This window comes from Saccharopolyspora sp. 6M, from assembly GCF_020176775.1.
Lineage (GTDB): Bacteria > Actinomycetota > Actinomycetes > Mycobacteriales > Pseudonocardiaceae > Saccharopolyspora_C > Saccharopolyspora_C gregorii.
This window is the reverse complement of record NZ_JAIUJZ010000010.1, coordinates 1-114723: the sequence shown is the minus strand read 5'-3', so window position 1 is coordinate 114723 and position 114723 is coordinate 1. Positions and strand designations below refer to the sequence as shown.

The 114723-nt window shown below is 72.6% G+C and carries 103 protein-coding genes, 1 tRNA gene and 1 pseudogene (1 of these 105 only partly in view); 58 read left to right on the top strand and 47 right to left on the bottom strand.

Annotation, left to right across the window (positions count from 1 at the left end; genetic code table 11):
* From LCD31_RS01585 to LCD31_RS01535, 11 genes are all read right to left on the bottom strand, one after another.
* Positions 1 to 573: the 5' portion of a hypothetical protein gene (locus LCD31_RS01585; RefSeq protein WP_224955592.1), read on the bottom strand. The gene continues 105 nt to the left of window position 1, outside the view; 573 of the gene's 678 nt are visible here — the first part of the coding sequence; its start codon is at positions 571 to 573; its stop codon lies beyond the left edge, outside the window.
* A 21-nt stretch (positions 574 to 594) separates the two neighbouring features.
* Entirely contained in the window at positions 595 to 1212 is a 618-nt protein-coding gene (locus tag LCD31_RS01580; protein ID WP_224955591.1) for a hypothetical protein, read from the bottom strand.
* 93 nt (positions 1213 to 1305) lie between these two features.
* Positions 1306 to 7854, bottom strand: a complete 6549-nt coding sequence (locus tag LCD31_RS01575) for a DUF4157 domain-containing protein (protein WP_224955590.1) — start codon at positions 7852 to 7854, stop codon at positions 1306 to 1308.
* Entirely contained in the window at positions 7851 to 8114 is a 264-nt protein-coding gene (locus LCD31_RS01570) for a hypothetical protein (protein WP_224955589.1), read from the bottom strand. Before LCD31_RS01570 ends, LCD31_RS01575 begins: the two co-directional genes overlap by 4 nt.
* Entirely contained in the window at positions 8105 to 9991 is a 1887-nt protein-coding gene (locus LCD31_RS01565; protein WP_224955588.1) for an ATP-binding protein, read from the bottom strand. Before LCD31_RS01565 ends, LCD31_RS01570 begins: the two co-directional genes overlap by 10 nt.
* 33 nt (positions 9992 to 10024) lie before the next feature.
* On the bottom strand, positions 10025 to 11059 hold the full coding sequence (locus LCD31_RS01560) for a DUF4255 domain-containing protein (RefSeq protein ID WP_224955587.1): 1035 nt from the start codon (positions 11057 to 11059) through the stop codon (positions 10025 to 10027).
* Complete coding sequence (locus LCD31_RS01555) at positions 11056 to 11718, bottom strand: hypothetical protein (RefSeq protein WP_224955586.1); 663 nt, start codon at positions 11716 to 11718, stop codon at positions 11056 to 11058. Before LCD31_RS01555 ends, LCD31_RS01560 begins: the two co-directional genes overlap by 4 nt.
* On the bottom strand, positions 11711 to 12436 hold the full coding sequence (locus LCD31_RS01550; protein WP_224955585.1) for a hypothetical protein: 726 nt from the start codon (positions 12434 to 12436) through the stop codon (positions 11711 to 11713). The genes LCD31_RS01555 and LCD31_RS01550 overlap by 8 nt, the downstream gene beginning before the upstream one ends.
* A gap of 44 nt (positions 12437 to 12480) precedes the next feature.
* Positions 12481 to 13005, bottom strand: a complete 525-nt coding sequence (locus LCD31_RS01545; RefSeq protein WP_224955584.1) for a phage tail protein — start codon at positions 13003 to 13005, stop codon at positions 12481 to 12483.
* Positions 13006 to 13023: 18 nt separating this feature from the next.
* Entirely contained in the window at positions 13024 to 14871 is a 1848-nt protein-coding gene (locus LCD31_RS01540) for a phage tail sheath C-terminal domain-containing protein (protein ID WP_224955583.1), read from the bottom strand.
* A 359-nt stretch (positions 14872 to 15230) separates the two neighbouring features.
* The gene (locus tag LCD31_RS01535) at positions 15231 to 16238 is read right to left on the bottom strand and encodes a glutathione S-transferase family protein (RefSeq protein ID WP_224955582.1); all 1008 of its coding nucleotides are present in this window, start codon (positions 16236 to 16238) and stop codon (positions 15231 to 15233) included.
* Positions 16239 to 16500: 262 nt separating this feature from the next.
* On the opposite strand from LCD31_RS01535, the gene LCD31_RS01530 reads away from it, so the two are divergent.
* The 3 genes from LCD31_RS01530 to LCD31_RS01520 all read left to right on the top strand — a co-directional run bounded on the left by LCD31_RS01530 (position 16501) and on the right by LCD31_RS01520 (position 18755).
* Positions 16501 to 17031 (top strand): PadR family transcriptional regulator, encoded by a 531-nt coding sequence (locus LCD31_RS01530; RefSeq protein ID WP_224955581.1) that lies wholly within the window; start codon positions 16501 to 16503, stop codon positions 17029 to 17031.
* On the top strand, positions 17028 to 18245 hold the full coding sequence (locus tag LCD31_RS01525) for a cytochrome P450 (RefSeq protein WP_224955580.1): 1218 nt from the start codon (positions 17028 to 17030) through the stop codon (positions 18243 to 18245). The genes LCD31_RS01530 and LCD31_RS01525 overlap by 4 nt, the downstream gene beginning before the upstream one ends.
* 114 nt (positions 18246 to 18359) lie before the next feature.
* Entirely contained in the window at positions 18360 to 18755 is a 396-nt protein-coding gene (locus LCD31_RS01520) for a Rid family hydrolase (RefSeq protein ID WP_224955579.1), read from the top strand.
* Positions 18756 to 18764: 9 nt separating this feature from the next.
* On the opposite strand, the gene LCD31_RS01515 is transcribed toward LCD31_RS01520, so the two are convergent.
* A complete protein-coding gene (locus tag LCD31_RS01515) occupies positions 18765 to 19508 on the bottom strand; it encodes a FadR/GntR family transcriptional regulator (protein ID WP_224955578.1) in 744 nt (247 codons plus the stop codon).
* Between the two features lie 354 nt (positions 19509 to 19862).
* Here LCD31_RS01515 and LCD31_RS01510 point away from each other — a divergent pair, with 354 nt between their 5' ends.
* From LCD31_RS01510 to LCD31_RS01485, 6 genes are read left to right on the top strand one after another with little or no spacing between them, the layout of a single operon-like run.
* Positions 19863 to 21209: an MFS transporter gene (locus LCD31_RS01510; RefSeq protein ID WP_224955577.1), complete on the top strand. Its 1347-nt coding sequence runs from the start codon at positions 19863 to 19865 to the stop codon at positions 21207 to 21209.
* Between the two features lie 31 nt (positions 21210 to 21240).
* Positions 21241 to 22956, top strand: coding sequence for a dihydroxyacetone kinase family protein (locus LCD31_RS01505; protein WP_224955576.1), 1716 nt, complete (start codon positions 21241 to 21243; stop codon positions 22954 to 22956).
* Positions 22957 to 22992: 36 nt separating this feature from the next.
* Complete coding sequence (locus LCD31_RS01500) at positions 22993 to 23463, top strand: ribose-5-phosphate isomerase (protein WP_224955575.1); 471 nt, start codon at positions 22993 to 22995, stop codon at positions 23461 to 23463.
* Positions 23460 to 24233 (top strand): triose-phosphate isomerase family protein, encoded by a 774-nt coding sequence (locus tag LCD31_RS01495; protein WP_224955574.1) that lies wholly within the window; start codon positions 23460 to 23462, stop codon positions 24231 to 24233. The genes LCD31_RS01500 and LCD31_RS01495 overlap by 4 nt, the downstream gene beginning before the upstream one ends.
* Positions 24230 to 25027, top strand: coding sequence for a sugar phosphate isomerase/epimerase (locus tag LCD31_RS01490; protein ID WP_224955573.1), 798 nt, complete (start codon positions 24230 to 24232; stop codon positions 25025 to 25027). Before LCD31_RS01495 ends, LCD31_RS01490 begins: the two co-directional genes overlap by 4 nt.
* Positions 25024 to 25881, top strand: coding sequence for a phosphogluconate dehydrogenase C-terminal domain-containing protein (locus LCD31_RS01485; RefSeq protein WP_224955572.1), 858 nt, complete (start codon positions 25024 to 25026; stop codon positions 25879 to 25881). The genes LCD31_RS01490 and LCD31_RS01485 overlap by 4 nt, the downstream gene beginning before the upstream one ends.
* Before the next feature lie 149 nt (positions 25882 to 26030).
* On the opposite strand, the gene LCD31_RS01480 is transcribed toward LCD31_RS01485, so the two are convergent.
* On the bottom strand, positions 26031 to 26921 hold the full coding sequence (locus tag LCD31_RS01480; RefSeq protein WP_224955571.1) for a CoA ester lyase: 891 nt from the start codon (positions 26919 to 26921) through the stop codon (positions 26031 to 26033).
* A 466-nt stretch (positions 26922 to 27387) separates the two neighbouring features.
* Here LCD31_RS01480 and LCD31_RS01475 point away from each other — a divergent pair, with 466 nt between their 5' ends.
* The 4 genes from LCD31_RS01475 to LCD31_RS01460 are packed head-to-tail and all read left to right on the top strand — an operon-like array spanning position 27388 to position 32807.
* Positions 27388 to 29328 carry an ATP-binding protein gene (locus tag LCD31_RS01475; RefSeq protein ID WP_224955570.1) on the top strand — a complete coding sequence of 647 codons (1941 nt, stop codon included), beginning with the start codon at positions 27388 to 27390 and terminating at the stop codon, positions 29326 to 29328.
* Between the two features lie 26 nt (positions 29329 to 29354).
* Complete coding sequence (locus LCD31_RS01470) at positions 29355 to 30806, top strand: ABC transporter substrate-binding protein (RefSeq protein ID WP_224955569.1); 1452 nt, start codon at positions 29355 to 29357, stop codon at positions 30804 to 30806.
* A gap of 40 nt (positions 30807 to 30846) precedes the next feature.
* A complete protein-coding gene (locus LCD31_RS01465; RefSeq protein ID WP_224955568.1) occupies positions 30847 to 31863 on the top strand; it encodes an acyl-CoA dehydrogenase family protein in 1017 nt (338 codons plus the stop codon).
* Positions 31860 to 32807, top strand: a complete 948-nt coding sequence (locus LCD31_RS01460) for an iron-siderophore ABC transporter substrate-binding protein (protein WP_224955567.1) — start codon at positions 31860 to 31862, stop codon at positions 32805 to 32807. The genes LCD31_RS01465 and LCD31_RS01460 overlap by 4 nt, the downstream gene beginning before the upstream one ends.
* Before the next feature lie 24 nt (positions 32808 to 32831).
* On the opposite strand, the gene LCD31_RS01455 is transcribed toward LCD31_RS01460, so the two are convergent.
* The 3 genes from LCD31_RS01455 to LCD31_RS29715 all read right to left on the bottom strand — a co-directional run bounded on the left by LCD31_RS01455 (position 32832) and on the right by LCD31_RS29715 (position 34278).
* Complete coding sequence (locus LCD31_RS01455; RefSeq protein WP_224955566.1) at positions 32832 to 33968, bottom strand: MsnO8 family LLM class oxidoreductase; 1137 nt, start codon at positions 33966 to 33968, stop codon at positions 32832 to 32834.
* Positions 33969 to 34031: 63 nt separating this feature from the next.
* Positions 34032 to 34105 (bottom strand) — tRNA-Cys (locus LCD31_RS01450).
* Between the two features lie 83 nt (positions 34106 to 34188).
* Entirely contained in the window at positions 34189 to 34278 is a 90-nt protein-coding gene (locus LCD31_RS29715) for a putative leader peptide (protein ID WP_374108108.1), read from the bottom strand.
* Positions 34279 to 34393: 115 nt separating this feature from the next.
* On the opposite strand from LCD31_RS29715, the gene LCD31_RS01445 reads away from it, so the two are divergent.
* On the top strand, positions 34394 to 35299 hold the full coding sequence (locus LCD31_RS01445) for a pseudouridine synthase (RefSeq protein WP_224955565.1): 906 nt from the start codon (positions 34394 to 34396) through the stop codon (positions 35297 to 35299).
* A gap of 45 nt (positions 35300 to 35344) precedes the next feature.
* Here the strand turns inward: LCD31_RS01445 and mftR are convergent, their stop codons facing one another.
* Positions 35345 to 35956 (bottom strand): mycofactocin system transcriptional regulator, encoded by a 612-nt coding sequence (gene mftR / locus LCD31_RS01440; RefSeq protein WP_224955564.1) that lies wholly within the window; start codon positions 35954 to 35956, stop codon positions 35345 to 35347.
* Positions 35957 to 36037: 81 nt separating this feature from the next.
* Here mftR and mftA point away from each other — a divergent pair, with 81 nt between their 5' ends.
* The 12 genes from mftA (at position 36038) to mftE (ending at position 47881) form a co-directional block, all read left to right on the top strand.
* Entirely contained in the window at positions 36038 to 36145 is a 108-nt protein-coding gene (gene mftA / locus LCD31_RS01435) for a mycofactocin precursor MftA (protein ID WP_224955563.1), read from the top strand.
* Positions 36123 to 36428, top strand: coding sequence for a mycofactocin biosynthesis chaperone MftB (gene mftB, locus LCD31_RS01430; RefSeq protein ID WP_224955562.1), 306 nt, complete (start codon positions 36123 to 36125; stop codon positions 36426 to 36428). The genes mftA and mftB overlap by 23 nt, the downstream gene beginning before the upstream one ends.
* A gap of 22 nt (positions 36429 to 36450) precedes the next feature.
* Positions 36451 to 37653, top strand: coding sequence for a mycofactocin radical SAM maturase (gene mftC / locus LCD31_RS01425; RefSeq protein WP_224955561.1), 1203 nt, complete (start codon positions 36451 to 36453; stop codon positions 37651 to 37653).
* A gap of 64 nt (positions 37654 to 37717) precedes the next feature.
* Entirely contained in the window at positions 37718 to 39670 is a 1953-nt protein-coding gene (locus tag LCD31_RS01420) for a mycofactocin system FadH/OYE family oxidoreductase 1 (RefSeq protein WP_224955560.1), read from the top strand.
* A complete protein-coding gene (locus tag LCD31_RS01415; protein WP_224955559.1) occupies positions 39667 to 41631 on the top strand; it encodes a mycofactocin system FadH/OYE family oxidoreductase 2 in 1965 nt (654 codons plus the stop codon). Before LCD31_RS01420 ends, LCD31_RS01415 begins: the two co-directional genes overlap by 4 nt.
* Complete coding sequence (locus LCD31_RS01410) at positions 41628 to 42566, top strand: mycofactocin-associated electron transfer flavoprotein alpha subunit (RefSeq protein ID WP_224955558.1); 939 nt, start codon at positions 41628 to 41630, stop codon at positions 42564 to 42566. Before LCD31_RS01415 ends, LCD31_RS01410 begins: the two co-directional genes overlap by 4 nt.
* Positions 42559 to 43917 carry an FAD-dependent oxidoreductase gene (locus LCD31_RS01405; protein ID WP_224955557.1) on the top strand — a complete coding sequence of 453 codons (1359 nt, stop codon included), beginning with the start codon at positions 42559 to 42561 and terminating at the stop codon, positions 43915 to 43917. The genes LCD31_RS01410 and LCD31_RS01405 overlap by 8 nt, the downstream gene beginning before the upstream one ends.
* 24 nt (positions 43918 to 43941) lie before the next feature.
* Entirely contained in the window at positions 43942 to 44238 is a 297-nt protein-coding gene (locus tag LCD31_RS01400) for a ferredoxin family protein (RefSeq protein WP_224955556.1), read from the top strand.
* 5 nt (positions 44239 to 44243) lie between these two features.
* On the top strand, positions 44244 to 45104 hold the full coding sequence (locus LCD31_RS01395) for a mycofactocin-associated electron transfer flavoprotein beta subunit (RefSeq protein WP_224955555.1): 861 nt from the start codon (positions 44244 to 44246) through the stop codon (positions 45102 to 45104).
* Entirely contained in the window at positions 45097 to 45882 is a 786-nt protein-coding gene (locus LCD31_RS01390) for a mycofactocin-coupled SDR family oxidoreductase (RefSeq protein WP_224955554.1), read from the top strand. The genes LCD31_RS01395 and LCD31_RS01390 overlap by 8 nt, the downstream gene beginning before the upstream one ends.
* Positions 45879 to 47213, top strand: coding sequence for a mycofactocin biosynthesis glycosyltransferase MftF (gene mftF, locus LCD31_RS01385; protein WP_224955553.1), 1335 nt, complete (start codon positions 45879 to 45881; stop codon positions 47211 to 47213). Before LCD31_RS01390 ends, mftF begins: the two co-directional genes overlap by 4 nt.
* Positions 47210 to 47881, top strand: coding sequence for a mycofactocin biosynthesis peptidyl-dipeptidase MftE (gene mftE, locus LCD31_RS01380; protein ID WP_224955552.1), 672 nt, complete (start codon positions 47210 to 47212; stop codon positions 47879 to 47881). Before mftF ends, mftE begins: the two co-directional genes overlap by 4 nt.
* Before the next feature lie 146 nt (positions 47882 to 48027).
* Here mftE and LCD31_RS01375 read toward each other — a convergent pair whose 3' ends face one another.
* Together LCD31_RS01375 and LCD31_RS01370 are read right to left on the bottom strand one after the other, a co-directional pair.
* Positions 48028 to 48186 carry a hypothetical protein gene (locus LCD31_RS01375; RefSeq protein WP_224955551.1) on the bottom strand — a complete coding sequence of 53 codons (159 nt, stop codon included), beginning with the start codon at positions 48184 to 48186 and terminating at the stop codon, positions 48028 to 48030.
* Between the two features lie 100 nt (positions 48187 to 48286).
* Positions 48287 to 49654: an aminotransferase class V-fold PLP-dependent enzyme gene (locus LCD31_RS01370; RefSeq protein WP_224955550.1), complete on the bottom strand. Its 1368-nt coding sequence runs from the start codon at positions 49652 to 49654 to the stop codon at positions 48287 to 48289.
* 555 nt (positions 49655 to 50209) lie between these two features.
* Between LCD31_RS01370 and LCD31_RS01365 the strand changes: the two genes are divergently transcribed.
* Positions 50210 to 52054, top strand: coding sequence for an ABC transporter ATP-binding protein (locus tag LCD31_RS01365; RefSeq protein ID WP_224955549.1), 1845 nt, complete (start codon positions 50210 to 50212; stop codon positions 52052 to 52054).
* A 52-nt stretch (positions 52055 to 52106) separates the two neighbouring features.
* Positions 52107 to 53327, top strand: coding sequence for an FAD-dependent monooxygenase (locus tag LCD31_RS01360; RefSeq protein WP_224955548.1), 1221 nt, complete (start codon positions 52107 to 52109; stop codon positions 53325 to 53327).
* A gap of 63 nt (positions 53328 to 53390) precedes the next feature.
* On the opposite strand, the gene LCD31_RS01355 is transcribed toward LCD31_RS01360, so the two are convergent.
* Positions 53391 to 53579, bottom strand: coding sequence for a DUF397 domain-containing protein (locus LCD31_RS01355; protein WP_224955547.1), 189 nt, complete (start codon positions 53577 to 53579; stop codon positions 53391 to 53393).
* Positions 53580 to 53961: 382 nt separating this feature from the next.
* Between LCD31_RS01355 and LCD31_RS01350 the strand changes: the two genes are divergently transcribed.
* The 4 genes from LCD31_RS01350 (at position 53962) to LCD31_RS01335 (ending at position 57524) form a co-directional block, all read left to right on the top strand.
* Positions 53962 to 54336, top strand: a complete 375-nt coding sequence (locus LCD31_RS01350) for an Imm1 family immunity protein (protein WP_224955546.1) — start codon at positions 53962 to 53964, stop codon at positions 54334 to 54336.
* 256 nt (positions 54337 to 54592) lie between these two features.
* Positions 54593 to 55792 carry an extracellular solute-binding protein gene (locus LCD31_RS01345; protein ID WP_224955630.1) on the top strand — a complete coding sequence of 400 codons (1200 nt, stop codon included), beginning with the start codon at positions 54593 to 54595 and terminating at the stop codon, positions 55790 to 55792.
* Positions 55789 to 56700 (top strand): carbohydrate ABC transporter permease, encoded by a 912-nt coding sequence (locus LCD31_RS01340; protein ID WP_224955545.1) that lies wholly within the window; start codon positions 55789 to 55791, stop codon positions 56698 to 56700. The genes LCD31_RS01345 and LCD31_RS01340 overlap by 4 nt, the downstream gene beginning before the upstream one ends.
* Positions 56697 to 57524: a carbohydrate ABC transporter permease gene (locus LCD31_RS01335; RefSeq protein ID WP_224955544.1), complete on the top strand. Its 828-nt coding sequence runs from the start codon at positions 56697 to 56699 to the stop codon at positions 57522 to 57524. Before LCD31_RS01340 ends, LCD31_RS01335 begins: the two co-directional genes overlap by 4 nt.
* A 173-nt stretch (positions 57525 to 57697) precedes the next feature.
* Here LCD31_RS01335 and LCD31_RS01330 read toward each other — a convergent pair whose 3' ends face one another.
* Complete coding sequence (locus LCD31_RS01330; RefSeq protein ID WP_224955543.1) at positions 57698 to 58351, bottom strand: response regulator transcription factor; 654 nt, start codon at positions 58349 to 58351, stop codon at positions 57698 to 57700.
* Between the two features lie 4 nt (positions 58352 to 58355).
* Positions 58356 to 59774, bottom strand: a complete 1419-nt coding sequence (locus LCD31_RS01325; RefSeq protein ID WP_224955542.1) for a histidine kinase — start codon at positions 59772 to 59774, stop codon at positions 58356 to 58358.
* 43 nt (positions 59775 to 59817) lie between these two features.
* Here LCD31_RS01325 and LCD31_RS29435 point away from each other — a divergent pair.
* Positions 59818 to 60795, top strand: a pseudogene (locus LCD31_RS29435) (lysostaphin resistance A-like protein); the annotation flags it as partial.
* Positions 60796 to 61003: 208 nt separating this feature from the next.
* Here the strand turns inward: LCD31_RS29435 and LCD31_RS01315 are convergent.
* Complete coding sequence (locus tag LCD31_RS01315; RefSeq protein ID WP_224955541.1) at positions 61004 to 61798, bottom strand: acetoin reductase; 795 nt, start codon at positions 61796 to 61798, stop codon at positions 61004 to 61006.
* 174 nt (positions 61799 to 61972) lie between these two features.
* Between LCD31_RS01315 and LCD31_RS01310 the strand changes: the two genes are divergently transcribed.
* Positions 61973 to 62992, top strand: coding sequence for a GTP-binding protein (locus tag LCD31_RS01310; protein ID WP_374108110.1), 1020 nt, complete (start codon positions 61973 to 61975; stop codon positions 62990 to 62992).
* A 70-nt stretch (positions 62993 to 63062) separates the two neighbouring features.
* On the opposite strand, the gene LCD31_RS01305 is transcribed toward LCD31_RS01310, so the two are convergent.
* Together LCD31_RS01305 and LCD31_RS01300 are read right to left on the bottom strand one after the other, a co-directional pair.
* Entirely contained in the window at positions 63063 to 63824 is a 762-nt protein-coding gene (locus LCD31_RS01305; RefSeq protein ID WP_224955539.1) for an MBL fold metallo-hydrolase, read from the bottom strand.
* A gap of 92 nt (positions 63825 to 63916) precedes the next feature.
* Positions 63917 to 64558, bottom strand: a complete 642-nt coding sequence (locus LCD31_RS01300; protein ID WP_224955538.1) for a carbonic anhydrase — start codon at positions 64556 to 64558, stop codon at positions 63917 to 63919.
* Between the two features lie 392 nt (positions 64559 to 64950).
* On the opposite strand from LCD31_RS01300, the gene LCD31_RS01295 reads away from it, so the two are divergent.
* Entirely contained in the window at positions 64951 to 66078 is a 1128-nt protein-coding gene (locus tag LCD31_RS01295) for an NDMA-dependent alcohol dehydrogenase (protein WP_224955537.1), read from the top strand.
* 246 nt (positions 66079 to 66324) lie between these two features.
* Here LCD31_RS01295 and LCD31_RS01290 read toward each other — a convergent pair whose 3' ends face one another.
* Positions 66325 to 67821, bottom strand: a complete 1497-nt coding sequence (locus tag LCD31_RS01290) for an FAD-dependent monooxygenase (protein WP_224955536.1) — start codon at positions 67819 to 67821, stop codon at positions 66325 to 66327.
* A gap of 50 nt (positions 67822 to 67871) precedes the next feature.
* On the opposite strand from LCD31_RS01290, the gene LCD31_RS01285 reads away from it, so the two are divergent.
* The gene (locus tag LCD31_RS01285) at positions 67872 to 68582 is read left to right on the top strand and encodes a TetR/AcrR family transcriptional regulator (protein WP_224955535.1); all 711 of its coding nucleotides are present in this window, start codon (positions 67872 to 67874) and stop codon (positions 68580 to 68582) included.
* 98 nt (positions 68583 to 68680) lie between these two features.
* The gene (locus LCD31_RS01280) at positions 68681 to 69211 is read left to right on the top strand and encodes a hypothetical protein (RefSeq protein ID WP_224955534.1); all 531 of its coding nucleotides are present in this window, start codon (positions 68681 to 68683) and stop codon (positions 69209 to 69211) included.
* A gap of 62 nt (positions 69212 to 69273) precedes the next feature.
* Here the strand turns inward: LCD31_RS01280 and LCD31_RS01275 are convergent, their stop codons facing one another.
* Positions 69274 to 71052, bottom strand: coding sequence for an FAD-dependent monooxygenase (locus LCD31_RS01275; RefSeq protein ID WP_224955533.1), 1779 nt, complete (start codon positions 71050 to 71052; stop codon positions 69274 to 69276).
* Between the two features lie 336 nt (positions 71053 to 71388).
* On the opposite strand from LCD31_RS01275, the gene LCD31_RS01270 reads away from it, so the two are divergent.
* On the top strand, positions 71389 to 72258 hold the full coding sequence (locus tag LCD31_RS01270; RefSeq protein WP_224955532.1) for a p-hydroxycinnamoyl CoA hydratase/lyase: 870 nt from the start codon (positions 71389 to 71391) through the stop codon (positions 72256 to 72258).
* A gap of 66 nt (positions 72259 to 72324) precedes the next feature.
* Positions 72325 to 73812, top strand: a complete 1488-nt coding sequence (locus tag LCD31_RS01265) for a long-chain fatty acid--CoA ligase (RefSeq protein WP_224955531.1) — start codon at positions 72325 to 72327, stop codon at positions 73810 to 73812.
* 69 nt (positions 73813 to 73881) lie between these two features.
* Here LCD31_RS01265 and LCD31_RS01260 read toward each other — a convergent pair whose 3' ends face one another.
* Complete coding sequence (locus LCD31_RS01260) at positions 73882 to 75342, bottom strand: aldehyde dehydrogenase family protein (protein WP_224955530.1); 1461 nt, start codon at positions 75340 to 75342, stop codon at positions 73882 to 73884.
* 107 nt (positions 75343 to 75449) lie between these two features.
* Positions 75450 to 75893, bottom strand: a complete 444-nt coding sequence (locus tag LCD31_RS01255; RefSeq protein ID WP_224955629.1) for a MarR family winged helix-turn-helix transcriptional regulator — start codon at positions 75891 to 75893, stop codon at positions 75450 to 75452.
* A gap of 315 nt (positions 75894 to 76208) precedes the next feature.
* Between LCD31_RS01255 and LCD31_RS01250 the strand changes: the two genes are divergently transcribed.
* Positions 76209 to 76613, top strand: a complete 405-nt coding sequence (locus LCD31_RS01250) for a cold-shock protein (RefSeq protein ID WP_224955529.1) — start codon at positions 76209 to 76211, stop codon at positions 76611 to 76613.
* A 196-nt stretch (positions 76614 to 76809) separates the two neighbouring features.
* A complete protein-coding gene (locus tag LCD31_RS01245) occupies positions 76810 to 77595 on the top strand; it encodes an alpha/beta fold hydrolase (protein ID WP_224955528.1) in 786 nt (261 codons plus the stop codon).
* Here LCD31_RS01245 and LCD31_RS01240 read toward each other — a convergent pair.
* Positions 77592 to 77993, bottom strand: coding sequence for a hypothetical protein (locus LCD31_RS01240; RefSeq protein ID WP_224955527.1), 402 nt, complete (start codon positions 77991 to 77993; stop codon positions 77592 to 77594). The two genes, LCD31_RS01245 and LCD31_RS01240, sit on opposite strands and share 4 nt — an antisense overlap.
* Positions 77994 to 78133: 140 nt before the next feature.
* Positions 78134 to 78802, bottom strand: coding sequence for a GntR family transcriptional regulator (locus LCD31_RS01235; protein ID WP_224955526.1), 669 nt, complete (start codon positions 78800 to 78802; stop codon positions 78134 to 78136).
* A gap of 118 nt (positions 78803 to 78920) precedes the next feature.
* Here LCD31_RS01235 and LCD31_RS01230 point away from each other — a divergent pair, with 118 nt between their 5' ends.
* The 4 genes from LCD31_RS01230 to LCD31_RS01215 all read left to right on the top strand — a co-directional run bounded on the left by LCD31_RS01230 (position 78921) and on the right by LCD31_RS01215 (position 82680).
* Complete coding sequence (locus LCD31_RS01230; RefSeq protein ID WP_224955628.1) at positions 78921 to 80108, top strand: CaiB/BaiF CoA-transferase family protein; 1188 nt, start codon at positions 78921 to 78923, stop codon at positions 80106 to 80108.
* Positions 80105 to 80941, top strand: coding sequence for a CoA ester lyase (locus LCD31_RS01225; RefSeq protein WP_224955525.1), 837 nt, complete (start codon positions 80105 to 80107; stop codon positions 80939 to 80941). Before LCD31_RS01230 ends, LCD31_RS01225 begins: the two co-directional genes overlap by 4 nt.
* Positions 80942 to 81052: 111 nt before the next feature.
* Positions 81053 to 82396: a TRAP transporter large permease subunit gene (locus LCD31_RS01220; RefSeq protein WP_224955524.1), complete on the top strand. Its 1344-nt coding sequence runs from the start codon at positions 81053 to 81055 to the stop codon at positions 82394 to 82396.
* A gap of 14 nt (positions 82397 to 82410) precedes the next feature.
* Positions 82411 to 82680 (top strand): hypothetical protein, encoded by a 270-nt coding sequence (locus tag LCD31_RS01215; RefSeq protein WP_224955523.1) that lies wholly within the window; start codon positions 82411 to 82413, stop codon positions 82678 to 82680.
* A gap of 47 nt (positions 82681 to 82727) precedes the next feature.
* On the opposite strand, the gene LCD31_RS01210 is transcribed toward LCD31_RS01215, so the two are convergent.
* Together LCD31_RS01210 and LCD31_RS01205 are read right to left on the bottom strand one after the other, a co-directional pair.
* Positions 82728 to 82907, bottom strand: a complete 180-nt coding sequence (locus tag LCD31_RS01210; RefSeq protein ID WP_224955522.1) for a DUF397 domain-containing protein — start codon at positions 82905 to 82907, stop codon at positions 82728 to 82730.
* Positions 82907 to 83746: a helix-turn-helix transcriptional regulator gene (locus LCD31_RS01205; protein WP_224955521.1), complete on the bottom strand. Its 840-nt coding sequence runs from the start codon at positions 83744 to 83746 to the stop codon at positions 82907 to 82909. The genes LCD31_RS01210 and LCD31_RS01205 overlap by 1 nt, the downstream gene beginning before the upstream one ends.
* Before the next feature lie 231 nt (positions 83747 to 83977).
* On the opposite strand from LCD31_RS01205, the gene LCD31_RS01200 reads away from it, so the two are divergent.
* Positions 83978 to 84157 carry a hypothetical protein gene (locus LCD31_RS01200; protein ID WP_224955520.1) on the top strand — a complete coding sequence of 60 codons (180 nt, stop codon included), beginning with the start codon at positions 83978 to 83980 and terminating at the stop codon, positions 84155 to 84157.
* Between the two features lie 386 nt (positions 84158 to 84543).
* Here LCD31_RS01200 and LCD31_RS01195 read toward each other — a convergent pair whose 3' ends face one another.
* The 8 genes from LCD31_RS01195 to LCD31_RS01160 form a co-directional block, all read right to left on the bottom strand.
* Positions 84544 to 84795: a TraR/DksA C4-type zinc finger protein gene (locus LCD31_RS01195; RefSeq protein ID WP_308015812.1), complete on the bottom strand. Its 252-nt coding sequence runs from the start codon at positions 84793 to 84795 to the stop codon at positions 84544 to 84546.
* Positions 84796 to 85741: 946 nt separating this feature from the next.
* Positions 85742 to 86191, bottom strand: a complete 450-nt coding sequence (locus LCD31_RS01190; RefSeq protein ID WP_224955518.1) for a hypothetical protein — start codon at positions 86189 to 86191, stop codon at positions 85742 to 85744.
* A 3-nt stretch (positions 86192 to 86194) separates the two neighbouring features.
* The gene (locus tag LCD31_RS01185) at positions 86195 to 89980 is read right to left on the bottom strand and encodes a DUF6531 domain-containing protein (protein WP_224955517.1); all 3786 of its coding nucleotides are present in this window, start codon (positions 89978 to 89980) and stop codon (positions 86195 to 86197) included.
* Between the two features lie 90 nt (positions 89981 to 90070).
* Entirely contained in the window at positions 90071 to 90772 is a 702-nt protein-coding gene (locus LCD31_RS01180) for a WXG100 family type VII secretion target (protein ID WP_224955516.1), read from the bottom strand.
* Positions 90769 to 91083, bottom strand: a complete 315-nt coding sequence (locus LCD31_RS01175; RefSeq protein WP_224955515.1) for a type VII secretion target — start codon at positions 91081 to 91083, stop codon at positions 90769 to 90771. Before LCD31_RS01175 ends, LCD31_RS01180 begins: the two co-directional genes overlap by 4 nt.
* Positions 91084 to 91085: 2 nt before the next feature.
* Positions 91086 to 91550 carry a YbaB/EbfC family nucleoid-associated protein gene (locus LCD31_RS01170; RefSeq protein ID WP_224955514.1) on the bottom strand — a complete coding sequence of 155 codons (465 nt, stop codon included), beginning with the start codon at positions 91548 to 91550 and terminating at the stop codon, positions 91086 to 91088.
* 118 nt (positions 91551 to 91668) lie between these two features.
* Positions 91669 to 94536, bottom strand: a complete 2868-nt coding sequence (locus LCD31_RS01165; protein WP_224955513.1) for an FAD-binding and (Fe-S)-binding domain-containing protein — start codon at positions 94534 to 94536, stop codon at positions 91669 to 91671.
* Positions 94536 to 95702, bottom strand: a complete 1167-nt coding sequence (locus LCD31_RS01160) for an alanine--glyoxylate aminotransferase family protein (RefSeq protein WP_224955512.1) — start codon at positions 95700 to 95702, stop codon at positions 94536 to 94538. The genes LCD31_RS01165 and LCD31_RS01160 overlap by 1 nt, the downstream gene beginning before the upstream one ends.
* A gap of 146 nt (positions 95703 to 95848) precedes the next feature.
* Between LCD31_RS01160 and LCD31_RS01155 the strand changes: the two genes are divergently transcribed.
* Together LCD31_RS01155 and LCD31_RS01150 are read left to right on the top strand one after the other, a co-directional pair.
* Positions 95849 to 97114, top strand: coding sequence for an SLC13 family permease (locus tag LCD31_RS01155; protein ID WP_224955511.1), 1266 nt, complete (start codon positions 95849 to 95851; stop codon positions 97112 to 97114).
* A gap of 54 nt (positions 97115 to 97168) precedes the next feature.
* The gene (locus LCD31_RS01150; protein ID WP_224955510.1) at positions 97169 to 97942 is read left to right on the top strand and encodes an IclR family transcriptional regulator; all 774 of its coding nucleotides are present in this window, start codon (positions 97169 to 97171) and stop codon (positions 97940 to 97942) included.
* A gap of 15 nt (positions 97943 to 97957) precedes the next feature.
* Here LCD31_RS01150 and LCD31_RS01145 read toward each other — a convergent pair whose 3' ends face one another.
* From LCD31_RS01145 to LCD31_RS01135, 3 genes are all read right to left on the bottom strand, one after another.
* On the bottom strand, positions 97958 to 98731 hold the full coding sequence (locus LCD31_RS01145; RefSeq protein WP_224955509.1) for an enoyl-CoA hydratase/isomerase family protein: 774 nt from the start codon (positions 98729 to 98731) through the stop codon (positions 97958 to 97960).
* Positions 98728 to 99921 carry a CaiB/BaiF CoA-transferase family protein gene (locus LCD31_RS01140; protein ID WP_224955508.1) on the bottom strand — a complete coding sequence of 398 codons (1194 nt, stop codon included), beginning with the start codon at positions 99919 to 99921 and terminating at the stop codon, positions 98728 to 98730. The genes LCD31_RS01145 and LCD31_RS01140 overlap by 4 nt, the downstream gene beginning before the upstream one ends.
* Positions 99922 to 100399: 478 nt before the next feature.
* Positions 100400 to 101749 (bottom strand): MFS transporter, encoded by a 1350-nt coding sequence (locus tag LCD31_RS01135; RefSeq protein ID WP_224955507.1) that lies wholly within the window; start codon positions 101747 to 101749, stop codon positions 100400 to 100402.
* 684 nt (positions 101750 to 102433) lie between these two features.
* Between LCD31_RS01135 and LCD31_RS01130 the strand changes: the two genes are divergently transcribed.
* Positions 102434 to 103219 carry an AfsR/SARP family transcriptional regulator gene (locus LCD31_RS01130; RefSeq protein ID WP_224955506.1) on the top strand — a complete coding sequence of 262 codons (786 nt, stop codon included), beginning with the start codon at positions 102434 to 102436 and terminating at the stop codon, positions 103217 to 103219.
* On the opposite strand, the gene LCD31_RS01125 is transcribed toward LCD31_RS01130, so the two are convergent.
* Positions 103204 to 104061, bottom strand: coding sequence for a DedA family protein (locus LCD31_RS01125; RefSeq protein WP_224955505.1), 858 nt, complete (start codon positions 104059 to 104061; stop codon positions 103204 to 103206). The genes LCD31_RS01130 and LCD31_RS01125 overlap by 16 nt on opposite strands.
* On the bottom strand, positions 104061 to 104741 hold the full coding sequence (locus LCD31_RS01120) for a class I SAM-dependent methyltransferase (RefSeq protein ID WP_224955504.1): 681 nt from the start codon (positions 104739 to 104741) through the stop codon (positions 104061 to 104063). The genes LCD31_RS01125 and LCD31_RS01120 overlap by 1 nt, the downstream gene beginning before the upstream one ends.
* Positions 104742 to 104844: 103 nt before the next feature.
* Between LCD31_RS01120 and LCD31_RS29430 the strand changes: the two genes are divergently transcribed.
* The 9 genes from LCD31_RS29430 to LCD31_RS01075 all read left to right on the top strand — a co-directional run bounded on the left by LCD31_RS29430 (position 104845) and on the right by LCD31_RS01075 (position 114257).
* Positions 104845 to 105984 carry a histidine kinase gene (locus tag LCD31_RS29430; RefSeq protein WP_224955503.1) on the top strand — a complete coding sequence of 380 codons (1140 nt, stop codon included), beginning with the start codon at positions 104845 to 104847 and terminating at the stop codon, positions 105982 to 105984.
* The gene (locus tag LCD31_RS01110; protein WP_224955502.1) at positions 105981 to 106631 is read left to right on the top strand and encodes a response regulator transcription factor; all 651 of its coding nucleotides are present in this window, start codon (positions 105981 to 105983) and stop codon (positions 106629 to 106631) included. Before LCD31_RS29430 ends, LCD31_RS01110 begins: the two co-directional genes overlap by 4 nt.
* A 144-nt stretch (positions 106632 to 106775) precedes the next feature.
* Positions 106776 to 107147: a DurN family substrate-assisted peptide maturase gene (locus LCD31_RS01105; RefSeq protein WP_224955501.1), complete on the top strand. Its 372-nt coding sequence runs from the start codon at positions 106776 to 106778 to the stop codon at positions 107145 to 107147.
* A gap of 32 nt (positions 107148 to 107179) precedes the next feature.
* Positions 107180 to 107416: a cinnamycin family lantibiotic gene (locus LCD31_RS01100; protein WP_308011301.1), complete on the top strand. Its 237-nt coding sequence runs from the start codon at positions 107180 to 107182 to the stop codon at positions 107414 to 107416.
* A gap of 547 nt (positions 107417 to 107963) precedes the next feature.
* The gene (locus tag LCD31_RS01095; RefSeq protein WP_224955499.1) at positions 107964 to 110846 is read left to right on the top strand and encodes a type 2 lanthipeptide synthetase LanM family protein; all 2883 of its coding nucleotides are present in this window, start codon (positions 107964 to 107966) and stop codon (positions 110844 to 110846) included.
* Between the two features lie 107 nt (positions 110847 to 110953).
* Positions 110954 to 111862: a Nif11-like leader peptide family natural product precursor gene (locus LCD31_RS01090; RefSeq protein ID WP_224955498.1), complete on the top strand. Its 909-nt coding sequence runs from the start codon at positions 110954 to 110956 to the stop codon at positions 111860 to 111862.
* A 46-nt stretch (positions 111863 to 111908) separates the two neighbouring features.
* Entirely contained in the window at positions 111909 to 112892 is a 984-nt protein-coding gene (locus LCD31_RS01085; protein WP_224955497.1) for an ABC transporter ATP-binding protein, read from the top strand.
* A 25-nt stretch (positions 112893 to 112917) separates the two neighbouring features.
* On the top strand, positions 112918 to 113802 hold the full coding sequence (locus LCD31_RS01080; RefSeq protein WP_224955496.1) for an ABC transporter permease: 885 nt from the start codon (positions 112918 to 112920) through the stop codon (positions 113800 to 113802).
* Between the two features lie 71 nt (positions 113803 to 113873).
* Positions 113874 to 114257, top strand: a complete 384-nt coding sequence (locus LCD31_RS01075) for an SdpI family protein (RefSeq protein ID WP_224955495.1) — start codon at positions 113874 to 113876, stop codon at positions 114255 to 114257.
* On the opposite strand, the gene LCD31_RS01070 is transcribed toward LCD31_RS01075, so the two are convergent.
* A partial coding sequence (locus tag LCD31_RS01070) for an FCD domain-containing protein (RefSeq protein WP_224955494.1) occupies positions 114254 to 114723 on the bottom strand: 470 nt, incomplete at its 5' end. The two genes, LCD31_RS01075 and LCD31_RS01070, sit on opposite strands and share 4 nt — an antisense overlap.

Genomic DNA, 114723 nt, shown 5'->3' with positions numbered 1-114723 from the left:
CGCGCCCCGATGCCCCGGCGGCAGGTCGCTCACCGTCAGCAGCTTCAAGCCGAGGCTCAAGCTCGCCCGGATCGGATTCAGGTTCACGTCGAACGCGGACTCGTTGATGGACATCTCGGTCAGCCGCACCGGGATCACCCGCTTGCCGCCCCAGGTGAACAGGGTCAACGGCATCTCGATCGGGCTGATCTCGATCGTCCCGTTCTTCGCGAGCCGCGTCGCTTCGCGGAGCTGAGCAGTCGTCGGCTGCACCAGCATCTCCAGCGCCGCCAGCTGTGGGTGAATGCCCTCCGGTGCCGCGATCTCCAGCTGATCCGTCGCGTCGATCTCCGCCGTGAACTTCCACGACTCCTCCGCCGGGCCTTTCAGCCGCAGCGCCTCGTTCTTGTCGCCCGATCCGCTGCCACCACCGCCGGAATCACCCTCGCCTCCCGCGGACTGCGGCGACACCGAGCGTTCGAGCGTGTCCGGGTTGAACTGCAACACGATCACCCGCTGCGGGGTGCCGCGCTCGGGGTCGACGAGCACGATGCCGGACCGGATCGGCTTGGGGATGTCGACGTAGCGGGTCATACCAGTCCAATCAACTCGCGGTCACCGGTCACGATCTTCACGGAGGTAATAACCCGGGCTGCTGGAGAACCGAATCCCCTCAGACACGAGGACATCGATCACCACTCCACTCCAGATCAAGGTCGGAGGACTGGGCAACGTCGCACCCCCGTGCCGATACCCGGATACCCAAGCGATTCCACCAGCAGCGATCGCACGGGCGTTCGCATCGGTGAAGTACTCGCGACCATCATGCGAGACAACCCACAGCCCGCCACGTCGCGGCCATTTCTTGAAAAGCGACTTTATCTCGATCGGATCAGGAAGATGAGGCGCACTCGAAACACTTGAGAACCCCGCGCGATCGCTCGGCGACCATTGAACGCCAGGAGCCAGCGGCGCGACCAAATCCACCAGCTCCCGATTAGCTATGACGTCACCACTCTCGGCATAAGTCAGCTTCGGCCCAGCGGGAAGCTCATCCACCTGCCACTCAGGAACAAGGCACAAGTAAGCAGCTTGCTCCCCCCGGGGAACTCCCTGTTCCAGCCGAGGCGACGTCACCCGCAACTCGTACCCCCTTCCGATCAATTCATCGACCACCTCGTCGAACGACTCGTCCGGAATACGCCACTCCTCCGGATCAGAAGCTATTTCCACAGCTCCTCGAGCCGACAACTCCGACCTCACGACGGAGCCCGCACCGTCGAACAACACAACGTCACCCAATAGACTCCCCTCCCAAGGCCGCCACTACGGAAGTTTCAGGAAAATTCCGCGCCCCTTGCTCACACTCTGCATCCCGAGCGGATTCCGCCCGAGCACCTCCTCCATGCAGCGCACACCCCACTCCATCTTTTCCGAATACCCAGCACCTCGGAGGTACTGGTACACCGGCTTCCCGTTCGTAGAAGGCAGACCGTGCTTGGACGTCGTCGACGGGTTCGCGGCAGGCTGACTGTGATCCATCCAAGTATTGAAGTCCTGATTAGCAGTGGCCGAAGTGAGCACCAAGTTCTTCGTATGGTTGGGGCCGTTCTGCCGCTGCTCGACGATATGGTGCCACTGCGGCTTCACCGGGTTTCCTGATTTCGAAGTGCTCGCGGGCGTGTCCGGATTGGTGAACCTCGCAGTCATCCGATAGTTCAGAACCTGCCGAGCCTGGTTGTACTCACTCCACAGGTCCCGCTGCCGAATGGCCTCGAAGTCCGGACCGAGCGCGTACCACCTCTTATCGAAGTCGACCCGCTCCCAACGTTCCTTGACCTCCCGCACCGGAACCCTGAACTCGCCCTTCCCCGAAGGTCCGTGACCGTAGAAGTCGAACTGGACCTGGCGTCCATCCTTGCGCCGAACCTGCATGATCTTTCCGGTGTACCACTGCCCCTTCTTCGCACGGCCGGTCCAACCGTCCTGAACCACATCCTCCCCTTTCGGTTCTCCGGGAGGAACGCTGTAGGCATCGGGCTCAGAATGCGGCTCGGTGTACTCACCCCGCAAAACCGGCCGGGACGGGTTCAGCGTGGCGACCACGATGAAAGGATCACCGCCGACCGGACCCAACCCGGTCAATCGGTAGTGCGCCTTCAGCGCACCGAGCAGATCGAGGAACCGAGGACGCTGGATACCGTCCTTCATCTTCGCGTACAGCTTGGGGCGTAAGCGTGCCACGATCTTGTCCAGCTGATCATCCTTGGACTTCTTGGACTCCTCGTCCTTCTTCCGATCGTTCTTCTTGCTCTGCTTGTTCTCGTTCCGATCGCGTTCGCGCCTGCGATCCCTGGAGGGATCGCGGTCCCGGTCCTTCGGACGTCTCCGGTCGTCGTCGTCCTTGCGCTTGCGCTTGTTCGATCCGCTGTCCGCCTTGTCCCGGTTGTTCTTGCGATCCCGGTCCCGCTTCTCGTCGCGGTCCTTCTTCCGCTCCCGCTCCTGGCTGCGCCGATCGTCCCTGCGTCCGGGGACGTCGTCGTCCTTCTTCGGGCGGTCCGAGTCCTCGTCCTTCTTGCGGTTCGGGTCCGCTTCGTCCTTCTGCTTGCGCTGCGCGTCGTCGTCCTTGCGCTTGCGGTCCTGTTCGTCGTCGTCCCGCTTGCGGTCCCGCTCGTCGTCCTGCTGCTTCTTCTTAGCCGGGGATTCGCGGTCGTCGTCGCGGCGTTTGCCGTCGCGGCGCTCGTCATCACGACGGTCCGGGTCCCGGCGTCGCTGCCCGTCCTCGTCCTTCCGGCGGTGCGGGTCCGAATGCCGCCCGTCGGGCTTGTCCTCCTTCTTCGCGTCCTTGTGGTCGTCCTTGCGAGGCTTGTCGTCCTTCGCCGGGTGCTTCTTGGAGTCGTCGCCCGGCTTCTTCGGCGCGTCGGCCTTGTCGCCGGTCTTGCCCTGGTCAGCCTTCTTGTCGCTGCGAACGCCGGTCTTACCCCCCTGACCACTGGGTTTGCCGCCACCGGGACGGCCTGGTTTCGGGGCCGGGGTGTCTGTTCCGTCATCCGAAGGTCCCTTGTCTCCGGGGGCCTTGTCGCCGGCGCCGGGTTGCTGCTGCTTGTCGGAGCCGTTGCCGCCGCGGTCCTCGGGCGGAGCTGCGCCGCCTTCCTTGCCGCCCTTGTCCTTCTTGCCGAGGGAGGCCGCCAGGGTCTTGAAGCGGTCGCCGACTTTGCTGACGTACTTGCCGATGCCGTCGAGGAGGAACTGGTAGGCGAGTTCCAGGAGCGCGACGACGCCCGCCGCCACCGCCTTGGCGAACAGGACTCCGTTGCCGCCCTTGCCGACGGACTTGAGCCAGTCGAGGACAGCGCCGAACGCTCGGAGGATCTCGCCCAATGCGCCGATCGCGGTCTGCAAGGCGTCGATGACGGCGGCGACCCAGCCGGCGCCGGGGATGAGCTTCGCGATCACCTTGGTGATGACGATCTCGCCGATGATGAACGGCAGCTGCGGGACTACGGCGTCCCAGGTCTCCTTGACGATCTCCTGGAGGCTGATGCCGCCCTTCTTCAACCGCTCGAAGATGGCCTTCGGCAGGCCGATGATCTCCTCGATCTTCTGGTTGAACCAGTCCTTGACGGCGCTCTTGACCTCGCGGAAGAAGTGGTTCTTCGCGCCGTCCTCCGCGGAGCTCTTCGCTCCGGAGAGCCAGCCGCCGGGGTCGGCGAGGAAATCGACGGCGACCATCATGAACTCGCCGAAGCCCGCCAGGAGCTTCGAGGCGAAGTCCAGCACCGACTTGATGGCGTCCTTCACCGCCTGCACGACGTCGGCGAGCGCCTTCTTCAGCACGTTGAGGATGTCGCTGAGCAGCTTCGAGATCGCTTCGAGCAGGTCGGTGATGAGCTGCTTGAGCTTCGCGGCGAGCTCGGTGACGAAGGCGATGGCGGCGGCCACCAGGTCTTCGATGAACTGCCGGATGCGCCGGGCCAGCTCGATGACCGCCTTCACCAGCGCGACGGCCAGTTCGATCAGCGCCTCGATCAGGTCCTCGACCAGCCCCACGATCTTGTCGCGGATGGTCTTGATGAGGTTCTCGACGTCGCGCTTGAAGTTCTCGATGAAGTCGACGATGGCGTCGCGCGCGGCCTGCAGGATCGCCACGATCTTGTCGCGGAGTTCGATGAAGAACCTCTTGATCTCGTCGAAGGCCTTCTCCACCCAGTTCTTCGACTCCCGCGAGGTGTCGTCCCGCTTCGTCTTCGCCTCGGTCTTCGCGGTCTCCCGCTTGTTCTTGATGCCCTCGTCGTCGTCCTTCTTGCGCTCCTCGACCTTCTTGTCGGTGTCCTGCTCCTCCTTCTCCACGTCCTTGCGGGCCTGCTCGCGCTTCTCCGTCTTGCCGGTGCCGAGCTTGTCGAGCTCGGCATCCTGGTCCGCGCGCCACTTCTCCCGCTCGCCGGAGACGTCGTCGAACGTCGATTCGCGCTTGCCGGTCTGCTGGTCGGTGTTGCGCTTCACCTCCGCGTCGACCTCGCGGTCGTGCTTCTGCCGGGAAGTGCGGGTGTCGCGGTCCTTCTGCTGCTTGCCGTCGGACAGGCCCTGCTCGCCCTTGCCGAACGCGGACTTGAACTCCTTGCCGCGCTCGTGCTCGGCGACCTCCGAGGCCGCTTCCGGTGGTACGGCACCGGTTCCGGCGTCGACCTTGCCGCCGCCCTTCCCGCCCTCGCGGCCGGGGACCTCGCCCTTCAGCTGCTCCTTCGGCGCGTCCGGGTAGACCTGGTCCTCGCCCATGCCGCGGCTCGCGTCGTCCCGGGCGGTGTCGGCGGTCTGCTCGCCCTTCGTGGTGACCGCGTCGTCCTGCTCGCGGGACTTGTCCCCGGCGTCGCCCTGCATCTCCACCCCGGGGGCGGTGCCGGCCTTCGCCTGCTCCATCGCCTCGTCCTCAGTGGGCATCCCGGCGAACTGGGCGGCCAGATCCTCCGGGGAGACGTCGAAACCGACCTTCTCGCCGAGCCAGCCGATGACGTAGCCAGCGCCCATCAGGAACGTGTCCCAGCCGTCCGGCTCCTCCACCTCCTCGGCGGGGATCGGGCCCTCCGGCTTCTTCTCGCCCTTGACCTCCGCGTCCTTGCTCTCGGGGGCGTCGGACTTCGCCGCCTCGTCCTGGGAATACTCGGCGGGGGCATCGGTGTCCGGGGCACCGCTCGCGGTCTGCGGAGCACCGGACGGGCGCTGCATCGACGGCGGATCGGCCGCCAGCTGCTGGTGCTCGTCGCCGACCGTGCGGTCCACGGCGCCGTCCACCCCGCCCATCGCCTGCAACGCCACGTGCGGTTTCAGACCGGACGCCGTGCGCAGGCCCGCTTCCGGGGACACCTGGGAGAGGTTCGGGGCGGCCTGCGCCTGCTTCTTCGCCTTCGCCCCACCGCCCTTGCCCGCCTTCCCGCCGCCGCCGGAGCGCGGGGCGGTCGGAGCGGGTCCGGCCTTCGGCGCGGCGGGCGCCGGCTTGGCCTGTTCGGGTTTCGGGGCCGCCTGCTCGGTCTTCTGGGCGGGCGCGGAGGTCGGTTTGGCCGCTCTGGTCGTCGGTTCCGATGTCGGTTTCGGGGCCTCGCCGGTCGCCGCCGGAGCGGGGGTGGAGCTCTGCTTCGCGGGTGCGGGCTGCTCCTGCTGGGGCTGATCGGTACCGGTGCTGGACTCGTTCGTCGGCTCGGTGCCGCCGGTGGTGTGCGAATCCCGCGCTGTGGAAGGTGATTCCGCGTCGTCGGTGCTCTTCGCGCCCGCTGCGCCGCCGGAATCCTCGCCGCCGGCTTCGGACTTCTCGGACTCGGTGCCCCCGCCCTGCGCGTCCTGGTCCGGTTTCCCGCCCTTGCCCGGCTGCTCGCCGCCCTTCTCGGTCCCGCCCGCCGAATCCTTGCCGCCCGAATCCTTGCCGCCCTTGCCCGCCCCGTCCCGCTCCTCCTTCGCCGCGGATTCCTTGACGGCGCCGCCGGGTTCGTCCTTCGCGCCCTCGGTCTTGCCCGGGGCCTCCTGGGCGAGGCGTTGCGCCTCGGCGGGACCTGCTTCGGGATCCGCGCCCGCCTTCGGGTCGGTGGGCTTCGCCGCCGCGCCGGGTTGCTTCTCGGCGGCCTTGTCCGCGGCGAGGGTCGCCAGGTCCGCCGCTCCCGGCGTGCCCTCGGTGGTGATCGACGGGTCCGGTTCGGCCTGCTCCTCCGGTTCCGCCTCCACCGGCTCGGCTTCGGCCGCCTCGTCCTCGGCGTCCTCCGCGTCGCGTTCCGCCTGGACCTGCTCGGCCTTCGTCGGCGGTGGCGCGGGGAAGGACGGCATCGGCGGCGGTGCGGCGCCCGGTTCCAGCTTGTCCGCGGTCGGCACGCCGGAGACGTCCAGGTCCTGCTCGGGCAAGAAGTCCTCGGGGGCGAACTTCACGTCCCAGGCGCTCTTCTCCTCGCCGCCGACCTCGACCTCCGAGTCGCCGCCGTGCGCCTCCGAGTCCGGTTCCTCCTCCGGGCCGAGCACGTCCTGGTTGCGGGCGCCGTCCAGGGAATCGACGGCGCCGGCGAGCTGGGTGTCCTTGCCCGCCTGCTCCGGGGAGGGGTCGACGTCCTGCTGCCGGTCCTTCGGCTTCGCCACGAGCGGATCGATGGCGTCTGGGCGGTTCTGCGCCGCCGAGTCCTGCTCGGCGCTCTCCTCCTCGCCCGCCTCCTTCTCGTCCTGCTCGGCCTGCTCGTCCTCGCCCTTGTCCTCGGAGTCCTTCTCGTCAGCGGCTTTCTCGTCAGCGCCCTTCTCGTCAGCGGCCTGCTCGCCTTCCGGCTGCTGCTCGGCGTCCTGCTCCCCGCCCTGCTCCTCGGATTCCCCGGAGTCCGCGGCGGATTCCTCCGAGTCCTGCTCGGAAGCGGGCTCCGCCGACTCCTGTTCCCCCACCGCCGCGTCCTGCTCCGGTGCCGCGGCCTCCGGCCCCGCGTTCTCCGGCGTCCCGCCGTCCGCGCCGCCAGGGACCTCCTGCTCCTTCTCCGGTCCGGTGGCTTCGGGCGGCTGCTGCTCGGATTCGCGCCGCTGGTCGGATTCCTGCTGCTGCTCCTCGCGTTCGGCGAGCACCTCGGCGTGCGCGTCCGGTTCGACCGCCGGGGTCGCCATCGCGCCGGGTTCCAGGGCCGGGTCCGCCTCCACCTCGTCCAGGAGGTCCAGGACGCGTTCGTGCTCGGAGCTGAGCAGCCGCGACTCCAACCGGTCCAGCACGACGTCGAGGACGTCCTCGGGCAGCCGCGCGAGCCGCTTCCGAGTGCGCTTGGACCGGTCCTCCGGATCACCGCGCAGCGAGCGCTGGATGCCGTTGGCGAGCCGGTCGATCATCGTCGCCGGGTCCAGTTCCTCGGCGCGGCGGCGGTCGGCGTCGACCGTCGCGTAGCGCAACCAGCCGGGCGTGGCCTGACCGGAGCGCACCGCCGCCGGGTCCGAAGTGGACTCGGCTTCGCGCTCGATCGCCTGCTGCGGCAGGCTCACCGCGCCCAGCTCGCGGCCCGCGCGCAGGGCACCGAGCCCGTGCGGGTTCTGCACGGTGTGCAGGAGTTCGTGCGCGAGCAGCCGGGTGCCCTCGGCCGTGCCGGGCCGGAACTTCGCGGGCGCGAAAAGCACGTCCTGGCCCACCGCCACCGCGTCCGCGCCGAGGTCCTGCGCGAGCTCGCCGGAGTCGCGGTCGGTGTGCAGGCGGACGCGGCTGAAGTCGTGGCCGAGCGATTCCTCCAACTCGCGCCGGGTGCTCTCGTCGAGGGGCTGGCCGGCGCCGCTGACGACCGCCTTCGGCTCCGGGGCCCGGTCCGCGGTGCGGTTCTTCCGCTTGCGGCGCCGGGAATCCTGCGCGGAACGCGATTCCCGGGCGGGGACGGGTGCGCTCATCCGGATCGCCCCCTGCCGCTGAGACCCGCGTGCACCGACCGCGCCAGCGCCTCGCCCAACCGGGTCGGGGACGTGGTCGCGGGCAGCGGCGGCAGGTCCGCGATGCCGTCCACCTGCCGCGGCCCCCACGCGGCGAGCGGCACCCCTCGCTGCTCCACCAGGCGGGTCAGCTCCGCCTGGAACGCGACCGCGACCCGGTCCGGGTCGACGCCGTCGAACCCGTCCAGCACCAGCTCGCCGATGTGCACGTTCACACCCATCCCCGCACCTCCGAGGGCGTCAGGGACCGCTCCAGCTTGCGGTACTCGGTGTGCGCGGCGGCGAGCATGTGCCGCATCTGCACGGGTTCGCCGTCCTCGGCGGCGAGGAACGCGCCGGACAGCGCGATGTTGCGGATCGAACCGCCCGCCACCGTCAACTGCGCCAGCAGCTCCGGGTCGAGGTCCTTCACCGGCGCCTGCTCCGGCACCACGCGCCGCCAGATCTCGGCGCGCTCCGCCTCGCCGGGGAACGGGAAGTCCACCACGAAGCGGATCCGGCGCAGGAACGCCGAGTCCAGCGCCTTCTTCATGTTCGTGGTGAGGATCGCCAGGCCCCGGTACGCCTCCATCCGCATCAGCAGGTAGCTGACCTCCAGGTTGGCGTAGCGGTCGTGGCTGTCCTTGACCTCGCTGCGCTTGCCGAACAGCGCGTCCGCCTCGTCGAACAGCAGCAGCGCCCCGCCGCGCTCGGCCGCGTCGAAGACCTTGCGCAGGTTCTTCTCCGTCTCGCCGATGTACTTGCTGACCACCTGCGACAGGTCGATCACGAACAGGTCCAGGCCCAGCTCGCGGGCCATCACCTCGGCGGTGAGCGTCTTGCCGGTGCCGGAACCGCCCGCGAACAGCGCCGTCACGCCCAGGCCGCGGCGCAGCGTCGCGGAGAAGCCCCAGTCGTGGTGCACGGTGGCGCGCTGCCGCACGTGCGCGACGACCTCGCGCAACACCCGCAGCTGCCGCTCCGGCAGCACCAGGTCTCCCCAGCCCGCGGCCGGTTCGATGCGCCTGCCCAGCTCGTCCAGCCCCATCCGGGCCTGCTCCAGCCCGGCCCGCCACGCCGCCTGCGCCAGGTCGCCGTCCGCGGTGCCGCGCACGGTCGCGGCGGCGGAGACCACCACGTGCGGCGGCAGCGCGAACTGGGCGACCAGGTTCCCCACCTCGGCGTCGGCGCGCCCGCCGAACGCGCCGCGCCACAGCTCGAACTGCTCGGCGTCGTCCAGCGCGGGCACCGTGATCCGCGCACCGCGGGCGCGGGAGCTCGGGCGCGGTTCCGCACTGCCGATCACCAGCGGTACCGTTGCCGATTCCACGAACGCCTCGGCCGCCGCGAGCTGCTCGCGGTTCGGCTCGTCCACCTCCAGCAGCAGTGCGGCGGGCAGCAACACCGCCTCCCGCTGCCACAACCGCGCCAGCAGGTCCCGCTCCGCCGGATCGTCCGGCACGTCCTCCGCGGACAGCGCGTACAGGCCCAGGTCGCAGGCGTCCGCGGCGGCGGCCGCCAGGTCCGCGCGGGTGCGCGCGTCCCCGCCGACCAGCTCCACGCGCAACGCGGTCTCCGCGTCGCCGTCCGCCCAGCTCGACGCGATCCGCTCCGCGGCGTCCCGGTAGGAGGCGGGCAGCCGCCCCGGCTCCGGGACGCGGCGCAGCAGGCCGTGCAGCCGCGCGTCCAGGTACGGGGAGCCGAGCAGGAAGTGCAGCACCCGCTCGTCGATCCGCAACCGGCCGGTGGTCAACCCCGCCTGCTCGTCCAGCTCCACCAGCCGCCAGCGGCGCAGCGGCGACACCGGCGTCAGCGCGCTCCAGTGCGGCTCGCTCAACGCGGCCAGCGCGAGGGAGAACGTGGGGTGCGCGCGGGCCGAACCGCTCGCCGCCGCGCACCGGCCCGCCGTGCCCGCGTCCAGCTCCATCGCCGCGCACAGCAGCAGCACCTCGCGTTCGAAGGTGCTCAGGCCGAAGCAGCCGGCCAGCGCCTCCAGCTCGGGCACCGGCGGGATGGCGTGCTCGGCGGTCTCGCCACCGGCGTGCGCTTCGAGCGCGGCCAGCACCGCGCGCACCGCGGCCGCCAGCGCCGAGTCCGCGCCGTCGCGTTCCTCGGTCATCCCGCGCCCCCTCTCCGCTCGTCGTGCACCGGATCAGCTCTGCTCATCACGATCGCCGTCCGAAGTGGCCTGTTCGCTGGATCCCGGCTCGGCGGAGGGAGGAGTGCGGGTTCCGCGCGTCGTACTCGTGCGGCCGCGCTTCGCTCCGGTGGTGCCGCCGGTGCTCTTCGCTCCGGTGGTGCCGCTCGTTCGCTTGGTCGCGGTGGTGCCGCCCGTGCGCTTCGCGGTACCGGGCCGCTTCGACGTGGTGGTGCGCCGATTCGGCTTCGCAGCACCGGGTTCCGACGCCTGCTCGGTCCCGGCAGCTCGATCGGACTCGGATGCTCGATCGGTCCCGGCTGCGCGCCCGGTCCCGGCTGCCCGATCGGTCCCGGACGCCCGCTCCGGACCGGTCGCCTCCGGCGGCTCGGCCGGCTCCTCGCCGCCGGGAGATTCCGCCGCGCCACCACGGGGATCCGCAGGCCCGAACGGCCGCGCCGTCGGCACGACCTGCCGCACCGGCTTCGGCGGCACCGGCTCCTCGCGGCCCTCGATCAGCACCAGCGAACCCTGGTAGGTCGTGGACAGCGCGTACGGCGTCTGGTGCAGCATCCCCCACAACTTCGAGGTCTCGTCGGTGTCCATCTGGATCGGCGAGAACCGCACCCGCTGCGGCGACTCCGCCAGGTCGCTGCCCGCCAAGTACGGCCGCGAAGCCGCCTCCACCAGCAGTTCGCGGGGCAGCACCGGGATCTCCTGCAGGGTCCGCACCACGCAGCCGATCAACCGCTGCCCCACCAGCTCGGTCTCCTCGCCGTAGGCGCTGATCAGGTAGTGCAGGTCCAGCGCCGCGGTGGGCCGGGCCAGCAGCCCGCCACCGGAGGCGCGGCTGGGCAGCTCGGTGTTGCGCATCGACGGGTTCGGCGCCACCTGGTAGAGGAACACGGTGATCGTCGGCTCGGTCGGCGGTTCGGCCGGCGGCTTGCGGGTCTCCACCGAGACCGCGAAGTCGATCTCGGGTCGCAGGTTGCTCTCGATCAGCAGCGCGAGGGCCTGCGTGACCGTGGCGATGGCCAGTGCGTTGCTCATGAACCCGCCCGCTCGTCGAGGTAGTCGGCCAGGTTCACCGCGGGCGCGCGGCGGCCCGCGCGCTGCCGTTCCGGTGGGCGCGGCGGTGCGGCGGCGCTGACCTGGAGGCGCCCGATCTCCACCCGCACGGCCGGTTCCGCGGGTGCGGGCGTCCGGCGGCGGGCCGCGGGCGCTGTGCGCGGTGCGGCAGCGGCGGCGGCGATCCGGGTGCGCGGGGAGTCGGCCGGGGCCGGGGCGGCGGCCACCGGACGCAGCGTGCCGCCGCGCTCCCGCACCGGTTCGGGCTCGCCCGGCACGTTCTCCCGGGTCGGGCGCGGCGGTTCGGGCGCCGGGGTGACGTGCGCCGGCGGCACCAGCCTCGCCACCGGTTCGGCCTCGTCCCGCTGCGGTGCGGCTTCCGGCCGCGGTGACGGCTCGGTGGCCTGGGATTCGTTGCGTACCAAGGTGATCCGGTCGGTGCGGTGCACCTCCCGCTCCACCCGCCGCACCTCGCGCTCCCGCAGCACCGGAGCCGGAACCCGGGCTGCTACGGGAGATTCGGCCTCCGGCGCCGGGTCCGGCAGCGAGTCCACCCGCTCGAACGGCCCCGGCAGCCGAGGGCGCAGCCGCACCGCCGCCGGATCGTGCCGGGCGGCCAGCCGGTCGAAGAAATCAGGCATCAGCGCACAACTCCAGGTAGTAACGCCGCCGAAGCGGACTGAGCGCCAGGATCTGCGGTTCGCTCCACCCGTAGGCGGCGGCGAGCAGGTGCACGTCCAGCAGCACGTCCCGGGACCACGAATCCAGTTCCGACCACAGGAATTCGGCCACGTCCAGCACCGTCGGCGTACCGCCGCCGCAGTGCGGGCAGTGCACGGTCACCGCCAGGTCCGCCGCCGGATCTGCCTGCTCGGCGAGCTCCGCCATCCGCCGCCGCACCCGCTCCGGCAGGCGTTCCGGTTCGACCGGTTCGCCGTCGCGTTCGGCGGCGAGCGTGCAGCGGGCCAGCAGCCGAGCGCCGCGCTGCTCGGCCGGGGCCGCGGCCACGGCGTCCAGATCCGCGGCCGTCGGCAACCGGAACTCGACCGCGATCCCGTCGTCGACGACCCGCAGCGGATCACCGGTGGGCCGCGGGTGGTCGGTGAGGCCGCGCGCGTCCAGGTCGAACTCGACGACCTCGCCGCACGCGGCGCACTCCAGCAGCACCTGCATCCGCTCGCCGAACAGCGCCCGGCGCAGCACCAGCAGGTCCGCCAACCGCGCCCCGAGCGGTTCCGCGTCGAGCTGCGCCACCGACGCCTCCGGCCGCGCCGCGCGGTGCAGCACTTCCGCCCGCCCGGCCGCGCGCTGCGCCAACCCCGCTTCCCAGGCGGCCAGCAGCTCCGCCGGTCCCGTCACCACCACCCGGTACCCCTCCCGCCGAACCGTCGTCCGCCGTGCGGCTAGGCGGGATTGGTGAACGCCGGTTCCGTCGGCTCCGGGACCTCGTAGTCCCGTTCCCAGCCCTCGCACTCCAGCTTCAGGCTCTGGATCGCCACCGCGTTCGCGTTCGCGTCCAGCTCGCCCAGCACCTGGTACTCGCTGGGCCAGGTGCGGTACAGCTTGTGCGAGACGGCGACCTGCCCGGCCTCGTTGAGCAGCTGGATGACGATGTCCTTGCGGAAGTCCGCGAGCGACACCTCCGACCCGAGCCCGGCGCCGACCTGCCAGACCTTGTTGGCCCACCGGTCGAACTCCGGGTCGTGGGTGACCCCGCGTTCCAAGGTGATGCCCTCGAACTCGGACCGCCCGGGCGCCTTGCGCGGTGAGCTCGGGTCGCCGCCGTGGCGGTGCTTGACCACCTCGGTGGTGCGCTTCAGCGGGCTGATCTTGCTGACGCCCGCCACGGTGCGCCCGTCCCAGAGGACGAGGAACTTGAAGTTCTTGTACGGGTCGAAGCGGTGGGCGTTGATCTGGAACTCGGCCATGCTCACTCCTCCGGTTCGCTACGCCTGCGGGAGGCCGGCGAACTGCTGGATGGTCACGATCACGAACTCGGCGGGCTTCGTCGGGGCGATGCCGACGACGACGTTGACGACTCCGCGGTCGACGTCCTCCTGCGTGGTGGTGTCGGCGTCGCACTTGACGAAGTACGCCTCGCGGGGCGTACCGCCCTGGAACGCGCCCTGCCGGAACAGGGTGTGCAGGTAGGCGGAGGTGTTGAGCCGGATCTGCTGCCACAGCTGCTCGGTGTTCGGTTCGAACACCGCCCACTGCAAGCCGCGGCGCAGGCTCTCCTCCACGTGCAGCGCCAGCCGCCGCACCGGCAGGTACTTCCACTCCGAGTCGGCCGCGTCCGAACCCGCGAGGGTCCGCGCGCCCCACACGACCGCGCCCACCACGGGGAAGCTGCGCAGGCAGTTCACCCCGAGCGGGTTGAGCAGGCCGCTCTCCCGGTCGGTGAGCCGCACCGACGGCGATCGCACCCCGAGCAGCTTGGCCTCGGTCCCCGCGGGCGCCTTCCACACGCCGCGCTCGGCGTCGGTGCGGGCGATGACCCCGGCGACCGCCCCGCACGGCGGGAAGGACCGCAGCCGCCCGGACAGCGGGTCGACCAGTTGCAGGTGCGGGAAGAACAGACCGGCGTGGTCGCTGCGCACCGGGTCGAACGCGGCGATCCCGGCGCGCACCGCATCCACCCCGGACCACGCCGCCGGCGCGTCCACCAGCAGGAAGATCCGACGCTCGCGGCAGATCCGGTCGGCGGCGGTGAGCACCGCCAGCACGTCCTCAGTGGACTCGTACCCGGCGAGTTCGGGCAGTGCCAGCAGGTTCACATCGTCCACGTCGCGCAGCGCCTGCAACCCGGTCTTGCGCGCCTCGCTGCCGATGAGGTCGCGCGGTCCGGGCGGGTCGCCGTCCTCCCCGCACTCCAGCGGGAACACCGGCGGGCGCACCGTCTCGTCGAGCCCGAGGTCCCCGGCGCACTCGCCGCGGAACCGGACCTCGTCGGCCGGGTCGGTGGAACCGGCGACGGTCTGCAGCCGGTCGCCGAACGCGGTGACGGTCGCCCCGGCGAACGCGCGCCTGCCCGGCGCGTCCGGCAGCGAGCGCAGCTTGCGCTCCAGCAGCAGCGCCAGTTCGGCGACGGTGCACGGCGCCTCGCCGTCCACGTCCTCCTCGTAGAGGGTGAAGTCCCGCTCCACGTCGCCGATCTTCGCGGTGAGCTCCACGTTCAGGTCGGGCAGCTCGCCGTCGAACGGGCGGGAGACGGTGCCGCTCGCGGCGGGCAGCCCCGAATCCAGCACTTCGACGCGGATCAGCGCCGAGGACGAGTTCACCGCGGTCTCCGCGTACCGGCCGTGCCCGGGATCCAGCGACAGGCCGCCGAAGGATTCGCGGGCGCCGACCCGCGCGTCGGCGACGTGCAGGTTGAACGTCTCCTCCGGGTGGTTCGTGTCGTGGTCGACGGTGACGTGCAGGCCGTTGCCCCACGCACCCGGTTCCTTCGCGTGCACCGCGAGCACCGGGCAGTCCTTGCGCCGGTCACCGGCGTGCAGCACCACCGAGGCGGCCTTGCCGCTGCCTCGGGCGGCGACGCGCACGACGACCGCGATCGTGCCGCCGCCGGCGAAGAACTGGTGCACCGCGTAACCGAGCGCGCCGCGTGAGGTGAGCCCGCCGAAGCGGCGCTCGAACTCGGCGAAGCTGGTCACCCGGACCGGCTCGTTCAGCGGCCCGCGGCGGGTGTGCCCGACGAACGCGGTCACCGAGGTGGTGACGGTGGAGATGGTGCGCGCGCTGCTCGGGATCTCCTCGACGTGGACACCTGGATAGGACGTGTTCGTCGGCATGCCCCTCCCATTCCTCCACGCGCCGGAAAGCGCGCGGGGTCAGGGGGAAAGGCAGTGGAACGTGGGGCGCGAAAAGCGCTCGACCCGGAAATGCCGGGTCGCGAGATGAGACCATTCCCCCAATGGCTGTTCGGAGCAGTGGAGCTCCGATCGTTCGCGCGTCGAGCAGGGCCGGGACCCCTTCCCGGCTGGCGACCTGCTGGAACCGGTGCGCGAGCCCAGTTTCTTGAGATCGCACTCGGAGGTCAAGCGGTTTTCACGAATGGCCCAGCAACCCGAAGATCAGCGATTCGAAGAATCAGCCGGGGTGCGCCGAACGGCGCAATCGAATGTGTTGGTTCGAGTGAATCGGGAAATGCTCACCGGGGCTCGGCGATCGAGGGCACCCGTTCCGCGATCGGCGGCGGACCGGGCGGGGTCCCGTCGCCGAAGGGGCGGCCACCGAGCTCTTCGCGGCCGTGCGGGCTCAGCCAGCCCGACGGGTCCGGCCCCTTCGGCACGATCCCGGTCGGGTTGATCTCGGTGTGCACCCCGTAGTAGTGCTGCTTGATCTGCTCGAAGTCGATGGTGTCGCCGAATCCCGGCGTCTGGAACAGGTCGCGCGCGTAGGACCACAGCACCGGCATGTCGGTGAGCGTGGACCGGTTGCACTTGAAGTGCCCGTGGTAGGCGGCGTCGAAGCGCACCAGCGTCACCCAGAACCGCACGTCGGCCTCGGTGATCGTGTCGCCGACGAGGTAGCGCTGCCCGGCGAGCCGCTCGGACAGCGCGTCCAGCCGGGCGAACAGCGCGTCGTAGGCCTGCTCGTACGGCCCTTGGGCCTTCGCGAACCCGCACTTGTAGACGCCGTTGTTGACGTCGTGGAACAGCTGACCGGAGATCTCAGCGATCTCGTCGCGGTGCGCGGCGGGGAACAGGTCGGGCGCACCGGGCCGGTGGTGCGCGGTCCACTGCGTGGCGAGGTCGAATTCGAGGTCCTGGTAGGCGTTGGTGACGACCTTCCCGGTGGGGATCTCGACGACCGCGGGCACGGTCACGCCCTTGTCGTAGCCCGGGATCGCCCGCTCGTAGGCCTCGCGCAGCCATTCGATGCCGAGCACCGGGTCCACGCCGCCGGGGTCGAGGTGGAAGCGCCAGCTGCGGTCGTCGTGCAACGGGCCGGCGATGCCCAGCGACAGCACCGGTTCCAGGCCGAGCAGCCTGCGCACGATGATCACGCGGTTCGCCCACGGGCAGGCGCGGGCGCCGATGAGCCGGTACCGGTGCGGTTCGACGGGCCACGGGGAGCTCCCGTCGGCGGTGATCCGCTCCTGCACGCCCAGCGGTTCGCGGACGAACTCGTCGGTCGAGGACTGCGCGGCTCCCACGATGCGACCCCCTTGCGGCTGCGGCCGGACTCCGCCCGACCCTACGCCGCCGAACGGCCCAGCGTTCACCGCCGAACGGGCACGCCCCCACCACCCCAGGTGAGCGCCCCGCCGGACCGAGCGAGGCGAACGGGCCACTCACCTGGAACGGCCCCGCGGGCGAGTGGCCCACCAGACCGAGCAGGCGGGGGCGAAGGGGCGCTCGCCTGGGGGACGGTGCGGGAGGTCGACCTCCAGGGTGACCTAGGTTATCGTGACTTAGGTGTGGATCGACGTCCTGCTGCTGGCCCATCTCGCCAAGGAGCCCTCGCACGGCTACGAACTGCGGAAACGGGTGGAGGAAGGAACCGGGTTCGCGCTGTCGAACAACTCGCTCTACCCGGCGCTGCGGCGGTTCACCGAAGCCGCGGCCGTCACCCGCTCCGCCGAGCCGCAGGTGGGCCGGCCGCCGCGCAACGTCTACACGATCACCGAGGTCGGCCGGGAGCTGCTGCACGACATGCTCGCGGAGCTGCCCGCCGAACTCGCCGCGGACGAACCGGAGTTCCTCGCCCGCCTGGCGCACTTCGACTGGCTGACCGCCGACGAGCGCCTCGGCGTCGTCGAGTCGCGCCGGTGCGCGCTGCGGCAGCGCCGCGACCGGCTTTCCGCGCTCACCCGCAACGGCGCGAGCGCCTGGGGGCAGGAGGCGCTGGACGAGTCGCTGCGCAGGCTGCGCGCCGAACTGGACTGGCTCGACGGGATCGCCGCCCGGGCCACCGCAGATTCACCACCACAGGAGGAGCACCCATGAGCACCACGGCCGAAGCCCTGCCGCAGCTGCCGTTCGACCGGCCGAACGTGCTGGAGATCGCGCCGCTGTACGAGGTGCTGCGCAAGCAGGCGCCGATCACCCGGGTGCGCACGCCCGCCGGGGACCCGGCGTGGCTGATCACCTCGTTCGAGGAGGCGCGCGCCGTGTTCGGCGACGGGCGGTTCGGCCGCTCCCACCCGGCTCCGGAGCAGGCCTCGATGATCTCCGACGCGGGCGTCCTCAACGGACCGAACGGCGACTACGACACCGAGCAGGCCCGGCACAACCGGATGCGCAAGCTGCTCACCCCCGCGTTCTCCGCGAAGCGGATGCGGCTGCTCACCGACCACGTGCAGGACCTGGTGCGGGGCTGCCTGGACTCGCTGCAGGCCGCGCACGACGCGGACCCGGATTCCCCGGTGGACCTGCACGAGCACCTGTCGTTCCCGTTGCCGGTGCTGGTGATCTGCGAACTCCTCGGAGTGCCGTTCGAGGACCGCGAGTACTTCGCCGGGCTCTCCGACCGGATGAGCCGGCTGGGCACCGGCGACGCCGCGCAGGCCGCGCGGGCCGAGCTGGCCGAGTACATGGCCCGGCTCGCCGAGGCGAAGCGGCACTCCCCCGGCGAGGACGTGGTCACCGACCTGGTGCGGGCGCAGGAGGCCGACCCGGACTTCGACGACGGCGAGCTGTCCAGGCTCGCCTCCGGCCTGCTGTTCGCCGGGCACGAGACCACGGTGACGCGCATCGACCTCGGGGTGCTCCTGCTGCTGACCGACCTGGATCGCCGGGACGAGTTCGCCGCCGACCCGGCCGGCCGGGTGCAGCAGACCGTGGAGGAGATCCTGCGGGTCGCCGACCCCAGCGGCCTCGGCCTGCTGCGCTACGCCCACGAGGACGTGGAGGTCGGCGGGCAGCTCATCGCGCGCGGTGACGCGGTGCTCATCCCGACCGGTGCGGCGAACCGCGACGAGTCGGTGTACGGCGAGCCGGAGCACTTCGACCCGGAGCGCAAGCCGAACGTGCACCTGACCTTCGGGCACGGCATGCACTTCTGCATCGGCGCGAGCCTGGCGCGCACCGAGCTGAAGGTGGTGTTCACCGAGCTGTTCCAGCGGTTCCCGAAGCTGCGGCTGGCGGTGGACGTCGACGACCTCGACGTCCGCTCCGACCGGGTGACCGGCGGCGTGAAGGCCCTGCCGGTCACCTGGTGAGCGAACCGGTGCACGTCCCGGACGGGACGTGCACCGGCACCCCACCGCCGAGCGCGTCCCGGCCGGAATGCCGACAATGCGGCGGACGGACGGCCGAGGACCTGGGGGCTCATCGTGCGACGCGAGGACATCGGACCGCGGTACTTCGGCGAGCGGCTCGGCTACGAGCACGCGGTGCTGCTCGAACGCCCGGAGCGGTGGCTCCTGATCGCGGGGCACGAGTCCCGCGCCGACGACGGCTCGATCGCGCACCGCGGGGACCTGCGGGCGCAGCTGGAGCTCACCTTCCAGCGCATCCGGGAGACCTCGGCCGAGGCCGGGTTCACCCTCGCCGACGTGGTGCAGCTGCGCATCCACGCGATCGACATCCGCGCGGTGACGGCGAACTACGACGTGATCACCGGAATCCTGGCCGCGCACGACTGCCGCCCGACCAGCACCTTGATCCAGGTCGCCGCCCTCTCCGACCCCGACATGCTCGTCGAGATCGAGGGCATCGCCGCCCGGTGACCGGCCCCGTCACGTCTCCTGGCCGAAGTGCTCGGTGAGCCGTCCTGCGGCGGTCCGCATGTGGGCGCTCATGGCTTCGGCGGCGGCGTCCGGGTCGCCGTCGCGCAGGGCCGCGTAGACCAGTTCGTGCTCGGCGAGGGCGAGGTCGGCGTGGCCCTGGTCGGCCAGCGCCCGCTCCACCCACAGCCGCAATAGCGAGCGCACGTTCTGCAGCAGCTGCTGCAGCACCACGTTCCCGGAGGCCACCGCGATCCGCAGGTGGAACAGCCGGTCGGCCTCGACGAACTTGTCCAGTTCGGTGCGGTTCTCCCGCATCCCGTCCAGCTGGGCGGCGAGGTCGGCGAGGTCGTCGTCGGTGCGGCGGACGGCGGCGCTGCGCACGGCGAGCACCTCCAGCCCGTTGCGCACCTCGACGAGTTCGCGGGTGCGCGGCTCGCCGAGCATGAGCCCCCAGCTCAGCGTCTGCGGCAGCAGTTCGGAGGCGCTGCCGCGCAGGTAGGTGCCGGAGCCGGGCCGCACGTCGACGATGCCGAGGATCTCCAGCGCCGCCAGCGCTTCCCGGATCGCGGAGCGCCCGACGCCGAGGGAGGCGGCGAGGCTGCGCTCGGGCGGCAGCCGGGTGCCGGGCTCCAGGTCGCCGGTGGTGAACAGGTCCAGCAGCCGCTTGGCGACCGCGGAGACGGCCGTACCCGCGGGCACGGTGCCGAGGGCGGCGCCGAACGCGGCATCGGGGTTTTCCGGGTACGGAGGCATGGGCACGCATCCTATCTGCCGGTCTCGGCGCTCCTCGTGCGATGAGTTCCCGTGGCGGGACCCGCCGCCCGCGGGTGGACTCGTGCCGCGGCGAGCGCGCGGCGCGGAACCTCGGCGGGCCCGCGGCCGGGATCACCACGCTGCGCCACCGGTTCGGGAGCAGACGGTAGCCACCCGAAACGAAATTGGTCAACCGGTTGACAGGTTGCTCGACGCTCCAGATACTGACCCGAACGGCGACGCCCCGCCGCGGACCGGACCCGGCCCCGCGCCCGCGCCTCGCCCGGACAGGGATCGCCCGGAACCCCCGCTCCGGCCGCGGTCCTCGCCCGCACCCGCTTCAAAGGAGTCAATGTGGACACCTCGACCGCCGCGCAGCAGCGCGGTCCGGGGGTGGAGAAGTCGGCCATTCGCAAGGTCGCCGTCCGCCTCGTGCCGTTCGTGGCCTTGATGTTCTTCGTCAACTACCTCGACCGGACGGCGATCAGCTTCGCCGCGCCGAACGGGATGCGCGACGACCTGGCGCTGTCCGCCGCCCAGTTCGGCTTCGCCTCCGGCGTGTTCTTCGTCGGCTACCTGCTGCTGGAAGTGCCCAGCAACATCGCGCTGAACAAGTTCGGCGCCCGCCGCTGGCTCGCCCGGATCATGGTCAGCTGGGGCGTGGTGGCGCTGCTGTTCACCTGGGTGCAGGACTTCACCCAGCTCGCCGTGCTGCGCTTCCTGCTCGGCGTCGCCGAAGCCGGGTTCTTCCCCGGTGCCGTGCTGTTCCTGAGCCTGTGGGTGCCCGCCCGGCACCGCGGCAAGATCCTCGCGCTGTTCTACCTCGCGCAGCCGCTGACCACCGTCATCGGCGCCCCGCTGGCCGGCTGGCTCATCCAGCAGCACGGGGTGTTCGGGCTGGAGGGCTGGCGCTTCATGTTCTTCGGCGTCGCGATCCCGGCCATCGTGCTCGGCGTCGTCGCCTGGTTCTACCTCGCCGACGACCCGCGCGAAGCGAAGTGGCTGACCGCGGCCGAGAAGGACTGGCTGACCGGCGAACTCGCCGCCGAGAAGGAGCACACGGCCGCCGAATCCGGGCACCACGGCCTCCGCTCGGTGTTCGGCAACGGCCGGGTGTGGACGCTGGCGATGTTGTACTTCGGGTTCATCTACGGGCTCTACACGCTCGCGTTCTTCCTCCCCGCGATCATCGGCGACTTCGAGCAGCGGTTCGGCACCACGTTCGGCGTGTTCGAGAAGGGCCTCATCACCGCGGTCCCGTACCTGCCCGCGGCGATCGTGCTGTACCTGTGGTCTCGGGACGCCACCCGGCGCGGGCTGCGGTCCTGGCACATCACCGTGCCCGCCGTCGTGGGCGCGGTCAGCGTGCCGCTGGCGCTGTTCGCCGGCTCCCCCGTGCTGACCATCGCGATCATCACCGTCACCGCCTGCGCGATCTTCGCGGCGCTGCCGAACTTCTGGACGCTGCCCACGAAGTTCCTCACCGGCGTGGCCGCCGCCGCGGGCATCGCGCTGATCAACACGCTGGGCAACCTGGCCGGGTTCCTCGCGCCGTACGTGACCGGCGCGCTGTTCGACTGGACCGGCTCCTACGTGGTGCCGATGTTCGTCGTCGGCGCGTTCCTGCTGCTGTCCGCCGTGCTGATGGTGCTGCTCACGCGCACCGAGCGGGCCGACCGCCGCGTGCCCGCCGCCGAGTGACCACCGTCCCCCCGTTCCCGTAGGAGAGCTCATGGCCCGCCTGTTCAACGACCCCGGCTCGTTCGCCGAGGAGATGCTGGAAGGTTTCGCCGCCGCCCAGGCGCACCGGGTGCGCCGGGTGCCCGGCGGAGTGGTCCGCCGCGACCGAGCCCGCAGCGGCGAGGTGGCCGTCGTCATCGGCGGCGGCTCCGGGCACTACCCCGCGTTCAGCGGCCTGGTCGGCGACGGCCTCGCGCACGGGGCTGCGATGGGGAACCTGTTCGCCTCGCCGTCCGCGCAGCAGGTGCGCTCGGTGGCGACCTCGGCGCACAACGGCGGCGGAGTGCTGCTGTGCTACGGGAACTACGCCGGGGACGTGCTGCACTTCGGCCTCGCCGAGCAGCGGCTGCGCGGTGACGGCATCGACTGCCGCACCGTGGTCGTCACCGACGACGTCTCCAGCGCCCCGGCCGACGAGCGGGACAAGCGGCGCGGCGTCGCAGGCGACCTGGTGGTGTTCAAGGCCGCGGCGGCGGCCGCCGCGGCCGGCTACGACCTCGCCGAGGTGGCGCGGGTCGCCGCGCACGCCAACGACCGCACCCGCTCCTTCGGTGTCGCCTTCGGCGGCTGCACCCTGCCCGGCGCGGACGAGCCGCTGTTCACCGTGCCGGACGGGAAGATGGCCGTGGGGCTGGGGATCCACGGCGAACCGGGCATCGCCGAACAGGACGTGCCGAGCGCCGACGAGCTCGCCGAGCTGTTCGTGCGCACCCTGCTCGCCGAGGTCCCCGACGGCGTCGAGGTCGCCGGATCGCGGGTCGTGGTGCTGCTCAACGGGCTCGGTTCGGTGAAGTACGAGGAGCTGTTCGTGGTGTACCGCCGGGTCGCCGCGCTGCTCGCCGAAGCCGGGGTGGAGGTCGTCGAACCCGAGGTCGGCGAGCTGGTGACCAGCTTCGACATGGCGGGCGCCTCCCTCACGCTGTGCTGGCTGGACGAGGAGCTGGAGCGGTTCTGGCGCGCCCCCGCCGATTCGGCCGCCTACCGCAAGACCCCGGCGGTCGCCGCCGCGGACGTCGAGGCGGGCGAGGACTTCGTGGCGCTGGACGTGATCCCGCCCGCCACCGGCGAATCGCGGGAGTCGGCGCGCTGCGCGCTGGCCGCGCTCGAAGCCGTGAAGTCCACTGTGGACGACAATGTGGCGGAGCTGGGCCGGATCGACGCCGTCGCGGGCGACGGCGACCACGGCATCGGCATGCAGCGCGGCGCGGACGCGGCCGTGGCCGCCGCCCGCGAGGCCGTCGAACGCGGTGCGGGCGCGGGCAGCACCCTCAACCGCGCCGCCGACGCCTGGGCCGACCGGGCCGGCGGCACCTCGGGTGCGTTGTGGGGCGTGGCGCTGCGGGCGATCGGCGCCGAGTTCGGCGACGAGACCGCTCCCGGTCCGCGCACCACCGGCGCCGCCGTGCGCGCCGCCGCCGACGCGGTGGTGCGGCTCGGCAAGGCCGAGCTCGGCGACAAGACCATGGTCGACGTGCTGGTGCCCTTCGCCGACGAGCTGGAATCCGCGCTCACCGCCGGATCCGGCCTCGCCACCGCGTGGGACGCCGCCGCCACCACCGCCGCGAAGGCCGCGGAGGCCACCGCCTCGCTGCGCCCACTGCGCGGCCGCGCCCGCCCGCTGGCGGAGAAGAGCCTCGGCACCCCGGACGCGGGGGCCGTCTCGCTGTCGCTGATCACCCGCGCGGTGCACGCCGTGCTCGCCAGGTGACAACCCGAAACCCGTTGCGGTGAGAGGAGAAATCGCGTGAGCGACAAGCTGCGCATCGTGGTCGGCTCGGACGACGCCGGGTTCGACTACAAGGAGGTCCTGAAGCGGGACCTGGACAACAGCGACCTCGTCGAGTCCGTGCGCGACGTCGGCGTGGACGCGGACGGCCACACCCCCTACCCCACCGTCGCCATCGCCGCCGCCGAGCTCGTCGCGGCCGGGGAAGCCGACCGGGCGCTGCTGGTGTGCGGCACCGGGCTGGGCGTGGCGATCGCCGCGAACAAGGTCGAGGGGATCCGCGCCGTCACCGCGCACGACACCTTCTCCGTGGAGCGTGCGATCAAGAGCAACGACGCGCAGGTGCTCACCTTCGGCCAGCGCGTCGTCGGCATCGAACTGGCCCGCAAGCTCGCCGCCGAATGGCTCACCCACCGCTTCGACCCGGAATCGGCGTCGGCGCAGAAGGTCTGCCTGATCACCGACTACGAGAGCGGGTCCGAGCGGTGACCCGGACCATCGGCGTCAGCCTGAAGATGTACTTCGGGCACCAGCGCACGCTCGACTGGTGCGCGGACGTCGCCGAGATCGCCCGCCGCCATCCCGCGGTGCGCGGCGGCGGCGCGGAGCTGTTCGTGCTGCCCTCGTTCCCCGGTCTGCCCCCCGCGCTGGACCTGTTCCGGGACACCCCGGTCGAGGTCGGCGCGCAGGACCTGTTCTGGGAGGACCACGGCGCCTACACCGGCGAGGTCAGCGGCGCGGAGCTGCGCGAACTGGGTTGCCGCCACGTCGAGGTCGGGCACGCCGAGCGGCGCAGGCTGTTCGGCGAGGACGACCGGGTGGTCGCGGCGAAGACGGCGGCGGCGCTGCGCAACGGGCTGACCCCGGTGCTGTGCCTCGGCGAGGAGCGGGCGGGCAGCACCACCGACGCGGTGCGCACCTGCCTGGAGCAGCTGGATTCGGCGCTCGACGCGGCCCGCGCAGCGGCCCGCGTCGGGGCGGTCGTCATCGCCTACGAACCGCAGTGGGCGATCGGCGCCGCCGAACCCGCCGAACCCGAGTTCATCGGCGCGGTGTGCGGCAAACTGCGCAACGCGCTGGACGCCGAACCGGTGCTGGCGGGCAGCCGCGTCATCTACGGCGGCAGCGCCGGGCCGGGGCTGCTCAGCACGCTCGGCGACGCGGCGGACGGGCTGTTCCTCGGCCGGTTCGCGCACGACCCGGCGGCACTGGAGCGGATCCTGGACGAGGTCGTCGCGCTGGACGGGGTGTCGGCATGATCGGGCTGAGCACCTACGCCTACTTCTGGCAGTGGTCCGACCAGGTTCCGGAACCGCTGTCGCTGACCGGGATGCTCGCGGACACCGCGGCGCAGGGCGCGGAGCTGTTCCAGATCTGCGACTACCCGCCGCTGGAGTCGATGACCGACGCCGAGCTGGACGAGGCGCGGGACGAGGCGCGTCGACTGGGGGTGCGCCTCGAACTGGGCACCCGCGGGCTGCGACCGGAGCACCTGCGCCGCTACCTGGAGCTGGCCGGGCGGCTGGACGCCTCGCTGGTGCGGTCGATGCTCTACTCCGCCGACAGCAGGCCGACCCCCGACGAGGCCGAGGCCTACCTGCGGGAGGTCGTGCCGGAGTACGCGGCGGCGGGCGTGACGATCGCGCTGGAGACCTACGAGCAGGTCCCCACCCGCGTGCTCGTCGACCTGGTGGACCGCGTCGGCGACGAGCACCTGGGCATCTGCCTGGACCCGGCGAACGTGGTGGCCGCGCTGGAACTGCCCGGCGACGTGATCGAGCTGACCGCCCCGCACGTGAAGAACGTGCACGTCAAGGACTTCGCCTTCACCCGCTCCGCCGGGTGGGTGGGGTTCGCGCTGACCGGCGCCCGGCTGGGCACCGGACAGCTGGACCGGGCGCACGAGGTGCGCGCGGTGCGCGCCGCCGAACGCGGCATCAACGAGGTCGTCGAGCACTGGCTGCCCTGGCAGGGCGATGCGGCGACGACCTGCGCGGTCGAACGGGAGTGGACCGCGCACAACCTGGACTACCTGAGGAGTGAGCGGACATGACGGATGCGAAGCTGACGATCGCGGTCATCGGCGCGGGCGGCAAGATGGGCATGCGGGTGTCGAACAACCTGCAGCGCACCGAGCACACCGTGTTCTACAGCGAGAACTCCCCCGCCGGGCAGGAGCGCGTCACCGAGGCCGGTCGCGCGGTCACCGAGACCTCGGCCGCGATCGCCGACGCCGACGTGGTCATCCTCGCCGTCCCGGACATCGTGCTGGGCAAGGTGTCCGAGGAGGTCGTGCCGCAGCTGCGCGCCGGTTCCGTCGTGGTCACCCTCGACCCGGCCGCGGCGTACGCGAACCTGCTGGCCAAGCGCGAGGACCTGGAGTACGTGGTCGCGCACCCCTGCCACCCGTCGGTGTTCCTGCAGCGCCGCACCCCGGAGGAGCTGGCCGACACCTTCGGCGGCATCGCCGCGCCGCAGGAGGTCGTGGCCGCCATCGAGTCCGGTGACGAGGAGCGCCGCGCCGTCGCCGAGTCGGTGATCCGCGCGATGTACGCGCCGGTGGTGGACGTGCACTGGGTGACGGTGAAGCAGCTGGCCTACCTGGAGCCGACGCTGGTGGAGACGGTGGCCTGCATGGTGGGCGATCTGCTCAAGGAGGCGCTGCACGAGACGGTGCACACCGTGGGCGTCCCGGAGGCGGCCGCGCGCGCGATGCTGCTCGGCCACACTCAGGTGGCGCTGGCGAACACCCTCAAGGGCGACAACCCGTTCTCCGACGCGTGCCTGATCGCGATGGACTACGGCCGCGAGTCGATCATCAAGGACGACTGGAAGAAGATCTTCGACGACGAGCAGCTGGACGCCGTGATCACCCGGATGCTGAAGCTGGACCGCATCGAGCGCTGATCCGCCCGGCCACCCCGCCCGGCCGCTCGGGCGCCACCTGCCGGTCGGCGCGGGGACGACGAACGCACCGCCCTCCTCCGGGGCGGTGCGTTCGTGCTTCCGGGCCGTTGTCCGATCGCCGGGCCGTTGTCAGATCGCCGAGGCCGTTGTCAGATCGCCCGGGCCGCCGCGGGGGCCGGGGCCGGCGCTCCGGTGGGGCGGGCGCGCTGCAGGTAGCGGCGGATGCGGGCGGCGTCGGCCTCGTCCTCCGGGGTGCCGCTCGCCGCACCGTCGCGCGCCGCGCTGGCCTTGAGGACCGCGTGTGCCCAGGACAGCTCCTGCTCGGTCGGCGCGAACGCGTCGTTGATCGTGGCGATCTGCTCCGCGGTGACCGCGGCCTTCGAGGTGAACCCGGCGCGGGCGGCGCGCAGCGTCTCGGCCGCCAGCGCGTCCGGGTCCCCGCCGCCGAAGTGCGGCGAGTCGATGACGACGACGTCGGCGGACGTCGCGGCAAGTACCGCGGAATCGCGCACGGAGCGCATGGCCTCCGGGTCCCCCGGCGTGCCGAGGTCGGCGACCACGTCCGCCGCACCGACGAGCACGCCGACCACGCGGGTCTGCGAGGCGAGGATCCGCGGCAGGTTGCGCAGCCCGCGGGCGGTTTCGATCAGCGGCACCAGCATGGTGCGGCTGCCCGCCTCGAACAGCAGGTTCTCGATGACGCCGAGCGCGCCCGCGGATTCGGTCCGCGGCAGCACCAGCACGTCCGGCGCGACGTCCGCGGAGAGCAGCGCGGTCAGGTCGGCGAGGCCGACCGCCGTCGAGGCGGCGTTGATCCGCACCGCGGTCACCAGTTCGCCGGGCGGCGCCGCCGCCAGGTGCTCGATGACGAGGGCGCGGGCCGCGGATTTGTCCTGCGGCCGCACGGAATCCTCCAGGTCGAGGATCACCGCGTCGGCGCCGTCGCGCTCCGCCGAGTCGAACTGCTCCGGTCGGGTGCTGGGTGCGTACAACCAGCTGCGGGCGGCGCGCACCGCCGTCTCCACGTCTCCGTCAACCATGTCCGTTCCCCCCAGATCGACCGGTTCCGACGGTACGAGCCAGGTGGATCGACGGCCATTCGACGGCGGGGCGGGGCTGCGCGATTCATCCGCTCCGGGGACGTGCGGTGGTTCCGCTGCGGCGCAACGGTTCCGGCGTTCCGGGCACGGGTTCCGCCGCGACCGGAGCGGCGGATCTCGTGCTGCGACGGCGTTTCCGCGTTCCCGTGGTGCGGCCCGGTGATCGCGGACGGCGCGAGCGCGGCGGCACCGGAGCACCGCCGGGAGGACGCCCGAAAGGCGTACCAGCCGCGAACCGCCCCGATCCGTCGAGACCACAGTGGACGGTCTCGGAAGTGCCGCGCCGCCGGAACCCCGCTACCGCACCGCGACCGGCCTTCATTGACGGTGTGATCGCTTGTGACTACGCTGAGTGGCTGACCGGGGGAAGCAGTCGGTTCAACTGAATGAAGTCGGGGGGCTTCTCGTGGCACTGCGCGCAACCGCGACCGGCACGGGCGACGGGAGACACCTGTTCGGCCGCGAACCCGCGATGCGCCTGGTCCGGGAGTTCGCCGACCGGCCGGGACACGCCAGCAGGCCGCAACCCGTGCTGCTGTTCACCGGTCCGCGCGGCAGCGGCAAGACCGCGTTCCTCGACGCGCTCGCCGACCGCCTGCACGGGCAGGGCCCGTACGCCCGACTGGACTGCGAAGTGCTCGACCCCGCCCGGCTCTCCCTCGCGCACATCGCCGTCGAGCTCGACCGGCACGCACCCGACCCGATCGCGTTCCCCCGGTTCGTCGCCGGGCAGGTGGTCGCCGCCCAGCAGCTCGACGTCGACCCCGGCATCGCCCGCCTCGAAGCCGAACGCGCGCTCCTGGAGCACCGCCGCGCCGACCGGCTGCGCGCACTGCTCGGCGGCCTCCTGCCGCACGCCGAGCACGTCGGGCGGCGGCTCGCCGACGGGGTGCTGCGCGGGCTGGTGTCCTGGCGGCACGGGCACCGGGCGGTGCTCGCCGCCGACTGGTTCGGGCACCAGGACCGCGACCTCGGCCGGGACCCGCTGGACGTGCTCGTCGAGCTCAACCGGCGCGCCCGCACCCCGCAGAACCAGGACGACGCCCGCGACACCGGAGAACTGCTGTGGGCGGCGCTGCTCGCCGACCTGCGCGAGGAGTTCGACCGCGGGACGCGGCGCGCGCGGCGCGGGCTCAACTGCGCGCTGCTGCTCGACGACGTCGACTCCCCCGCCGCGAAGCCCCTCCTCGACGCGCTCGTGCGGGCCCGCAGGCAGTACGCCGCGCACCTGCCCGGCGGCTGCGACCCGCTGACCGTGGTGGCCACCAGCCGGGGGAAGCGCTCCGGCGCCGTCATCGCCACCGGCGAAGCGTCGCCGCTGCGCGACATCGAGCGGATCGAGGCGTCCGGGCCCGAGCCGTACTACGCCGATTTCACCGAGCACGGCGGGAAACCGTGGTACCCGGTGCGGTTGCGCGACCTCACCCGGGACGAGATCGGCAACATGGTCGACGAGCTCGGCCGGTACGCCGGGAACCGGAAGAACCGGGTCGGCGCCGCGATCCTCCGCCTCACCGGCGGGCATCCCGGTGCGACCCGCAGGCTGCTGGAGGAGATCCGGGTCCGGCCGGGCGATCCGGTGGACCTGGGACCGCTGCTCGGCGACGCGCCCCTGCTCGGGCCGGGCGGCTCGTTCGGGCTCGCGGAGCCGTTCCGCGCCGGGCTCGCCGAGGAGGCGCTGCACGACCTGGTGACCTGCGCGGCCGCGCGCCACCAGGTCGAGGCGGAGCGGCTCGTCGCGCACAGCGGCCTCGCCGCCTCCCACGGCGCGCGGGCCGTGTTCGCCCCGGAGCTGTGGGTTCCCGCCGACGACGGGCACCACGTGCTGCCGCCGGTGCTGCGCCGGGTGCTGCTGCGGGAGCTCGCCGCCCGGCCCGAGCAGGAACCCGCGAACTGGACGGCGGTGCACACCTGGTTCCGCGAGACGCTCGCCGACCAGGGCGACGAGGTCGGCGAGCTGTACCACTCGCTCGCGGTCGGCGAAGTGGAGTCCGTGGCGCGGCGGCTCAACACGCTGCTGGCCTACAGCGACCTGCCGACCTGGCTGGATCTGCTCGCCGCGGCCACCGCCGCGCCCAACCGCCTCGACCACGCCGACCCGCAGCTCGACCAGGTGCGTTCGCTGGCCGACTGGACCCATCCCGGTGCCGCGCCGCAGGCCGCGGTCGCTCGGCTGGTCGCGGCGCGGTGGATCGCCGCCGATCCGCTCGGCGACAGCAGGCGGCACGCGCTCTACCTGGAGATCGCCGCCTGCTACGACGAGATCGCACCGCACTCCGGCAGCGGCCTGGCCACGCTGCGCGCCGAATCGGAGAAGTACCGCAGGTGGTCCGAACTGACCGACTGAACCGCGGCCACGAGGAGAGGATCAGCGTGAGCTTCGAACAGCCCCCGCGCCCCCGATGGGGTCTGCGCATCGCACTGGCGGCGGGCAGCGCGCTCGTCCTGGTGCTCGGCGTCGTCACCGTCGTCTGGGCCGTCGCCCCGTGCGACAGCGGGATGTCGCACGTGCGGGGCGAGTGCGTCGGCGTCACCGACGGTTCCGAGGTGTTCTCGCCCGAGCTGGAGGACGTGGAACGGCGGATCGCGGCCGAGAACGACCGGGTCGCCGACGACGACTTCGTCGTCACCGTCGCCGTGCTGATGCCGATGACCGCCGGGGAGGACGACAGCCTCTCCATCTCGCAGATCCGCTCCTACCTGCAAGGCGCGCACGTGGCGCAGGTCAACGCCAACCAGGACCGGCGCGGCCTGAAGGTCCGGCTGGCGCTGGCGAACGAGGGCCGCTACGAGCACGCCTGGAAGGAGGTCACGGAGCGGCTGGTCGACATGGTGGAGCCGGAGAACCTGGTGGCCGTCACCGGTCTCGGGCTCAGCTCCCCCGAAACCGCGCTCGGCGCGCGCGAGCTCGCCGCGGCGGGCATCCCCATGGTCGGCTACCTCAGCGCCGACCGGTTCAACAGCCTCCCCGGCGAGCACGGGCCTGCGATCGCGGGCCTGCACCGGGTGTCGCCGAGCATCGAGCAGGAGCTCGGCACCATCGCGGAGCACTTGGACGAGCTGGTCGGACCGCAGCCGACGGCCCTGCTGGTCCGCGACGGCAACGGCGACGACATCTACACCGCGGACCTGCGGGAGAACTTCCAGGAGAAGTTCGGCGCGGCGTGGCAGCGCAGCGGCCGGACCACCGGCTCCTACACGGGTGGACCGGACGCGTTCGGGCTCGGCACCCAGTTCGAGTACATCGCCGACCGGATCTGCACGTCGGAGGTGAACGTGGTGCTGTACGCGGGACGCAGCAACCTGCTGCCCGACTTCGTCGAGAAGGTCCGCAGGCGCGGCTGCGACCCCCACCGCCACATCACCATCATCACCGGCTCCGAATCCACCGACCTCCACCTGAGCGCCGACCCGGGCACCGCCCCGGTCTCGGTGCTCTACGCCTCGGTGGCCGATCCGGCGGCCCTGGCGGATGCGAGGAACCAGGACCGCCCGCTGTACACGGCCTTCACCGGTGCGCTGCACCGGCTGTTCGACGCGGACGCGCCGGTGTCGAACTGGAGCGTGCTGGGGCACGACGCGACGCTCGCCGCCGTCACCGCCGCGCAGCACGCGGTGGGCCGCCACCCTGGTGTGCCCACCACCAACGGGGTGCTGGCCCACCTGCGGCTGCTCAACCACGAGACGAACAGCGTCGCCGGGGCGAGCGGGCGGTTCACGTTCGACTCCGACAGCGGCGACCGGGTCAGCGGGAGCATCCCGGTGCTGCGCCGTTCCGGGGACGGGCAGGTGGAGGTCGTGGTGCCCGGCGGCGACGCGGGGTGACACCTTCACCCGCCCGTGGATCTTAGGCTAGCCTCACCCAGTGGTCTCCTTCGAACTCGCGCGGACCCTGGCCGACGAGGTGCTGTTCCCGGCGGCGGCCGAGGTCGACGCCGCGGGCGCGGTGCCGCGCTCCCACTTCGATCTGCTGGCCGAGCACGGTTTCTACGGCGCGGTCGCGCCCCACGAGCACGGCGGCCCGGAGCTCCCGCTCGACGAGGCCGGCCGGATCGTGGAGGCGCTGTCCGGCGGCTGCCTGAGCACCGCGTTCGTCTGGGCGCAGCACCACGGCGTGGTGCGCGGGCTGCTGAGCACCGAACGGACCGAACTGCGCGACCGCCACCTGGACGACGCGGTGCGCGGGAAGCTGCGCGGTGGCGTGTCGTTCGCCGGGGCCATCCCGCAGCCGCCGCGGCTGCACGCGGTGCCGGTGGACGGCGGCTACCGGTTCACCGGCGAAGCACCGTTCGTCAGCGGCTGGGGGATCGTGGACGTGCTGCAGGTGTCGGCGCGGGACGGCGACTCGGTCGTGAACGCCTTCCTCGACGCGCGCCCGGCGCCCGGGATCCGCGTCGAACCGCTCCGGCTGGTCGCGGCGCAGGCCACCGCGACGGTGCGGTTGTGGTTCGACGACCACTTCGTCCCGGCCGAGCGGGTGCTGGGCGTCGTCCCGCACTCGGCGGTGCTCGCCGCGCAGGCCGGGGCGGCCCGGCTCAACGGGGCGATGCCGCTGGGGATCGCGGGGCGCTGCGCCCGGCTCATCGCCGACACCGGGCGGCCCGAGGTCGCCGAACGGCTCGAAGCGGACCGGGACGCGGTGCGGGACGGGCTGGACGAGGCGTTCGCCACCGGCGCCGACATCGCACCGGCCCGGGCGGCCGCCGCCGAGCTGGCGCTGCGCTCCGCCGGAGCGCTGGTGACCGCGGCAGGCAGTTCCGCGCTGCTGCTGGGCGAGCACGGGCAGCGGCTGGTGCGGGAGGCGACGTTCACCCTCGTCGCCGCGTCCCGGCCACCCATCAAGGACGGCATCCTCGCGCTGCTGGCGGGAGGCGCGCGGTGAAGCGGATCGCGGCCGCCGCCCTGCTGCTCGGCCTCCTCGCCGGGTGTTCGCCCGCCCCGCAGGCCCCGGAGCGCACCGGGACCGAGGTGCGGCACGCGCTCGGCACCACGACGGCGCCCGCGCACCCGGCGCGGGTCGTCGCGCTGGGGCCCGCCGACGTGGACGCCGCGCTCGCCCTCGGCGTCGAACCGGTCGGCATCGGGTTGCCGCTGAGCGCGGAGGTCCAGCCGTGGCAGCGGCGGCCGGGCTGGGAACCGGTGACGCTGCGGCCCACCGACCAGGGCTACTCCACCGAGGCGATCGCCCAGCTGCACCCGGACCTGATCCTCGCGGGCAGCGACTACTACATCGACGGGGAGTACGCGGCGCTGTCCCGGCTCGCCCCGACCACCGCGTTCGAGACCGCACCGGACGAGGAACCGTGGCAGACCACCACCCGCCAGGTGGGGCGCGCGCTCGGCAGGCCCGCGGAGGCGGACCGGCTCGTCGCCGACACCGAGCGGCGCGTCCGCGAGGCCGCCGCCGCGCACCCGCAGCTGGCGGGCGCCGAGGTCGCGGTCACCCTCGGGCACAGCCCCGGCGGCCTCGGGGTGATCCGCTCCGCGCAGGACGTCACGGTGCGCACCTTGACCGAGTTCGGCATGGCGCTGTCCCCCGCGGCGGCGAACCTGCCCGGTGCAGCGTTCAACGCGCAGGTCAGCGCGGAGAACCTGGCGCGGATCGACACCGACGTGCTCATCACCGCGTACCCGAACCCGGCGGTGCGGCCGCAGATCGAGTCGCTGCCGGTGTTCGAGTCGCTGGACGCGGTGCGGGACGGCGGCTACCTGCCGCTGGCGCAGGCGGACTGGCCGCTGCTGCGCCAGCCCGGTGTGCTCTCGCTGCCGTACCTCGTCGACCACCTGCTCCCCCGGATCGCGGACGCGGCCCGGCACCGCCGCTGAGCCCCGCCCGGGGCGTCGTGCGCGTCAGGAGCGGGACCAGGCCCCGGCGAGCAGTTCGTAGGAGCGCAGCCGGTCCTTCGGGTCGTGGGTGATGGTGGTGATGAGCAGTTCGTCGGCCCCGGTGACCCGCCGCAGCACCTCCAGCCGTTCCACGACGGTCTCCGGGGAGCCGACGATGCGGGTCTGCACCCGGTCGGCGACCCGGGCGCGTTCGGCCTCGGTCCAGTGGCGGCGACGCGCTTCGTCCGGGCTCGGGTACGGCTGGGCGCCGTCGCCGTGGCGGATGTCGTGCACCCATCCGGCGAAGGGCGTGGCGAGTTCGCGGGCGGTGGCGTCGTCCTCGGCGACGAGCACGTCGGCGGACACGACGAGGTGCGGCCGGTCCAGCCGCGGGGAGGGCGCGAACGAGTCGCGGTAGGACGCGGCGGAGTCGAGCACGGTGCTCGGGGTGACGTGGTAGTTCGACACGAACGGCAGGCCGAGCTCGCCCGCCGCGCGGGAGCTGGGGCCCGCGCTGGCGCCGAGCACCCACACCTGCAGCGCCGCGTGCTCGGCGGTGATCGCGTGCGCTTCGCGCCCACCGCCGTCACGGAAGGTGCCGTCGAGGAAGGCCAGCACTTCCCGGACCTGATCCGCGTAGTCGGAGCGCCCGGTGTCGCCGAGCAGCAGGGCGTGCCCTTCGAGCTGTTCCACGCGGGCCTTCGACAGGCTGCCGCCGCGAGCGGTGCGCGGCACCGGAAGTCCGTCCACGTAGGCGGGTTCGGGCGCGGTGACCGGTGCGCTGTCGCCGGTGGCGGCCTTGGCGAATTCGACGTACTTGGCGAGGCCGGAGCGGCCGAGCCCGAGGTCGATGCGGTCCGGGTGCAGCTGGGCGAGGGTGCCGAAGTCCTCGGCGACCTGCAGCGGGCTGTGCTGGCCGAGCAGCACCGCCCCGGATCCGACGCGGATGTGCCGGGTCGCGGCGGCCACCGCGGCGATGAGCACCGCGGGGGAGGACGAGGCGACGCCGGGCACCAGGTGGTGCTCGGCGAGCCAGAACCGCCGGTAGCCCCACTGCTCGGCGTTCCGGGCGAGTTCGACGGTGTCGCGCAGCGCACCGCCCGCCGTGCCGCCGGTGGGGATCGGTGCGAGGTCGAGGATCGAGAGCGGTACCGCGGTCATCGCTTCCTCCAACGCACCGCCTCCCCTCGGGTTCGGGGGAGGCGGGCTGTCCACAGTGGATCGTGGAGGCGGAGGCGGGATTCGAACCCGCGTGCAGGGCTTTGCAGGCCCTTACCTGGCCTCTCGGTCACTCCGCCACGACCCGATCAGCGGCCGCAGCCGGGGATCGGGGACCAGAATCGTCCACATCGGACCCGAGTCGGGTCCGGGAGGTCGCTGCTCAGGGCAGCGCGGGCGCACAGATCGAACTCGCGTGCCGCCGGAGGTCGACGTGCAGGCGAGCGAAGAAGAACCGCGCCTCGATGTCCACGCCACGATTCTTGCGCCGCACCCGCCGGGCGTCAACGGAGCCCGGTGGCGTCCCACTGGCTGGACGATCTCGGCCGGAACCGCAGCGCACGGGCCGCGCCGTACGCTGGCCGGTGATGCGACGCAAGCTCCGATCCCCCCTGCCGCAGCGCGACGGCCTCGACGCCGCGCGGCTGCGCACCCCCGGTTCGGGGACGTGGGCGACGATGCGCGACCACCTGGTCGAGCGGTTGCCGATCCCGGCCGGCGAGGTGGACCGGATGCTGCGCGAGCAGCGCGTCGCCGATCGGCACGGCCGGTTCGTGGACGCCACCACGCCGTTCGCGCCCGATGCCTTCCTGTGGGTGCAGCGGGAACTCCCGGCCGAGGTGCCGGTGCCGTTCGAGGTGGCGGTGCTGCACCGCGACGAGCACCTGCTGGTGGCGGACAAACCGCACTTCCTGGCCACCACGCCGCGCGGCGGGCACGTCGCCGAGACGGCGCTGGTGCGGTTGCGCCGCGCGCTGGAGCTGCCGGAGCTGAGCCCGGTGCACCGGCTCGACCGGCTGACGGCGGGCCTGGTGCTGTTCGCCGTGCACCGGGCCGCGCGGCGCGAGTACCAGCTGCTGTTCCAGGACCGCGCGGTGCGCAAGGAGTACGAGGCGATCGCGCCGCACGACCCGGCCCTGGAGCTGCCGCGCGTGGTGCGCAGCAGGATCGAGAAGGAACGCGGCGTGCTCCAGGCCCGCGAGGTACCGGGCCCGGTGAACGCGGAGACGCGGGTGGAACTCGTGGAGCACCGGGGCGGACTCGCCCGCTACCGGCTGCTGCCCGCCACCGGCCGCACCCACCAGCTGCGGGTGCACCTGGCATCGCTGGGCGTGCCGATCCTCGGCGATGAGCTGTACCCGGAGGTCCGGGAGCGGGCCGCGGAGGACTTCACCGATCCGCTGCGGCTGCTGGCCAAGGAGCTCGCTTTCGACGACCCGATCACCGGGGCCCCGCGCCGCTTCACCAGCCACCGCGCGCTGGAACTCCCCTGACCCGACCACGCGGCGGCGCTTGCCCCGAAGCCGGGCGCGGCGCGGTCAGGCGAAGCCGCGGGACAGGTCGCGGAGGGCGTCGTCCAGGACCGCGCACAGGTCGACCCCCGGCGTCGAGAGCCAGTGCTCGTAGGCCGCGAGCGCCGCGCCGAGGGTGGAGTGCGCGATGGCCTGCGGGCGCAGCGCGCTGACCGGTTCGCCGAGGCGGTCGGCGGCGAACTCGGCGACGACGGCGCGCCAGTCGGCGTAGCGCAACGTCGAGTGCGCCTGCAGCGCGGGCACCCGCAGGATCAGTTCGAGGCGGCGGCGGTGCCGCGCCGTCTCGGCCGGATCGACCCGGTTGAACTCGACGACGACCGCGCGGATCGCCGCCAGCGGCGGCTCGTCCGCGGGCCGGGCGCGGAACCGCTCCCGCATCACGTCGAGCCGTTCGGTGAACGCGCCCCACACCACGTCGTTCTTCGAGTCGAAGTAGCGGAAGAAGGTGCGCCGACCGATGCCGGCGGCCCGCGCGATGCGCTCCACGGTGGTGCGGTCGAAGCCGTCCGAGTCGAACAGCGCGAAGGCGACGCGTTCGAGTTCGGCGGGGCTGGTCGTGCGCCGCCGGCCGGGCCCCGTCGTTGGTCCGGAAGTGTGGTCGCGGGTCGGTCCGGTCATCGCCTCTTCCATTGTGACACCGGGTGCCCATATCGTGTGGCGGCCACCACATCGCAGTGAGTGAACGGGAGGAAGCATCCCATGAGCGAATCCCAGCACGACGCGACCGGCACCGCCCCGGCCGACGGGGTGGAGGACGACCTGCTCGTCGAGGAAGTGTCGATCGATGGCATGTGCGGCGTCTACTGAACCGGGCGGGGGGGCCGGGTTCGACCCCGGCCGCCCGCACCGGCTGAGCCCGACCGTCTCGCTGCGCCCGGAGCGCTTCGGGGCGCTCGTCTACGACTTCACCACGCGGCGGCTGTCGTTCCTGAAGACGCCGGAACTCGTCGCCGTGGTCCGCGAACTGGAGCACCAGCCGGACGTGCGCGCCGCGCTCACCGCCGCCGGTGTGCCCGCCGAGCAGCACCCGCGCTACCTGACCGCCCTCGCCGGACTGCGCGAGGCGGGCACCATCCGGCCCCGCGACTGAACCGCCCCGCGAGGAGGCGCACATGCGGCTTGTCGAGCACTTCCAGCACGGCCTGGACTCCCCCATCTGCCTCACCTGGGAACTCACCTACGCGTGCAACCTGTCCTGCGTGCACTGCCTGTCCGCGTCCGGGCGGCGCGACCCGCGCGAGCTGTCCACCGCGGAGTGCAAGGCCGTCCTCGACGAGCTGCAGCGGATGCAGGTGTTCTACGTGAACATCGGCGGCGGCGAGCCGACCGTGCGCGCCGACTTCTGGGAACTCGTCGAGTACGCCGTGGACCACCAGGTGGGGGTCAAGTTCTCCACGAACGGGGTGCGGTTGACGCCGGAGCGGGCGCGGTGGCTGGCGGGCACCGACTACGTGGACGTGCAGCTGTCCCTCGACGGGGCGACCGCAGAGGTCAACGACCGGGTGCGCGGGACGGGCTCCTACGACACGGCGATGGCGGCGATGCGCAACCTGCGCGATGCCGGGTTCCGCGACTTCAAGATCAGCGTCGTGCTGACCAGGGAGAACGTCGACCAGCTGGACCGGTTCAAGGAGATCGCGGACGAGCACGGCGCGCAGCTGCGCCTCACCCGGCTGCGGCCGTCCGGGCGCGGCGCCGACGTGTGGGACGAGCTGCACCCGGCCGCCGGGCAGCAGCGGGAGATCTACGACTGGCTCGTCGCGCACGGCGAGGGCGTGCTCACCGGAGATTCGTTCTTCCACCTCAACGCGCTCGGCTCCACGCCGCTGCCGGGGCTGAACCTGTGCGGCGCCGGACGCGTGGTGTGCCTGATCGACCCGATCGGCGACGTCTACGCCTGCCCGTTCGCGATCCACTCCGAATTCCTCGCGGGCAACGTGCGCGACGACGGCGGATTCGGCGCGGTGTGGCGGGAATCCGAGCTGTTCGAGCGGTTGCGCGCGCCGCAGACCGGCGGCGCGTGCACGTCCTGCACCGCCTACGACGCGTGCCAGGGCGGGTGCATGGCGGCGAAGTTCTTCACCGGCCTGCCGCTGGACGGGCCGGACCCGGAATGCGTGCTGGGCAACGGGGAACGCGCGCTGGCCGGGGTCGGGGCCGCGGTGCCGAAACCGGACAAGGACCACTCGCACCGCACCGCGCCCCGGCGGCGGCAGGAACCGGTCGCGGTCGGCATCGGCTGGGGCCCGCCGGACGAGCAGCCGGTGCCGGACCGGGCCTGCGACACCAGTCCCCTCGCCGGTTTCCGCCCCTGACCCGAGCGGCCCGGCCGAACCCGGCGGGTCCGGCCACCCGCTTCCCACGGAAGGCTCCCACCACATGAGCGGATCTGCGGTCGGACTCACCGAGCCGGTGCGGCTCGCCGGGCGCGCGGCGCCGTCCCGGGTGCTGTTCGGGCCGCACGAGACGAACCTCGGCGACGGGCGCGCGCTGTCCGGCGCCCACGCCGCCCACTACGCCGAGCGGGCCGCGGGCGGCGCCGGAGTCGTGGTCACCGAGGTCGCGAGCGCACACGGCTCGGACTGGCCCTACGAACGCGCCCCGCTGGCCGCCGAGTGCGGTCCGGGCTGGGCGGCGGTCGTGGCGGCCTGCCGGCCGCACGGGACGCTGGTGCTGGCGGGCCTCGGGCACGCGGGCTCGCAGGGTTCGTCGGCGCGGTCGCAGTCGGCGCTGTGGGCGCCGTCGCGGGTCGCGGACGTGGCGAGCCGGGAACTGCCGATGGCGGTGGAACCGCGCGAGATCCGCGCTCTCCTCGGAGGTTTCGCCACCGCCACCCGGATCGCCGTCGAGTCCGATGTGGACGGTGTGGAGATCGGCGCCGGGCAGTTCTCGCTGCTGCGCCAGTTCTTGTCCGGCCTGACGAACCAGCGCGCCGACGAGTACGGCACCGACCGGTCCCGGCTGCTGCGGGAAGTGCTCGCCGCGGTGCGCGCCGAGCGCGGCGCCGGCCGGGTGCTGGGCCTGCGGCTGTCCTGCGACGAGCTCGCGCCGTGGGCCGGCATCACCCCGGAGCAGGCTGCCGAACTCGCCGCCGCGCTCGCCCCCGAGGTGGACTACCTGGCCGTGGTGCGCGGTTCCGCGATGGGCACCGCCGCGACCACGCCCGACGCGCACGCGGAACCCGGGTTCAACCGCGAGCTGTGCCGCGCGGTGCGCGCGGCCGTGACCGGGGCAGCTCCGGTGGTGTTGCAGGGCTCCGTGGTCGATCCGGCGCAGGCGCAGGCCGCGCGGGACGACGGGACGGCGGACCTGGTGGAGATGACGCGCGCGCAGCTCGCCGACCCGGCCCTGGTGCGGAAGGTCCGGGCGGGGCGCCGGATCCGGCCGTGCGCGCTCACCAACCAGCAGTGCCGGGTGCGCGACGACCGCAACCCGCTGGTGAGCTGCCTCGGCGAACCGCGCACCGGGCACGAGACCACGGACCCGGCCCCGGCCCCGGCCCCGGCCCCGGACGGGAGCGGGAACGGACGACCGGTGCTGGTGGCCGGTGGCGGGCCTGCCGGGCTGGAGGCCGCGCGGGTGCTGGCGCTGCGCGGGCATCCGGTGCGGCTGGTGGAGCGCACCGACCGGCTCGGCGGGATGCTGGCGCTCGCGGCGCTGCTGCCCGGCCGGGGGCGGCTCGGCGCGCTGGTCGACTGGCTCGCCGCGGAGGTCCGGGAGCTCGGCGTCCCGATCACCACCGGCGCGGACGCCCGACCCGAACCGGGGGAATTCCTCGTCGCCGCAACGGGTTCCGCACCCGGACCGCGGCACTACGAGAGCGCCGGAACGGTGCTGGAGGCCGCCGACCTGCTGCGCGCGGTCCGCGACGGGCGGCTCGACGAGGTGCTGCCGGACGGCCCGGTCGCCGTGTTCGACCCGGTCGGCGACGCCACCGGGGTCGCCGTCGCCGAACTCCTCGCCGGCACCGGACGGGAGGTCTCGATCATCAGCCAGGACCAGGTGATCGGCACCCAGCTGGCCCGCACCGGCGACCTCGCCGACGCCAACGGGCGGTTGCAGCGCGCCGGGGTGGTGCTCGCCAAGCGCAGCCTGCTGCGCGCGGTGCGGCCCGGCGAAGTGCTGCTGGCCGACGTGTTCACCGGCGCCGAACGGACCCTGCCCGCCGAGCTCGTCGTGCACTGCGGGCACCGGCTGTCCGACCCCGTCCCGCTGCCGGACTTCGCGGCGGCCGCCGGGGACCGGGTGGCGCCGCGCACCGCGCACGAGGCCATCCGGGAGGGGCGCCGCGCCGCGCTCGCCCTCTCCCGCGACCTGGCGGTGACGGCATGAGCGCCACCGGCCGCTACCGGCACCTGTTCCGGCCGCTGCGGCTCGGACCGGTCACCGTCGCGAACCGCATCGTGTTCTCCGCGCACCTGACGAACTACGCCGAGGGCGGGCTGCCGACCGAGCAGCACGCCGCCTACTACGCGGCGCGGGCCGCGGGCGGCGCCGGGCTGATCATCACCGAGGAGCACTCCACCCACCCCACCGACTGGCCGTACGAGAAGCTGATCCACGGCTTCCACCCCGAGGTCGTGCCCGGCTACCGGCGGATCACCGAGGCGGTGCACGCGCACGGGGTGCCGATCTTCGCGCAGCTCAACCACAACGGCGGGCAGGCGTCCGGGATGTACTCGCGGCTGCCGGTGTGGGCGCCGTCGCCGGTGCCGGACCCGCTGTTCCGCGAAGTGCCGAAGGCCGTGGACCACGCCGAGATCGACGAGGTCGTCGCCGGGTACGCGACCGTGGCGCGGCACTGCCGGGACGGCGGTTTCGACGGCGTGGAGCTGCAGTGCTCGCACTCGTCGATCGTGCGCGGTTTCCTGTCCCCGGCGACGAACGCGCGCACCGACGAGTACGGCGGCGCGCTGCCGAACCGGGCTCGGCTGCTGCTGCGGCTGGTCGCGGCGGTGCGGGAGGTGATCGGGCCGGATCTGGCGCTGGGCGTGCGGTTGTGCGGCGACGAGCTCATCGACGGCGGCACCACCATCGACGAGGCGGTGGCGGTGGCGCGGCTGGTCGAGGCGACCGGCGCCGTGGACTACGTGAACACCTCGATCGGGGTCGCCACCGCCACGCTGCACATGATCGAGGCGTCGATGAGCGTGCCGCCCGGCTACGCCCTGTTCATCCCGAGCGCGCTGCGCAAGGCGGTGGAGCTGCCGGTGGTCGGGGTGGGCCGGTTCAAGGACCCGGTGCAGGCCGACCGCGCGCTGGCCGACGGGCACGCGGACCTGATCGGCGTGGTGCGCGGCCAGATCGCCGACGCGGACTTCGCCGCCAAGGCGCGCTCCGGGCACGCCGCCGACATCCGCACCTGCCTGTCCTGCAACCAGGAGTGCGTCGGCCGGATGGGCCTGAACCGCTGGCTCGGCTGCATCGAGAACCCCCGCACCGGCAACGAATCCGTGCCGCTGCCGTCACCTCGCGCCGCGAAGCGGGTCGTGGTCGTCGGCGGTGGTCCGGGCGGGTTGCAGGCCGCGGCGACGGCCGCGCAGCGCGGGCACCGGGTGACGCTGCTGGAGCGCCGCTCCACCACCGGCGGGCAGGTCGCGGTGGCGGCGAGCGTGCCGCAGCGCGCCGAATTCCTCGACGTGGTGCGGAATTCGCTCGCCGAGTGCCGCCGGTACGGCGTCGAGGTCCGCACCGGGGAGCACGCCACCGCCGAGTCGCTGCGCGCGCTGCGACCCGACGTGGTGGTCCTGGCGACGGGCGCGCGGCCGCAGCGCCCGCACTGGGCAGGCGACCTGGCGCGCGTGGTGGACGTGCGGGACGTGCTGGAGGGACGCGCGGCGCCGTCCGGGCAGGTGCTGGTGGTGGACGAGCTCGGGTTCCACCAGGCGACCTCGGTGGCCGAGCTGCTCGCGGACCGGGGCTGCGCGGTGCGGATCAGCACCCCCGGGATGGTCGTCGGCCAGGACCTCGGCATCACGCTGGACCTGGAGTCGTTCGCGGTGCGCGCCGCCGCCAAGCGCATCGAGCAGACCACCGACGAGGTGGTGCTCGACGCCTCCGCCGCGGACGACGGCCGGGTGCGGGTGCAGCTGCTCAAGCACACCACCGGCGCGAGCGGCGCGGAGGTGTTCGACTGGGTGGTGTGCGCGACGCACCAGGAGCCCGAAGAGGAGCTGTGGCTGGAGCTGTCCGCGTCCGGCGAGCTGCCCGTCCACCGGGTCGGTGACTGCGTGGCGCCGCGGCGGGCGCATGCGGCGGTGCTGGAAGGACATCGGGCGGCGGTGGCGCTGTGAAGGGGGAGGTGGTCGCGGTGCTGGTCGTGCGGGACGGCAGGCCGCCGGTGGGCGGGGACGATGCCGTCGCGGAGGCCGGTGGCGCCGCGGTGCTGGTCGGTTCCGGCTGCCGCCGGGCGGTCGTGGAGCTGCCGCCGCTGCGCCGGGCGTGGTGCGCGGAGGCCGGGGACTTCGCGCCGGGCGCGTACGCCGCCGCGCTCGCGCCGCTGCTGGCGGAGGTGCCGCGGGTGGTGCTGCCGGGTTCGCCGGACGGCCGGGACCTCGCGCCCCGGCTGGCGGCCGCGCTGGACCGGCCGCTGCTGGCGGGAGCCACCCGCACCGACGCGGCGGGCACGGACCTGGTGCGCTGGGACGGCAGGCTCACCGCGACCGTCCGCACCCCGGCGCGCTGCGTGGTGTCGCTGGTGCCCGGGGTGCGCGGCGCGCTGCCCGCGGGCGGTCCCCCCGAAGTGTCCGATGTGGACGTTCTGCTTCCGCCGGTTCCGGACGCGGAGGTGCTGGAGGTGCTGGAACCGGATCCGGCGACCGCCGAGCTCGGCGAGGCGCGTCGGCTGCTCGGCGCCGGGGCGGGGCTCGCCCGCGGAGACCTGACCGGGCCGGAATCCGTGGCGCTGCTGGAAGAACTCGCCGCCGCCCTCGGTGCCTCCGTCGGAGCGACCCGCGTGGTCACCGACGCCGGGTGGGCCGCTCCCGGGAGGCAGATCGGCACCACCGGTGCCGTGGTGTCCCCCGAGCTGTACCTGGCCTTCGGCGTGTCCGGCGCCGCCCAGCACCTCGGCGGACTCGACGCACCCGGGCACGTGGTGTCGGTGAACACCGACGCCAGCTGCCCCATGACCGCGATGGCCGATCTCGGCCTCGTCACCGACGCGCAACGGCTGCTCGCCGAACTGGTGCGCAGGCTCGCCCGGAACGAGGAGGACCACCATGTCTGACCGGGGTGCCGGGCCGTCCACCGCCGCCGTGCCGATATCACGGCCGCAGCGCTACGACTTCGACGCCGTCGTCGTCGGCGCCGGGCCCGCCGGATCCGCCGCCGCGCTGGAACTGGCCCGCGCCGGGCGGAGCGTGGCGCTGCTGGAACGCGGACCGTTCCCCGGTTCGAAGAACGTCTACGGCGGCGTCGTCTACGGACGGGTCCTCGACGGGCTGATCCCCGGCTGGCAGCAGGAGATGCCGGTGCAGCGGTGGGTGACCCGCAGGCAGACGATGGTGCTGTCCGGGGAGCGCTCGCTGACCGTCGACTTCCGCAACGAGAACTGGGGCCGGGCACCGCACAACGGCGCCACCACGCACCGCGCCGAGTTCGACCCGTGGCTCGCCGAGCACGCGCAGCGGGCCGGGGCGGTGCTGGTGCCGTCCACGGTGGCGGTGGCGCTGCTGCGGACCGCCGACGGCGCCGTGCACGGGGTGCGCACCGACCGGCCGGACGGCGACCTCACCGCGCGGGTCGTGCTGGCCTGCGACGGGGTGAACTCGTTCCTGGCGAAGCAGGCCGGTCTGCTCGGCGGCGACCAGGCCTCGCACACCACCCTCGGTGTGAAGGAGACGCTGGCGCTGCCGCGCGGGGTCATCGACGAGCGCTTCGGCGTCACCGGCAGCGGCGGCGTGGACGTGGAGATGCTCGGCTGCACCGGGAAGGTGCCCGGCGGCGGATTCCTCTACACCAACGCGGAATCGGTGAGCATCGGCCTCGTCCTCGGCCTGCGCGGCCTCGCGCGGGCGAAGGTGCGCCCGGAGCACCTGCTGGCCGAGCTGAAACGGCACCCGTCGATCGCGCCGCTGGTGCGCGGCGGCGAACTCGTCGAGTACTCCGCGCACCTCATCCCCGAAGGCGGCTACCGGACGATGCCGCCGCTGATCGCCGACGGGCTGCTGCTGGCCGGGGACGCGGCCGGGATGTGCCTGGCGGCGGGGATCTGGCTGGAGGGCGTGAACTTCGCGCTCGGCTCCGGCATGTGCGCGGGCCGCGCCGCGGCCACCGCGCTCGCCACCGGCGACACCTCGGCGGCCGGTCTCGCCGGGTACCGCTCCGCGCTGCGGAGCTCCTTCGTGCTCGCCGACCACGAACGGCTGCGCGACGCGCCGGGGCTCGTGCTGTCCGAGCGGATGCAGCAGCGGTATCCCGGCCTGCTGTGCGACTTCGCCGAGTCCGTGTTCGCAGTGGACAATCCGCGGCCGAAACCCGGATTCCGCGCGTTGCTGCGCCGGGCCGCGAAGCGCAACGGGGTGCGGATGCGGGACCTCGCCAAGGACGCCCTCACCGGCTTGCGGACCTTCGGCTGATCGGACGGGAAGGAAGGGACGGCGATGGTCGATCCGTACCACGACATTTCCTTCGAGGAGCGGATGTCCCACGTGGACTTCCGGGTGTCCGGGCAACCGCACATCGCGGTGGACACCGAGGTGTGCCGCTCCTGCACGACCCGCGCGTGCGTGACCGCGTGCCCGGCGAACCTGTTCGTGCCCACCGACGACGGCGGCATCCTGTTCAACTACGAGCAGTGCTTCGAGTGCGGCACCTGCTACCAGGTGTGCGACGAGAGCGGCGCCATCACCTGGGAGTACCCGGCGGGCGGCCACGGCGTCGTGTTCCGTAAGGGGTGAGCGGGATGTTCGTGGTAGTGGCGCTGCGCTGGGTGGACGAGCGGGCCGAGGTGGATCCGCTGTCCGGCCGGGTGCGGACGTCGGACCGGTCCGCGGGCGCCTCCGCCGCGGACGCGGCGGCGCTGGAGCTGGGCCTGCGGCTGGCCGGGTTCACCGGCGGCCGGTGCGCGGCGGTGAGCCTCGCCCCGGCGGGCGCGGATGAGCTGCTGCGCGGGGCGCTGGCCTCCGGCGCGGACGAGGTGCTGCGGGTCGAACCGGCCGGGGTACCCGATCCGCGGGCCGCCGATTCCGGCGCGGGCACGGCGGTGGCGCTCGCCGCCGCGGTCCGCGAGCGGTTCGGCGCGCCCGACCTGGTGCTCACCGGGGACCACTCGCCGGACCGCGGGACCGGTGCCATCCCGGCGCTGCTGGCCGCCGAGTTCGGCTGCGCGCAGGCGCTCGGCCTGGTGTCCCTCGACACCGAACCCGCCGCCGACGGCCGGTTGCGGGCACTGCGCAGGCTGGACCGGGGGCGCCGGGAGCGGCTGGCGGTGCCGCTGCCCGCCGTGTGCTCGGTGGAGGCCGCCGGGGTGCGCCCGCGCACCGCCGCGCTCCCCGCCGTGCTGGCGGCGCGTTCCGCCGAGGTCTCGGTCGTCGCGGCCCGCGCCACCGCGGACCCGCCACCGCTCACCGCCGCACACGGCTACCGGCCGCGCGCCAAGGAACTGCTCGCGCCCGCCGGGGCCGAACCGCTGTCCAGGCTGCGGGTGCTGACCGGCGTCGGCCAGCGGTCCGACCCGCCACGCGTGGTGGTCACCGACGACCCGGCGGAAGCCGCCGACGAGCTGCTGGCATTCCTGCGCGCCGAGGGTCACCTCGATGGCTGAGCGGGTGGCGGTGGTGACCGGCGCGGCCCGCGGCATGGTGCGGGCGGTGCTGCGGCGGCTCGCCGGGCACGGCTGGCGGGTGGTGGCGGTGGACCGCTGCGCCGACGACCCCCGGGTGCCCTACCCGCTGGGCACCGCCGAGCAGCTGGCCGAGCTCGCCGCCGAGCACCCGGACGCCGTGCTCGACGTGGCCGCCGACGTGCAGGACCCGCGGGAGCTGCGCGACGCGGTCGCCCTCGCCGAGCAGCGCTTCGGCGGCCTGGACGCCGCCGTCGCCGCCGCGGCGCTCATGGCGGGCGGGCACCCGTTCTGGGAGGCCGACGAGTCCGAGTGGGCGGCGTCGTTCTCCGTCGGCGTGGACGGCACCGCGCACCTGGCGCGCGCCGCCGTGCCCGCGCTGCTGCGCCGTCCCGAGCCGCGGACCGGGCGGTTCGTGGCGCTGGCCTCCGCGGCCGCGCACACCGGGCTGTGGCGGCTCACCTCCTACAACGCGGCCAAGCACGCCGTGCTGGGGCTGGTGCGGGGGCTGGCGACCGACCTGCGCGGCACCGGGATCTGCGCCACCGCCGTCTCCCCCGGCTCGACGCGCACCGAGATGCTGCGGGCCACCGCCGAGATCTACGGTCTGTCCGATGTGGACGAGTTCGCCGAGCACCAGCTCACCGAACGGATCTTGGAGCCCGACGAGGTGGCGGCCGTGGTCGAATTCCTGTGCTCGCCCGCTTCGTCCGCGATCACCGGCACCGCGGTGCACGCCGACGGCGGGTTCACCGCATGAGCGCACCGGTCCCCCCGGGCACGCGGCTGGTGCCGGACCCGTCGCTGCGGCGCGCCCGCGACGGGCAGGTGCTGCTGGGCGGCTCCCCGGTGCGGCTGCTGCGGGTGGGGGCGCGCGCCGCGCGGCTGGTGGACCGGTGGTTCGCGGGCGAACCGGTGCGGGAGGGCGGCGCGCTGGCGCGGCGGCTGCTGGATTCCGGGCTCGCCCACCCGGAGCCGCCCGCGGGCGAGCTGGGGCCCGCCGACGTGACGCTGGTGGTGCCGGTGAAGGACGATCCGGCCGGCCTGGCGCGGGTGCTGGCCGCGACCGCCGAACTGCCGCACCGGATCGTCGTCGACGACGGCTCGCGGGAGCCCGCCGCCGAGCTCCGGCATCCGGTCGCGCGCGGGCCCGCGGCCGCCCGCAACACCGGCTGGCGGCGGGCGCGCACCGAACTCGTCGCGTTCCTCGACGCCGACGTGCTGCCCGAACCGGGGTGGCTCGCGCCGCTGCTGCGCCAGTTCACCGATCCCGCCGTGCACGCGGTGGCGCCCCGCGCCCGCGGCGCCGCGGGCGGCGGGGCGATCGCCTGCTACGAGGCCGACCGCGGCGGGCTCGACCTCGGGGCGCTGCCCGCGGGCGTGCGGCCGATGAGCCGGGTCGGCTACGTGCCCAGCGCCGCGCTCGTGGTGCGCCGGGCCGCGCTGGCCGAGCTCGGCGGGTTCGACGAGGCGCTGCGCTTCGGCGAGGACGTGGACCTGGTGTGGCGGATCGTCGACTCCGGCGCGGTGGTGCGCTACGTGCCCGGGTCGGTGGTGCGGCACCGGCCGCGCAGCGGGTTGCGGTCCTGGCTGCGGCAGCGCTTCGACTACGGCACCTCCGCCGCCCCGCTGGCCCGCCGCCACCCGGGCAGGCTCTGCTGCGCCCGGCTGTCGCCGTGGAGCGCGGCGTCCTGGACGGCGCTGGTGGCGGGGCGGCCGGTGCTGGCCGCGGGGCTCGCGACGGGCAGCGCCGCCGTGCTGCCGTGGAAGCTGCGGGCGCACGGCGTGCCGGGCCGGGAGGCGTGGCGGCTGGCGGTGCGCGGGCACCTCGGCGCGGGGCGGCTGCTGGCGGAGGCGGTGCGGCGCGCCTGGTTCCCGCTGCTGCTGGTCTCGCGGCGGAGCCGCGCGGTGCTGCTGGTGGCGGCGCTGCCCTGCGCGTGGGAGGCGCTGCGGCACCGGCGCGGACCCGGCTGGTTCGCGCTGCGGCTGCTCGACGACCTCGCCTACGGGTGCGGGGTGTGGGCCGGGTGTGCGCGGGAACGGTCGGCGGCGCCGCTGCTGCCGCGGTTCACCGGGAGGACGACGCGATGAGCCTGGGCGCGCTGCGCTGGACCGAACTCGACGACGCCGCGCGGGTGCTGGCGATCCCGCTCGGTGCCACCGAGCAGCACGGGCCGCACCTGCCGCTGCGCACCGACACCGCCATCGCCGAAGCGCTCTGCGCCCGGCTGGCCCGGCGGCTGCCGGAGGTCGTCGTCGGCCCGGCCGTGCCCTACGGCGCCAGCGGGGAGCACGCCGCCTTCCCCGGCACGCTCTCCATCGGGCACGAGGCGCTGTGGCTGCTGCTGGTGGAGCTGGTGCGGTCCGCGGACCGGTTCACCGGGGTGGTGCTGGTGAACGGGCACGGCGGCAACCTGCCCACAGTGCACCGGGCCGCCGAGCAGCTGCGCGGCGAGGGCAGGCGCGTGCTGGCGTGGTGCCCGGACGGGCCGGCCGACGACAGCCACGCCGGACGCACCGAGACCTCCGCGATGCTGCACCTGCATCCGGGCGAGGTCACCCTCCCGGACGCCGCCGCGGGCAGCACCGAACCGCTGCCCCGGATCATCGACCGGTTGCGCGGCGGCGGAGTCCGCGCCGTGAGCCCCAACGGCGTCCTAGGCGACCCCGCGGGCGCGACCGCCGCCGAGGGCGCGGTCCTCCTCGCCCGGTGGACCGAGGCCCTCACCACCGCGGTGACCCGCTGGCTGACCGGCTGAGCCCTGCGCTCGTCCGGACCGCCGGCTGGACCCCAGCCCGACACGTCGACGCCCACCCGCCCGGCGTGCGCGGACTGGTGGGCCGTCGACTCGTGGAGATCGTCCGGTGAGCGGGCCGCCCGTTCGGAGCGGATCGCCCACCCGGATCAGCGCGGTGCGGGAACGGTGCGGCCGCGCTGGGGTTCGGGGTTCCCGCCGTGCAGGAAGCGGTGGCGGGCGTCGGCGATCCGGCGGGACTCGTCCCACATGGTGTGCAGGAACTCCGGGCGAACCCTCCTGGCGCGGACGGACGAACGAGTGGACATGGGACCCCCGGTTTCGATCAACGTGGCACGGTGCGGCGCCCGTCCGGTCACCCGGCGAGCGCCCCACCCGGGTGCCCGGTCACCCGGCGGAGCAAACCGCTCACTCCGCGGCGCGCCGGACGAGCGCCTCCAGATCGGTGTGGCAGCGGCGGATCCAGTGCTCGTGCTCCGGTTTCAGCAGCACGCTGCGCAGCACCCGCGCGGTCGGCACGTCGGCGCGCAGCCGGTGGCCGCGCCGCGCCAGGTCGGCCGCGGTGACCTCCATCGCCGCCAAGTGCACGGCTTCGCCGGGCTCGGCGCGCATCCCGCCGTGCAGCACCCACTGGGTGCGCTCGTCCAGCGCGGCCATGCCGGGCGCGGCGGGCACGATGCCGAGCACGTCGAGCTCCGGCCGCTGGTACGCGGACAGCACCGTCGAGTCCGCCAGCAGCTCCGCCCAGCCCAGCGCGGCCCGCCTGCCCGCGCGCAGCACCCGGCCGAGGCCGTCCGGCGTGGGCGGCAGCACCCGCAGCGTCAGCCACAGCGCGGCAGCGGCGGCCCCGGATCGGGAGCATTCCAGGGAGATCTCGCCCAGGTGCGGTTCCGCTGAGGTGAAGTACGTCCACGGCGACTCGTGCCGGTAGTACCGCTCGACCGCGGGGTCCGCGAACAGCACCGCCCCGCACCCGTAGGGCTGCAGGCCGTGCTTGTGCGGGTCCACCACGACCGAGTCGCACTCGGCGATGGCGCGGAACGGCGCGGCGGCCACCCCGTCCGGCGCGTCGTCGGCGATGAGCGCGAAGAACCCGCCGCAGGCCGCGTCGACGTGGATCCGGAAGTCGTGCCGCCACCGCAGGTCCAGCACCTCGTGGATCGGGTCGACGGCACCGAGCCCGGTGGTCCCGGCGGTGAGCACCACGGTCCCGATGTCCTGCTCCCCCAGCAGCGAATCCAGCGCCGCCACGTCGATCCGCCCTACCGCGTCCACCGGGATCGGCACCGAGCGCACGCCCAGCAGACGGCACATCCGGGCGTGCGTGTAGTGCGCGTCCGCGCTGTGCGCGATGGCCGCTCCGGGCCGGGTTTCCCTTGCCACGTAGAGGGATTCGAGGTTCGCGATGGTGCCGCTGCCGGTGAGGTGGCCCAGCGCGCCCGGCATCCCCAGCATCGCCGCGAGCCGGTCCACCGCCTCCCGCTCCAGCCCGGTGGTGGCCGGGCCCCCGTCGAGCGCGTGGTTGTTCGGGTTCAGCAGCATCGCCGCCAGGTAGCCGACGACGGCCGCCGGGTGCGGCGGCTTGATCAGCTGTCCGAGGTAGCGGGGGTGGTGGAACGGGTAGGTGCCGCGCAACCGGTCGAGCAGTTCGGCGAACGCGGGGCCGAACTCCTCGTCGGGCACGACGGCGTCCGGGTGCGGCGCGAACTCGCCGAATTCCCGTTGCCACGCAACGATCTCGGCCACCGCCCGGTCCACCCACGCGCGCAGGTCCATCCGCTCCTCCTCGTGTCCGGCGCCCCACAAGGAACCACGCGCGAGCGGGTGCGGCCAGCACCGCGGGAAAGCAGAACCCGTTGGTTCAGCGGGAAATCAGGGTCGATAGTCCTCTGTGCAAGCTCGGTGACATGGCGTTTACTCGTTGTCAGGTCGGGTTGTTCCGCCACATGGGGGGCACCTACCTTTCGGAAAGCCACTGGAGGAGTGCGCCGATCTCCGGGCCCGGCCCGGGCGGCATCACCAGCGGTCCGATGTCCAACGACGACACCGACCGACGAGCGGAATGTCGACGATGACGTTCTTCTCCGGGGGAAGTCGGCAATGCGGAAAGGTGCATGGCGATGGGCAAAGGCAGCAGCGTTTTCGTGTACGTGAACAACAACCGCCGCCGCAAGCACGGCTGGGGCAACGGTTGGGGACACGGCTGGGGCCACGGCTGCGGCTGCAAGTAACAGCTTGGCTCAACGTCCGGGTGACGCCCGCACCTTCCCTGGTGCGGGCGTCACGCCCGTCGGCAACAGGGGGTAAGTCGTGCGGGGACCGATTCGGTGGTTGTTCGATCCACCGGTCGCCGAAGAGGCGGGTTTGGTGGAGACCGCGCCATCGATCGGGGTGCGGGAGGTGTTCCGGCGGTTCTGGCCGGACGCGCGACCGTTCCGCTGGTACATGGTGCTCAGCTTGGGGTTGGTGCTGGTGTCGCCGCTGCTGGACGCGGCGGCGATCTGGTTGTTCAAGGTCCTCATCGACGACGTGCTGACGCCGCGGGACTTCTCGCTGTTCCCGCTGGTGGCCGTCGCGTACGCGGGGATCACGATCGTGATGGGCATCGTCGGGTTCGGCGAGAGCTACCTGACGGTGTGGATCGGTGAGCACTTCCTGAACCGCTTGCGGATCCGGGTGTTCACCCACCTGCACACGTTGTCGGTGGACTTCTTCGACCGGCGCAGGCTCGGCGACACGCTGAGCAGGCTCACCACCGACGTGGCGTCCATCGAGAGCCTGGTGCTGTCGGGCATCACGCAGACGGTGGCGTCGCTGGTGAAGATCGTGGTGTTCGCCGGGGTGCTGTTCTACCTGGACTGGCGGCTCACGGTGGTGGCGCTGCTGGTCGTCCCGCTGTTCCTGGCGGTGGCGCGGTTCTTCGCGATGCGCATCAAGTCGGCGTCCCGGGAGGTCGCCGGCCGCACCGGGTCGATCGGCACGGTCGCGGAGGAAAGCCTCGGCAACGCCCCGCTGATCCAGGCCTACGGCCGCGAGTCCGCGGAGGTGCGGCGGTTCACCCGGCAGAGCCGGTCCAGCCTGTCCGCGGAGCTGTCCGCGGCCCGCATCGGCGGCCTGTTCGAGCCGCTGGTGGACCTGCTGGAAGTGCTGGCGATCATGGCGATCGTCGGCGTCGGCATCTGGGAGCTGGCGTCCGGCCGGATCACCCTCGGCGGGCTGCTGGCGTTCCTGGTGTACCTGTCGCAGCTGTACTCGCCGGTGAGCAACCTCGGCCAGCTCTCGAACGTGATCTACGGGGCGGCGGCGAGCGCGGAACGCATCCTGGAGCTGTTCGACCAGCGCCCGCACGTGCCCGCCCCGCGGAACCCGAAGCGGCTGGACCGGGTGCGCGGCGCGGTGCGGCTGGACCGGGTCGGGTTCCACTACCCGGACACCGCCGACGAGGTGCTGCACGACGTGGACCTCACCGCGGAGCCCGGGGAACGCGTCGCCGTCGTCGGCGCCAGCGGCGCGGGGAAGTCGACGTTGACGAAGCTGCTGCTGCGGTTCTACGACCCGGACCGCGGCAGCATCTCGCTGGACGGCGCGGACCTGCGCGAGCTGGACCCGAAGGAGCTGCGCTCGCACATCGCGATCGTGCTGCAGGAGACGCTGCTGCTGGACGGCACGATCGAGGACAACATCCGCGCGGGCAAACCGGATGCGGACCGCGCGGAACTGGTGGACGCCGCGCGCGCCGCCGACGCGCACGACTTCATCGCCGCGCTGCCCGACGGGTACGAGACGCGCGTCGGACAGCGCGGCAGGTTGCTCTCCGGCGGGCAGCGCCAGCGCATCGCGATCGCCCGCGCGATGATCCGGGACGCGCCGATCCTGCTGCTGGACGAGCCGACCGCGAGCCTGGACGCCGAGGCGGGGCAACGGATCCTCGGCCCGCTGAACCGGTTGATGGCGGGGCGGACCACGATCGTCATCTCGCACAACCTGCTCACCGTCACCGACGCGGACAAGATCCTCTACTTGGACCACGGCCGGGTCACCGGCCTCGGCACGCATTCGGAGCTGCTGGCGGGCAACAACGGCTACGCGCACCTCTACCACCTGCACCACCCGTCGGAGGAAGTGGTGCACGGCGCGCCCGCGCAGCGCAACGGCGGGACGCGGGAGCACACGTGACAGCGCAACGACAACCGGGCGGCCACCCGCCGCCCCCGTCCAGGAGGTGCCCATGAAGATCACGTGCGTAGGTGCTGGACCGGCCGGGCTGTACTTCGCGATCTCGGCGAAGCTGCGCGACGCCGGGCACGACATCACCGTCATCGAGCGTGATCCGCCGGGCGCCACCTACGGGTGGGGCGTCGTGTACTGGGACAACCTGCTCGATCCGCTGTACGCCAACGATGCGGAGAGCGCGCAGCAGATCCGGTCCGCGTCCACGCTGTGGCAGGAGCAGCAGATCGTCCTCGGCGGCACCGACTACGGTTTCCTAGGCGGCTACGGGTTCAGCGTGAACCGGGCGACGCTGCTGGACGTGCTGGCCGAACGCGCCACCGACCTGGGCGTGGACGTCCACTACGAGCAGGACGTGCAGAGCCTCGACGAGCTCGCCGACAGCGACCTGATCATCGGCGCGGACGGGGCGGGCAGCAAGGTGCGCTCGCTGCACGAGGACGAGTTCGGCACCCGGGTGGAGACGGGCAGCAACCCCTACATCTGGCTGGGCACGGACAAGGTCTTCGACCGGTTCACGTTCGCGTTCGAGCGGACCTCGGCGGGCTGGATCTGGTTCCACGCCTACCCGTCCAGCGCCGGCGTCAGCACCTGCATCGTGGAGACCACCGAGCAGACCTGGAAGGCGCTCGGTTTCGACGAGCGCGGCGACGAGGACGCGGTGCGGCTGCTGGAGAAGATCTTCGAGAAGCCCCTCGAAGGACATTCGCTGATCAGCAGCTCCCGGGGCGAAGCGGCGCGGTGGCAGCGGTTCACCCAGGTGCTCAACCGGAGCTGGCGGTACGAGAACGTGATGCTGCTCGGCGACGCCGCGCACACCACGCACTTCAGCATCGGCTCCGGCACCCGGCTGGCCATCATGGACGCGATGATCCTGGCGCAGAAGCTGCACGACCACGAGCACCTGGACACCGCGCTGCGCGACTTCGACCAGCAGGGCCGCAGCGCGCTGCGCCCGCTGCAGGCGGCCGGGCGCACCAGCATGGCCTGGTTCGAGCGGGCGGACCGCTACCTCGACCGGGAGGCGGTGGACGTGGCGTACGCGATGGCCGCGCGCGGCGGCGCCCAGTCGCCGTGGCAGTACCGGATGCACCAGGCGACGCAGGTTCCGGCCGTGCGCAGGGGAATGCGCTGGTACGACAACGGGCACCGCTGGTACCTGGCCTGCCGCCGCGGCGAAGCCCTCGGCAGCCGCCCGGAGAAGTCCACCTCCCGCTGACGCACCGCGGGTGAACGGACCGTTCGTCCGATCCGCTCGGTCGAACGGGCCGTTCACCGTGCGTCAGCGGTCGAGGCGACCCGACTTGAGCGCCGCCAGGAACTCCGACCACCGCGGTCGCGGCACCGCGAAATACCCGGCGGCCCGGTCCTTCGTGTCCCGCACCGCGGCACCGCCCGCTGACCGCCCGACTTCGACGCAGTTGTCGTTCGGGTTGGAGCGGCTGGACTTGCGCCAACCCCGTGCACTCACGACGCCTCCCGCTGATCGAGGATGTCCGCGACGAGCCGGATCTCGCCTCACACACCAAGTCCTCGATCGTAGCGACCGCACCGACACATGCGGATACATCGGCAAGCTCGTGCAAGACCTGCCCACCCTCCTGTTCTCGGCGTGCACCAGGCTCTTTCCCACCCGCTCGCCCCGGACGAGCAGGGCGTCCATCCGTCAGCCCGAACCCGCTCTGTCGGTGTTGCCCGGCATGCTGTGCGGCACAGAGACGAACGGGGGCTCATGTCGACGTTGAACGATCTTCCCTACCAAAGGACCTCCCACGGGAAGGCGGAACGATGACGCTCGTCGTGCGATTGGATGACGGGACTCCGGTGCAGATCGGTGACGTCCGGGGGGTGTGGTGACCCGGTACGCGGCGGCGGACCGCGTCGTGCTGCATCTCCAACAGGAGGCCGCGGAGCTCGTGATCGGTTTCCGCGGCGGACGCGGCGCCTGCTACTGGCGACACGGCGAGAGCGACGGCGTGGTGTCCACCAGCGGGGAGAACACCGAGAGCGAGATGTACGGGGCGAACGAGATCCCCTTCCCGCCCGGCGCCGAGATCGACGCGGGCACCGTCGTCGATGCGGCCGAAGAGTTCGCGACGACCGGGGTGCGGCCGCAGTGCGTGCGGTGGACGAGCTATCGCGCGGCGATGCAGGCGGTGCCCGAGGAAGGAACGATCACGCCGGAGCTGCTGCGCGCCGTGCTCGGCGATGTCGAGGGCGAGCGGTGACCTGGACGCGGCCGGGACGGCCGCCACTCCATCGGGGGACGGATCGGGCGGGTGAGCGGCGTGGTGATCGGGTGGTCGTGCTGGTGAGCGGCGCAGGACCGACCGACGACCACGGTGTGGGAGCGGTTGACCTGCGCGATCTTGCGTCCTAGCGTCATCCGCCGTGCGCAGAACGACTTCGGGGGTGTCCTCGGCGCGGCTCGGCGGACCGGGGTTCACCCGGCGGTCGTTGCTGGCCGGCATCGGCTTGGGCGCGGTGGGCTTGACCGCCGCCGCCTGCGGCTCCAACACGGGGCGCGGTGGCTCGGCGCCCGGCTCGCTGCAGCAGTGGTACCACGCCTACGGCGAGGACGGCGTGCACGAGGCCGTGCAGCGCTACGCCGCCGAGTACCCGCAGGGCGAGGTCTCGGTGCAGTGGAACCCCGGCGACTACGACTCGAAGATCGTCACCGCGTTGCAGAACAGCGCGGTCCCCGACGTGTTCGAGGCGCAGGTCAAGGTGGACTGGGTGCGCCAGAACCAGGTGGTACCGCTGGACGACGTGCTCGGCGACGCCCGCGACGACTTCCCGGAGCAGGTGCTGGCGACCGCCACCGTCGACGGGCGGCTGTACGCGATCCCGCAGGCCGTGGACACGCAGGTGCTGTTCTACCGCAAGAGCAGGCTCGCCGACGCGGGCGTGCGCCCGCCGCGGACCGTGGACGAGCTGATCGACGCGGCGAAGCGCCTCGACTCGCCCACCTCCCGCGGCCTGTTCGTCGGCAACGACGGCGGCGTCGGCGTGCTCGCCGGGCCGTTGCTGTGGTCCGCGGGCCTGGACTACCTCACCCCCGACCAGCGGAGCACCGGGTTCGACGATCCACGAGCCGCCGTCGCGTTCGGCAAGCTCGCCGAGCTGGGCGACTCCGGCCTGCTGCTCGGCGCACCCGCCGACTGGTCCGATCCGAGCGCGTTCATCGACGGGCTCGCCGCCATGCAGTGGACCGGGCTGTGGAACATCCCGAAGGTCGCGGCCGCTCTCGGCGACGACTTCGGCGTGCTGCCGTTCCCGCGCCTCGACGACCAGGGCGCGCCGTCGGTGCCGATCGGCGCGTACGGCGCGATGGTCAACGCCCGCAGCTCGGACGTGGCCGCCGCGAAGGACTTCGTGCGCTGGCTGTGGGTCGACCGCACCGACCACCAGCTGGAGTTCGCCACCGCGTTCGGCTTCCACCTGCCGGCCCGGGACAGCCTCACCGGCCGGGCGGCGGAACTGCGCACCGGTCCGGCCGCCGACGCGGTGCGCTACACCCGGGAGCACGCCCACCTCGTCGGCGGTCCGATGTGGACTTCGGCGGCGGGCTCGGCGTTGTCCGACGCGCTGTTCCGCATCGCCCGCCAAGGCGCCGATCCCGTGGCGGAGACCCGGCAGGTCGTGTCCACTTCGGACGCCGAGTTGAAGCGCCTGCACGGGTGAGCGCCCGCACCCGCCGCGACGCCCGCGACTTCTGGCTGTTCGTCGGCCCGCTGCTGCTCGGGCTCGTCGTGTTCGCCTACGTGCCGATCGGGTGGAGCCTGTACCTGAGCTTCTTCGACGCCCGCAACACCGTCACGCCCGAGGTGTTCGTCGGCGTCGACAACTACGCCGCGATGCTGGGCAACGAGGCGTTCCTCGCCAGCCTCGGCACGTTCACCGCGTTCGCCGCGGGCATCGTGCCGCTCACCTACGCCGCCGCGCTCGCCCTCGCGCTCGCCGTGGACCGGTTGCCGGTCGCGAAGGCGTTCTTCCGGTCCGTGTTCTTCCTGCCGTTCGCCTGCTCCTACGTGGTGGCCGCGCTGATCTGGAAGACCTCGCTGTTCCCGGGGGTGAGCTCCGGGCTGGTCAACAGCGCGCTCGGCGCGTTCGGCGTCGAACCGGTGGCCTGGACCGGCACCGCCGACCCGCCGCTGTACTGGATCGTGCTCATCACCGCGCGGCTGTGGTTGCAGCTGGGCTTCTACATGCTGCTGTTCATCGCGGCGCTGCAACGCATCCCGCGGCACCTGTACGAGGCGGCGTGGCTGGACGGGGCGAAACCGGGCTGGCAGGTGTTCCGGCACATCACGCTGCCGCAGCTACGCGGCACCAGCGTCGCCGTGCTCCTGCTGCTGCTCATCGGCGCGTTCCAGGCGTTCGACGAGTTCTACAACATCCTCGGCGACGCCCGCGGTTACCCGCCGTACGGTCGGCCGCCGCTGGTGTACCTGTACTACACGGCGCTCGGCTCCGGCGGCCAGGACCTCGGCCGCGGCAGCGCCGGTGCGGTGATCCTGTCCGCGCTGATCGCGGTGGTGACCCTGGTGCAGGGCAAGGTGTTCGGCTTCGGCACCGGGCGGCAGCGGTGAGGCGCGGTGCGGCCGCCGCCGCCCGCTGGAGCGCGCTGCTGCTCGCGGCGGCGCTGTTCCTGCTGCCGTTCTACCTGCTGGTGCGCAACGGGCTCGCCACCCGCGAGGAGATCACCTCCCCGCACTGGACGTTCTGGCCCGCCCACCCGCGCTGGGAGAACATCACCGAACTCCTGTCGGCCACCGACGTGCCGTTCGCGCGCAGCCTGCTGAACTCGCTGGTGATCGCCGTGCTGCAGACCGCCGGATCGCTGGTGCTGTGCGCCGCCGCCGGGTACGGGCTGGCGCGCATCCCCTACCGGCATTCCGGGAAGGTGCTGGGCGCGGTGGTGGCCACGCTGCTGGTGCCGACCTCGGTGACGTTCGTGCCGAGCTTCGTGCTCGTGTCCAGCCTCGGCTGGCTCTCCGACCTGCGCGGGCTCGTGGTGCCCGGGCTGTTCAGCGCGTTGAACGCGGTGCTGTTCCGGCAGTTCTTCCTCGACTTCCCCGCCGATCTGGAAGACGCGGGGCGCATCGACGGGCTCGGGCGGTGGGGCGTGTTCCGGCGGATCGTGCTGCCGAACTCGACGGGGTTTTTGGCGGCCATCGGGGCGATCACGTTCATCGGCAGCTGGAACTCGTTCCTGTGGCCGCTGGTCATCGCGCAGGACTCGTCGTCGTGGACGGTGCAGGTGGCGCTGTCCGCGCTGCTCACCGCGCAGAACCCGCAGCTGAACCTGCTGTTCGCGGCGGCGGCGCTGTCCATCCTGCCGATCGTGCTGCTGTTCGCCGGGTTGCAGCGGTTCCTGGTGCGCGGCGTCACCGAGACCGGTGTCAACGGCTGACCCGAGCGGGAAACCGGCCCGTCACGGCGGTGACACGCGGCGGGTCGAGACTGGACGTCCACCCCTTCCGCGGAGAGGACCGGACATGCCGCACCTCGTGGGAATCACCGCCGTGATCACCGCCGGGCTCGCCGGGTTCTGGGCCGGGTACCGGTTCGACGCGGACCTCGCGGTCAACGCCCGTCCAGGATCCCCGCCTCGTGCGCGACGATCGCGGCCTGGACGCGGTTGGTGCAGTCCAGCTTGGTGAGCAGCCTACTCAGGTGCGCTTTCACCGTGCCCACCGCCATGTGCCGCCGCGTCGCGATCTCCGCGTTGGACAGGCCTGCCCCGACCTCGCGCAGCACTTCCAGCTCGGTCTCGGTGAGCTCGGCGAGCCGCCGCCGCGCCGGTTCGCCCGCGTCCGGGGTGAGCAGGTGCCGTTCGATGAGGCCGCGGGTGATCTGCGGCGCGAGGATCGGCTCCCCCGCCGCGACCTCGCGCACCGCGTGGATCAGCTGGGCCGGGCCGGTGTCCTTGAGCAGGAACCCGCTCGCCCCCGACCGCAGCGCCCGCGCCACGTTGCGGTCGTCGCCGAACGCGGTGAGCACGACGCTGCGGGTGCGCGGCGATTCCCGCGCGATCCCGGCGACCGCGGTGATGCCGTCGCCGCCGGGCATCTGCACGTCCAGCAGCGCCACGTCCACCTCCTGCCCTCGGCAGGCGGCGACTGCGGCGGGCCCGTCGGAGACCTCCGCGACCACCTCGACGTCGTCGGCGTTGTCCAGGATCAGCCGGATCCCCGCGCGCATCAACGTCTCGTCGTCGGCGATGAGCACTCTGATCATGCGCCTACGGTAGCGGCACGCCGCCAGAGCTGAACATCAGCGCGAACACCAGCACGCACACCAGCAGCAGCATCGGCACCGCCAGCACGAACAGCAGCACCCCGGCGCCGAACATCCGCGGCTTGGTGAGCACTTCCGCTTCCCGCACCGGCGGCCGTTCCCGCACCGGCGCTTCCGGTGGCGGCGCCGCGGGCGGGTGCGCGGGCAGCTCCGCGCGCACCGCGAAGCCGCCGTCCGCGCCCGGGCCGCCGGTGAACGTGCCGCCGAGCATCCGGGCGCGTTCCTCCAGTCCGGCGAGACCGCTGCGCAGCCCGCGCGCCGGCGAATCCGGAGCGGCCACCGGCGCGTTGTGCACCCGCACCGACACGGGATCCGCGGCCGACACCTCGACGACCACCGCGGCGCCCGGCGCGTGCTTGTGCGCGTTGGTGAGCGCCTCCCGGACGATGCGGTGCACCGCGTGCCGCACGCGAGGATCCACCTCGTCCAGGTCGGGGCCGTGCCAGTGCAGCTGCACCGCCATCCCGGCGGTGCGCGACTCGGCCACGAGCCGTTCCACGTCGGCCCGGCGGCCGCTGCTGTCGTCGCGGCCCGCGTCGACGGCACCGGAACGCAGCACGCCGAGGATGCCGCGCAGCTCGGTGAGCGCCTCCCCCGCGGTGGCGCGCACGAACTCGGCCTGCTCGCTGACCTCGGGCGCCTTCTTCGCCGCCGACAGCTCCAGCGCACCGGCGTGCAGCGACAACAACGACAACCGGTGGCCGAGCATGTCGTGCATCTCGCCCGCGATGTCGGCGCGTTCGGCGCTGCGGGCCTGCTCGGCGGTGAGGTGGCGGACGCTCTCCAGGTAGTCGTTGCGCTCCCGCAGCAGCCGCACGAGCGGTTGCCGGGTGCCGAGCAGCTGCCCGGCGACGGCGGGCACCCCCAGCAGCACCGCGGAGCCGACCAGGGTGAGCGCGAAGTCCGCGCCGCTCATCGGGACGGCCGGGCGCAGCAGCGCGTCGTAGGCCGTCCCCAGCAGCACCGTGCCCAGCACCGCCGTCCACAGCAGGGCCGGGCTGCGGGTCCGCCTGCCCGCGGAGAACGCCAGCACCGGCAACAGCAGCATGCTGAGCACCGCCTCGCCGAACACCAGCGCGGGCAGCACCGCGACGGGCCAGCGGCGCCGCGCCGGGACGAGCACCGCCGCCCACAGCGCGGAGAGCACGGCTACCGGCACCGACGGTCGCGGCGCCGGCACCAGCTCCGGCGGCATGTTCAGCTGGATCGCCAGCCCGGCGGCGACCAGCAGCACGAAGCACACCGACTCCGCCAGCCGCACGCGGCGCGGCGCCGCCCGCACCGCCTCCCGCACGAGCCGCGGTTCCGCGGCGACCCGTGCCGCCAGCTCGCGCGGCGACGGCACCCTCTTCCCCGATGACACCACCCGATCATCGTGCCCGACGCCCGGCGGCCGGAAGCACCGGATGGCCACGACTTCGTGGCCGATCGACCGGCACCAGCATCCGGTCGGCCGACGATCGGGTGCGGGAGCGGCGCATAGCTTCGAGCCGGTTCCCGTGCCGGTGCCCCGCTCGGTGGCGAAGCCGAGGACGGGCGATCACCGGAGCGGCTCGCACCGCCGCCGGGCCGCGGCGCCACCGATCCCGCGGCGCCGCGAGCGCCGAGGTTCCGAGCAACAGCCGACGAGACTTCCCCAGGAGAGGATCCGCATGGTCCCGACCACCCAGGACACCAGGACTCCCCGCCCCGGCGGCGGGATCCCGTACCACCTGCCGCAGCGCGGCTCGCGGCACCGCTGGTGGCGCACCCTGCTCGGCTTCCCGCTCCTGGGCCTGCTCGCGCTGGTGTGCATGGGGCTGGTGACCGGCGTCGTCTTCGGGCTGGCCGCCCTGGCCGGTGTGGAGCAGCACGACGGCACCTTCGCCGACCCGGTGTGGGAGTACACCGCGGGATTCCTGGTCGTCGCGGCGATGCTGCCCGCGGTGCTGCTCACCGCGAGGTGGGCGCACCGCCGACCCGCCGGAACTCTGTCCAGTGTGGAGGGGCGACTGCGCCTGCGGTGGCTGGCGCACTGCACCGGCTGGGCGCTGGGCGGTTTCGCACTGGTCACGGCGTTCGGCCTGACCCGGGGCGAGCCGTGGCTCGCGGCGCAGTGGCCGGGGTTCGCCCGGTACGCGCTGCTGGCGCTGATCACGCTGGCGGTGGTGCCGTTGCAGGCCGCCGCCGAGGAGTACCTGTGCCGCGGGTTCCTGCTGCAGTCCTTCTCATCCTGGTGGCGCACCCCGTGGCCCGGTGCCGTGCTCACCTCGGTGCTGTTCGTCGCGCTGCACGGGTACGACGACCCGCTGGTGCTGGCCGACATGTTCGTGTTCGCGCTGGCGATGAGCTGGCTGACCGTGCGCACCGGCGGCCTGGAGGCGGCGATCGCGCTGCACGTGGTGAACAACGCGTTCGGGATGCTGGTCGCCTGCACGCAGGGCGTGCCGAGCCTGGAGCAGTCCGGGGACTTCGCCGCCTGGGACGTGCTGCCGACGACCGCGCTGACCGTGGTCTACGCGTGGTGGATCGACCGGCTGGCGCGGCGCCGCGGCATCGCCAGGGCCGCGGGGCTCCGGCGGGCCCACCGGGAACCCGCCGGAGTCCCCCGCGTCAGGAGAACTGCACGCCGCCGTCGATCATCACCGACTGCCCGGTCATGTAGTCCGAGTCCGGGGATGCCAGGTACGACACGAACTTCGCCACGTCCTCCGGCACCGACACCCGGCCGAGGTGGATCAGTTCGGAGTACTTCTCGATCGCCGCGCCCTTGCGCAGTCCCTCGTTCTTGGCGAGCTTCTCGTCGATGTGGTCCCACATGGCGGTGCCCACGATGCCCGGGCAGTAGGCGTTCACGGTGATGCCGTACTGCGCCCACTCCATCGCCGCCGCCTGGGTGAGCCCGCGCACCGCCCACTTCGACGCCGAATACGGTCCGAGCAGCGGGAACGGGCGGTAGCCGACGATCGAACACGCACCGATGATCTTCCCGCCGCCGCCCTGCTCGATCATGCGCCGGGCGGCGGCGCCGTAGCACAGGTGCACCCCGCGCAGGTTGATCGACATCAGGTGGTCGAACTCCTCCGGGGTGACCTCCAGCAGCGGTTTGACGTGCGCGATCCCCGCGTTGGCGACCATCACGTCGAGGGAGCCGAGGTCGGCGGCGACCTGCGCCACCATGCCGTCCACGGCCTGCGCGTCGGACACGTCGGCGAGGGCGACCGTCGCACGGCGGCCCAGGGACTCGACCTCCGCCGCCACCGCCCGCGCGGCCTCGCCGTTCGCCGGGATGTCGTTGATCGCGACGTCCAGCCCGTCGGCGGCGAGCCGCAGCGCGATGCTCTTGCCGATCCCCTGCCCGGCGCCGGTCACCAGTGCGTTCCGCGGCGTCGTTGCCTGGTCGCTCATGTGCAGACCTCCGTGTTCGTGTCCCAGGTCACTCGACCCGGCGAACCGAATGCTGCGCGACCGACCGCCACCGCCCAAGGCCCGTTCTCACATGCTGACAACGGCACCGTCCGCGGCCGGGCCGCGCGGGGCCGGTAGGTTCGCGGCGGACGGACGCGGAGGAGGTCGATGCCGGTGGCGGGCGGGCGGATCCCGGTGGTGCTGGTCGCGGGCTACCTGGGCTCGGGCAAGACGACCCTGCTCAACCACCTGCTGGCGACCGCGGGCGGCACCCGGATCGGGGTCGTGGTCAACGACTTCGGCAGCATCGGCATCGACGCGATGAACGTCGCCGGGCAGGTCGATTCGATGGTCTCGCTCAGCAACGGCTGCCTGTGCTGCGCGGTCGACGCGAGTGGGCTGGACGCGATGCTGGAGCGGCTGGCCGAGCCGGGAGCGGGCATCGACGTGATCGTCGTGGAATGCAGCGGGCTGGCCGATCCGCGCGAGCTGATCCGGATGCTGCTGGCGGGCGAGAATCCGCGCACCGGCTACGGCGGGCTCGTCGAGGTGGTCGACGCCGCCGAGTTCGACGGCACCGTCCGGCGCCACCCCGAGTTCGCCACCCACCTGCGGTTCGCCGACGCGGTGGTGCTGAACAAGGTCGACCGGGTCGGCGCGGGCGAGCTCGCCGCGCTGCGCGAGCGGATCACCGCCGAGGCGCCGGGAATCCCGCTGCTGGAGGCCGAACGCGGCCAGGTCGATCCGGCGTTCCTGTTCGACCGGCCGGAACGGCCCGCCGACACCGGGCCGCGGCAGCTGTCGTTCACCGACCTGCTCGCCGAGCACGACTGCGCCGAGCACGCGCACGCCGCCTACCGGAGCGTGGCCGTGGAGTTCGACGATCCGGTGGATCCGGGGGCCCTGATGGCGTTCCTGGACTCGCGCCCCGCCGGGCTGTACCGGATGAAGGGGACCGTCCACTTCGGAATCCCGGGGTACCGGCAGCCGTACCTGCTCCAGACGGTGGGCAACTACGTGCGCTTCCACCGGACGCAGTGGCCCGCGGGGGAAGCGCCGCGCACCGCGCTGGTGCTCATCGGCACCGAGCTGGACGAAGCCGACCTGCGCGCCCGGCTCGCGGCCTGCGCGGCCGGGTCTCCCGCCGAGCACGGCGACTACGCGATGCTGCCCGTCCTCCGCTACGTCAGCTGATCCACCGCGGCTTCCGCGCCCGGTCCGCCGACCGCGCCGCGCACGCAGCCGGGGGTGCGGACTCGGCCGGTCAGCGGAGGGTGCGGGCGGCGTTCTCGCGGGCCTCGCCGAGCGCCCTGTTCAACGATCCGGTGCGCATCGGGCCGTGGCCGGGCAGCAGGACGTCCGCGCCCAGCCCTTCCAGCGCGTCCAGCGACTGCACGGCGCGGGCGCCGTCGTGGTGGAACATCGGCAGCAGCAGCTGCGGCCCCTCGACCCGCGACGTGGGATGCCCGGTGATCACGGTGTCGCCGCTGATCACCACCCCGCGCTGCGGCAGGTGGAACGCGCTGTGCCCGGAGGTGTGGCCGTGCGTCGGCACCGGCACCGGCCGCCCCGGCAGGTCCAGCGCGCCCTCCCGCGGGAACGGTTCGGCGGACGGGACGGCGCACGGCTTCAAGGCCCCGGCCCGCACCACGTGCGCCGCCCACGGCAGCACGCCGGGCCGCCACGCGTTCGCCAGGATCTGCTTCGGCGACACCTGCTGCAGGTATTCGCGCTTCGCGTGCGCGACCTCGACCCGGTCCAGGTAGACGGGGAAGCCGTACTTGCGGGCCAGGTGCGGCAGCGATCCGATGTGGTCGACGTGCGCGTGGGTGACGAGCACCGCCTCCACGTCCCGCATCCGGTGGCCGACCTCGCGGACGGAGGCCTCCACCGCGTCGGCGTCGTCCGGGTAGCCGCCGTCGATCAGCGTCACCGAGTCGTCCTCGACGAGGATCACCCAGTTGCTGCTGCTCCCGCGGACCAGGTACGTGCCTTCGGCGGCCTGCACGACGCGGCTCTCGCTCATCAGGATCCCCTCCCGGGACGATCATGCCGCATCGACGTCCGGGCGGGACAGCGCGGTCGGGGCGCCGGTTGCGGACCGGCCCCCCGCGGGCACTAGTTCGCGACGAGGTGCTCGCCGAGCTCGCCGTGCGCGGCCACCAGGCGCACCGTGCCCTCGTGCAGGCGGTAGGACAGCCCGGCCACGGCGCAGCTGCCGTCGGCGACCTTCGCGGCCAGCACCGCCGAGCGCTCCACCAGGAACTCGGTGGTCTTGCGGATGTGCTCGTCGACGATGTCGTCGATCTCGGTGGTGCCCGCGGCGCGGGCGCTGAGCACGCTCGGGTAGACGCGCTCCACCACGTCGCGCACGAAACCGGTGGGCGAGTTCCCGTCGACGTAGGCCTGCGAGGCGGCGGTGACGGCGCCGCACGAGTCGTGGCCGAGCACCACGACGAGCGGGGCGCCGAGCACGCCGACGCCGTACTCGATGCTGCCGAGCGCCTCGGCGCCCGCGACGTGCCCCGCGGTGCGCACCACGAACAGGTCGCCGAGCCCGCGGTCGAAGATGATCTCGGCGGCGAGCCGGGAGTCGGAGCAGCCGAACATGACGGCGAACGGCGTCTGGCCGGGAGCCAGCGCGGCGCGGTGATCGGCGTCCTGGTTCGGGTGCAGCCGCTCCCCGCCGACGAAGCGGGCGTTGCCCTGGATCAGCAGATCGAGGGCCTGGGACGGGGAGTCCGGATCGTTGAAGGGCATGTGCAGCAAGCTACCCGAGGTCAGGCGCGCACCGCGGTGGGCGCGATCACGATCGGTCGGGACGTGGCGGCCGCGCGCGGTTGCGGAGCGCGACGGGCCTGCCGCCGTTCGGACCAGCGCACGGCCCGCCCCTCCGGCCTTACCAGCACATCCGATCGCGGATCAGCAATGCGCCGAACGGGCGGATCCCGCCTGCCACGACGGGGTTCCACTCACCCAACGAAGTCAGCGCTGACCGGTTGACCTGCCACTACGACCCATGACACGGTCTGCATGAGATTCAGGTCACCCGTGGTCGGCGCGCACCGTCCTGCGCCGGCCCGATGCCGACGACGCCATCGCATTCCGGCGGAGCAGCGCTGTCCGCCGACGCCCCGCGGGAGGAACGAATCGTGCAGACCAAGGCCGCCCTTCTCCACGAACCGGGCCAGGACTGGGCCATCGACGAGATCGAGGTGGGTGATCCGGTCGCCGGGGAGGTGCAGTTGCGGCTCGCGCCCCCCGGACTCTGCCACTCCGACGAGCACCTGCGCACCAACGCGATGCCGGTGCCGGTGTACCCGGTGCTCGGCGGGCACGAGGGCGCCGGGGTGGTCACGAAGGTCGGGGCCGGGGTCACCGGCCTGCGGGAGGGCGATCACGCGGTGCTCGGGTTCATCCCGGCCTGCGGGGTGTGCCGGCCGTGCTCGGCGGGCATGCAGAACCTCTGCGACCAGGGCGCCGGCCTGCTCACCGGGCAGGCCATCTCCGATGGCACCCACCGGGTGACGCACCAGGGGCGGCCGGTGGCGCCGATGTGCCTGCTGGGCACGTTCGCCCCGTACGTGACGGTCAACCAGTCCAGCGTCATCCGGATCGAGGACGACATCCCGCTGGAGACCGCGGCGCTGCTGGGTTGCGGCGTCTCCACCGGCTGGGGGTCGGCGACGGAGATCGGCGCCACGCGCCCCGGCGACACCGTGGTGATCGTCGGCGCGGGCGGCATCGGCATCAACGCCGTGCAGGGCGCCGCCGCCGCGGGCGCGCGGTTCGTCGTCGCGGTCGACCCGGTGGAGTTCAAGCGGCAGAAGGCCGTCGAGTTCGGCGCCACGCACACCTTCGCCTCGATGGCGGAGGCGCTGGAGCCGCTGCGGGACATCACCTGGGGCAGCCTCGCGCACACCACGATCCTCACCGTCGGCGAGCTGCAGGGCGATCAGCTGGCCGAGGCGCTGGCGATCACCGGCAAGGGCGGGCAGGTCGTGGTGACCGCGCTCGCCGACATGACCGCGACCGACGCGAAGATCGGCATGTTCGAGCTGACGCTGCTGCAGAAGCGCATCCAGGGCGCGATCTTCGGCGGCGCGAGCCCGCGCACCCAGGTGCCGCGGCTGCTGGAGCTGTACCGGCAGGGGCGGTTGAAGCTGGACGAGCTGGTGACGCGCACCTACTCGCTGGACGAGATCAACAAGGGCTACCAGGACATGCGGGAGGGCAAGAACCTGCGCGGCATCGTCCGCTACACCGACGCGGACTGGTGAGGCGCCGCACGGCGAACCGATGAGCCGCGGGGGGGGGGGGGGGGGGGGCGCGGGCCCCGGCCCCCCCCGCCCCCCCCCGCCGGGGGGGGGGGCGGGGCGGGGGGGGGGGCGCCCCCCCCCGGGCCGCGCCCCCCCCCCCGGCGGCGCGGCCCGCGCCCCCCCCCCCCCCCCGCCCCCCCCCGGCCGCCCCCCCCCCCCCCGCGCCCCCCCCCCCCCCCCCGGCGCCCGCGTCGCGGGCCGCTCCCGCTACTCCGGGTCGCCCGCCCACCGGTGCAGCGCTTCCGGCAGGCCGGGCGCCCCGGCGTCGTCCGCGGCCCAGACGACGATCCCGTCCGGACGCACCAGCGCACCGGCGGGCGCACCGGGACCGTCCGGGACTGCGCGCACCCGCCCCGGCCAGCGTTCGGCGGCCCGCGCGAACTCGCGCCCCGGAGTGCGGTCGAGCAGCAGGAAACCGCCGTCGTGCCCGTGGTCGACCAGCCGGGTCCCGTCCGCCAGCGGCAGGTCCGGGGCGAACCGGCCGAGCAGCGGGTGCTCGCCCGGCAGCTCGACGTGCTGCGCGACGCCGGAGCTGCGCTCCACGGCCCAGGTCGCGCCGTCCGGGGTGCGCAGCAGCGCGGTGACGATCTCGCGGAGCGCGGCGGACTTCGGGTCGCCGCGCAGCATCCCGGTCTGCGCCCGCGTCCAGTCCAGCACCCGCGCGCCGAGCGGGCGGCGTTCCGCGTCGTAGCCGTCCAGCAGCCCGTCCGGCGCCCATCCGGCGACGACGGCGCCGAGCCGCCAGCCGAGGTTCATCGCGTCTCCGACGCCGAGGTTGAGCCCCTGCCCGCCGAACGGCGGGTGCACGTGCGCGGCGTCGCCCGCCACCAGGACCCGGCCGGAGCGGTAGGTCGCGGCCTGCCGGGCGTTGTCGGTCCAGCGGGTCGCCGGGCCGCGCAGCGCGGTCAGCGTGACCTCGGTGCCGGAGATCCGCCGCAGGCCGGCCTGCACGTCGGCGAGCTCGACCGGCGCGGTGCGGTCGGCGGGCCCGCCGTCGAACTCCGCGGTGATCAGCCGTCCGGGCTGCGGTCCGCAGCGGTACGCGCCCCGCTCCGACCACGTCCACCCCTCGCCGAGCAGTTCCGGTTCGGCGATGTCGGCGACCGCCAGGTAGCCGGTGAGTTCGGGGTCGGTGCCGGGGAAGTCGATGCCCGCGAGGCGCCGGACCGCGCTGCGCCCGCCGTCGCACCCGACGACCCACCGGCCGCGGAACGGTCCGGCGGTGGTGCCGAGGAGCACGTCCTCGCCGGCGTCGTCGAGCTCGGTGACCTCGACCCCGCGCCGCACCGGCACGCCGAGCCGCGCCAGGTGGTCGGCCAGCAGGCCTTCCAGTTCGCGCTGCGGCACCAGCCAGGTGTCCGCGGCGGCGGCGTGCGCGGCGAGCTCGGGCCGCGTCCAGTCGACCAGGTCGGGTTCGAGGACGACGCCCGCGAAGTGCCCGGTGAACCGCGCGCCGCCGAGCACCGGGGCGCCGGCCCGCTCGCGCACCTCCCGCTGCACCTGCCGGGCGGCGGGGAGCAGGCCGCGGCGGGCGAGGGCTTCGGCGGTGGGCACGTTGATCGACGCCGCCTTCATCGACTCGTCCGGTTCGGTGCGCCGCTCCAGCACCAGCACCGCCGCCCCGGCGAGCGCCAGTTCCGCCGCGAGCACCAGCCCGACCGGTCCTGCTCCGACGACCACCACATCCGCATCCGCTCCAGTCACGAACACCGTTCTACGGACGAACGCTGTTCGCGTCAAGCTAGGATGACCGGGTGAACCCGAGAGACCGGCGCGCGGCGCGCCACCAGCCCGGCGCCGCCGAAGCGGCACCCCGGCGCCGCGCGCTCCCGATCACCGTGGAGCAGGTGGTCGACACCGCCCTCGATCTCGTCGCCGCGGAGGGCTACGAGGCGCTGACCATGCGACGGGTCGCCACCGCGCTCGACACCGGCCCCGCGTCGCTCTACGCCCACGTGGTCAACAAGGCGGACCTCGACGAGCTGCTCATCGGGCGGCTCTGCGGCGAGATCGCGCTCCCCGAACCCGATCCGGACGTGTGGCGGGACCAGCTGCACCACGTGTGCGCCCAGCTGCGCGACCAGTACCTGAAGTACCCGGGGATCTCCCGCGCCGCGCTCGCCGCCGCGCCCACCGACCGCCAGGTCGCGCGGGTCGGCGAAGGCCTGCTGGCGATCGCGCTCGCCGGCGGTGCCGCGCCCGGGGACGCCGCCTGGGCGGTCGACGCGCTGGTGCTGCACGTGGCGTCCTACTGCCTGGAGCTGGCGATCGCGCGGCGGAAGGCGGCCCACGAGGACGCGGCCTGGGTGCTGGACCGGGAGGAGCTGCGGCGCAGGCTCACCGCGCTGCCCGCCGCCGAATTCCCGCACACCACCCGGCACGCGGCGGAGCTCACCGCCGGCACGGGGCACGAGCGGTTCGACTTCGCCGTGCGGCTGCTGATCGACGGCCTCGCACGGCGCTGAACGCGCTCCCCCGTCCGGTCGTCGAGGCCCGCCGCGATCGGCCCAGCGGCCGGGACCCGTTCCGCCGTCGCGGAGCGCGCTCGGGCATGATCCCGACCATGCCGATCTTCCTCGCGCCCGGCGTGCTCGCCGGTGCGCCGCCCGCGGTCGCGCAGGCCGCGCCGATCGATCCGATGCGCGTCGTGTTCGTGCTCGTGCTGGTGCTGCTGGGGATCGCCCTGGTGCTCGTGGTGCTGAGCAAGTGGCTGCGGTGGCGGCAGGGGTTCAGCGCGCCGCGCCAGCGCGAGCTGCTGTGGGCGGTCCCGGTCGCGCCGGACATCCAGCAGGCGGTGCGGGAACTGGTGCGCGCCGACGACCGGGTGCGGGCGGTGAAGGTGCTGCGCGAGGCGATCCCCGCGGTGTCGCTGCTGCAGGGCAAGCTGCTGGTGGACCGGCTCGCCGAGCACGAACACCCCACGAGCTACGCCGAGGTGGTGCGGGACCTGCGCGAGCGCGAACCGGAGCTCGCCCAGCGGTTGCGGCCGCTGATCGAGCACAAGGCGGAGATCGAAGTGGTGCGATTGCTGCGCGAGCGGCTGGGGCTGGACCTGCGCATCGCGGGCGAACTCGCCAAGTCCATGCAGGAGTGATCTCCCGCGGTGGTGCGGGAATCCGGCGCGAACCGGGTTCCCGCACCCCGCTCAGCCGGCGCTCACCTCGCGAGGATGGCGCGCAGCGCGTCCCGCAGCGCGGCCTCCGGGTCGGCGGGAAGCCGGTGCGCGCGCCAGCCGATGTGCTTGTCCGGCCGCACGAGCAGCACCCCGTCCTCGGCGACCTCCCGCAGCCGCGCCCAGTCGAAGTACAGGTCGGTGACCTCGCGCCCGGGCCCGATCACCACCGCCTCGACCGGCACGCCCAGCTCGTGCCCGACCTTGTCCGCGGCGTCCTTCCACGCCTGCCCGGTGATGCCGGTGAGCAGCGTGAAGCGGCCGGCGGGCGCGAGGTCGTGGGTGGAGTACCGGCGGGACCGGTCCCCGACCCACGCGTGCGGCAGCCGAGATCCGGGCACGGTCGAGGGCTGGTAGTACAGCTCCGGGTCGCGCTCCGGCTCGGGCCGGGCGGAACCGTCCGAGACCACGGCGCCGGATTCGTAGAACTGGCCCATCTCCACGCCGTGCGCGTTGAACTCGTAGTCCTTGACCTCCATCGCGCGCTGCAGGGCTTCGCGCTTGGCGGCGCCGTCCGGGGTGGCGTCCTTGCGCTGCTCCATGTTGGCGAGCAGCTGCTCCTCCGGACCGGGTTCGGCGATGTCGAGCGCTTCGAAGAACTGCGCGAACTCGCGGCCGGACTTGTTGGCGCGCAGCACGATCTGCTCGGCGACGGGGGCGCGCTCGGCGGTGTAGCTGTCCAGCAGCCGCTCCCCCGCCTGCCCGCGCAGCACGGCGGCGAGCTTCCAGGCGAGGTTGTAGGAGTCCTGCACGGAGGTGTTGGAGCCGAGCCCGTTGCTCGGCGGGTGCTTGTGCACCGAGTCCCCGGCGCAGAACACCCGGCCGGACTGCAACCGGGTCGCGTACTGCTCGTTGTTGCCCCACAACGAGGTTCCGGTGATCTCGACGTCCAGCTCGGGCAGCCCGAGCAGCTTGCGCACGATGGCGGTGGCGCCGGCGTCGTCGAGCACGGGCGGTTCGCCGCGCACGTCGTAGCCGCTGACGATCATCCACTGGTTCCAGGGCCGCACCATCCGCACCGCGCCGGTGCCGATGCCGCCGACGTTGGTGCCGGGCTGCACCACCCAGTACAGCACCGAGGGGCGGTGCGCGACGTGCTCGGCGAGGTCGGCGGTGAAGGTGATGTTCAGGGATCCGGCGATGTCGAGCTCGCCGCGCATCGGCAGCGCGACGTCGGCGGCGACCCGGGACCGCGCACCGTCGGCGCCGATCAGGTACTGGGCCCGGATGTCGTACTCCTGACCGGTGAACCGGTCGCGGACGCGCGCCGTGACCCCGTCGGCGTCCTGCCGCAGCGACAGGTACTCGGTGGCGAACCGGGTCTGGGTGCCGCGCTTGGTCGCGTTCTCGACGAGGATCGGTTCGAGGTAGTTCTGCGGGATGTCGCAGTTCCACGACGCGGAGGCGAGTTCGTAGTCGGCGTGCCGGGCGGGATGGGTGCCCCAGGTGCGGATGCGGCCGAGCTCCTCGCCCGCGATGGCGGTGCAGAAGACGGTGTCGCCCATCAGCTCGTGCGGTGTGGCCTCGGCGATCACCTGCTCCTCGATGCCGACATCGCGGAAGATCTCCATCGTGCGCTGGTTGGTGATGTGGGCGCGCGGGGTGTTCGCGGTCCACCGGTGCTTGGTCACCATCACGTTGTCCACCCCGAGGGTGGACAGGAACAGCGCCGCGGACGCGCCCGCGGGGCCGGATCCGATGATGAGCACCTCGGTCCGCACCGGGTCCGTCCGGGTGGCCGACTGCTGGTCGGGAACCGTCATCTGCTTCCTTCGCACTGGACGCGGGCACGCGCTCGGTCCGCCGGTACCTGCTCGCGGGCTGGCCGGCGACCCGAGTTCGCGGCTGATTACAGCCGCAGCCCGCCAGTCGATCAAGACTTCCGCGGCCGCGGGCGAGCTGGCATCCACTGTGGACTCGAAGCGGACATCTTTCGAGGAAGCAATTTCTGCACGAAGTGACCGCGCGGCCGCCGCTCCTGCGCGGCACCGGCCGACGACCGTGATCCTGAACACGGCGCACGACGAGGACCACCTTGACCGGTCTTCCGCGGCGCTGCTACACATGAATCAGGAACCCTGATTCATGTGAGGTGGCGGATGAGCGCAGCGGTGGACGACGAACAGCGGCCGGGCACCCCCGAACCCTGGGGCGACACCGTCCTGGTGGAGTTCGACGAAGGCATCGCCTGGGTGACGCTCAACCGGCCGGACAAGCGCAACGCGATGAACCCGGCGCTCAACGACGAGATGGTGCGGGTGCTCGACCACCTCGAAGGCGACGAGCGCTGCCGCGTGCTGGTGCTGACCGGCGCCGGGGAATCCTTCTCCGCCGGCATGGACCTCAAGGAGTACTTCCGCGAGGTCGACGCCACCGGTAGCACCGCCGTGCAGACCAAGGTCCGCCGCGCCAGCGCCGAATGGCAGTGGAAGCGGCTCGCGCACTGGATCAAGCCGACCATCGCGATGGTCAACGGCTGGTGCTTCGGCGGCGCCTTCACCCCGCTCGTCGCCTGCGACCTCGCCATCGCCGACGAGCGGGCGAAGTTCGGGCTTTCCGAGGTGAACTGGGGAATTCCGCCCGGCGGCGTCGTCAGCAGGGCGCTCGCGGCCACCGTCAGCCAGCGCGACGCGCTGTACCACATCCTCACCGGCGAACCCTTCGACGGCGCCGAGGCGGCGCGGATGCGGCTCGTCAACGAGGCGGTGCCCGCCGAACGCCTGCGGGAGCGGACGCGGGAGCTCGCGCTCAAGCTCGCCTCGATGAACCAGGTGGTGCTGCACGCCGCGAAGGTCGGCTACAAGGTCGCCGCGGACATGCCGTGGGACCAGGCCGAGGACTACCTCTACGCCAAGCTCGACCAGTCCCAGTTCGCCGACCAGGCCGGGGCGCGTGCGCAGGGGCTCAGCCAGTTCCTGGACGAGAAGGCCTACCGGCCGGGCCTGGGCGCCTTCGACTCGAACAGGTAGCACTCGCCCACCGCGGCGCGAGATCCTCCTCCCGCGCCCGGTGGGCGCTCGGCGAAAGGTGCACCGTTGCGAAACCAGGGGCTCGGGTCCTGGCCCGACCGGCGGGCCAGGATGACACCGCACCGGATCGCCCTGCGCCACGGCGACCGGACCACCACGTACGCCGAACTCGCCGAGCGGGTGCGGCGACTCGCGGACGGCCTGCGCCGCGCCGGCGTGCGCCAGGGCGACCGGGTCGCCTACCTGGGGCCGAACCACCCGGCGTACCTGGAGGTCCTGTTCGCCTGCGGACGGATCGGCGCGGTGTTCGTCCCGCTGAACTTCCGGCTCACCGCACCGGAACTGGACGTCGTCCTCGACGACGCGGGGGCGGTGCTGCTCGTGCACACCGCCGAGCACGCCGCCACCGCCGCCGCGCTCGGCACCCGCGCCCGCCGCGTTCTCGTCGACGCCGACGGGAACGTCGAGCACGCGGGCGGAGCCGACGTGGTCGACCAACCGGTGCGCCCGGACGACCCGTGCCTGATCATGTACACCTCCGGTTCCACCGGGCGCCCCAAGGGCGTGGTGCTCACGCACGGGAACCTCACCTGGAACTGCGTCAACGTGCTCGTGGAGACCGATCTGGCCGCCGACGAACGCGCGCTGGTCGCCGCTCCCCTGTTCCACGCCGCCGCGCTCGGCATGGTGTGCCTGCCGACGCTGCTCAAGGGCGGGACGGTGGTGCTGCACTCGTCCTTCGATCCGGCGGCGGCGCTGGCCGCGATCGAGCGCGAGCGGGTGACGTTGATGTTCGGGGTGCCCGCCATGTACGACGCGCTCGCCGCCCACGAGCGGTGGGACGCGACCGACCTGTCCGGGGTGCGGACGCTGCTGTGCGGCGGATCCCCGGTGCCCACCAGGACGATCGAGCGGTACCTGGCGCGGGGGCTGAGCTTCGTGCAGGGCTACGGCATGACCGAGACCGCGCCCGGCGCGCTGCTGCTGGACCGCGAGCACCTGACCACCAAGATCGGCTCGGCCGGGGTGCCGTCGTTCTTCACCGACGTGCGCGTGGTGGACGGCGACGGGACCGAGGCCGGGCCCGGCGAGCGCGGCGAGGTCGTGGTGAGCGGGCCGAACGTGATGCCCGGGTACTGGGGGCTGCCCGCCGAGACCGCTGCGGTGCTGCGCGACGGCTGGTTCCACTCCGGCGACGTGGCGACCGTGGACGAGGACGGCTGCGTGCGGATCGTGGACCGGCTCAAGGACGTGTACATCTCCGGCGGGGAGAACGTGCACCCGGCCGAGGTGGAGAACGAGATCCACGCCTTCCCGGGCGTCGCCGCCTGCGCGGTGATCGGCGTCCCGGACGAGCGGTGGGGCGAGGTGGGCCGCGCCGTGGTCGTGCCGGAGGAGGGCGCCTCGGTCGATCCGGCGGAGCTGCTGGCGCACCTGCGCGGGCGGCTCGCCGGGTACAAGGTGCCGCGGTCGGTGCGCTTCGCCGCCGAACTCCCCACCACCGGGTCCGGCAAGGTCCGCAAGGCGGAGGTCCGCGCCCGCCACGGCGGCTGAACCGCGCGGGCGGGCGGGCCGCACACCCCGGCGGAACGCCGGATCGCGATCGGAACGGGTGGGTCGGGGTCAGAACGGGTAGGTCGGGGCCTGGCGGCGGAGGGTGAGCCACTGGGTCTCGGTGAACGCCTCGGCGTTGGCGCGGGCGCCGCCGACGCGCGAGGAGCCGGACGCCCCGACCCCGCCGAAGGGCGCGCCCGCGTCGTCGTTGAACGTCTGGTCGTTGATGTGCACCTGGCCGGACGGGATGCGGCCCGCGATGGCCATCGCCTCCCCCAGATCGGCGCCGAGCACGCCGAGGCTGAGCCCGAACTCGCTGTCCGCGGCGAGCGCCACCGCCTCGTCCACGTCGGAGAACGGGCGGACGCAGGCGACCGGCCCGAACACCTCCTCCGCGTAGGCGGGGGTGTCGCCGGTGCAGTCGGCGAGGACCGTGGGCCGGTGGAACAGCCCCTCGTGCGTGCCGCCCGCGACCAGCCGGGCCCCGGATCCGGCGCTGCGCCGCACCAGGTCCTGGGCGTGGTCCAGCTGCCCGCGGTCGATGATCGGCCCGAGCTGCACGTCCTCCCGGTACCCGTCGCCGACCCGCAGCGCGTCGGCCTTCGCCGCGAGCACCTCGACGTACTCCTGGTAGACGGATTCGTGCACCAGGTGCCTGCCGATGGCCATGCACACCTGTCCGGAGTGGATGAAGTTCCCGAACGCGCCGCAGGAAGCCGCCGCGGGCACGTCGACGTCGCCGAGCACGACGAGCGCGCTGTTGCCGCCGAGCTCCAGGTGGGTTCGGGTGAAGGTCCGCGCGGCGCGCGCCCCGATCGCCCGGCCGGCCGGGGTGGACCCGGTGAACGACACGATCCGCACTTCGGGCGCGTCGATCAGGGCGCCGCCGACGTCCGCGTCGCCCGGCAGCAGCTGCAGCACGCCCGGCGGCAGCCCGGCCTCCTCGAAGATCCGCGCGATCACCACGCCGCCGCAGATCGCGGTGCGCGGGTCCGGCTTGAGCAGCACGGCGTTGCCGAGCGCCAGCGCGGGCGCGACGGAGCGGATGGACAGGATCAGCGGGAAGTTGAACGGGGAGATGACGGCGACGACGCCCGCGGGCACCCGGCGCTGCACGCTGACCCGCGGCATCGGCGAGTGCAGCAGTTCGCCGTGCGGCGCGGTGGCGAGGGCGCTGGCCTCGGTGCACTCGGCGGTGGCGGCGGCGGTCTCGATGCCGGATTTGAACCGGGTGGAGCCGGATTCGCGCACGATCCAGTCGCCGATCTCGGCGGCGTGCCGCTCGAACAGCGCGGCGGCGCGGGAGAGCACCGCGGCGCGGTCGAACGGGGAGGTGGCGGCCCAGTCGCGTTGCGCTCGGGCGGCGCGGCTGGCCGCTTCGGCGGCGTCCTCCGGCGCGGCCCGGCCGACTTCGCCGAGGACGTCGCCGGTCGCGGGTTCGACGGCCTGCCGCGGTTCTCCTCCGGTTCCGGTGGTCCAGCTACCGGTGAAGATCCGGCCGGTCCAGTCCGCGTCGTCCAGCAGTGCCATGGTCCGCTCCCGTCCGCTTCGTTGCTCAGGGCCCCTGATAATCGTACTAGTCGGCCCGCGGAATGAGGAGCGCTCGGCGCAACCTCCGGCACCCGACCGCGGCACACCTAGGCGCGGCGCACCTCGGACACCGCCGCCAGCGCGGTGATCCCGTGCTCCAAGCCCTCGCGGAACGTTTCGCGCTGCCCGGGACTGAGATCGGCGAGCAACTCGTCCTCCAGCTCCAGCACGGCCGGCGCGCACTCGGCCAGCAGCTCCGAGCCGGCTTCGGTGAGCGAGGCCAGCAGTACCCGCTTGTTGTGCACGTCCGGACCGCGCGTGATCAGGCCGCGCTTCTCCAGCGTCAGCACCATTTCGTGCATCGTCTGCGGCCGCAGGAACGAGCGGCGCGCCAGCTGCGCCGAGGACAGCGCGCCCCGGTTCTGCAGCACGGTCAGCGCGGTGTACTGCAGCGTGGTGAGCCCGAGCGGGCGCAGCACGTCGTCCAGCAATGCCCGGATCACCAGTTCGAGGCGCTTGACCAGGTACAACGTCAACGGTGGACGGGGGATCGCGGCGTCGGCCCCGTCGGCCGCACCGGATCGCTCTGCTCGGCTGCTCACCCGCGTCATGATGTCACCTCCGCGGCGGTTCCGTCCGCGCCGCCCGCGCGATCGCGAACCCTGATATCGAATCAGCAATGCTGATCTCCATCGAGCAGGGCCCGCCCTAGTAAGTCTACTGTGGACTGATGTGGTCCCGCGTCTGCCGCGAGAACCATCCGCGGCGGCCGATCGGCGGAGCCGGTTCCGGCCGCTCGCGTCGCCGTCACTACTATGCGAGCCGCACCAGCTCCGCTCAGCACTCGACTCCCGGGGGTCCACTCGATGGTGAACGGCAAGGTCGTCCGGTTCGACGACGATCGCGGCTACGGCTTCCTCGCGCCCGACGACGGCGGCGAGGACGTCTTCGTGCACGCGAACGACATCCAGGACTCCAAGCAGCAGTTCCGGCCGGGCGCCCGCGTCGAGTTCGCCATCGAAGCGGGCGATCGCGGCCTGAAGGCCTCGCAGGTGCGGTTGCTCGAACCGGCGGCCGACGCGGAACCCCGCGCGCCGCGCCGCGAGCAGGAGGACGACGGGCTGTGCGACGTGCTGTCCGTGCCCGAGTTCCGCACCGAACTCACCGAGGCGCTGCTGGAAGCCGCCCCCACCCTCACCGCCGCGCAGATCGTCCAGGTGCGCCGCAAGGTGACCGACATCGCGCGCAGGCACAACTGGATCGAGGCCTGACCGGCGCTTGGCCAGCGGACGGGGCCTGCGGAGGGCGGCGCCGGTGCCCGGGCTCGCCCGCGGGTGGCCGTCCGGCCCGCTGCGCGCCGTCCCGCGCTCGGCGGCCCGTTCTTCCCAGCGCAGCCAACGAATTCGCGGGACACGCGCTGCGCTGACCGGGCCGTCCGTCCGAAAAGCGGAGGACGATACTGAGACCATGCCGCGACTCGACATCTCCGACGCCCGGATCGACCACCGGCTCGGCGGGAACCCGGACGGTCCCGCGCTGCTGCTCCTGCAGGGCCAGGCGAACTCGCAGCGGTGGTGGGACGAGGTGCGCACCGACTTCGAGGACACCTACCGGACGATCACCTTCGACTACCGGGGAACCGGGGATACCGCCGCACCCGATGCGGACTGGACGACCCGCTCGTTCGCCGCCGACGCCGCCGAGGTGCTGCGCGCCGCCGGGGTCGCCCGCGCGCACGTGTACGGCACGTCGATGGGCGGCCGGATCGCGCAGTGGCTCGCCATCGACCGGCCCGAGCTGGTGGACCGGCTGGTGCTCGGCTGCACCACGCCCGGCGGCGAGCACGCGGTCGAACGAGACCAGCAGGTGCGGCGCTCGCTGCTGAACCCGGACCCGGCGCAGCGGCGGCGCGCGCTGTTCGAGCTGATGTACACCGGCGCGTGGACGGGTTCCCCGGAGGACAGCACCGTGCTCGGCGACCCGACCATGACGGCCGCCGCCACGCGACGGCACCTGCGGATGAGCGCGCGGCACGACGCGTGGGACCGGCTCCCCGAGATCCAGGCGCCCACCCTCGTCCTGCACGGCGACGAGGACCTGCTGGCCCCGGTCGTCAACGCGGAACTGCTGGCGCAACGCATCCCGCACGCCGCGCTGCACGTGCTGCCCGGCGCCCGGCACGCCTACTTCGACGAGTTCCGCGCGGAGGCGTCCCGGTCGGTCCGCGACTTCCTCGCCGCGGCGGGTTCCTAGCGCACGCTGCGGAAGTTGTCGGCGGGCACCTCCAGGGACTCGCCCGATTCGAAGCGCACAACCACCCGGTCCGGCAGCCAGCCGACGTCGCGGACCCGCGGTTCCCGGCCCGCGCCGAGTTCGAGCAGCACCGGGTAGTAGTAGTCCGTGACGTGCGGCCCGAGGCGCAGTTCGTGCGCCACCCCGGTCGGGCGCACGACCCGCAGCAGCCGCAGGTCGCTGGAGTAGTGCTCGCCGCCGTACTCGTAGGTCATCCCGGAGTCCTGGGACCGCTCCTCGTGCAGGACCTCCGCCTGCAAGGAGATCGACGACGGTCCGATGAGGACCACCGCCAGCACCACCAGCAGCGCTCCGGCCAGGAGCACGACGAGGGCGGTGCGGAAGCTCTTGCGCAGCACGACGGGGACTCCTCCAGCGGACGGCGGGCCGCGCGGTTCCCGGCCCCTCGGCGGCTCAGCCTGCCGGAGCGGACCGGCCGCAGGCCTCGGCCGATCGGCCACCCGACCCCGGCCGAACGTTTACCGCTCCCGGCGCCGGGTCAGCCCTGGCGGTCCGCCCGGTAGCCGCCGCTGAACCGGACGTGTTCGATCATGATCCGCTCGGCGGTCGCGCCGTCCTGGGCCGCCAGCGCGTCGATGATCCGCCGGTGCGCGTCGAGGTGGCCGCGCGCGCGTTCCGGTTCCAGCCACAGCGAGGCGTTCGCCGGCACCGGGTAGCTGTTGCGGATGGCGCGGGCCTGCCTGCCGAGGAACGCCGGGCCGCCGATGTCGGTGATCAGCAGGTGGAACCGGCGGCTCTGCTCGCCCAGCAGCTCGTGGCCGCCCCGCTCGGCGTCCTCGACCATCGAGCGGTGGATCCGGCGGAGCTCGTCGAGCTGTTCGGCGGTGATCCGCTCGGCGGCGAGCTTGGCGCCGAGGCCTTCGACGACGGCCCGCACGTCGTAGAACTCCCGCAAGGCGTCGTCGCTGAGGTCGATCACCGTGGCGCCGTGGTGGCTCTCGTAGCTGATCAGGCGGTCCTTCTCCAGCCGCCGCAACGCCTCGCGCACCGGGGTGATCGAGACACCGAGGCGCTCGGCGATGGAGTTCGCCTTCAGCGGCGTGCCGCCCGGGATGCTGGCGTTGCGCAGTTCCCCCAGCAGCACGTCGTAGACGTAGTCCGCCTTGCTCATCGGTGGCCGGTTCACGGCCGGTTCCCCTGACTGCATCGCCATCCTTCGCTTCCGGCGAATCCGGCGTCCAGTCTCCCGCACCGGCCCGCGCCGCCCTAGGCCGACTACGACGGAGGTATTGACTTACAAGTTACATATTATAAGTTGCATCCTCATGACGAGCCTTGCCGGATTACGCGTCATCGACGCCGCCACCCTGTTCGCCGGACCGTCCGCCGCGATGCTGCTGGCGGACTTCGGCGCCGACGTCATCAAGATCGAGCACCCGACCCGCGGTGACCCTGCGCGCGGCCACGGAGCTTCCGCCGACGGCGTCGGCCTCTGGTGGAAGACCCTGGCACGCGGCAAGCGGACCGCCGCCGTGAACCTCTCCACCCCCGAGGGCCAGCGGATCATCCGCGAGCTCTGCGCCGACGCCGACGTGCTCGTCGAGAACTTCCGGCCCGGAACCCTCGAACGGTGGGGGCTCTCCCCCGACGACCTCCGAGCGATCAACCCGCGGCTGGTGGTCGCCCGGATGACCGGGTTCGGCCAGCACGGCCCGATGTCGCGGCAGCCCGGCTTCGGCACGCTCGCCGAGGCGATGAGCGGGTTCGCCGCGTCCACCGGTGAACCGGACGGGCCACCGGTGCTGCCGCCGCTGGCGATGGCCGACGGCATCGCGGGGCTCGCCATGGCCTACGCGATCATGGTGGCGCTGCGGGCCAGGGACGAGACCGGGCACGGCCAGGTCATCGACATGGCCATCATCGAGCCGATCGTGAGCATCCTCGGCCCGCAGATGACCGCGTACAAGATGCTCGGCACCATCCCGCCGCGGACCGGCAACCGATCCAGCAGCAACGCTCCGCGCAACACCTACCGCACCCGCGACGGCCGCTGGGTCGCGGTCTCCACCAGCGCGCAGGCCATCGCCGAACGCGTCATGCACCTGGTCGGGCGGCCGGACCTGGCGGAACAACCGTGGTTCCAGCACGGACGCGGGCGGGTGGAGCACGTCGACGAGCTGGACTCGGCCGTCGCCACCTGGATCGCCGAACGGGACGCGGGCGAGGTGATCGACGCGTTCGAGCAGGCCCAAGCGGCGATCGCGCTCGTCTACGACGTCTCCGACATCGCGCAGGACCCGCAGTACGCGGCGCTGGAGACCTTCGTCGAGCTCGACGACGAGGAACTCGGCGCCACCACCGTGCAGAACGTCCTGTTCCGGCTGTCCGACACGCCCGGCGAAGTGCGCTGGCTCGGCCCACCGCTGGGCAAGCACACCGACGACGTGCTCGCCGAACTGTCCTACTCGCCCGAGCGGATCGCCGAGCTGCGGGAGAGCGGGGTCGTGGCATGACGCCGCCGGTGTGCTCCCTCTACGTACCCGGCGATCGTCCGGAGCGGTTCGGCAAGGCCGCGGCCAGCGGCGCCGACGTGGTGATCCTCGACCTGGAGGACGCGGTCGGCGCGGAGCACAAGGACGTCGCGCGCGAGCACGTCCGCGCGCACCTGGCCGAGCGCAGGCCGGGTCCGGAGCTGCACGTGCGGATCAACGATCCCGCCACGGAACGCGGTCGCGCGGACCTCGCCGCGCTCGCCGAGTGCCCGGGCCTGGACGCGGTGCGGGTCCCGAAGATCCACGGCGCCCGGGACCTCGCCGTCGTCGACGAGGCCTTCGGCACCCGGCCGACACCGGTGCAGGCGCTGCTGGAATCCGCGCGCGGCCTCGCCGACGCGGCGGCGATCTGCGCGCACCCCAGGGTCGCCGGGGTCGGGCTGGGCGAGCAGGACCTCGCGGCGGAGCTGTCCATCACCGACGAACGCGCCTTCGACCACCTCCGGCTCCAGCTGGTGCTGGCCGCCGCGGCGGCCGGCCTGCCCCCGGTGGCGATGTCGGTGCACGCGGACGTCCACGACGAGGCGGGTCTGCGGGCGTCCTGCGCGCACGGCAGATCCCTCGGCATGTTCGGGCGTGCCGCCATCCACCCCCGGCAGGTCCCCGTCATCCGGGACGCGTTCCGGCCGACGCCCGAGGAGGTCGCCCGCGCCGGTGAGGTCGTCGCGGCGGCCGAGCACCACGGCGGCGAGGGCGCGCTGGCGCTGCCCGACGGCCGGTTCGTCGACGCGCCCGTCATCGCCAAGGCCCGCAGCGTTCTCGCGCTGGCGGACCGGCTCGGCGAACGCGGCTGAGAAGCCGGAGCCGGCCACCGAAGTCCGGCGCCGCCGTCGCAGGTCCCGACGACGCGCCCGTCCGATCAGCTCACCTTCCCGGTGACCCGCAACGATTCGAAGGAGCTCGTCGTGGGCGTAGCAGTGTGGGCACTCATCACCTACATCGCGATCATCGTCGTCTGGAACACCGTCCTGAAGCGCAACATCGGCGAAGCGATGCTCGTCGGATTCGTCGCCGTGTGCCTGTTCGGCGGTGGTGACGCGCTGGAACTCGCTCGCGCGGGGCTGGACGAAGCGCTCTCCGAGGAGGTCGTGTTCGCCGCGCTGGCGTTCGTGTTCATGGGCTACCTGATGACCGAGCTCGGCCTCATCGACCGGCAGGTCACGTTGCTCAACTCCGTGTTCGGCAGGCTCCGGGGAGGTTCCGCGTACGTGTCGACCTCGGCGGCGGCCCTGCTCGGCGGGCCCGCCGGGTCCGGTTCCGGCATCGCCGCCTCCGTCGGCTCGGTGACGATCCCGTGGATGATCCGGTCGCGCTGGCGGCCCGACCTGGCGGCGTCGCTGGTGGCGGGCAACGCCGGGCTGGGGATCTCCATCCCGCCGAGCTCGTCGATGTTCCTGCTGCTGGGCTCGGCGGCGGTGGCGCCGGTGCTCAGCGCGGACCAGCTCATCGTCGCGGCGTTCGCCGGTGGGCTGTGGACGGTGCTGTACCGGTTCGTCGTGGTGTTCAGCTGGGTCCGCCGGTTCCGGATCGAGAAGATCTCCGGGGAGGACATCGCGCCGCTGCGGATCGCGTTGCAGCAGGGGTTCGGCTCGCTGCTGGTGTACGCGGGCATCGCGATCCCGGTCGTGCTGACGCTCGATGTCGGCGTCCGGTTCCTGGAATCCCGCGTCGGCGACGCGGCGGACGACATCAGCGTCATCGTGTGGATCCCGGTGCTGACCATCCTCGCGACGCTGCTCGTGGCGTGGCGGCGGCTGCCTCGCACGGGACGCGAGTGGAGCACGTACCTCGGGAACATGGCCTCGCGCTACGCCGTCATCGGCGCCACCCTGCTGTTCGCCTTCGCGGCGGCGGCGAGCCTGGGCGAGCTGGGACTGGTCGCGCAGCTCACCGCGATCATGGAAGGCTTCGAGGCTCCGCTGTGGATCGTCGCCTCGGTGGTCGGGCTGCTGCTGGTGGTGATCGCGGCGCCGCTGACCGGAACCGCCACCATCGCCGCGGTCGGCGGCGTCGCCTTCAGCGCCCTGACCGCCGCCGGAGCACCCCCGGCCGCCGCGGCCACCGCCATCCTCATCTTCGCCTCGACCGAGGGTGCTTCCCCGCCCGGTGCCGCACCGATCTACATCGCCACCGGCATCGCAGGCGTCGACCCGTCCCGCACGTTCCTGCGGCTCATCCTCTGGTTCGTGCTGCCGATCCTCGCCATCGGAGTGCTCGTCGCGACCGGCCTGCTCCCCGTTCCCGCCTGAGCGAAAGGGAAACCATGTCGCCCGAATCCCACCAGCCCCGCACCGCCCGCGTCCTCGCGCAGCGGATCAGCATGCCGGTGTTCAAGGTCTGCCTCGTCGTGTTCCTGGTGCTCGGCGTCGCGCTGGTGCTCGTCCAAGCCGTCGGCATCATGGTCGGGAACGCCGCGCTGGTGTCCGGCGCGGTCGACGTGCTGGGCGCGCCGACGACGATCGCGGCCGGGGTCACCGGGCTGCTCGGGTTCGCGATGTCCTACGTGTTCCCGTGGAAATCCGGCGAGGACTGAGGCGGTGGGGCCGGAGCCCGCGGTGGGTTCCGGGCCCTCGGCTCGGATCATCGGCGGTCGAAACGGCCTCGTTTGACCGCCTCGGTGAACGAGGGGACGTCCACGCGTAAGACCGGGCCTGCTGGATCCTTCGAATCCCGCATCAAGCGGAGATCCGCCGACACCTCCACGCACGCGGAGCCGTTCTGACTCCGGCTGGACTTCAGCCACCGGCGTTGTTCACCCATCACATCCGCTCCAGAATCTGGATCCGTCGGGTCATGGCCCTGCTCGTTTCCGCAGCGCCGAGGGCGATGTCCCCCAGGTGGTCAACGGCCTGGCGGTACGCCCTGATGTCGTCGTCCTCGTGCAGGAACAAGGTGGAACGGCGGTTCTCCAACTGCACGATCGGCGTGGACACCTCCGATTCGAGCAGGGTGAACGCCCCTTCCAGCGCCGGTTGCCAGCCGCTGCGGAACGGGACCACCCGCAGCTCGACGTTCGGGCACCGTCCGCTGTCGACCAGATGCCGCAGCTGCGCCGCCATGATCCCGGCGTCGCCGACGATCTGGTGCAACACGGCCTCACCGAGGAACGCCCGCATGGTCACCGGATCGGTTCGCGTGAGCACTTCGCGGCGCCCCAGTCGCAGCGCGACCCGCGCGGACACCTCGCTCGACGGCACTCCGCCCGCGCTCATGATCGCCCGGATGTATCCCGCTTCCTGCAACGGACCCGGCACCAGCAACGGGGACACCTCGGTGATCCGGGTCGCGGCCTGTTCAAAGTCGATCAAGGCTGACAGCTGCTGATCCCGCTCGGGCAACGCCGTCGCCACCCACGGCGGGTTCTTCGTCTCGTAGGCCAGCGACACGATCTCCTGGAAGCGCGGGCCGTTGACGTCCAGCGCCCCGAGGATCTGCGCGACCCGCTCCGGTGTCAGTGGTCGTTCCCCGTTCTCCCAGCGCGAGATCTCGCCGGAGTGGCGGCCGATCTGGTCCGCCAGCTCGGACACGGTCATCCCGCGTTCTCGGCGGATCTCGCGCACGGCGCTGCCCAGCGCACGTGCTTTCGGAGTCGCTGCCACCTGCTCACTCCCCGGTTCTCGTCCGCACGGCGCTCGCCCGACGTTCACCCGCTGCGCAGCAGGCAACTCGGTTGAGGCGATCACCATGCTCCTACGAAGATCACCATTACCAAAACGGAGCGAAGCTACCAGCGGATCCGGCAACGGCCCGGTCGCAGTGGAAGTGGCGTCGCGGATTCACCTGACCGAGCAGGGGGCTGAGCAATCCAGCGTCACGACCCACCCGAATCGATGATCGAACACCGCGCGGACGCTGCGGAGACGTCCGGCTGGACACCGCTGGAACGGACGATCCGCACCTGCTACTACTGCCGACAGCCGTACCGGGCCGCCGTGGACGCGACCAAGTGCGAACGGATCCACGAAGCGCTCGCCGCCCTCGCCCGGAGCAACGGCGATGGCCGTTCATGACCGGTGCGGATCAGTCGTCCCGCTCCCCGACCGCCACCCGGTAGCAGGCTGCACCTGGATGACCTCGGTCCTGGCAACCGGATGGCACCTCGTGCCCGCGCACTACGAGACGTTCCGAATCCCCTGCGCCTGCGGCCACTTCCTCACCGGCCCGGTGCACCGCCGCCTCCTCAACAACCCACCCCCCGAACACCGCTGCACCACCTGCATAGCAGCGGTATCCAGTACGGAGTTCCGACTGAGCACGCGTTACGACACGGCTACCCCGACACTTCACACGTCTTCCGAACCGACGCTCGAACCGGTACCCGGACGTGCAGCTGGTCAGGACTCCCTGCTGCCCCGCACTGTGCTCGGTCGAGTTCGCCCGCTGCGGTGTCGTGTGCTCACCTCGTCCGGGATGCGCAGGTGATGCAGGTGGCGGTGGCGGGAAGCGCGACCAGGCGTTCGTCGCCGATGGCGGCGCCGCAGCGCTCGCAGCGGCCGTAGGTGCCGTCCTCGACGCGCACGGCCGCCCGGACCAGCTCCGCCAGCTCACGCCGAGCGTCGTCGAGCAACCCCTGCACCTGAGCGCGCTCGAACGCGATCGTCTGACCCTCCGGGTCGTGCTCGTCATCGGCGCCGGTCCACGACGACACCTCCCGGATCTCCCCCAACTGCCGCCGCAACGCCCCGACCCGGGCCTCCACCTCGGCCCGGGCTCGAGCGAGTGCTGGGCGTGCACGACGTCCCACCATCCGAGGCGCAACGCCCCCACCCGTGGATTCATTCCCCTTCAGGTCAGCGACAGCGAGATCCGCAGTCAGCGACTCACCAGTCGAGCAAAGGCACATCACGATTCCGCAAGACGGTCACTTGATCAAGTACTAGAAATCAAACTCCACCTCGAGCGCACCCGACGCCCGGAGCATCCACTCAAGAGAGCCAACCGGAACCGGCCAATCCATCACCACGATGGACATCTGCAATAATTCGGCCGACAAAACAGTCGCATCCCACCAATACCAGTACCGGTCCTCATCGGTAAACCAATGCAACCAAGACGCCAATGTCCAACGCTCCTGCGCGAACCCCGCTCAAGGGTCCCCACCAGCGGAACACGCTTCTCGAAACCAGGAGGGGACTCGACCCACAATTTCTTCACCACTCAAGCCGGAGTCAATCGAACGCAACACTACCGAGAAAACTTCTCGCGAATTCTTCAGAACCCAAGCAGCATTCCCCGAACAATGCACTGTCGCACTTGAAATCATTCCCCCACACGGAATCCCGCAAGCAGAATTCCCGTTCTCCACGCGAGCGATCTCTTCCGGCATCATCAACGCACTTACCTACCGTTTCCAGGTGACATTCAACTCCAATTTATTGAATGTGATACGTCAACGGAAACTGCTCGAAACGCACACCAGAGCCATCTCGACCTGACCCAACGCGTCCACGCCAGCACGGCGCCTTCGTAGACCCTGCATTTGGCGACACCTGCCGGATAGATACGCCCCGGAGCCTCAGGCACAGCCCTAAAACACTTGTTGCATGCCACCCACATCCGGATGAGTTTATCCGCATCTCGAGCCAAATAACTCGTTAATCGATCGAAACGAGAATCGCCTCCGCCATCTCGCCCACGGTGAACGAATCAAGCCCTAGCGCTTCGCGGTGCACCAACACAGACGCATCTGAGATCTCACCGTTCGCGCCCTTTACAAGATCGAACGATTTGCCGAGCATCTCGCGCAATCTGCGTTTGACGTCCTTGGCGTTGGTCGAATTGTCATCCGCAAAAAAAGGCGGAGTGGCGACGATTTTTTTTGGAAGTCCGTCCTCTCGGGTATTGACCAACAACTGCGCTTCACCAGGACGCGGATAGCCTCCATACCGATCGTGCGCCAAGTAGAATTTCACGACCATGAAATCGCATTCTACCGCGACATCAGGAACCGTTCCACAACGCACCCGAATGTCGTCACGACCACCGAGGAAGCGCTCGAGTTCGGCCGACTCTTCCTCGTACTCGGTAGCCACTACAAGCTGCATGAATCAACCTTGTCGAATAGGAACGTGAGGCAGGACCCGCGGTCGACTCAAATCGCCCAGAAGGCCCGCAGGCAACGCAACTCCAGGCAACCCACCCTTAACATCAGAGATGTACGGCAAGATGCTTTCCGAAGGAATCAAGTCGCGCTGAATAGTAGTTCGAACTACTGTATAAGCACCTTCGCTCGGCCAGCTTCGATATGCTTCTTTCGCATACGCAGCAGCATCTTCAGGGCTCTGCGAGAAATATTTCGTCTCGATCCCTTCAGGGTTGGAGAAAGATCTATTGTCAAGTATGTCCTGCATCTCCTCGTTCTTGACGGCTCGATACAGTTCAACATGATCTTCCTTGCAGGACCAAAGCCCAAGAGGATCGGTCAACGTAATCGGGTTTGAAACGTACCGATGAGGGCTCGGCCCGGCTGCCAGACCGAGCGGATCCGCGCTCCCGTACCGCCCCGTGCTCGGGTCGTAGTGGCGGTGGAAGTTGTAGTTGAGGCCTGTTTCCGGGTCGGCGTACTGGCCCGGGAAGCGCAGCGGTGTGTACGCGCCCGTGCGGCTGTGGTCGAGGGTGTTGCCCCACAGCGTCGTCCGGTGGAACCAGGCCACTCCGCCCTGGTCGTTGATCAGCTCCGCCGGTGACCCGACCAGATCGGTGACGATCGAGTAGAACTGCCGGTCCACCCACTGCTGCGGCGCGTGGCGCAGGGGTGCGCGTTCGCGCTGGGCCAGCGGGCGGAACGAGCCGGGCTCGTAGTCCCAGACCGTCACGTGCAGGTCGGCGAACTCCGGGCCGCCGACGCCACCGGGACCGGCTCCACCGCTGCGCGCCTGTTCGGCGAGCACCACGCCGTCCCAGGTGAAGTCGACCTGCTCCAGCACCCGGTCGCCGGGTCCGAGGCGCTGCTTGGCGACGCGGCGGCCCAGCGGATCATAGCGGTAGCGCCAGCGCGAGCCGTCGGGGGTGAGCACTCCGGTCAGCCGGTCGTCGGCGTCCCAGAAGTACCGCCAGGTGTCGGGCTTGTGCGACAGCCGCCTGCGCTGGCGCAGGATCATGCGGCCTTGGTCGTCGTGCTCGTAGCGCACCGAACCGGCTCGGCGCACCAGCGTGCCGGAGTACTCGCGGTCTCCGACGGCGTCGGCGTCGGGCGAACCCGCGGGCACCGGCCACGCCGCGTCGGTGACGTTCCCGGCGGCGTCGTAGGTGTAGCGCTCGGTCCAGCCGCCGGCCTGCACGGTGGTGACGCGGCCCGCGCGGTCGAGCTCGAAGGTGCGGGGGCCGGTGAGGGTGTCGTTGACACCGGTCAGCAGGCCGTCGGCCCGGTAGCGGTAGGAGCGCTGCTGGACCTGGTGCCCGGTGGCTCCGGTGATGTGCTGCGCCAGCAGCTGGTGGTTGGCGTCCCAGTCCTGGGTGAGCACGGCGTTCGCGCCCAGCGCGCGGGTGGTCTCGTGGCCGGCGGCGTCGTAGTCGAAGCGCAGCGTCCGGCCGCCCGCGTGCAGCGCGGTGGGCTGGTGGGCGGTGTTGAACTCCCAGGTGCTCTCCGCGCCGGACGGCGTCATCCGACGCACCCGGCGGCCGAGCGCGTCGTAGGCGGAGTGCACGGTGCGGCCGTTGACGCTCTCCGCGAGCACCCGTCCGGCGGCGTCGCGCTGGAAGCGGATCTGGGTGTCGCCGTCCATCGCCTCGGCGAGGCGCCCGGCCAGGTCGTAGGTGAACGTGGTCGTGGCGCCGGGGGTGCGGCGTTCGATGACGTCGCCTAGGACGTTGCGCACGAACGTGGTGGTCTCGCCGACGCCGTTGGTGCGTTCCAGCAGCTGCCCGGCCGCGTCGTGCCGGTAGGCGACCTGGCGGCCGTTGAAGTCGGTCTCGCGCACGAGGTTCCCGGCCTCGTCGTAGTCGTAGCGCCAGACGAGCCCCTGCTCGTTGGTGACGCTGGTCAGCCGCAGTTCGGTGTCGTAGCCGAACTCCAGGCGGGTGCCGTCGGGACGCACCTCCGCCGAGGGCAGGTCGAAGTGGGTGACCTCGGTGTGGGTGGCCTGGCCGAGCGCGTCGACGTGGGTGCGGAGGTTGCCCTCACCGTCGTAGATCCACCGCTCCGTCGCACCGTCCGGCAGGGTGCGCCACGCGGGTTCGCCGTCGACGGTCCAGCCGAACCGGGTCGTGCCGCCGAGCGGGTCGACCACGGCCGACGCCCGACCGAAACCGTCGCGCTCGTACCGGGTCGTCGCACCCGCGGCATCGGTGATCGACAGCGGCAACCCGGCCGCGTCCGTTTCGACGCGCCGCACTCCGCCCAGCGCGTCGGTGATCGCGGTGAGGTGGCCGTGCTCGTCGTAGGTGTAGGTCGTCGCCGCGCCCATCGGGTCCAGCACCCGCGTGAGGTTGCCGCGGTCGTCGTACTCCCGGCGCGACACGGTGCCGTCCGGGGCGATCACCGTCGTCGGCAGCCGCAGCTCGTTGTACTCGAAGCGGGTCTGCGAGCCGTCGGGGCGCGTGGCGGCCAGCAGGTTGCCGATCTCGTCGTACTCGTAGCGCACGGTGCGCCCGAGCGGGTCGGTCCGCGACAGCAGCCGGTCGAACTCGTCCCACTCGGAGCGGACCTCGTGACCCGCGGGGTTCACCTCGCGGATCGTCTGGCCGCGTTCGTTGAGGTGGTAGGTGGTCTGCTGCCCCAGCGAGTTCGTCCACCGGGTCACCCCGTCCTCGTAGGACATCGTGCCGCTGAAGAAGCCGCCGGAACCGTCGGCCTGCACGACCCGGCCCTCGTGGTCGTAGCCGTAGCGGTACCAGGCGCCGTTGCGGTCGGTCCACGAGGTGATCCGGCCCGTGTCGTCGTAGGTGAACGTCAGCGGCGTGCCGGAGGCGTTGGTGACCTCGGTGAGCCTGCGGCCGGTGTAGCCGTAGCGCACCAGCCGGAGGTCGTCGCCGTCGGCCGCCTCCCGCAGGTGCAGCGCGGTGATCAGGCCGTCCTCGGAGTCGACCCGGATGCGGTAGCCGCCGCTGTGGCGGATCTCCAGCGGAGTTCCGGCCGCGTCCCGGTCGAAGTCGATGCGGTGCCCGTTGCGGTCGGTGATCGCCAGCAGCGGCAGCACCGCGTGCCCGAGGCCGACGCCGAAGTGCAGCGTGCGGCCCTGCTCGACGTCGGTGATCGTGAAGCCGTCCGCGGTGCGGGTCAACGCGCGGCGCGGGCCGGTGCGCGGCAGCACCGGCGAGTCGTCGGCGGGCAGCGGGTAGAACAGCAGCGTGCCGTCGTCGGCGGCGAGCGACACCTCGTTCCCGTCGACCTCCAGCCGCTGGTCCAGCGTGGACGACCAGCTGGGGCCGAAGTGCCGTCCTACGCGGTACGACGACAGGTGCGTCCGGTGCAGCACCAGCGGCAGCACGCCCGCCAGCTCCACGTCGGTCTGCGCGAGCACCATGTCGCCGCTGGCCACGTCGATCGGGTCGCCGCAGGTGTTCTTGTCCTTGTCCGGCACGCGTTCGGCGTCGGCACCGCGGTTGTTGCCCTGGATCGACGAATCGTCGGGGGAGCCGGTGCGGCCGGACGGCGATGTTCCGCTCGGACCGTCGGGCGTGTCGGCGCCGGACGGCTTGGTGCTGTCCGGGCCGGAACCGCCGAGGTCCGGGCCGGTCTGGTGCCCGTTGCCCGACGGTGGTGCGCTGGTACTCCCGGAGGACGCCGGGCCGGAACCTCCCGGCCGCCCGGCCTGCGCGGTCTGCCGGATGCTGTCCTGCGCGCCGGAGACGCTGCTGCTCGCGTCGATGTTCCCGTGCCGCTGCGACGGCATGCTCGGCGCATCACCACCACCATCGCCGTTCCCACCGCGAGGTCTCCTGGCCACAATCCCGCCTTAACGTAGGTCCGGTGCGAATCCCGGTCAGCCGTCGATGAGCTTGGTGAGGTTGGTGAGGCTGTCGATCAGGTCGCCGATGTAGCCGGTGATCTTCCCGACCCACTTGACCACGGCGGACGCGATCTGCGCGGCCACGACCGGGATGGTCACGACGAAGATCGCCTCGGCCGCCCACACGATGACCCGCGCCACCAGGTCCGCGATCAGGTCCCGCACCATGTCGCGGGTCATCTGCACCAGGCCGCCGGCGCCCTCGGTCGCGGCGGCCATCGCGGCGGACGTGGCGCCGAGGCCGCCGACCGCGTCCACGTTCGCGCCCATCATCTCGCGGTAGGCGTCGGCGGCCTCCCCTTCCCAGCCGGGCAGGTCGCGTTCCAGGTCCGCCTTCAGGTCTTCGGACATCGACGCCAGTTCCGCGGCCATGTTCGTCCACGTGTTCGCGTGCGAGGTGACGACGTCGGGCATGCCGGTGAGCTCGTCGAGCATTTCCCGCAGGGGCTCGAAGTGCTCCATCGCCCAGCCCAGGCCGTTGGACAGCAAGGTGCCGAACGGGTCGAGCACGGCGGAGGCGACCTCCAGCCCGACTCCGACGCCCGACAGCACCCCGCTGGTCCAGTCGCCGCTCTGGATCGAGGTGACCAGGCCCTCGATGCTGTCGGCCGTCCCGGCCCCGGTCCACGCCTTCTGCGTCGATTCGACCGGGGCGACCAGCGAATCGTCGCTCACAGGCCACCTCCGGCGGCCTCGAAGCCCTCGCCCGCTTCGACTTCGCGGCGGTCGTAGTCCTCCGCGGTCGCGCGCAGCGCCTGCGCGGCCTGCGCCAAGTTCTCCTCCACGAACGCGAGCAGCTCGTCCTGCTTGGTGTGCCGGCCTTCCAGCACGCCGGGGATCCACGAGCACAGCACGCCGTAGGCCTGGTCGTCCTGCGCGATGTTCGCGCTCGCCGACTTCACCGCGCCGAACCGCGCCTGGAGCGCCTCGACCTTCTGCGCGTGCGCGCGCAGCTGGTCGGCTTCAACACCGAACCCGTCCGCCATGGTCAGCTCCGGAAGTCCTTCGTCACGTCGTAGTCGTCGTACTCGTCGCGCGGCGGCCGGGCGGGCCGCTCGGCGGGTTCGGCCGGGTCCGGTCCGCTGCGCAGCCGGTCGCCGAGGCGCTGCGCGATCTCCTGCCCGGCCGCGGAATCGGCGCCGAGGGTGTCGGTGACGATCTCCTGCGACCGGTCCGCGGCCTGGTTGCGCGCGGCGGCCAGCGCGGCGAGCACGGCCCGGGACACGACGTCCGGGGACTTGCGCTTGATCTCGTCGGTCAGGCGCAGGTCCACCATCGACCCGGTGGAGTCGACCGTGACCTGCGCCAGGCCCTGCGGATCGCCCGCGGTCACCCGGATCTCGCCGATCCGCTCGCTCATCGCCTGCGTGTTGGCCGCGACCTGCTCGGCGCGCTGCCGCCAGGCGGCGAGGCGTTCGCGGGCGGCGTCGGGGTCGAGGACGTCCCCGTTCACCTTCCGGCTCCTTCGATCACCACGGCCACTCCTCCGACCAGCTCGACACGTCCGCTCGACCAGCCTTCCAGCCACATCCGCGGGACGGCCCGGAACGCCGGTCGATCACTCGATCAGCCTAGCGGCCGGCGAGCGCGGCGCGGACCAGTTCCAGCGGGTGGTGCGCGGCGCGCGGGGTGCCGTGCGCGATCTGCTGGCGGCAGGACACCCCGGTCGCGGCGATGAGCGTGGTGCCCGGTTCGGCGCGCACCGCGGGGAACAACCGGTCGGAACCGATCGCCATCGACAGCTCGTAGTGCTCGGCCTCGAAGCCGAACGAGCCCGCCATGCCGCAGCACCCGGCGTCGAGCTCCGCCACCTCGGTGCCGGGGATGCGGCGCAGCAGGCCGACGGTGGCGGCGGTGCCGACCTCGGCCTTCTGGTGGCAGTGCCCGTGGAACAGCACCCGCCGTCCCGCGGGCCAGGTGTCCGCGGAGAGCTCCAGGTCGCCCGCGTCGATCGCCTCCGACAGCAGCTCCTCCAGCTGGCGCACCCGGCCGGCGACGTCGCGGGCCGCCGGGTCGTCCGGCAGCAGCGACAGCGACTCGTCCCGCAGCGTCAGCACGCAGGACGGTTCGCACCCGACGATCGGCGCGTCCGAAGTGGACAGCCGGGCGACGAGGTCGCGGGCCTTCGCCTTCGCGTCGTCCACCAGCCCCTTCGACAGGCTGGAGCGCCCGCAGCAGCCCCGGTCCACCAGCCGCACCTCGTAGCCCGCGCGCTCCAGCAGCTCCACCGCCGCCCGGCCGATGCCCGGCTCGGTGAACGTGGTGAACGAGTCCGCCAGGAACAGCACCGGTCCGCGCGGCGCCGAACCCGCCGCACCCCGGCCGCGGAACCAGGAGGCGAGGTGGCGGCGCTGGAACCGCGGCAGCGGCCGGTGCTCGGTGATGCCCAGCGCGCGCCGGGCCAGCCTGCGCAGCAGCGGGATCCGGCCCGGCAGGTTCGACAACGGCGCCGTCGCCGCCCCCAGCCGGTTCAACGCCCGGATCGCGCCGAACACCCGCGAGCGCAGCGGCACGCCGTGCAGGTCGTGGTGGTGCGACAGGGTCTCGCTCTTGAGCTTGGCCATGTCCACGCCCAGCGGGCACTCGCTCTTGCACGCCTTGCACATCAGGCACAGGTCCAGCACCTCGTGCAGCCGCTCGTCGCCCAGCGCCCGCTTCGGATCGGGTTCGGACAGCGCCTTCACCAGGGCGTTCGCCCGGCCGCGGGTGGCGTCCTGCTCGCGGGTGGTGGCCATGTACGACGGGCACATCACGCCGGTGGTGCTCTTGCGGCACAGGCCGATGTTCATGCACCGGTCGGCGGCGCCGCGCATGCCGCCGACGACCTCGAAGGACAACCTGGTGCGGAACGGGCCCGGCACCGGCTGCTCGGCGTCGCGCAGGTGCTCGGTCATCGGCGGCGCCTCGACGATCTTGCCGGGGTTGAGGGTGCCCGTCGGGTCGAACAGGTGCTTCACCCGGCACATCGCCGCGTACAGCTCCTCCCCGAACAGCTCGCGGTTGAACTCGCTGCGGGCCAGGCCGTCGCCGTGCTCGCTGGAGTTCACCCCGCCGTACTCGGCGACCAGCGACTTCACCTCCTCGGCGACCGCGCGCATCGTCGCCACCTGGGCGGGTTCGGCGAGGTCCACGAACGGCCGGATGTGCAGGCAGCCCACCGAGCAGTGCCCGTAGAACCCGGCGGTCAGGCCGTGCCGGTCGAGGATCTTCGCGAACTTCGCGGTGTACTCCGGCAGGTGCTCGGGCGCGACGGCGGTGTCCTCCACGAACGCCAGCGGCCGCCGGGTGCCCTCACCCGCGGCCATCAGCAGGCCCAGGCTGGACTTGCGGACCTTCAGCAGCGACTCCTGCTGGGCCGGGGTGACCGCCTCCAGCGTGTGGTAGCCGTGCCCGTGCTTGCGCCACCGCGCGCTGAGCCGCCGCAGCCTCGCCACCAGCTCGTCCTCGTCGTCGCCGGTGAAGCTGACGAACAGCAGCGCGTCCGGATCGCCGTCGAGGATGGTGCCCAGCGAGGCGTACTCGATGCGCTGCCGGGACAGGTCCAGGATCGTGCGGTCCATCAGCTCCACCCCGGACGGGTCGCAGGACAGCGCGTCGCCGGTGGCGGCGATCGCGGCCTGCGTGGAGGTGAAGTGCCCGACGGCGATCACCGTGCGGCGCGGTTTCGGCACCAGTCCCACCACCGCCTCGGTGGCGATCACCAGCGTGCCCTCCGAACCGACCACGAACTCGGCGAGGTCGAACGGTCCCGGCGCGGCCAGCCGGTCCAGCCGGTACCCGCCCGCGCGCCGCCAGAAGTCCGGGAATCCGTCGGTGATCGCGCCGTCGGCGACGAGTCCGGGCAGCTCCCGGTGCAGCCGCGCCTCCAGTCCAGGACCGGCCGCGCGCCGCAGCCGCTCCGCTTCGTCGACCGGGCCGAACCGGGCGGTGGAGGCGTCGGAGAGCACCACCGACAGCTCCCGCACGTGGTCGATCGTCATGCCGTGGCGCACCGAACCGCTGCCCGCCGAGTTGTTGCCGATCATTCCGCCGAGCGTGGCGCGGTTGCTGGTGGAGGTGTCCGGCCCGAACATCAACCCGTGCGGGGCGGCGGCCCGGTTCAGCTGGTCCTGCACCACGCCCGGCTGCACCCGCGCGAGGCGCGCCTCCGGGTCCAGCTCCACGATCCGGTGCAGGTGGCGGGAGAAGTCGAGCACGAGGCCCGGCCCCACCGTCTGCCCGGCGAGGCTGGTCCCCGCGCCGCGCGGCACCACCGGCACGCCGTGCTCGGCGGCCGCCGCCACCGTCGCCGCCACGTCCGCCGCTTCGCGCGGGAACACCACGCCCAGCGGGGTGATCGAGTACATGCTGGCGTCGCGGGAGTACAGGTGCCGCGTGTAGTCGTCGAACTCCACCTCACCGGCCAGGTCCGCCCGCAACCGCCGTTCCAGGTCGTCCATCACGCCTCCCCCAGCTCGGCCAGCGCGGCGGTGATGCCGCGCTCGTCGAACGGGACGCCCGCCGCGGCCAGCCCCAGCTGCACCCCGGACAACGCCGCGGCCAGGCCCACATCGTTGAGATGTCCCAGGTGGCCGATGCGGAACACGCGCCCCGCGAGCTTGCCCAGCCCCGCGCCCAGCGAGGTGTTGCACCGCTCCAGCACCACCCGCCGGAACTCGTCGGCGTCGTGCCCATCGGGCAGCAGCACCGCGGTCAGCGCCGGGGAGTGCTCCCGCTCGTCCAGGCACAGCACCTCCAGCCCCCAGCCGCGCACCGCCGCCCGCGTCGCCGCCGCGTGCCGCAGGTGCCGCCGGAACACCGCGGGCAAGCCCTCCTCGTCGAGCATCACCAGCGCTTCGCGGAGGCCGAACAGCAGGTTCGTCGCCGGAGTGCTCGGGAAGAACCCGCGCTCGTTCGCCGCCAGCTGCGGCCGCCAGTCCCAGTAGGACCGCGGCAGCCGCGCGGATTCGGTGGCGCGCAACGCCTTCGCGCTGATCGCGTTGAAGCCGAGCCCCGGCGGCAGCATCAACCCCTTCTGCGAGCAGGCGATCGTCACGTCCACGCCCCACTCGTCGTGCCGGTAGTCCACCGAGCCCAGCGAGGAGATGGTGTCCACCAGCAGCAGCGCGGGATGCCCGACCGCGTCGAGCGCCCGCCGCACCTCGGCGATCCGGCTGGTCACGCCGGTGGAGGTCTCGTTGTGCACCGCGCACACCGCCCGGATCTCGCCGTCCGGGTCGGCGGCCAGCCGCTCCCGCACGACCTCCGGGTCGATCCCGTGCCGCCAGTCGCCGGGCACGAAGTCGACGCGCAGGCCGAGCTTCTCCGCCATCTCCCGCCACAGCGCGGCGAAGTGCCCGGTCTCGAAGGCCAGCACCCGGTCGCCGGGGCTGAGCGTGTTCACCAGCGCCGCCTCCCACGCCCCGGTGCCCGAGGACGGGTGGACCACCACCGGGCCGGTGGTGCCGAACAGCGGCCGCAACCCCGCCAGCACCTCCGCGGCGAGGGCGGCGAACTCGGGGCCGCGGTGGTCGATGGTGGGTGCGGACATGGCCCGCAGAACGCGGTCCGGAACGTTCGTCGGGCCGGGAACGTGCAGGAAGTGCCTGCCGATCGGCTGCGCCATCGGATTCTCCCCTGGTCTATTCAGAACTCTTGACCGTCAAATGTGCGCGGGGTCATACTCTCCCGGCACGAGACGTTGATCTCGCATCACGGAAATGAATTCCGCTCCCTTCCCGAGCCGACGACCGCCTCGAATCCAGGAGCACCATGTCCGTACAGATCTGGTCCATCATCGGGCTCGTCCTCATATTCCTCCTCGCCACGCTGCGCTCGGTGAACATGGGAGCCGTGGCATTTCTCGGAACATTCCTCATCGGCACGTTCCTGGTCGGCGACAGCGCCGACGAGCTGTTCGGCGGATTCCCCGGAGACCTCTTCGCGGTCCTCGTCGGGGTCACCATGCTGTTCGCCATCGCCAAGGCGAACGGCACCGTCGACTGGATGATCCACGCCGGAGTCCGCGCCGTACGCGGCCGCATCGCCCTCGTTCCGTGGGTGATGTTCCTGGTCACGAGCCTGCTGACGATGGTGGGCGCGGTGGTGCCCGGCGCGGTCGCGATCATGGCCCCGATCGGGCTGAACTTCGCCGCGCGCTACCGGATCAACCCGATGCTGATGGGGCTGCTCATCATCAACGGCGCCACCGCGGGCGGGTTCTCCCCGATCAGCATCTTCGGCGGAATCACCAACGGAGTCGTCGAACGCAGCGGACTCCCGGGAAATCCGCTGCTGCTGTGGGCGAGCCAATTCGCGTTCAACCTGGCGCTGAGCGTCGTCGTGTTCTTCCTCTTCGGTGGACGCGAACTCCTCGGCCGAACAGCCGAACCAGAATCCGCGGAATCGTCCAACGGCGGGACCACCGGGACCACGGTTCGGCTCGACGCGCAACGAATCCTCACGCTCGCCGGATTGCTCGTCCTCGCCGTCGGCGCACTCGCCCTCGAATTCGACGTGGGCCTGCTGGCGCTGAGCATCGCGACCGTGCTGTGCGTGCTGCACCCGGGCACCGCGAAATCCTGCGTCGCCGAGGTCGCGTGGCCGACGGTGCTGCTGATCTGCGGCGTGGTGACCTACGTGAGCATGATGGAGCGGATCGGCACCATCGAGTTCCTCGGCGACGGCGTGGCCGGGATCGGCGTTCCGCTGCTGGCGGCGTTCGTGATCTGCCTGATCGGCGCGGCGGTGTCCGCGTTCGCCTCCACCACCGGGATCCTCGGCGCGCTCATCCCGCTCGCGGTGCCGTTCCTGCTCACCGGACAGGTCGGCGCCATCGGCATGATCATCGCGCTGACGGTGTCCGCGTCCGTCGTGGACTCCTCGCCGTTCTCCACCAGCGGTGCGCTCGTCGTGGCGGGCGCTCCGCCGGAGCTGCGCGAGGGCGTGTTCCGGCGGCTGATGGCCTGGGGCCTGAGCATGATCGCGGTCGGGCCGGTGGTGTCCTGCGCGCTGTTCGTGCTGCCGGGGTGGCTGTGAGCGCCGTCCGCGGCGAGCACCGGATCGGCGCGGCGGACCGGCTAGGCTTCCGGGATGAGCGAAGGAATGCGCACCGTGCTCTCCGCTTTCCGGGTGCTCGAAGAGGTCGCGCACACCCAGCCGGCCGGGGTCGGCGACCTCGCCCGCAGGCTGCGGATGCCGAAGAGCACCGTGCAGCGGGCGCTGCGGACGATGTGGACGGCGGGCTGGATCTGCCCGGACGGCGCGGACGTCACCCGCTGGGTACTCACCACCCGCGCCTTCCAGGTGGGCCAGCGCGCCATCGCCGACATCGGCGTGCGGGACGCGGCGGCGGCCGTCATGCACGAGCTGCGCCGGGAGACCGGCGAGACGGCGCACCTGATGGTCCGCGAGGGCGACCACGCGGTGCTCATCGAGCGGGTCGAGACCGAGCACCCGATCCGCGCGGTGGTGCCGCTGGGCAGCACGGTGCCGCTGCACGGTTCGTCGAACGGCAAGGCGATGCTGGCGGCGATGCCCCGGGAAGCGGTGCGCCCCATCCTCGGTGAGGAACTGGTGCGCTACACCGACAACACGATCGTGGACTGGGCGGAGTTCTTCGCGGAGCTCGACCGGGTCGCCGAGCTCGGCTACGCCGCGAACACCGGCGAGTGGCGCGCCGACATCGCCGCGGTCGCCGCGCCGATCTTCGACGACACCGGCGATCCGGTCGCGGGACTGTCGATCTCCGCACCGGCCGGCCGGATCACCCCGGAGCTGCGGGAGCGCTACGGCGCGCTGGTCGCGGAGGCCGCCGCCCGGGTGAGCGCCACGCTGGGCCACCGCCCCGCGGTCCTGCCCGGCTGAGCCGCCCATCCGGCATCACCGGCCGAGCCACTGCGGGCGGCGCTTCTCGGTGAACGCGCGCACGCCTTCGCGGAAGTCCGCGCTGCCGTAGCAGGACTCCACCAGGTCGTCCCCCGGTGGCAGCGCGTGCCCCCGCAGCCTCCGCACGGCCTCCTTGGTGGCGCGCATGGTCAGCGGCGCGTGCCCGGCGATCCGCTCGCACAGCTCCGCGACCCGCGCGTCGACCCGGGATTCCGGGAGCACCTCGGAGGCCAGCCCGGCGCGTTCGGCCGCCTCGGCGTCGAGGAAACCGGCCGTGCAGATCAGGTGCATCGTGCGCCCCGCGCCGATCAGCGAGACCAGCAGCGCGTGGTTGCGCATCGACAGGCAGTTGCCGACGGTGCGCGCGATGGGCATCCCGAACTTCGCCCGCTCCGAGCAGATCCGCAGGTCGCAGGCCGCGGCGATGGTGAGTCCGCCGCCGGTGGCGTAGCCGTCGACGACGGCGATCGTCGGCACGGGGATCCGCTCCACCGCGTCCAGCACCGCCTCCACCCGCCGCTCGTAGTCGTGCCCGGCGGCGGCGCCGTCGAAGTCCCGGAACTGGCCGATGTCGGTGCCCGCGACGAACGCCTCGCCCCCGGCGCCGCGCAGCACCGCGACCCGCACCCGCGGTTCGGCGGCGACGCGCGCGCAGAACTCGGCGAGCTCGTCGTACATCCGCCAGGTCATGGCGTTGCGGGCTTCGGGCCGGTCGAAGGTGGCGGTGGCGACGGTTCCGTCGATCTCGACGCGCACCCGCCCGCTCATGCGACGGCTCCTTCGGCCCGCAGGGCGCGGATCTCCTCGTCGGTGCGGCCGGTGGCGCGCAGCAGTTCGTCGGTGTGCTCGCCGAGCGCGGGCGCGGGCCTGCGGATCCGCCCGGGGGTGCCGCTGAGCTTCACCGGGACGCCGAGCGCGCGCACCGGGCCTTCGCCGGGGTGGTCGACCTCGACGACCATCTCGCGGGCGAGGGTGTGCGGGTCGGCGCAGGACTGCGCGTAGTCCCGGATGGGTCCGGCGGGCACCCCGGCCGCCAGCAGCAGCTCGGTCCACTCCTCGGTGTCCCTGGTGCGCAGGGTCGTCGCGAGTTCGGCGGCGAGCTCGGCGCGGTGGCGGACCCGGTCGGTGTTGGTGGCGAACCGCTCGTCGGCGGGCAGTTTGGGCCGGTCGAGCACGGCGCAGAGCCGCCGCCACAGCCGTTCGTTGTTGGCACCGACGGTGATGTGCCCGTCGCGGGTCGGCAGCGCCTCGTAGGGCGCGTTGACCCGGTGCGCGGAGCCGAGCCTGCCGGGTGCCTCGCCGGTGGCCCACAGCTCGGAGGTCTCCCAGATCGACAGGGCGAGGGCCGCGTCGTACAGCGAGGTGTCCACGGCCTGCCCGCGCCCGGTGGCGGCCCGGGACAGGCAGGCGCTGAGGATGCCCACGGCGCAGAACAGCCCGGCGGACAGGTCGGCGACGGGCACCCCGGACTTGGTGGGCGGGCCGCCGGGTTCGCCGGTGACGCTCATGATCCCGCTCATGGCCTGGGCGATGAGGTCGTAGCCAGGACGCCCCGCGTACGGCCCGGTCTGCCCGAATCCGGACAGGGAGGCGTGCACGATCCGCTCGTTGCGCTCGCGCAGCGCCGGGTAGTCCACGCCGAGCCGGGTGGCGACGCCGGGCCGGAAGCTCTCCACCACGACGTCGGCGTCCCGGACCAGCCGGTAGAAGGTGTCGAGCCCGGCATCGGTCTTGAGGTCGAGCGCGATGCTGCGCTTGTTCCGGTTCACCGCGAGGAAGGCGGCACTGGTGCCGCGGGGCAGCCGGTGCCCGGTGGCCTGGCGGGTGGCGTCGCCGCCGCCGACCGGTTCGACCTTGATCACGTCGGCGCCGAGGTCGCCGAGCAGTTGGCAGCAGTAGGGCCCGGCCATGACCTGGGTCAGGTCGAGCACGGTCAGGTTCTCCAGCGCGAACGTCATCGTTGCCCGCCGATCTGTGCCGCTGCACGGCACGACCTGTCTGTGACGGCATAACCGTACGAGCACGGCGGAGCCGCGGTCAAGGTTCCGGAGAACCGCAGGTCGGAGCGCATGCCGACCTGTGCCGCACGTCACAGGACGAGTTGGGGGCCACGTGAAATACACAGCTCCGGTGTGGCGATTCACCGGGCGGGAGAAGGTCGAGCAGTGGCAACGAGAGGCCGGTTCGGAGCCTTGATCAGCCTCCAGCGACGTTCCCCCGGACAAGAATCACGTCGCGTTGTCACAGGAGACTCGGATGAACCACATCATCGTCGCGCTGTCGGTCGAAGCCGTCGGACTGTTCGCCATCGCCGGGGCGATCACCGCGTGGACCCGCTCGGTCCTGCGGGCCGCCCCCCGCTGAAACCCCTTCCGCGAACGCAGAAGAGCCCCGCTGCCGAGAATGAACGGCGACGGGGCTCTTCCGCGTCCGAGGTCAGTCCTTGGCGCCGACCAGCACCTTCGCTTCCTCGTGGTCCACCGCGGCCGGCGGCGAGCCGGGCAGCCGCTTGCCCGCGGACTCCTTCGCGAAGTACACCGCGACCGCACCGATCACACCCGCACCCATCAGGTAGTAGGCGGGGATGTCCAGGTTCCCGGTGAGCGCGATCAACGCCGCGATCACCGTCGCGGCCGTGCCGCCGAACAGCGACACCGAGATGTTGAACGCGATCGACAGCCCGCCGTAGCGGATGTCGGTCGGGAACAGCGCGGGCAGCACCGACGGCGAGGTGGAGTTGAAGCACAGCAGCATCAACCCCATCAGCATCAGGCCGCTGAACGTGGCGAACGTGCCGCCCGCCTTCAGCAGCATGACCGACGGGATGGCCAGCACCACCAGCAGCACGCACCCGGTGTACATGACCGGCTTGCGCCCGATCTTGTCGCTGAGCCGGCCGATGAACGTGATCAGCACCATCGACACCAGCAGCACCACGATCTGCAGCACCTGGGACGTCGTGGAGTCCGTGCCCGCGTGCCCGTTGTCCGGCAGCGTCTGGGTGAGGTAGGTGGGCATGTAGCTGGTCAGCACGTAGTTGGTGACGTTGAAGACCAGCACGATGCCACCGCACACCAGCATCGCCGGCCAGTGGTTGACGAAGATCTTGCGGAACTCCGCCAGCGTCTGGTTGCCCTCGCGCCCCTCGGACTCCGCCGCGATCTTCGCGAACGCCGGGGTCTCCTCCAGCTTCATCCGGAGGTACAACCCGATGCCGCCGATCGGACCGGCGATCAGGAACGGGATGCGCCAACCCCAGGCCAGCAGGTCCTCTTCGCTGAGCAGCAGCTCCAGACCGGTCGCGAAGCTGGCACCCAGCGCGTAGCCGGTGAGCGTGCCGAACTCCAGGAAGCTGCACAGGAAACCGCGCTTGCGGTCCGGCGCGTACTCCGCGATGAACGCCATCGCGCCGCCGTACTCACCACCGGTGGAGAAGCCCTGCAGCAGCCTGGCCAGCAACAACAGCATCGGCGCCGCGACGCCGATGGCGTGGTAATCGGGCAGGATGCCGATGATGAACGTGCTGATCGCCATCATGATGACGGTCAGCGACAGGACCTTCTGCCTGCCGATCCGGTCGCCCAGCGGCCCGAAGAACAGCCCGCCGAAGGGCCGCACCAGGAACGCCGCGGCGAAGGTGCCGAGCGTGGCGATGGTGCCCATCGTCGGCGAGAGGCCGGCGAAGAACACGCTTTCGATCTTCACGGCCAGGTAGGAGTAGACGCCGAAGTCGAACCACTCCGTGACGTTGCCGATCGCGGCCGCACCGACGGCTCGGCGAATCACGCCCGGCTCGGTGACCGTCACATCCGATACCGAGAAGTCGTCCGATTCCGCGTTGGACGAGCTTGCCCCTGACAAGGAGAACACCCCTCTTATCCATTCTCGGCCGCCCACCCCCGGGGCGGCCCGTCGAGGCTCCTGCTCGACAACTCTTTTTCGACCTTGGGCAGACACCTTAGTGCCCCGAACGGGTCAACCGAAATCCACCGACCGAAATCTATCCACGCATTCGTTCGAATAGTCCGATTTGCACTTTACTCGCCGCCACCTGGCGACTCGGACATTCGAACCGATATTCGCATAGCGGTCACCCACCGGCGGAGCCGGTTGCACGGACAGTGATTGAGCGAACCGTGATCGAAGTCTCCGCACCGCGATTCGACCTCTTAACACGATTATCGAAAAATTGCGCGCGCAGTTCCGCCGATCCGGGGAAAAACCCCCGATCCGGGGACGCCCACCTACTTTCGTAAGACCCCGTACGCAGCATTGCCGGCCGTTGAAGATCGATGCTAAAAAGTGAAAATCAACTCCCGGGCCGGCCGCTCGCGCGCCGCCGATGACTCGGGAATCCCGGCCGCGATCTGGGGAATCGCCGCGCCGACCGCCGGTCGAACGCGACCCAGCCCGCGCACCGCCGAGGCCGACCGGCATGCCGGGACCGCACCGCACAACTGGGGGCTCCACGTGACGAAACCGCTGTCGTTCCACGTCCTCGGCCCGCTCACCGTCGGGAGCGGCGGGCGATGTCTCGACGTACCCGGATCCAGGCAGCGCATCCTGCTCGCCGCGCTGCTGGTCAAGTTCAACCAGGTGGTGTGCGTCGACGAGCTCGTGGACCGGATCTGGGACTCCCGGCCGCCCTGCCGGCCGCGCCGGGCGCTGCACACCTGCCTGACCCGGCTCCGGCACGCCATCGCGGACGCGCCCGGCGCGCCGGACCTCATCCGCACCTCCAGCGCCGGGTACACGCTCCAGGCGTCCCCGGAGACCCTCGACTTCGCCCGCTTCATCGAGCTGCTGGAGCAGGCGCGCGCCGCGGAGGCCGCCCACGACCGGCTCCGCGAATCCGCCGCCCTCGGCGAGGCGCTGGCGCTGTGGCGCGGGGAGCGCGCGCTACCGGACGTGGCCTCGGACTCGCTGCACCGCGACGTGGTGCCCGGGATGCACCAGCAGCGCATCGAAGCGCTGGAGCGGCGCGGCGAACTGGAGCTGGAACTGGGCCACCACCGCGAGCTCATCGGCGAACTGCGGGCGCTGACCTCCGCACATCCGTTCCACGAGCGGTTCTGGCAGCAGCTGCTGCTCGCGCTCTACCGCTGCGGGCGGAAGGTGGAGGCGCTGCTGGCCTACGCCGAGCTGACCTCGCGCATCCGCGACGGCCTCGGCGTGGAGCCCGGACCGCAGCTGCGCGATCTGCACCTGGCGATCCTGCGTGACGACCAGGTGCCGCCGCTTCACACCGCGTCGTAGCGGCCGGGACGCCGCTGCGCGCGGTGCCGCGGACCCGCGCGGCCGGGACGGTCCGCTCCCCCCGCGTCCGCGACGCCCGGTTCCACGGCCCCGGCGCCCGCTCCGACCGGATCGGCCCGGTCCGGGCGCGTGCCTGCCGGCCCAGCGCCTTCCGGATCCGCGTCCTCCGGACCCGCACGGTCCGGATCCGCGCCTTCCAAATCCGCGCGGTCCGCCGCATCGGCCGACCGGTCCGAGCCGTCCGCCCCACCGGAGCCGCGCCGTCGCCAGTACACGACCCCCAGCACCACCAGCACGAGCACCGCCACGGCCGGGATCGCGCCGAACGCCCCGGCCAGCCGCGAGTACGACGCCCCGGCCAGGTAGCCCACGCTGCCTTCCCCGCACGCCCACACCACCCCGGCGAGCGCGCTCCACGGCGCCATCCGGCGGTAGGGCAGGCCGGACGCGCCGATCAGGTGCGGAGCCGCGGACCGCACCAGCGGCACGAACCGGCACGGCACCAGCGCGGGCCCGCCGCTGCGGCGGAACAGCTCGCTCGCGCGGTCCCACGCGCGCGGGACGCGACGCGCGAACCGGGTCTCCCGCAGCCGAGGGCCGAGGTGGCGCCCGGTCCAGTGGCCGAGCGCGTCCCCGCAGATCGCGCCGACGGAAGCGGCCAGCACCACCGCCCACGGTTCCAGCACCCCCGCGTAGACGAGCGCGCCCGCGACGAGCAGCGGCCCCAGCGTGGGCACGAACGGGCTGATCACCAGGATCCCTTCGGTGAACACCAGCCCGGCGAGCAACCCGTAGGCGGCCGGCGGCGGCAGTTGCGCCAGCCAGTCGGCCGGTGACGGCATCAGCGGTCCTCCGCCGCGGGTGCGCGCAGGTGCCAGACGTGCGCGGGCGGCAGGTTCCACCACACCGTCGAGCGGCCGAGGCCGTAGCGCTCGACGAACTCGCGCTCCACCTCCATCGCGGCCCGGTGCCGCCGCGACTCGGTCGGGCCGCTCACCAGGGCGCGGGCCCGTTGCGTGCCCAGGTAGCCGAAGAAGGTCAGGTGCCCGCCCGGAACGAGCAGTTCGAGGTGCCGGTCCAGCAGCGCCCGCACCTGCTCGGGTTCGAAGTTGGTGAACGGCAGCCCGGAGACGACCACGTCGTAGCGCGGTTCCAGCGGCGCGTCCAGCACCGAGACCTCGTGCAGCGCGATCCGGTCGGCGACGGCGGAGAGCGCGAACTCGGTGCGCAGCGCGGTGTCGAGCATCCGCACGTAGTGCGGGTTGATCTCCACGACGTCCAGCCGGTCGGCGGGGCCGATCCGGTCGGCGAGCTCCCGCGTCACCACCCCGCTGCCCGCCCCGACTTCGAGCACCCTGGCCGGTGGCCGGTGCTGCGGCGGCAGCAGCGGCGCGGCGAGCCGGGCGGCGAGCCGTCTGCTGCTGGGGGCGATCGCCCCGGTGACGCGGAAGCTGCGGAACGCCTCGCGGGAGAAGGCGAACCGTCCGGGCGACGTGCTGCTGCTGGTCTGCACTGGGTCCACGTCGTTGCACGCTACTGGCGGGATCAACGGGCACCATCGGTCTCATGGCCACGGAGATCCGGTACGAAAGTAGGGGGGCGGCGGCTCCCTATGCTCGTCCGTCGTGGCGACGAGGAGCAACCCGGTGACCGCGGTACCGCCGCGCACGCGGTGGTGGGTGGAGGCGGCGCTGCTCGTCGCGGTCTCGCTGCTGTCCGCGCAGGAGGCCTACGTCCGCGCCGGCGGCGTGGTGCTGAGCCCGCAGGTCGGCGCGGTGCTGCTGGCCGGGATCGCGCTCGCGTGGCGCGGGCGGAACCTGGCGGTCGCGGCGGTGCCCGCGGTCCTGGTGGCCGCGGTGCTGGGGACGGTGCTGGCGCTGCTGGTGGTGCTGTACTCCTGCGCGAAGCGCGGCAGGCTGGTGGTGGCGGCGGTGTGCGCGGTCGCGGCGATGGGCGGGAACCTGCTGCAGCCGCAGCACTCGCTGTGGGGCACCCGGGTCGCCGTGCTGGTGCTGCTGCTGGTCGCGGTGGCGACGCTCCGCATGTGGGCGGGCGGGCACCGGCGGCTGGTGGCGAGCCTGGCCGCGCAGGTCGACCAGCTGCGGGTGGAGCGGGAGCTGCGCGCGGAGCAGGCGCGGTTGACCGAGCGCGGCCGGGTCGCGGCCGAGCTGCACGACTCGCTGGCGCACTCGTTGAGCGTGCTGGCGCTGCACACCGGCGCGCTGCAACGGCATTCGGACGAGCTGCCCCCGCAGGTCGCGGACCGCATCGACCTGCTGCGGGCGACGTCGACGGAGGCGCTGCGCGACCTGCGGGACGTGCTGGCGGGACTGCGCTCGCCGGACGGCGGCGGGGTTCCGGAGCCGCGCCGGATGCGCGATCTGGAGGCGCTTTTCGCGGAGGCGCGGGCGGCCGGGCAGCCGGTGGCGGCCGAGGTCTCCGGTGACGCGGCGGAGCTGCCGTTCAGCCACCGGCTGGCCATCTACCGGCTGGTGCAGGAAGCGCTGACGAACGCGCGCAAGCACGCACCGGGCTCGGCCGTGCGGGTCCGGGTCCGGCACGGTCCGCCGGAGTCCACCGTGGACGTGGAGAACGACGTGGGCGCGCCGGTGGAGCGGGACTCGCCCAGCGGCTACGGCCTGGTGGGGCTGGCCGAACGGGTCGACGCGCTGCACGGCACCCTGGAACACGGCCCTTCGGGCACCGGCGGCTGGCGGCTGTCGGCGCGCATCCCGGCACCCGCCCACTCCTCGGGAGCAGCATGATCCGCACGCTGATCGTGGACGACGACACGCTGGTCCGCCTGGCGCTCGCCGACATCCTCACCGACGCACCGGGGATCACCGTGGTCGGGCAGGCCGGGGACGGGCTGAGCGCGGTCCGGGAGGCCGCGACCGGCCAGGTCGACGTGGTGCTGATGGACGTGCGGATGCCGGAGCTGGACGGCATCCAGGCCACCGAGCGCCTGCGCGCGCTGCCGAACCCGCCGCAGGTCGTCACGCTCACCACCTTCGACCTCGACGAGTACGTGTACGGCTCGCTGACCGCGGGTGCCGCCGGATTCCTGCTCAAGGACAGCGAACCCGCCGAGATCGTGCGCGCCGTGCAGGTCGTCGCGAGCGGGCAGGCGATGCTGCACCCGGCGGCGGCGCGGCGGCTCGTCGACCACTACCACCGGGGCAGCGGACCCGATTCCGCCGCGGCGCGCGCGAAGATCGAACGCCTCACCCCCCGGGAGCGGGACGTGCTCGGCCGGTTGGCGACGGGCGACGGCAACGCCGAGATCGCGAGCGCTCTCGGCATGCGGGAGAGCACGGTGAAGGCGCACGTGAGCCGCATCCTCGCCGCGCTCGACGTGGGCAACCGGGTGCAGGCCGCCCTCTGCGCCTGGGCGGCCGACCAGTCCGGCTGACGGAGCCGCGAACCTCCTGCCGCGGTGACGGATCCCGCTGCCGCCACGCCAGTTCTCCTGCGGTGAAACAGCTTTGAAGGCGGACTGAAACCACCGCCCCCTAGCGTCGGTCGCGTTGGGCCTCCGACGGATTGGGAGCGGTCGATGCAGCACTCGGATGTTCCGGTCATCTACCCGGACGTGGACGTGATCCGGCGAATCCAGGAACTCGTGGTCCTGTGCTCGCTGCTGCCGCCGGACGGCAAGCTGCGCGAGGTGCTGCAGCTCGCCCTCGCGCTGAACGAGGAGCCCACCTTGGCCCGGCTCACGCCGGTCACCGACCTGCACCCCTTCGCGACCCACAAGTGGCTGGAGCAGCTGTGGTCGCCGGAGGGACTACCGGAGCAGGAGAAGGAGGTCGTCGCCTGGCAGAACGAGAACGACAACATGGGCCGAGCGCTCGTGGAGTTGAAGAACGCGGAGGCGCAGCTGGGTTTCGCCCTCGTGGCGCAGCTGCCCGCCGAGAAGTCCGAATGATCCGAACGCACACCAGCATCCAGGAGGAGATCATGTCCGACACCATTCTTCGCCAAGCCGTCATCGACGCCGAGTTCCGCTCCGCGCTCATCGCGGACCCCGCCGCCTTCGGCGTGGAGCCTGCCGAGCTGCCCGACGCGGTCGAGGCCGTCGACCAGGAGTCCCTGGACTTCTGGACCAAGGGGATCGCGGCCAACGAGGTCGTCGCCTGCGCCAGCACCTGCAGCGCCGGCCCGTTCACGTTCGCGTGCGACGGCTCGACCAAGTGAGCTGAGCATCGACGCGGTGAGCCTTCGGGCTCGCCGCGTTCCTCGCCCACCACCGACCGGGGACAGGTGTTGATGCAGACCGACCGAGCACTCGATCTGGCCGCCCGCGCGAGCAACCTGGACGAGCGGTTGCACGTCGTCACCGCGCTGCGCGACTCGGGGCGGCCGCTCGCGGCGGCGCCGCCCGACGCGGTCGAGCGGTGGCGGCTGGACCGCGTCGCCGGACGGCTCGCCGGGAAGTTCGCGCAGGAGGCCGAGAACCGGGCGCGGCCCGCCCGGCACACCGCCGAGGAGCTCGCCGCGGTGCTCACCGCCTACCGCGCCGTCGAATTGGACCCGGCCCCCCCCCCCCCGGCCGGGGGGGGGGGGGGGGGGGCCGCGGGCCGGGGGGGGGGGAAACCCGCCCCGGGGGGGGGGGGGGGCCCCCCCCCCACCCCCCCCCGCCCCCCCCCGCCCCCGCCCCCCCCCCCCCCCCCCCCCCCCCCCCCCCCCCCCCCCCCCCCCCCCCCCCCCCCCGGAGCTGCTGGAGGAGCTGCACGCGGCCTGGTTGCCGACCTACCGCGACGCGGTGCTCGGCTGGGACCCGGCGCACTCCGACCCGCACGCGACGTGGCGGGAGACCGACGTCTACTACGGCGAGCTGGCCACCGCCTGCGAACCGTTCCTGGTGGAACTGGGGCGCAGGCTGGAGAAGGTGCGCGCGGAGCTGCCGGAGTCGATCGGGCCGGACCTGGTCGACGACCTCCAGCGCCACCTGCACGGGCGGTTCGCGCTGGCGCTGGCCTGGGTGGTGGAGGCCGAGGCGAACCTGCACCGGGCGCGGCGCGGGATCGACCGGGAGCGGGCGGGCGAGGACGACTACCTCGCCTACCTGGACGCGACGTTCGCCGATTCCGCCGCCTACCACGAGTTCTTCCTGGAGTACCCGGTGCTGGGGCGCTGGCTGGCCCACCTGACCGGGCTGATCGGCGACTACGGCGCGGACCTGCTGCGCAACCTGGCGGCCGACGCGGCGCGGCTCGGGCCGGAGTTGTTCGGCCGGTCGATCGTCGCGTTCCGCTCGCTGCGGCTCGGCACCGGCGACTACCACGCGGGCGGGCGCAGCGTCGCGGTGGTGACCGCCGAGCTCGACGACGGCGGGACCGGGACGTTCTACTGCAAGCCGCGCTGCCTGCGTTCCGAGGCGGGGGTGCAGGCCGTGCTGGACCGGTTGCGCGAGCGGGGTGTCGTGGAGTTCGCCTCCCGGCCCGTGCTGGTGCGCGACGGCTACGGCTACGAGGCCGCGATCCCCACCGGGCGCAACGAGACCGGCACCGCCGAAGCGGCCGCGCACGTGTACCGGGAGCTCGGCGGCCACCTGGCCCTGTTCTACGTGCTCGGCGGCAGCGACCTGCACTTCGAGAACATCATCGTCGCCGACGGCCACGTCCACGTGTGCGACGGGGAGACGGTGTTCGACGCGTCGCCGCTGGGCCGCGGCGGCAGCGGAACGGTGCAGGACTCGGTGTTCAAGACGGGCCTGCTGGAGTGGCCGCGCGCCGAAACCGCGGACGGCCCGGAGCAGATGCGGCTGAGCGGGTGCACCGGCGGCGAGAGCTACGAGATCCCGATGCCGGTGCCGCAGATCGTCGGCGGGCGTCTCGGCTTCGGCGCGGCGGTGCGGAACCGGTCGGGCGTGCGGGTGGAGCTCGACGCCACCAACCGGGTCTTCCTGCACGGGGAGCTCGTCCACCCGCAGGACCACCTGGAGTCCATCGTGGACGGTTTCGACCGGGTGCACGAGTGGCTGGAGCGCAACGCCGACGAGGCGGTCGCCCTGGTCTCGGAGGCGTTCCGCGGCGCCTCCGCCCGGTTCCTGAACTGGAGCACCCAGATCTACGCGCAGCTGATCGCGTCCGCGCGGCACCCGAAGTGCCTGGCCGACCCGCTGGAGGTCGACCTGCTGCTGAACACGGTGCGCACCTTCCCCCGCGAATGGGACCGCGACGCCGTGCTCTCGGCGCGGGAGACGGCGTCGATGTGGCGGCTGGACGTGCCGATCTTCACCGTCGAGGTGGGCGACGACCACCTCGTGCACGACCGCGCGGAACGGCTGCCGACCGCGCTGGACGGCTCCCCGCTGGAGCGCGCCGCGGAGCGGATCCGCTCGCTCACCGCGAAGAACCGCGCGCAGCAGGCCCGCTACATCGCCGCCAGCCTGTCGAACGACGAGATCAGCAGCCCCGCGTTCGTGGCCACCGCGCTGGACTACGCGGTGCGGGTCGGCGAGCGGTTGTGCTCGATGGAGCTGGAACCGCCGGCTCCGGCGCCGTGGAAGTCGTTCGGTCGGGTCGACGGCGTGCTGGAGTCCGTCGACATCGACGCGGACCTCTACACCGGCACCGCGGGGGTGGCGCTGTTCCTCGCCTACCTGGACGACGTGGTGCCGCGCCCCGAGTTCCGGCGGGCCGCGCGGCGCGCGCTGCGGCACGTCCTCGACACCCCGCCGCAGCGCACCGGAGCGTTCGCCGACGTCGGCGGGCGGCTGTACCTGCTCACCCACCTGCACCGGTTGTGGGGCGAGCAGGAACTGGTGGACGAGGCCGTGCGGGCGTGCGACGGCCTGGCCGAGCTCATCGACGCCGACACCCACCTGGACCTGCTGCACGGGGCCGCCGGGATGATCCCGGTGCTGCTGGCGCTGGAACCGCTGCTCGGGGATCAGGCGCTGGACCTGGCGCACCGCTGCGCGGACCACCTGCTGCGGCGCGCCCGCGATCGGGACGGCGCGGTGAGCTGGCCGTCCAACACCCCGGAACACGCCCGGGACGACATGACCGGGTTCGCGCACGGCGCCGCCGGGATCGGCTGGGCGCTGGTCCTGCTGGGCACCCGCACCGGCCGGGACGAGTGCGTCGCGGCGGGCAGGAGCGCCTTCGCCTACGAGGCGCGGCACTTCGACCTCGACGAGCAGGACTGGTACGACCTGCGCTACGACACGGGTCAGGTCGCGAAGAACGGCCACCACTACTCCAACGCGTGGTGCAACGGGGCCGCCGGGATCGGGTTGAGCCGCATCGCCGCCTGGTCGTTGCTGGGCGCGGACGACGAGGAGCTGCTGCGGGAGGCGCGGCATGCGCTGGGGGCGACCGTGCGCAACTTCTCCCGGCTGAAGAACCACACGCTGTGCCACGGCACCTCCGGCAACTCGGAGCTGCTGCTGCGCTACGCGCTGCTGCGCGATGAACCCGCGTTCCGGCTGGAGGCGAACGTGCAGGTGCGCGAGATGTGGCGCTCGCTGGACGACGCCGAGCACGGCCTCGGCGAGCAGAGCGCCGACTTCTTCCCCGGGCTGATGATGGGGATCTCCGGCTACGGCATGCACTTCCTGCGGCTCGCGCACCCGGAACGGGTGCCCTCGGTGCTGATGCTCGACCCGCCGCGACCGTGAGCACCGCCCTCCGCTTCCCCGAACCTCCCGCCCCACCACCGAATCCCGGCATCCCAGCGACCCGGCGGGCAGCGACCCGCCACCCGCACCGGACGAAGGAGACCGCCATGACCGTCGAAGCCTGCAAGAGCTTCCTGCGCGCGACCAGGCAGCAGCCGGAACTCGGCCAGCAGCTCAAGGCCGTCACCGGGATGGAGGAGATGATCGCGCTCGGCGGCAGGCACGGGTTCGACTTCACCGCCCAGGAGCTGGCCGAGGGATCCGCCGAGCTCGGCGCGGAGACCACGCCCGAACCGGCCGCCGACGAACCGGCGCCGCCGCGGGGAACGGCCTTCTACCACCACGAGTACGACCTGGCGGACGTGCCGGAGCTGGCGCCGCTGATCGACGAGCTGCCGCTGCTGAAGGTGCGGCCGCCGCTGGACATGGCCGAGTTCCACGCCCGGTTCCGCGCCGACGACCTGGACTCCACCTCGAAGTCCCCGTCCGATCCCGAGTTCCAGGAGTGGAACCGCCGGATGATGGCCGCGCACTGGCAGGACCCGGCCGGCGGCGGCGCGCGGCGGGACTTCCACCTGGTGAACCTGGACGAGCACGTCGAGCACCCCGGCTACCCCGCGTACTTCGCCGCCAAGACGCGGGCGATCCGGTTGCTGGAAGGCGTGTTCGGCGACGAGATCCGGTTGTCCGGCTCGATGTGGTACCCGCCGAACAGCTACCGGCTGTGGCACACCAACGAGAACCAGCCGGGCTGGCGGATGTACGTGGTGGACCTCGACGACGACTTCCCCGAAGGCGGCGGCACCTCCTTCTTCCGCTACCAGAACCCGGGCACCGGCGAGATCGTGACGCTGCCGGAGCGCCGGAGGATCGTGCGGTTCTTCAAGGCCGAGCAGGACCCGGCGAGGTTGTTCTGGCACTGCATCGTGAATCCGACCGAACGGCACCGCTGGAGCTTCGGCTTCGTGGTGCCGGAGGACTGGCAGGACCACCTGGGCAGCCTGCGCGCCGCGTGACGGGATCGCCGCACACCCGGCCGTTCGACAGCAGCGAGGAGCACCCGTGCGACGACTCCGGCGAGGCGACGACCACCACCGCCCCGAGGACGCACCCGCGATCGTGGCCCGCGACGTGCACAAGTCCTACCGCGGGACGCACGCGGTGCGCGGCGTCGACATCACCGTGGCCCGCGGCGAGACGTTCGGCTTCCTCGGGCCGAACGGCGCGGGCAAGTCCACCACGATCGCGATGATGTGCACCTTGGCGCTGCCCGATGCGGGGCGCATCGAGATCGCCGGGTACGACGTGGTGCGCGACGCGCACCAGGTGCGGCGCAGGCTCGGCCTGGTGTTCCAGGAATCGACGCTCGACCCGGACCTGACCACCGCGGAGAACCTGGATTTCCACGCCGACCTGTACGCGATGCCCCGGGCGCTGGTCGCCGAGCGCGTCGACTCGATGCTCGACCTGGTCGGGTTGCGGGAGCGGCGCGCGGACCGGGTCGCGACGTTCTCCGGCGGGATGCGGCGGCGGCTGGAGATCGCGCGCGGCCTGCTGCACCGGCCGAGCGTGCTGTTCCTCGACGAGCCGACCGTGGGCCTCGATCCGCAGACCCGCGCCGAGATCTGGACCTACCTGCACCGGATCGCCGAGCAGGAGGAGACCACGGTCTTCCTCACCACGCACTACCTCGACGAGGCGGAGCGGTGCGACCGGATCGCGATCATCGACGCGGGCCGGATCGTCGCGCAGGGCACCCCGGCGGAGCTCAAGTCGGTGATCGGCGCGGACCGCATCGCGCTGCGCACCGGCGACGACGACGCGGCCGTGCGGGTGCTGCGCGAACGCTTCGACCTGGAGGCCACCACCGCGGACGGCGGCGTGCAGGTGCAGGTGTCCGACGGGGCGCGGTTCGTGCCGGTGCTCTGCTCCGGGCTGGACGTGCCGATCTTCGAGGTGACGGTGACCCGGCCGAGCCTGGACGAGGTGTTCCTGCACTACACCGGCCGCGCCATCCGGGACGTCCCCGGCGTGCCCGCCCCCTGATCCCCACGGCCGTTGAGGAGACCGCGTGACCAGCACCGCACCGCCCCGGACCGCAGCACCGTCCGAACAGGACGCCGAACGGAGCGGCCGGCTCGCGCGGGAGTGGCGGGCCGGGAGCATGGTGTGGCGCCGGGAACTGCTGCACTTCCTGCGGGACCGCACCCGGGTCGCGGTGTCGCTGCTGCCGCCGTTCCTGTTCCTGTACGTGCTCGGCATCGGCCTGTCCCGGCTGCTGGCCGACGGGGCGGGCGGGGCGCGGACGGCGGAGGACTACCTGGTGTTCCTGTTCCCCGGTGTGCTGGTGATGGCGGCGCAGGCGCCGGCGATCTCGGTGGGGGCGTCGATCGTGTGGGACCGGCAGACCGGGTTCATGCGGGAGATGCTGGCGGCGCCGGTGTTCCGCGGCACGCTGCTGCTCGGCAAGTGCCTCGGCGGTGCAACGGTGGCGACGGCGCAGAGCGCGGTCGTGCTGCTCACCGCCGGGCTGGTCGGAGTGCCCTACGACCCGGTGCTGTTCGCGGTGCTGCTGGCCGAGATCGCGATCGCCGCGCTGTCGCTGACGGTGCTCGCCGCCGGGGTGGCCGTCGCGATCAAGCGGGTGCAGACGTTCAACACCGTGCTGTCCGTGCTGATCACACCGCTGGTGTTCCTGTCCGGGATGATGTTCCCGATCAGCGCGATGCCCGGGTGGATGGTGGCGTTGACGGTGGTGAACCCGCTGACCTACGCGGTGGACGCGATGCGCCACGCCGTCCTCGGGCGGCTCGGGCAGGAGCACTCCTCGGTGATCTTCTCGCCGGTGGAGTGGGCGGGCTGGGAAGTCCCGCCACCGGTGGAGATCGCCGTGGTGCTCGGGTTCTCGGTGCTGGCGCTGGTCGCCATCAGCCGCCGGTTCGCCCGCACCGGCTGACCGGAGGTTGACGTCCGCGCCCGCCGTCGGCTTGGGTGACCGGGGACCGACGTCGAGCGGAGGGGGCCGCGTTGCCGGACGCCGCAGCACTGGCCCTGTACGCGGTGACGCTCGTGTTCACCGGTTGGGCGATGCACCTGATCCAGCGACTGAGCTCGCGCGGAACGTTGCGCCGCAACCACTTCGTCGGCATCCGGACGCGGGCGACGCAAGCCTCGGACGCCGCGTGGGCGGCGGGGCACCGAGCCGCGGAGCCGCGGCTGCTGCAGGCGGCGCGCACCGGTTACGCCGCCGGACTGCTCACCGCGGTGATCACGATCGCGCACGTCCAGGGCGTCCTCCCGCTGCCGGTGGCGCTGGTGGCGCCGAACGCGGGTCTGGTGCTGCTGCTGGTGTTCGCGCTGCACGGCGCGGTGCTCGCGAACCGGGCCGCACGGGCGGCCGACGGCGACTAGCTCCGCGCCGGGGGCGGCAGGCGTCGGCGCGCGTCCAGGCCGACGAACATGTCCCGGTGCAACGCGGTGACGTGGCGGTGCGCGACGTCGGCGGCGGCCGCGGCGTCGCGGGCGCGCAGGGCGGCGACGAGCTCGTGGTGCTCCCGGTTCGACTCGCGCAGCTGCTCCATCGGGTAGGGCAGGTAGTAGCGGTACAGGTCGCGCAGCACCGGCTCGTAGTCCGCGGCGGCGGCGGGGACGCCGGTGGCGGCGGCGACGGTGCGGTGGAAGACCTCGTCGAGCCGGTGGAACTCCGCCCAGTCCGCGGCCCGCTCCATCCGCTCGGCGAGTTCCTGGAGCTCGGCGAGCCGGTCGGCGTCGGGGGGGGGGGGCGCCCCCGGGGGGGGGCGGCCCGCCCCCCCCCCCCCCCCCCCGCCCCCCCCCCCCCGCCCCGCCGCCGCCGGCCCCGCCGCCCGGGGGGAGGCGG

Bases quoted from the DNA above. Each gene is read 5' to 3' on its own strand.
- LCD31_RS01575 (WP_224955590.1), bottom strand. From the start codon at position 7,854: ATGAGCGCACCCGTCCCCGCCCGGGAATCGCGTTCCGCGCAGGATTCC.
- LCD31_RS01570 (WP_224955589.1), bottom strand. From the start codon at position 8,114: ATGGGTGTGAACGTGCACATCGGCGAGCTGGTGCTGGACGGGTTCGAC.
- LCD31_RS01565 (WP_224955588.1), bottom strand. From the start codon at position 9,991: ATGACCGAGGAACGCGACGGCGCGGACTCGGCGCTGGCGGCCGCGGTG.
- LCD31_RS01560 (WP_224955587.1), bottom strand. From the start codon at position 11,059: ATGAGCAACGCACTGGCCATCGCCACGGTCACGCAGGCCCTCGCGCTG.
- LCD31_RS01555 (WP_224955586.1), bottom strand. From the start codon at position 11,718: ATGCCTGATTTCTTCGACCGGCTGGCCGCCCGGCACGATCCGGCGGCG.
- LCD31_RS01545 (WP_224955584.1), bottom strand. From the start codon at position 13,005: ATGGCCGAGTTCCAGATCAACGCCCACCGCTTCGACCCGTACAAGAAC.
- LCD31_RS01540 (WP_224955583.1), bottom strand. From the start codon at position 14,871: ATGCCGACGAACACGTCCTATCCAGGTGTCCACGTCGAGGAGATCCCG.
- LCD31_RS01525 (WP_224955580.1), top strand. From the start codon at position 17,028: ATGAGCACCACGGCCGAAGCCCTGCCGCAGCTGCCGTTCGACCGGCCG.
- LCD31_RS01515 (WP_224955578.1), bottom strand. From the start codon at position 19,508: ATGCCTCCGTACCCGGAAAACCCCGATGCCGCGTTCGGCGCCGCCCTC.
- LCD31_RS01505 (WP_224955576.1), top strand. From the start codon at position 21,241: ATGGCCCGCCTGTTCAACGACCCCGGCTCGTTCGCCGAGGAGATGCTG.
- LCD31_RS01490 (WP_224955573.1), top strand. From the start codon at position 24,230: ATGATCGGGCTGAGCACCTACGCCTACTTCTGGCAGTGGTCCGACCAG.
- LCD31_RS01485 (WP_224955572.1), top strand. From the start codon at position 25,024: ATGACGGATGCGAAGCTGACGATCGCGGTCATCGGCGCGGGCGGCAAG.
- LCD31_RS01480 (WP_224955571.1), bottom strand. From the start codon at position 26,921: ATGGTTGACGGAGACGTGGAGACGGCGGTGCGCGCCGCCCGCAGCTGG.
- LCD31_RS01455 (WP_224955566.1), bottom strand. From the start codon at position 33,968: ATGACCGCGGTACCGCTCTCGATCCTCGACCTCGCACCGATCCCCACC.
- LCD31_RS01445 (WP_224955565.1), top strand. From the start codon at position 34,394: ATGCGACGCAAGCTCCGATCCCCCCTGCCGCAGCGCGACGGCCTCGAC.
- mftR (WP_224955564.1), bottom strand. From the start codon at position 35,956: ATGACCGGACCGACCCGCGACCACACTTCCGGACCAACGACGGGGCCC.
- mftA (WP_224955563.1), top strand. From the start codon at position 36,038: ATGAGCGAATCCCAGCACGACGCGACCGGCACCGCCCCGGCCGACGGG.
- mftB (WP_224955562.1), top strand. From the start codon at position 36,123: ATGGCATGTGCGGCGTCTACTGAACCGGGCGGGGGGGCCGGGTTCGAC.
- mftC (WP_224955561.1), top strand. From the start codon at position 36,451: ATGCGGCTTGTCGAGCACTTCCAGCACGGCCTGGACTCCCCCATCTGC.
- LCD31_RS01420 (WP_224955560.1), top strand. From the start codon at position 37,718: ATGAGCGGATCTGCGGTCGGACTCACCGAGCCGGTGCGGCTCGCCGGG.
- LCD31_RS01415 (WP_224955559.1), top strand. From the start codon at position 39,667: ATGAGCGCCACCGGCCGCTACCGGCACCTGTTCCGGCCGCTGCGGCTC.
- LCD31_RS01405 (WP_224955557.1), top strand. From the start codon at position 42,559: ATGTCTGACCGGGGTGCCGGGCCGTCCACCGCCGCCGTGCCGATATCA.
- LCD31_RS01400 (WP_224955556.1), top strand. From the start codon at position 43,942: ATGGTCGATCCGTACCACGACATTTCCTTCGAGGAGCGGATGTCCCAC.
- LCD31_RS01395 (WP_224955555.1), top strand. From the start codon at position 44,244: ATGTTCGTGGTAGTGGCGCTGCGCTGGGTGGACGAGCGGGCCGAGGTG.
- LCD31_RS01390 (WP_224955554.1), top strand. From the start codon at position 45,097: ATGGCTGAGCGGGTGGCGGTGGTGACCGGCGCGGCCCGCGGCATGGTG.
- mftF (WP_224955553.1), top strand. From the start codon at position 45,879: ATGAGCGCACCGGTCCCCCCGGGCACGCGGCTGGTGCCGGACCCGTCG.
- mftE (WP_224955552.1), top strand. From the start codon at position 47,210: ATGAGCCTGGGCGCGCTGCGCTGGACCGAACTCGACGACGCCGCGCGG.
- LCD31_RS01375 (WP_224955551.1), bottom strand. From the start codon at position 48,186: ATGTCCACTCGTTCGTCCGTCCGCGCCAGGAGGGTTCGCCCGGAGTTC.
- LCD31_RS01370 (WP_224955550.1), bottom strand. From the start codon at position 49,654: ATGGACCTGCGCGCGTGGGTGGACCGGGCGGTGGCCGAGATCGTTGCG.
- LCD31_RS01360 (WP_224955548.1), top strand. From the start codon at position 52,107: ATGAAGATCACGTGCGTAGGTGCTGGACCGGCCGGGCTGTACTTCGCG.
- LCD31_RS01330 (WP_224955543.1), bottom strand. From the start codon at position 58,351: ATGATCAGAGTGCTCATCGCCGACGACGAGACGTTGATGCGCGCGGGG.
- LCD31_RS01315 (WP_224955541.1), bottom strand. From the start codon at position 61,798: ATGAGCGACCAGGCAACGACGCCGCGGAACGCACTGGTGACCGGCGCC.
- LCD31_RS01305 (WP_224955539.1), bottom strand. From the start codon at position 63,824: ATGAGCGAGAGCCGCGTCGTGCAGGCCGCCGAAGGCACGTACCTGGTC.
- LCD31_RS01300 (WP_224955538.1), bottom strand. From the start codon at position 64,558: ATGCCCTTCAACGATCCGGACTCCCCGTCCCAGGCCCTCGATCTGCTG.
- LCD31_RS01280 (WP_224955534.1), top strand. From the start codon at position 68,681: ATGCCGATCTTCCTCGCGCCCGGCGTGCTCGCCGGTGCGCCGCCCGCG.
- LCD31_RS01275 (WP_224955533.1), bottom strand. From the start codon at position 71,052: ATGACGGTTCCCGACCAGCAGTCGGCCACCCGGACGGACCCGGTGCGG.
- LCD31_RS01270 (WP_224955532.1), top strand. From the start codon at position 71,389: ATGAGCGCAGCGGTGGACGACGAACAGCGGCCGGGCACCCCCGAACCC.
- LCD31_RS01260 (WP_224955530.1), bottom strand. From the start codon at position 75,342: ATGGCACTGCTGGACGACGCGGACTGGACCGGCCGGATCTTCACCGGT.
- LCD31_RS01250 (WP_224955529.1), top strand. From the start codon at position 76,209: ATGGTGAACGGCAAGGTCGTCCGGTTCGACGACGATCGCGGCTACGGC.
- LCD31_RS01245 (WP_224955528.1), top strand. From the start codon at position 76,810: ATGCCGCGACTCGACATCTCCGACGCCCGGATCGACCACCGGCTCGGC.
- LCD31_RS01235 (WP_224955526.1), bottom strand. From the start codon at position 78,802: ATGCAGTCAGGGGAACCGGCCGTGAACCGGCCACCGATGAGCAAGGCG.
- LCD31_RS01230 (WP_224955628.1), top strand. From the start codon at position 78,921: ATGACGAGCCTTGCCGGATTACGCGTCATCGACGCCGCCACCCTGTTC.
- LCD31_RS01225 (WP_224955525.1), top strand. From the start codon at position 80,105: ATGACGCCGCCGGTGTGCTCCCTCTACGTACCCGGCGATCGTCCGGAG.
- LCD31_RS01215 (WP_224955523.1), top strand. From the start codon at position 82,411: ATGTCGCCCGAATCCCACCAGCCCCGCACCGCCCGCGTCCTCGCGCAG.
- LCD31_RS01210 (WP_224955522.1), bottom strand. From the start codon at position 82,907: ATGGGTGAACAACGCCGGTGGCTGAAGTCCAGCCGGAGTCAGAACGGC.
- LCD31_RS01200 (WP_224955520.1), top strand. From the start codon at position 83,978: ATGATCGAACACCGCGCGGACGCTGCGGAGACGTCCGGCTGGACACCG.
- LCD31_RS01190 (WP_224955518.1), bottom strand. From the start codon at position 86,191: ATGCAGCTTGTAGTGGCTACCGAGTACGAGGAAGAGTCGGCCGAACTC.
- LCD31_RS01185 (WP_224955517.1), bottom strand. From the start codon at position 89,980: ATGCCGTCGCAGCGGCACGGGAACATCGACGCGAGCAGCAGCGTCTCC.
- LCD31_RS01175 (WP_224955515.1), bottom strand. From the start codon at position 91,083: ATGGCGGACGGGTTCGGTGTTGAAGCCGACCAGCTGCGCGCGCACGCG.
- LCD31_RS01165 (WP_224955513.1), bottom strand. From the start codon at position 94,536: ATGGACGACCTGGAACGGCGGTTGCGGGCGGACCTGGCCGGTGAGGTG.
- LCD31_RS01160 (WP_224955512.1), bottom strand. From the start codon at position 95,702: ATGGCGCAGCCGATCGGCAGGCACTTCCTGCACGTTCCCGGCCCGACG.
- LCD31_RS01155 (WP_224955511.1), top strand. From the start codon at position 95,849: ATGTCCGTACAGATCTGGTCCATCATCGGGCTCGTCCTCATATTCCTC.
- LCD31_RS01150 (WP_224955510.1), top strand. From the start codon at position 97,169: ATGAGCGAAGGAATGCGCACCGTGCTCTCCGCTTTCCGGGTGCTCGAA.
- LCD31_RS01145 (WP_224955509.1), bottom strand. From the start codon at position 98,731: ATGAGCGGGCGGGTGCGCGTCGAGATCGACGGAACCGTCGCCACCGCC.
- LCD31_RS01140 (WP_224955508.1), bottom strand. From the start codon at position 99,921: ATGACGTTCGCGCTGGAGAACCTGACCGTGCTCGACCTGACCCAGGTC.
- LCD31_RS01125 (WP_224955505.1), bottom strand. From the start codon at position 104,061: ATGCCGTCACCGGCCGACTGGCTGGCGCAACTGCCGCCGCCGGCCGCC.
- LCD31_RS01110 (WP_224955502.1), top strand. From the start codon at position 105,981: ATGATCCGCACGCTGATCGTGGACGACGACACGCTGGTCCGCCTGGCG.
- LCD31_RS01105 (WP_224955501.1), top strand. From the start codon at position 106,776: ATGCAGCACTCGGATGTTCCGGTCATCTACCCGGACGTGGACGTGATC.
- LCD31_RS01100 (WP_308011301.1), top strand. From the start codon at position 107,180: ATGTCCGACACCATTCTTCGCCAAGCCGTCATCGACGCCGAGTTCCGC.
- LCD31_RS01090 (WP_224955498.1), top strand. From the start codon at position 110,954: ATGACCGTCGAAGCCTGCAAGAGCTTCCTGCGCGCGACCAGGCAGCAG.